Origin of the sequence: Burkholderia sp. MSMB0856, from assembly GCF_001524645.2 — a bacterium.
GTDB classification, from domain to species: Bacteria; Pseudomonadota; Gammaproteobacteria; order Burkholderiales; family Burkholderiaceae; genus Burkholderia; species Burkholderia diffusa.
Genome location: NZ_CP013427.1, coordinates 398167 through 513509 on the forward strand (window position 1 = coordinate 398167; position 115343 = coordinate 513509).

The following is a 115343-nucleotide window of genomic DNA, read 5'->3' on the forward strand; positions in this document are numbered from 1 at the left end:
TTTCATATTGCGAATATCGTTTGTTGGTCCGTACTGCTATTTATCGTCGTTGTCGGCGGACGGAAGTCAAGGCTCACCGAGTATTGATCTGCCATCAACCAATTCAGTGTACCCACTGATAAATAACATGGAGGAGGCTGGTATGATTTTTACTCCTGTTGAAGTATTGAATAAAAAGTTTAATTTCGGTAATCAATTTTCAAGTGTCTACTCGATTCTTTACTGTTACGAGGATGAGCCGTCCTGGATCGAAATGTAGGGGATGGATGTCTCTTGAACGTTTGATGCCTTGGCGACGCTGGAGAACCTGTTGTAGTTCTTTGGTCGCACGAGACAAGGCATGCGTCAGCGATTGCAGATAGCTTTGCAGCCTTCCTAACTACGCCCGGTCGACCGGGATAGCGATGAAGGAAGCATCTACACTCAATAAAATAAGGATTCTCCATGCGGCGTTCACTTCTTGCGCTTATCTTGCTTGCGACCGTAACGGCAGCGTCTGCCGATAACACTGATTCAAGGGCCGCGGACGCGCCTGATCTGGTGCATCTCAAACCTTATGCCGCGAACGGCGTCAGCTTCCAGCTTCCTTCGAACTGGACGGTTACGTGGAGTGGCCGGCTGGAGGATACGAATGGGCAGGGGGTCGATATCGAAGCCGACAAGGCGGCATTCGAGGTTCTGACGTTGGGTGTCACGGTTCAGGTTGTGCCCACCAAGGTTGCGCCGACGCTAAAGGGAACGGCAGCGTATCTCTACAACCTGCAAGTCGACGACAAGCCTGCTCAGTACACGAAAGCGAATTACGAGCCGATCATGCTGAATGGCAAATATCCCGCGCTCGCATCGCGCTACTCGCATAAGATTTTCAAGGACGACCGGGTATATGCACATCGGCTCGACCTGATTGCGAGCAAGCCTTGCGGCGACGGCTGGACCTGCATCATTTTCTCGTCAGGTCTTGCCGCCAACGAAAATCCCGCGAAGCAGGGAATGGCGAAGATCTACGAGACAGTTCGCTACCAACCCTGAAGGGCAGTCCGACGCGGGAAATTGGACGCGATCTCGAATGTGGGTACCGCGTCCGCCAACTGACCAGCACACTGCCGCCGCCAACCTCGCGTATAAGACATTGGCATAATCACGCCTTGCCGGCACGAACGCCGCGGCGCAGGCGCACTCGTGCAACTGCCGCATCTCGCTCCGAGCGCATTGACACCAGTCCAGTTACCACCGCACTACCCATGTCGACCCTCACCACGACCACCGCGTCGTTGAAACACATTCTCGAACACCCGGGCGATTTCTCCGGTTGGCTCTGCTTGCCGCCGATGCCATGGACGCTCGATACGGACGGCGTATTCACCGAAGACGCCAACGACGCCAACGACCCCGAGACCGACACACCTCCCGCCACTGCACCGCAACCCGGCTGGCGCATAACGCTCTCCAGCGCGACGATCGAGGACATCGTGATCAACGCGCATGACCAGGTCGATGAACCGAGCGTGACGCAACTGTTCGATGCGTTCGTGTTCTACGTCGACAACGAGGAATTCATTCTGCTTTGACGACGCGCACCACGCGCCACAGCAAAAAAGGACCGCCGAGCGGTCCTTTTTTCATGAAGCATCAACACCCGAACGAAGCACGCCTCAAGGCAACGAAATCGTCAAATTAGCCGACTCCGGCCCCACCTTGATCACCTGCGCATAAGGCGCCAACGCCTGCAGCGTCTTGTCCTTCAGGTAAGTATTGAGCCCGAGATACCCGAGCAGGGCCACCAGCGCAAACACGGCGCCGATCGCCCAGACCGGCACCTCGCGCTTCAACCGATGCGCGATCTGGTCCGGCAGCGGCCAATGCGGAGCGAACGCGGCGCGCTTGCCCTTCATGTGCGCGATCTCGTCCCCCAGCCGCGCGGTGAGGTAAGCGAGCTTCTCCGGCCCCTCGAGCAGATACTTGCCCTGAAACCCAAGCAGCAGGCACATATGAAACACCTCGAGCGACTGCAACCGCGCCGCGCCCTGCGCCCGACATTCCTCGAGATACTGGAAGAACTTCTCCCCCGCGAGCTGCTCGCCGAACAGCACGAGCTGTAGCGGCCGGCGTTCCCAGTCGGTCCGGATCTTGAACTGCGACGACAGCACCATCTCGTCGACGGCCGCGCAATACGCGAACTTCGCGCCATACACGTCCTCGGCCGGAATGTTGAGCTTCTTCGCGCCGCGCTCGAAATCCGACAGAAACTCCTGGATCTTCGTGCTGAACTCGCTCGCGCTGTCCGGCTCGCGGCCGTTCTTGAGCAGAAACAGCATGAAGAACCCGTCGTACAGCAGGTCGAGCAGCGAACGGGCCTGGAACGAGGCGTCGGTCGACGCCGGGGTATGCAGCGGGGCCGGCGCGTTGTCGCCGAACAGAGAAGGCGCGTAGCTCATGATGTGACCGCGATCAGTTCGAATTTCAGGTCATTGATGCCAGTCGGCGCGTAGATCATCGCGGACTGGGCCTGCAGCATGCGCTCGTAGAGCGCACCGCGCGAATCAAGCTGGAAATAGCACGCGCCGGGTCGCACCGGAATCGCGGGCGGTACCTGCGGCATGTACGACAGCCGCACGCCGGGCATTGCCGACAGCACCAACTTGTCGACGTCGTCGGGCGCGCCGACCTTGAAGCGTGCCGGCACCGCATCGACGAGCTCGACACTCGGCATGTCCGCGGACACGGCCAGGTAGAACTCGGTCTTGTCGTCGATCTTGCCCGAATCGAGGCGGCCGAGATGGAACGACGGACGCACTTCGTCGAGCGTGATCGCGAAGTAGCGCGTCGAGATCACGGTATCGAGCAACTCGCGCAGCATCAGGTCGAGGCGCGCGAAGCTCGGGCCCGGATCGTCATGGCGATACACGGGCAGGTCGGCGAGCGTGTAGCCCTTCGAAAACGTCATCAGCTGGCCCGCGAGGCGCAGCAGTTCCTGGAACAACCGCTCCGGATGCAGCGCCGCATGCTGGTGCAGGTGCGCGAGCGTCGCGAATGCGGCGTTTGCGGTGTGCAGCAGCCAGAACGACGCGATGTCGCCCGAGCGGAATTCGATGATGTTCTTCGACGGCTCGCGGTGAAAGCCGTACAGCGCGTTCACCTTCGCCTGCAGCGCGTCGACGAGCTGGCGCAGCCGCTGGTGCAGGATCGGCGAAGCTTCGATCGCGAGGCACGGCGGCACGAAGCTGTCGTCGATCTCGAAGCCGGACGTCGCGGTGCGGCGCACGCGCACGAGCGGCACCGACAGCAGCTGGTCGCGCGGCTCGCTGTGCGCGATCAGCTTGACCTGCGTCTTGAGGAACGTGATGTCGGCTTCGGCGGCGTCGGTGAAGTTGTCGGCGACGCTCGTCTGCTCGCTGACGAAACGCGTCATGAAGCCGGCGGCCGGATCGTCGCTGTAGTTGGTGCCGTTCTCGCGCAGCGGATGCAGCGCGAGGTAGAAGACGAATTCGTTGATGCCGTCGGGCAGCGTGTCCAGTGCGATCGGCGGCGGCAGGTCGTCGGCCTGCGGTGCGGCATACAGCGCGCCGTCCGGGAACACGAGCGCAAGCTCGGCCACGCGCAGCACGTTGCTGCCGAGCGCATCGCGGTCGATGCGCACCGAGCGCACGCCCCAGTTGTACGGCTGGATCGCCTGGATGGATTCGAACAGGCGCGCCTCGTGATAGGCGTCCTGCCGCTGAAAGTGTTGGGGCCGGAGGAACAGCCCTTCCCCCCAAAGCACCTTGGCCGAATAACTCATGTCAAATCCGGTTAATGTGGCGTTGCGATGTAATCGATTTGTTCATGCCCGAATTAAATCGCCAATTTGTTAACTCTTGTTAATTGACATTCGTGCGTCATGCTTAACCGCAGGTGACCGACGAAAGCAAATTCAGCGGTTGCGAAGGCGCGCCCTGTTGCGGTGCGATGACCGAGCCGTCGGCGACCGTCATCGCGCAATTATGCAGGCCGATGATTATGCCGGATTTCTCCGACTTCGCTGGGTCGAACGTCAGTTTCCAGCGCTGGATGGCGGGATCGCGGAACAGTGCGACGATGCCGAATGCCTGCGCTTCGCGCGACACTTTTTCGGTTGCCGTATAGCGCTGGCCCGGAATCAGCGTGATTTCACGCACGTTCAGCAGATCGGTGCCCAGCGCGGCCTTTTCCTTGGCCGGATCGGTGAATGCATCGAACGGCGCCTGCTGGAACGAAGTCGGATCCTTCAGCGCGTAGAGCCGCACCACTAAAGCGAGCGGCTTGCGATCGTTCGCGGCGTTGAGGTTCGGCGCGGCGGCGAGCGTGAGCCCGATGTTGCGCGGCGGCTTCTGGGCATCCGGCAGTTCGGGCTTGCCGATGCCGGCGGCCTGCATCACGGCGCTCGCGGCGGAGCCGAGCAGCGGGGCGGCCGCGCATCCGGCCAGGAGCGCGCAGGCGATCAGCGGCAGCGCATAGCGAATCATGGACGATCTCATCGTGTTTCCGGCGTGCCGCCTTTAACTCCCCTGTCAAAACTACCGGGCATTTCCGCGTTCATCGCGAATGCCGGCTTATCTGCCGTTCAACTATTAAGCACACGTGCGGCGCATCGCGCTTCCGGAAATTTTTTCCGTCACCCGCACGAAGCGTTGTCGAGCAAGTAAAACTTGCGCATTCCGGTCGCTCGAAAAACCGTCGCCGGGCCGTTGCCGGAGACGTTTCGAGGGGGTAGCGCACGGATTTAAAAGGAATTACTCTGCACGCAGCGATTGAATTATGAAAAATTGATCGGTACTATACCCGCGCGCTTCTTGCAAAGCAAAAGAACCAGATTCTCAACGATTTTAATACTCACGCGCCGGTGGATATAACGATGAAAGACCGTCTCTTCGCAAAATTGTCTGGGGTAGTGCTGGCTTGCGGCGTGATCGCCGGTTGTGCGAGCCAGCCGCCGGCGCCGACTGCCGAGGTGTTCAACAAGTCGCTGGCCGATGCGGACGCCGTTGCGAAGTCGGGTGACCAGGACAAGGCGCTCGGCCTGTACCAGCAACTCGCGAAGTCGGATCCGACGCGCGAGGAACCGTGGTCGCGCATCGCGCAGATCCAGTTTGCCCAGAACCACTATGGCCAAGCGATCGTCGCCGCGCAGGAGGCACTGCAGCGCGACGCGACCGATCGTCAGGCGAAGAGCGTGCTCGCCGTCGCGGGGCTGCGGATCGCGACGCAGTCGCTCGGCGAGCTGCGCCAGGATGCATCGCTCGCGGGCGATGCGAAGTCGGACGCGCAGGCGCTCGCGAAGCAACTGCGCGACACGCTCGGCGAATCGGCGCTGTTCCCGCCGGAGCAGCGGACCACGAAGGCGCGTACGGCGCGTCGCGTGATTCATCGTCCGAAGGCCGGCGCGGCGCCGGCCACCGAGGCGGCCGCAGCCGCAACCACCGCGCCGACGCCGGCCGCCGCGCCGCAAAAGGGCGGTGCCGATCCGTTCAGCGCGCTGCGCAACTGACCGCAACAGACGCGATAACCACAACTAACCTGGGAGCCGTCGAGATGGCCAAGAAAGAAAGCATTCAGAAAAGCTTGCAGAAAATACGGCCGCCGCGCGTCCAGCTGACCTACGAGGTCGAGAAGGGCGACGCGATCGAGGTGAAGGAACTGCCGTTCGTCGTCGGGGTCGTCGGCGATCTGGCGGGCCAGTCGGAAGTCGAGCAGCCGAAGCTGCGCGACCGCAAGTTCGTCAACATCGACCGTGACAACTTCGACGACGTGATGAAGGCGATCGAGCCGCGCGCCGCGTTCCAGGTGGAAAACCGCCTGAGCCCGGAAGGCGGCAAGTTCGCAGTCGACCTGAAGTTCCGTTCGCTGTCGGATTTCAGCCCGGACGAAGTCGTCGAACAGGTCGAGCCGCTGCGCCGCCTGCTCGAGGCACGCTCGAAGCTCGCCGACCTGCGCAACAAGCTCGCCGGCAACGACAAGCTCGAGGATCTGCTGTCCGAGGTGCTGAAGAACACGCAGCAGCTGCAGGAGCTCGCGAAGGGCACCGGCGGCGACAAAGACGGCGAATGACGACGGAGTGTTGAGATGAACCAGCAAACGGCTGCGGCCCAAGCGAGCGGCGCGGAATACGCCGCCGGGACTTCGCTGCTCGACGATATCGTCGAGAAGAGCAAGGTCGCGAAATCCGATTCCGAGCATGCCCGTGCGAAGGACCTGATCGGCGAACTCGTGCACCAGGTGCTCGACGGCACGGTGATCGTGTCGGACAACCTGTCGGCGACGATCGACGCCCGCGTCGCGGAACTCGACCGCCTGATCTCCACGCAGCTGTCCGCGGTGATGCACGCACCGGAATTCCAGCGCCTCGAAAGCACGTGGCGCGGGATGGACTACCTGGTCAAGGAAAGCAACACCGGCCAGACGATCAAGATCAAGGCGCTGCACGCCCCGAAGCGCGACCTCGTGCGCGACTTCAAGGGCGCGAGCGAGTTCGACCAGAGTGCGCTGTTCAAGAAGGTCTACGAAGAAGAGTTCGGCACGTTCGGCGGCTCGCCGTTCGGCGCGCTGATCGGCGATTACGAGATCTCGCGCCAGCCGGAAGACATGTACTTCATCGAGCAGATGTCGCACGTCGCGGCGGCCGCGCACGCGCCGTTCATCGCATCGGCGTCGCCGGAGCTGCTCGGCCTCGAGTCGTTCTCCGACCTCGGCAAGCCGCGCGACCTCGGCAAGGTGTTCGACACGGTCGAATACGCGAAGTGGAAGTCGTTCCGCGACGCGGAAGATTCGCGCTACGTCGGCCTGACGCTGCCGCGCTTCCTCGGTCGCCTGCCGTTCAATCCGAAGGACGGTCAGACCGCGGAGAACTTCAACTTCGTCGAGGACGTCGACGGCACCGAGCACGACAAGTACCTCTGGTGCAACGCGGCGTGGGCCTTCGCGGCACGCCTGACGGCCGCATTCGACGACTTCGGCTGGTGCGCGGCGATCCGCGGCGTCGAAGGCGGCGGCCTCGTCGAGGACCTGCCGACCCACACGTTCAAGACCGACGACGGTGAAGTCGCGCTGAAGTGCCCGACCGAAATCGCGATCACCGATCGCCGCGAGAAGGAGCTGAGCGACCTCGGCTTCATCCCGCTCGTGCATTGCAAGAACTCGGATTACGCTGCGTTTTTCGCCGCGCAATCGGTGCAGAAACCGAAAAAATACAGCACCGACAGCGCGAATGCGAACGCCGTCCTGTCCGCCCAGCTTCAGTACATCTTCTCGGTATCGCGCGTCGCGCACTACCTGAAGGCGATGATGCGGGACAAGATCGGCAGCTTCGCATCGGCGCAGAACGTGGAGACTTTCCTCAACCGGTGGATTTCGCAGTACGTCCTGCTCGACGACAACGCGTCGCAGGAACAGAAGGCGCAATTCCCGCTGCGCGAGGCATCCATACAAGTGTCGGAGATTCCGGGCAAGCCGGGCTCGTATCGTTCGGTCGCGTTCCTGCGTCCGCACTTTCAGCTCGACGAACTCTCGATTTCTCTGCGACTTGTCGCTGATCTGCCCAAACCGGCAAATTCATAAGCGAGTAAATCGCCCGGGCGGGCCGCCTGGGTAGGACGTTAAAACCACCTCTTTGGGGAGTCGAAGGGCCATGTTACATATGCACTTGCAGTTTGGTAGTCCGGCGGTGAAGGGCGAATCCGCGGACAAAGACCATCAGGGCTGGATCGAACTGAAATCGTGGGATCACTCGATCGTTCAGCCGCGTTCGGCAACGGCATCGACCGCGGGCGGTCACACGATGACGCGTTGCGAGCACGGCGACATGATTTTCACGAAGGAAATCGATTCGTCGAGCCCGCTGCTGTATCAGCACGCATCGGGCGGCACGACGTTCGATGAAGTGACGGTCCATTTCTCGCGCGCGGACGGTGAAGGCAAGCGCGTGCAGTATCTGGAAGTGAAGCTCAAGTACGTGATCATCTCGAGCATCGCTCCGAGCGTTCGCGAAGAAGGTCTGCCGCTCGAGACGTTCTCGCTGAAGTACGCGGCCGTGCAGTGGAAGCAGACCCAGCAGAAGATCGGCGGCAACCAGGGCGGCAACACGCAAGGCGCCTGGAGCCTGACGAAGAACGACAAGACCTACGCGGTCTAACGTCGGTTGCGGCAACGGGGCGCTCGGCGTCCCGTTGCCGTTTTCGCTGTGTACAAGGGCCTGTTTCCGCTAATAACGGGCTTGCGCTGGCCCCCAGAAGGGCCGAGCGCAAGGATTGCGACGAAGCGAATACTCGACGTATTCGCGAGGAGCGTGACGCCGCGATCGGCCCTTTTGGGGGCCAGCCCCACGAACGGATTTTTCAAAACAGGGGAACGTGCGTTATTGGCGGAAACAGGCCCTTATGAAACGATTCGAACCCAGTTTTCTCGACAAGCTGTTCGACGACGAACCGCACCTGCCGGCCTCGGCCGCGATGCGGCAATTGTCGCTGGACGAGCTAAAGAACACGGTCGCCCGCGACGTCGAGGCGATCCTCAACACCCGTATCGCGCACACCGAAATCGAGCTGGCCGCGCTGCCGGAATGCCAGAAATCGGTGCTGACCTACGGGCTGAACGATTTCGCGGGGCTGAGCCTCGCGAGTCACTACGACCGCGCGTTCATCTGCAAGTCGATCCAGCAGGCCATCGCGCGCCACGAGCCGCGGCTGCAGCAGGTGCAGGTGACGTTCGAGCTGAACGAGCAGTCGACCAACGCGCTGTACTTCGCGATCCAGGCGCTGCTCGTCGTGCATCCGGCCGAGGAGCCGGTGAGTTTCGACGCGATGCTGCAGCCGTCGACGCTGCAGTATTCGGTCACGCGCACGCGCGCGGCCAGAATGCTGTAAATCAAGCCGCCGAGCGGGCCGGACCGCCCGGTGATGGTTCAGGGTCCGGCAGGAAATATTGAGGTTCTCGGGGTCGTCGATGGAAGAATTGCTGCCGTACTACGAGCGCGAATTATCGTTTTTGCGGCGCTATTCGCGAGATTTCGCCGAACGTTATCCGAAGATCGCGGCGCGGCTCGCGTTGTCCGGCGAGCACTGCGAGGATCCGCACGTCGAGCGGATGATCGAGTCGTTCGCGCTGCTCGGCGCGCGCATCAACAAGAAGCTCGACGACGACTACCCGGAATTCACCGAAGCGCTGCTGGAAGTGCTGTATCCGCACTACCTGCGGCCGTTCCCGTCGTGCTCGATCGCGCAGTTCACGCCGGCCTCGCCGGGTCAGCAGACCGAACCGGTCGTGATCGACCGCGGCACCGAGCTGAAGAGCCGTCCGATCCGCGGCGTGCAGTGCCGGTTCCGCACCGCATACGACGTGACGCTCGCGCCGATCCGCATCTCGGAGGCGCGCTTCACACCGGTCGCGCTCGCGCCGAGCGCGACGGTGCTGCCGTCCAACGCGACGGGCGTGATCTCGATCACGTTCGAATCGCTCGCCGCGCAGCTCGATCTCGGCGCGCTGAAGCTGCCGACGCTGCGCGCGCACCTGCATGGCGAGCAGTCGTTCGTCGCCGCGCTGACCGATTGCCTGTTCGTGAACGTGCTCGGCGCGTATGTCGAGCCCGAGCGCAACGGCCGCTGGACCGCGCTGCGCAAGCTGCCGATCGCGCACGCCGGCTTCGACGAGGACGATGCGTTGATCGACTACCCGGCGAAGTCACACCCCGCGTATCGCCTGCTCACCGAATACTTCGCGTTCCCCGACAAGTTCGATTTCGTCGATTTCGACCTCGCGGCGATCGCGCGCGCGTCGGGCCGCTGCCAGCGCGCGACGTTGCATCTGGTGCTGCAGGACGTGCGCAGCGATTCGCACGTCGCGCGGCTGCTCGAGCTGCTCACGGCCAGCCATTTCCGGCTGTTCTGCACGCCGATCGTCAACCTGTTCCGCCAACACGGCGAGCCGATCCGCATCACGCACCGCGCGGTGTCGTACCCGGTGATCGCCGAAGCGCGCCGCGCGTTCGCGTACGAGGTGTATTCGATCGATTCGGTGAAGCTCGTCCGGCAGCAGGCGCATGAAGAATCGGTGATCGAGTTCCGGCCGTTCTATTCGCTGCATCACGGCGAGTCGGCGCGGATCGGTCATTACTGGTTCGCGCGCCGCAACGACTGGGTCGCGCAGAAAAGCCCCGGCTACGAAACCGAGATCTCGATCGTCGACATCGACTTCGAGCCGACGTCGCCGCAAACCGACACGCTGAGCCTCGACCTCACCTGCACGAACCGCGACCTGCCGTCGATGCTCGCGTTCGGTCTCGAAGGCGGCGACCTGTTCCAGGAAGGCGGCGCGCAGACGAGCGGCATCTCGCTGCTGCGGCGCCCGACGCAGAGCGTGCGCTTCGAGCGCGGTCGCGCCGCGCACTGGCGGCTCGTGTCGCATCTCGCGCTGAACCACGTGTCGCTGGTCGCGCACGGGCTCGCGCCGCTCAAGGAAATGCTGACGTTGTACGACCTGCGGCGCACCGCCGTGTCGATGCGCCAGATCGACGGCCTCGCCGGCGTCGAGCAGCGCGGCGCCGTGCAGTGGCTGCCCGGCAAGCCGTTCGCGACGTTCGTGCGCGGCATCGAGATCCGCCTGACGATCGACGAGGAGCACTTCGTCGGCGCGAGCCTCGCGTCGTTCGTGCGCGTGCTCGACAGCTTCTTCGGGCTGTACGTCCACCTCAACAGTTTCGTTCAACTAGTCGTGGTGTCGAAGCGCACCGGCGAGGAGATCATCCGATGCAAGCCCCGGACCGGCGAATCGATCCTGGCGTAGTCGACGCGCTGCTCGACGAGCCGCACCGCTTCGAGTTCTTCCAGGCGGTGCGCGTGCTCGAGGGGCTGTTCGCGCGGCAGGCGTCCGATGCGCCCGGCGCATGGCGGCAGGGCGACGTCCTCGCGCAGCGCATCGAATTCCGCAACACGCTGTCGCTCGGCTTCCCGCCGAGCGAGATCGAAGGCGCCCGTTCGTTCGACGACGGCGGCACGCTGCTCGATTCGGGCGAGCAACGCGGCGCCGCGCTCGCAGCCGGCGAGCTCGGTCACGTCGAGCTGACGCCCGCATTCTTCGGGCTACTGGGCGGGCAGGGCGCGCTGCCGCTGCACTACACCGAGCAGATCGTCGCGCGCGAGCACCTGAAGCGCGACCACGCGGCGCGCGCCTTCTTCGACGTGTTCTCGAACCGCGCGACCGCGCTGTTCTACGCGGCGTGGAAGAAGTACCGGCTGCCGTTCCACTACGAACTCGACCGCGACGAGCGCTACCTGCCGCTTCTGCTCGCGATCGCCGGCGTGCCGAGCGACGAGGTGCGCGACAGCCTCGCGGCCGGCGCGGGCGGCGTGCTCGACGAGGCCGTTGCCGGCTACGCGCTCGCCGCGCGGCACCGGCCGATGTCCGCCGCCTACCTGCAGCGCACGCTGTCCGATTATTTCCGCGTGCCCGTGAAGATCGACCAGTTCGTCGGCAAGTGGTACGACGTGCCGCCCGACCAGCTGAGCGTGCTCGGCGAAGTCAACGCGGTGCTCGGCGCGACGGCGCTCGTCGGCGAACGCGTGTGGCAGCGCGACATGCGCGCGCGGATCGTCGTCGGGCCGCTGTCCAAGCGCGATTACGAGGCATTTCTGCCGGGCGGCGCGCAAGCCGTCGCGCTCGAGCGGATGCTGACGCTGCTCGCCGGCGTCACGCTCGAATACGAGGTGAAGCTCGTGCTGAAGCGCACCGAGGTCGGCGCGAGCGTGCTCGGCGCGGGCTCGCGGCTCGGCTGGGACGCGTTCCTCTGCACGCGCGACGCGGTCGACGACCGCTCGGATGCCCGCTACGAACTGCACGTGATTCACTGATTCCGAACGACAACAAACACGCAATCGAACCTGAGATCGACGCCATGAGCACGCCTCTGAAGACCCTGATCACGAAACTGAATCCGCTGTGCCGGCACGCGACCGAGCGCGCGGCGAGCGCGTGCCTGGCGCGCGGCCACTACGAAGTCGATCTGGAGCATCTGTTCCTCGCGCTGCTCGAGGAAGCGACGGGCGACCTGCCGCTCGCGCTGCGCGCGAGCCGCGTCGATCCGCATGCGCTGCGCGCCGATCTCGAGCGTGAACTCACGCGCCTGAAGACGGGCAACACGCGCACGCCGGTGTTCTCCGTGCACCTGATCGCGCTGTTCGAGCAGGCCTGGCTGATCGCGTCGCTCGATTCGCAGCTCGGCCGCATCCGCTCGGGGCACCTGCTGCTCGCGCTGCTGACCGCGCCCGATCTCGCGCAGTTCGCGCAGCGCATGTCGTCGCAGTTCGCGGAAATGAACGTGACGGACCTGAAGCACAAGTTCGACGAAATCATGGCCGGGTCGAGCGAGGCCGAGCCGCGCCAGGCGGATGCGGAAGACGGCGACGTCGCGCCGGTTGGCGACGGCGCCGCGCCCGCGGCCGGCCCGTCGAAGACGCCCGCGCTCGACACGTACACGACCAACCTCACGCAGCGCGCGCGCGACGGCAAGATCGACCCGGTGATCGGCCGCGAAGCCGAGATTCGCCAGGCGATCGACATCCTGATGCGCCGCCGCCAGAACAACCCGATCATGACCGGCGAGGCCGGTGTCGGCAAAACGGCGGTCGTCGAGGGCCTCGCGCTGCGGATCGCGGCCGACGACGTGCCGCCGCCGCTTTCCGGCGTCGCGCTGCACGTGCTCGACATGGGCCTGCTGCAGGCTGGCGCGAGCGTGAAGGGCGAGTTCGAGAACCGACTGAAGAGCGTGATCGACGAGGTGAAGAAGAGCGCGCACCCGATCATCCTGTTCATCGACGAGGCGCACACGATCATCGGCGCGGGCGGCCAGGCCGGCCAGAACGACGCGGCGAACCTGCTGAAGCCGGCGCTCGCGCGCGGCGAACTGCGCACGATCGCCGCGACGACGTGGAGCGAATACAAGAAGTACTTCGAGAAGGATGCGGCGCTCGCGCGGCGCTTCCAGGTCGTGAAGGTCGAGGAGCCGAGCGAGCCGCTCGCGGCCGCGATGCTGCGCGGGATGTCGGGGCTGATGGAGAAGCACTTCAACGTGCGGATTCTCGACGACGCGATCACCGAGGCCGTGCGCCTGTCGCATCGCTACATCAGCGGTCGCCAGCTGCCGGACAAGGCGATCAGCGTGCTCGACACCGCGTGCGCGAAGGTCGCGCTCGCACACAGCGCGACGCCGGCGGCGATCGACGACACGAAGAAGCGCATCGAGCGCATCGACGCGGAAATCGCGTCCCTGGAGCGCGAGGCGGCGGGCGGCGCGGCGCACGACGAGCGGCTCGGCGAGCTGCGCGGCGCACGCGACACGGCGCTCGCGCAATTGACCGAGGACGAGGCGCGCTATGAAGCCGAGCGTGCGATCGTCGCCGAGATCACCGTGCTGCGCGAGACGCTCGACAAGGCGCGCGGCCCGTCCGAAGACGGCGAGCCGGTCGACGTGCCGGCCACGCGCGAGAAGCTGGCCGAACGCGTCGCGGCGCTGCATGCGCTGCAGGGCGGCGAGCCGATGGTGCCGCTGCAGGTCGACGGCCACGTCGTCGCCGAGATCGTCGCCGCGTGGACGGGCATTCCGCTCGGCCGGATGGTGAAGGACGAGATCGACACCGTGCTGAACCTGCAGCCGCTGCTGACCGCGCGCGTGATCGGCCAGGACCATGCGCTCGACGCGATCGCGCAGCGCGTGCGCACGGCGACCGCGAACCTCGAGGATCCGAACAAGCCGCGCGGCGTGTTCATGTTCGTCGGCCCGTCGGGCGTCGGCAAGACCGAGACCGCGCTCGCGCTGGCCGACATCCTGTACGGCGGCGAGCGCAAGATGGTCACGATCAACATGAGCGAGTACCAGGAAGCGCACAGCGTGTCGGGCCTGAAGGGTTCGCCGCCGGGCTACGTCGGCTACGGCGAGGGCGGCGTGCTGACCGAGGCCGTGCGCCGCAATCCGTATTCCGTCGTGCTGCTCGACGAGGTCGAGAAGGCGCACCCGGACGTGCTCGAGATGTTCTTCCAGGTATTCGACAAGGGCACGATGGACGACGCCGAAGGGCGCGAGATCGATTTCCGCAACACGCTGATCATCCTGACGTCGAACGTCGGGTCGGCGGCCGTGATGCAGGCGTGCCTGAACAAGCCGGCCGAGGAGCTGCCCGATCCGGACGCGCTCGCCGAGGCGCTGCGGCCGCAGCTGTACAAGACGTTCAAGCCGGCGTTCCTCGGCCGGATGAAGGTCGTGCCGTACTACCCGATTTCCGACGACGTGCTGGCCGAGATCATCGCGCTGAAGCTCGAACGGATCCGCCGCCGCATCGAAGCGAACCACAAGGCCGCGTTCGAGTGGGACGAATCGCTCGTCGACGCGGTGCTCGCGCGCTGCACCGAGGTCGATTCGGGCGCCCGCAACGTCGACCACATCCTGAACGGCACGCTGCTGCCGGAGATCGCGGGCCACGTGCTCGGCCGGATCGCCGACGGCGCGGCCATCGCGCGCATCGCGGTGCGCGCGGACGAGGCCGGCGAATTCGCGTACACGGTCGAATGAGCCCGCGCGCGCGACATCTCATGCATCAACGGATTCACTGAACCATGCCGATCAATCTCCCCGAGCTGCTGACGCCGATCAGCGACACGTCGCCCAGCGGCGACGACCTGCTGTTCTCGAACGAATTCGACGCGATCCAGGACGCGCGGCGCTATGACGATCCGACGCTCGACCAGGGCGAGTGGGTGACCGAGATCAAGGAGGCCGACTGGGGCTTCGTCGTCGATCACGCGGGCGAGCTGCTGCGCACGCGCACCAAGGACCTGCGGCTCGCCGTGTGGCTGACCGAGGCGCTCGCGCTGGAGGACGGCATCACCGGCCTCACCGAAGGTTATGCGCTGTTGGAAGGCCTGTGCCGAGACTACTGGGACACCGTGCATCCGCTGCCCGAAGGCGACGACGTCGAATACCGGCTCGGCAACGTCGCGTGGCTGTCCGGCCGCACGGCCGAGCTGCTGCGCGGCATTCCGGTGACGGACGGCGCGTCGAACGCGTTCACCACGCTCGACTGGGAAGTCGCGCTGCACGTGGCGCAGGCCGTGAAGCGCGACCCCGAACACGCCGACGACATCGCGCGCGGCAAACCGTCGGTCGAGCAGGTCGATGCGTCGCGGCGCGTGACGTCGATCGCGTTCTACACGACGCTGCTCGCAAACCTGAAGGCGTTCGAATTCGCGCTCGATGCGTTCGAGGAGCGGCTCGTCGAACGCGCGGGCGATTCGGCGCCGAGCTTCCGGCAGGCGCGCGACGCGTTCGAGACCGTGTATCGGCTCGTCGAGCGCTTCGCGCGCGAGCAGGGTTATACGGGGAGCGCGCCGCATGCGCCGTCGGCGCCGCAGGCGCAGCCCGAGCGTATCGAGCCGAGCTTCGGCGACACGTTCCACAGCGAGGAGACCCACGTGCAGTCGCAGACCGCTCCGCGTCCGCCGGTGACGCAGATGATCGCCGGCATCCAGAACCGTGCACAGGCCGTCGACCAGCTGCGTGCCGTCGCGCGTTACTTCCGCCAGACCGAGCCGCACAGCCCGGTCGCGTATCTGGCGGACAAGGCCGCCGAATGGGCCGACATGCCGCTGCACAAGTGGCTGGAGAGTGTCGTGAAGGACGACGGGTCGCTGTCGCACATCCGCGAACTGCTCGGGGTAAGGCCCGACGAGCAGTCCTGAACGACGGAACCTTGACCTGAGAGCGCGGGCCCGGCTGGCTCGCGGCAACAAGAACAGGAAGACGCATGAACGTGACCGAACTGGCACAGGCGATCCGCGGCGGCCTGATTCAGCAGGACCGCTTGCTGAAGACGGACATCCCGTCGCTGCCGAACAATGCGCTCGTGCCGCGCCGCGCCGTGACCCGTTCCGAGCTGGGTCGCGATTTCAGCGTGACGCTCGATCTGGTGTCCACGGCGAGCGACGTCGAGCTCAAGACGCTGATCGCGCAACCGATCACGCTGTGGATCCAGCAGGCGGACAAGTCGTATCTGCCGATCAACGGCTATGTGCACACGGCGCGGCGGCTCGGCGCCGACGGCAGCCTGTCGAGCTATCAGCTGCGCTTCGCGTCGTGGATGCATTTCCTCAAGTTCCGCAGCGACATGCGGTACTGGCAGGACAAGCCCGTCGACGCGATTCTCGCCGACGTGTTCGACATGCACCCGCAGGCCAGAGGCCGATACCAGTTCGCGTTGTCGAACCCGTTGCCGTCGCGGTCGTACTGCCGGCAGAGTGAAACGGACTGGAACTTCGTGCATCGGCTGATGGAGGACGAAGGGCTGTTCGGTTTCTGGCGGCGCGGCGAAGACGGGAAGTCGCACACGCTCGTCATCACCGACGATGTGCATGCAGTCGATGCGCTATCGCCGAATGCCGTCACGTTCGACCGCTCGGGCACGGGCACCGAAACGGCCGGTTTCACGCAATGGGCCGCGTCGCGGACGTTGCAAAGCACGCTGCACACGACGCGCACGTTCGACTACAAATCGCCGTCGTCGGCGGGCAATCCGAACGGCACGTCGCTGCCTACGAAGGCCGGCCAGGGCGACCTGCCGGGCCAGGCGGAAATCTACGAATACACCGGCGCGTACACGTATCCGGGCCAGGACCGCGGCGAACATCTGTCGAAGATTCGCCTCGAGGAGTGGGAGTCGCGCGCGAAGCGCTTCTTCGGCGTGGGCGGCGTGCGCGCGATCGATGCCGGCCGGCGCTTCACGCTGACCGGTCATCCCGAGCACGATCGCGATTCGGCGAGCGATCGCGAATTCGCGGCCATCGGCGTCACGCGTTACATCGAGAACAATCTGCCGATCTCGGACCACGAAGCGAACTTCCCGCATAGCCTGCAGGACCAGTTGGCGCAGGCGAAGGCCGGTCATGGTGAGGCGGCTGCGTTTCAGGTCGGGCATGACGACGGTTCCGCCGGGTTCTATCTCGTCGAGGTCGAGGCGCAGCGCGCGAGCGTGCCGTATCGCAGCCCGTTCGAGCACCGCAAGCCCGCGATGCAGCTCGAGACGGCCGTCGTCGTCGGGCCGAAGGGCGAAGAGGTGTACACCGACGAGCTGAACCGGATCAAGGTCATGTTCGTCTGGGACCGGCAAAGCGAAGGCCGCGAGACGGCATCGTGCTGGATGCGCGTCGTGCAGTCGGATACCGGCGGCGGCTACGGCGGCGTGCATATTCCGCGGGTCGGCGAGGAAGTGCTGATCGGCTACATCGGCGGCGACTGCGACCGGCCGATCGTCATGCATCGCGTGTACAACGGCGCCGTCAAGCCGCAGTGGCATAGCGACGGGATCCTGTCGGGCTTCCGGTCGAAGGAGTATGCGGGGTCGGGCCACAACGAGATGGTGCTCGACGACGCGACCGGGCAGAACCGCGCTCGCCTGTTCAGCAGCAGCGCGAATTCGCTGCTTCACCTCGGCTATCTGATCGAGCAGAACGGCAATACGCGCGGTGCGTATCTCGGTTCCGGCTTCGACCTGCGCACGGATGCGTACGGCGCGATGCGCGCCGGGCAGGGTTTGTATGTGACGACGCATCCGAAGCAGGCGAACAGCCAGCCGCTCGACGTGAGCGAAGCGAAGCAGCAGCTGGCCAATGCGCAGGGGCTGGTCGAGTCGATGTCGCAGGTCAGCGAGATGCATCAGGCGGAGAGTCTCGGCGCCGGTCACGATGCGCTGAAGCAGTTCACCGATGCAACGCAGAACAGCGTGGCCGGTGCGACGACGGGCGGCGGCAGGACCGGCGGCGGCGGGACGGGGAATGCGAATGCGTTCAAGGAGCCGGTGATGCTGTTCGCGAGCCCGGCGGGGATCGGGGTGGCGTCGCAGCAGTCGGTGCATTTGGCAAGCGACCGGCAGACCAATATCGTCAGTGGTCAAAGTACGTTCATCACCAGCGGGAAATCGCTGGTGGCGAGCGTCAAGGAAAAGCTGAGCCTGTTCGCGCAGAACGCGGGGATGAAGCTGTTCGCCGGGAAAGGTGCCGTCGAGATACAGGCGCAGAACGACAACGTCGAGATGGTCGCGCAGAAGACGATCAAGGTGCTGTCGGCGACCTCAACGATCGAAGGCGTCGCGAAGGAGGAGATTCTGCTGACTTCCGGTGGCGCGTATGTCCGGATCAAGGGCGGCAACATCGAGATTCATGCGCCGGGCAAGATCGACGTGAAGGGCGGACAGCATGCGTTCAGCGGACCGACGAGCATGCACAAGACGTTCAAGGCGGAAGGCAAGAAGGCAGACATGCGGATTCGCTATGTGGATGCCGACGGCAACGTGCCGCACGGGGAGCCGATCAAGTTCACGACGGAAGACGGGACCGAGCATAGCGTCGCGCTCGACGCGGAAGGCAAGGCGGAATTGAAGAACATCGATTTTGACGAGTTCGTGGCCAGTCAGGTCAAGCGGACGGGAGAGTGAAAATGGGCGGCAAGGCGCTTGTTCAACATAACGTTTGTATTGATCTGCCGGGGGAGCCGGTGAGTTGCTGGGCCGAGTCGGATATCACGGTGCTGCTGCGCAAGCATCGGGATGTGGTCTTCGAAGTGCATTTGCACAAAGGCAACAACTACACGGTCGAGGCCACTGATGATTGGTTTTACGACACGAAGGCGAAGCGACGAGTAAAGACCGGCAAATTTCAGGATGGAGAACGCTATCACATCTGGGTCGGTCGTGATTTCAAGGGGTTTCTCGTGCTCAAGAAGGACGGAATGGAGCTTCAGCGATATTCGATGCTCCTCTTGAACACCGACAACCATGGCTCCGATCCCAAAACGAAACCGGAGCCAATTACGCTTGTCTACGGCGGACAATCGGGAGCGAGCGGCACGCCGAAAATCGCGAATTTCTGGCAATACCCTTCCGGCTCGTCGAGTGCCACGACCGGCCACGCAACCTATCGTCCCAATTGGCAACTCGGTCTTTCCGGACTTTCGTCAGGTATGGGCACGATCGACGATGAGTACAGCTGCAGAATGTTGTTACCGCTGGCCGCACCCACGGCTCAAGCGGAAACGTCGCAAGTGATGCATATATTCGAAGTCGACGTGAAGACGATACCGCAGAATCTGATCACGGCGCTGGAAACGGGTGGCGCCGACGAGACCGCGATCGATACGGCTCACGTCGCGACTCGTAACTGGATCATCGGTCAAGTCGCCGGCTTTTTTGGATACGTCGGCGATAATTTGCCGTGGATCCGGGAGCTAATGAAGAGCAAATTCAAGTTGATCAAGATTGTTCACCGAAATGCCGGACCAAAGTGGTACGTCGTATTCAAGGGAACTATAGGATCACGAACGGAAATATCCGCCGCCAAGTATAGCGTGAAGAATACGAAGATTCTGGCGATCACCGGAGGCGCCGGGACGGCGAAATCGATGGCGCAGGCGGCGTGGCGCAGTGCCAAGGGCGCGATGACGACCAAGGCTGGCGTAATTACGCTTGTATTGACGATCGTGCTGGACTTTGCAGAGTGGTATCACGATTACAAGCAGGTCGATGCGTCGGGAAAACCTCGAAAGGACTTGTGCGATCTCTTCGCAAAGATTGGGATTGATCTCGTTGTCGCAGGCCTCACGGCCGCTTTGACGTCGTTGGTGGTAGGTGCGATTGCGTCGGCGGCGGCAATCGCTGCGGTTCCGGTGGCGCTTACGGTCGCTGTCGCGATTGGCGTTGCTGTTGCGGTCGGATATATCGTCAATTACGTAGACAAGAAAGTGGAATTTACCAAGTGGGTGGCAATCAAATTGCGTGAGATCGGGGAAAGCTACGAAAAGTACATGCCCAAGGATTACAACCCCTACTCGCCGATGTTTGGAGCCCTGCCATGAGGAATGAGGCCGTCGCTAACGGCGCGGAGAAATCGCTGTCACCGGCCGTCGCCCAGGCTGTCTGGATCGGGGTTCTACTGAACGCGTTGGCGGTTGCACTCGCGTTTACCGCTTACAAATTCGATTACGGCGTTTCCAGCCTTCCTGGCCAAATCAGCGTGGCAATTGCCGTGGCGTGCGTGGCGATGCCGGTGATTTTCTGGCTTGCGTGCCGGCGCACGAACAAATTCATCGTTTATGGATGGCTCAGGCTGATCAGCTTGCTGTCGGCCTATGCGTTGATCGGGATCGCCTTTTACTTTTACTACTTCATTTTCGCCCCGATGCCGGTTCTTGCCCGGATCGCCGGGTTGGTGATCGGTGGCGGGCTCAGCGTCTACTGGCTGGTGTTTTCCTACGTCGCGCTGACGCGCCATATCGAGCAATCGGATTTCGAGGGCAGGGCTTTCGACGTCCTTGACGGTGCGATCGTCTGCCGGAAGGACTTCTTCGAGATTCTTGACGCCACCTACGCCGAACGCAGCCCGTTCGTCAATTGGCATTCCTGGATCGTCATGGCGCTTGCGCCATTCTTTCTGGTACTCAGCCGACTGCTGTCGATGTACTTTGGGACAGGGGGCGTGCTGTTCTTTGTCGCGGCCATCACATTCCCTGCATCGCTCTGGTTGATCGGCGTCATGATCAGGGTCGGGGTGACGATGATCCAGTTGCCGATTACGATGGAACGAAAATACCGGAAGCCGGTGTTGATGGCGCGTGACGCATCGTTCTAGTGGGGATCGGGCCGGTGGCTTCCGTCGGCGCGACGGAACAAACCCGGGCCGTTCACCGACGCCGCAACAGCAAATCAAACCATGTGATACGAACGCGGGTGACAGTCAGCGATGTCGGGGGCTTATGTATGAGCGGTGTTGATCGGCTCCGGCCTGATCACGTGCTGGCGATGGTGCGGAAAGCCGTGCCGCTGTGTACGGCGTTGCCCTTGCTTGGCGCAGGGATATCTTACGCTGCCTATACGGACGAATTGTCGATATCGACCTGGCCGTGGAAGATTGGCGTTCTGGTTGCATTGGGTTGCTGTACGGGACTCCTGCTCGTCTATGTGAGGTATCGCGGTACGAACGAGTTGTTCGCTTATGGGCTTGTCATGTCGCTGGGCACGTTCGCGACGTACTACTTTTTCGGCATATTCGGATACTTCTGCTTCTTCATATTTGCGCCCATGCCCGCCTTGGCGCGTTGGCCGGGATTGATCGTAAGCCGTCAATAAACGACGCCCTACCAATGGTAGGCAGAAGGTCAGATGCTAAGTGTCCGCGTGGACACATGCACTCAGACCGTGATGACAGAGAAACAGGACCTTCGAAGCAGACTGGTGGTTGGCCGCAGACGGGATGGCCGGCGGGAATTTGATGAAGATGCCGTGCGGGAGCTGGTCGAGTTTTGCCTGAGGCCGGGGGTATCGATCGCCCGGGCGGCCATGGACCATGACGTTAATCCGAACCAGTTGCGTCGCTGGATCTCGCGCCATCAGCAGCATACGCTGCAAACCCCGACGAGGCCGGACCCGCTGGTGATCGACGGCGTATCGATCGACATTCCGGGCACTGCACATCGGGTTCCAATGAGTGAAGCGCGAGCATTCGTTCCTGTCGTCACGACTGCGTCGACTGTGCCTGCCGCTTCCCCAGTATTGCCACCAGCCCCGTCGTTGATGGCGCTCTCGTTACATGTGCGCTTGTCCAATGGTGTCGAATTCGATCTCGGCGAGGCGAGTGTCGATGAGCTGGCCACGGTGATCCAGATGCTCGGGAGGCTGCCGTGTTCCGGTTCGACGAAGGGCTGAAGGTCTACCTGCATCGCGATCCCGTCGACTTCCGCATGGGCATCAACGGGCTGTCGATCCTGGTCGAACAGGCGATGCGCCTGAACTCAATGACCTCGGCGCTGTTCGTCTTCGGCAACCGCCGTCGTGATCGAGTCAAGATCCTCGGCTGGGGCGGCAACGGCTTCTGGTTGCTGCTCAAGCGACTCGAAGCCGACCGCTTCGTCTGGCCGAACGGCGGCGACACGATCACGCTCAGCACTGAGCAGTTGCACTGGCTGCTCGACGGCATCGACCTGGCCGTGATCCAGAAGCATCCCCAGCGATATTACGCGCGGATGAGCTGAACACTACGCAGATGGCATGGTCTAATCGGCCATGCCGAATAGCCCCGTCATGTTGAGCGCGGAGGAATACGAAGCGCTGATTGCCGCGAGCGCCGAACGCGACGCGCTGCGCGGTGAGCTTCGACTCGTGACGGCCCAGCGCGATCTGGCCGAAGAGAAGCTGCGGGCCTACAAGCACGAACTGTTCGGTGCCTCTAGCGAGGCGCGCCATGCCGACCAACTCGGCCTGTTCAACGAAGCTGAAGCATTGGCCACCACTACCGATGCGCCCGCGCGCGAGGACGCGCCCGGCACGTCTGTCGCCGCCCACACGCGAGGCAAGCGCGGACGCAAACCACTCGATCCGAACTTGCCGCGCGAGGTCGTGCGGCACGAACTACCCGAGTCTGAACGATTCTGCGCGCATGATGGCCAGGCTCTCGTCGAGATCGGCGTCGAGACGAGCGAACAGCTTGACGTGATTCCCGAGCAGGTCCGCGTCGTTCAGCACCAGCGCGTCAAGTACGCGTGCCCGTGCTGTGATCTCGGCATCAAGGTCACGCCGGCGCCAGCGCGTATCATCCCGCGCGGGTTGCTCACGGAATCCGCGCTGGCGTGGATCATCACTGGCAAGTACCAGTACGGTATGCCACTGTATCGCCAAGCCACGCTGCTGCGTCGCTTCGGCGGCGACATCTCGTCCAACACGCTGGCCGCCAGCGTGGTGCGGGTGGGACTGGCCACGCAGCCGGTGATCAACCTGATGCGCGACGCGCTGCTCGAGTCGGACCTGATCTACGGCGACGAGACAACGTTCCAGGTGCTGAAGGAACCGGGACGAAGGCCGCAGGCGAAGAGTTACCTGTGGGCGCAGGTCAACGGCTCGGGGCCACCAGTACGGATGTTCTCGTACTCGCCGGGGCGCGGCGCCCAGCATGCGCAGAAGCTCTATGCTGGCGTGCAGCCTGGCACCGTGCTGATGACTGACGGGTACGAGCTCTACAACGGAATCGCCCACGATCACCAGCTCGTGCATCTCGGATGCTGGGCACACGTGCGCCGCAGCTTCATCAAGGCCGAGGAGTCGGTGCCGAAGGCGGCACGCTCGCCGGATCTGCTGGCCACGCGCTTCGTCGTGCTGATCGGCAAGCTGTTCGCGGCCGAGGTGCGCAGCGCGAAGTGGAAGTCTGAACGTCGGCAACGACTGCGCGCTCGGTACAGCGCCCGCGTGCTCGCCATCATCGAGCGCATGCTGGTTGAGCATCTGCCGGGCGTCGTGCCGTCGAGTCTGCTCGGCAAGGCATTGCAGTACATGAGCGGACAGTGGCCCAAGCTGGTCCGATACGTCGGTAACGGCAACTGGCCGATCTCGAACAACCTGTGCGAGAACGCGATCCGGCCGTTCGTCGTCGGCCGCAAGGGCTGGCTGTTCTCCGATACTGTCGCTGGCGCGCAGGCCAGCGCCAACCTGTACTCCCTCGTCGAGACGTGCAAGGCGAACGGCGTCGAGCCGTATCGCTATCTGGTCTGGCTGTTCACCAGGTTGCCGCTCGCCGCAACCGCCGACGACTATGCCGCCCTCATGCCATGGAGCATGCCTGCCACTCCCAACCTCTGATGGGCGTCGTTAAAAGACCGCATACGATTGATCGGCGGCATCGTGCTGAACATTTTTTGGGCGGCAATTGCGTACCGAAGCGTGTGTCATACGATCGAGGCAACGTCCTTTGTCGGCAACGTGTTCGACGATCGAGGCGAGTTCGTCGTTTATGACGTCCAGCGTGGAGTGACGGAGTTCGAGCGGCATCACAAGGAACCTTCCGCCATCCCGAAATTCGGCCGACATATCGTGTTCGGGCTGGCGCCGTTTTACCTGATACTAAGTCGCCTGCTTTCGTCGCGTTTCGGGGCAAACGGCGTGCTGCTATTTTTGGCCGCAATGAGCATGCCGCTGGCATTGCTGTTCGTCAGCTTGCTCGTGCGCAACTACGTATTGATGATCGCCTTGCCCAAGCGGATCGAGAACCAGCGTGGCAAGCGTGTGCTGGTGGCCGGATAGGCCGCATTTTCCTGCGGACGAATGTCGCGTGATGTCGAACGCATCATCTGCGACGAGCGAGGTAGGCCACAATCTGTCAGCCCTTGCCGCTAGAAAATCAGATCGCTTCTTGCTCGTGCCGGAATCGGCCGGCGACCCGTGTACACGGGTCGCCATTTCGGTCACTGCCCCACCCTAAACTCGATCCGCCGATTCCTCGCCCGCCCCTCCGCCGTATCGTTCGGCGCAATCGGCTGATCCGGCCCGACGCCCGTCGTCGTCATCTGCTGCGGCGGGATGCTCTTCGTGATCAGATAACCCTTCACCGCATCCGCGCGCGCCTGGCTCAGCGCGATGTTCGACGTCCGGTTCCCCGAGTTGTCGGTGTGGCCGATGATGTCGACCGTGCGGTTCTGCAGCTTCGACAGCGCGGCCGCCATCTGGTCGAGAATCTGCCTGCCTTGCGGTGTCAGCGTCGCGCTACCCGTCTCGAACTCGATCGTGCGGTTCGCGAGCGTCTGGTCGAGCAGCCCCTGCTCGGACGCCGACACGCGCAGCCCGTTCTTGATCGTGTACGTCGGATTCAGCGTGTTCGCCATGTCGCTTGCGAGCTGCTGGCGCTGCGCCTCGTTGTGCACCTCGCCCTTCATCTCGATCTGCGTGCCGTTGATCTTCAACTGGCCCTTGCTGATCTGCTTCAACTGCGCGCCGAGCAGCTTCTGCACGTTCGCGCTCCAGTTCGGCGGCGTCGCGACGTCGCCGACCTCGATCTGGTCGACCACGTTCGTCGCGCCGTAGGTGTCGCGCAGTTTCTGCAGCACGGCGGCCTTGGTCGCCTCGTCGGGCACCTTGCCGCCGACCACCACCTGGCCGGGCGTCGCGTTCGCGGGCGGCGGCGAGATCGTGCCGGCCGTGCCGTGCACCACCGTGCCGGACGCCGTGGCCGGCGCGGCGCCGGGGTTGGCGTTCGCGGGCAGGGCCGCGGTCGCGACCGTGCCGTTGCCGACCGGCGTGACGGTCGCGCCGCCGGTGTTCTGCGCGTGGGCCGCGCCGCTGGCGACGAGGCCGGCGGCGGCGAGGGCGGCAACGAATGCCGAGAGGTGCGTGCGGCGGACGTGAATCGTGCGTTGCATCCCGTCAGCCTCCGATGAACGCTTCGCGGAACGCGTCGATGGCGACGCGCAGCGAGAGTTGCGGTTGGTCGAGGTAGCTGACGAGCTTGCTGATCTGCTGATCGTTTTGCGCATGGGCGTCGATCCATTCGGGATCGTCGATGTCGATGTTGTGGGCGGCGTAGGTCTGCGGGTCGACGACGCTCAGCAGCGTCTTCGACGACGCGCCGTTGAAGCCGATGATCAGCCGTTCGCGCTCGGCGATCGTGCCGATGAAGATCGCAAGCTCGAAGTCGGCCTGCGCGACGAACGGTGCGATCAGTTCGAGCCAGAACGCGGCGACGAGGCTGCGATAGAACGGGTCGACCGGCAGCGGCAGCGTCAGGCCGCGCTCGATGTGCGACGAGCCGCTCTGCATCACGGGCCGCAGCAGCGAGCCGAGCGCGAGCATGGCGCCGCGCAGCCGGACCGGATGGCCGCTTTCGAGCAGCATCTGCTGCAGGCCATACAGCGACTGGTGTTCGATGAAGTCGTTGAAGGTGCCGTCATGCGACGTGCCGGGGCCGCCGACGTCGATCGGCACCTGCGTGTCGCCGAGCGCCTGCAGCGCGCCGGGCGGCTCCTCCTTCGCGAGCAGCGGCGGCATCTGCGCGGCGACGCGCGACCACAGCCGGGCGAATGCGAGCGGGCTGCGCGCGAGGAACGCGAGCGGCCGGTCGACCTCGAGCGCGGTCGCGCCGAGAAACGGGAAGCGGCGCATCGACACGTCGTGGCTCGCGACCATGTGCCCCGCGATCGCGAGCTTGCTGCGCGAGCCGAGGAACGCGAAATGCATCGGCTTCGCATCCTCGTAGACGATCTTCCAGCGCGGATCTTCCGCGAGCAGTTCGAGCGCCTGCGCGATCCAGCGATCGAGCGTCTGCAGCAGCTGCGGATTGTGCGGGCTCTTCACGAAGTCGCCGCGCGACGGAATCTTGCCGAAGTAGGCGATCTGCGCCTGAACGGTTTGCGTCATTGCGCCCCCTGTGCATTCGTTGCGGCGGCGGCCGCGACGGCCGGCGCCGGTGCCGGTGCCGGTGCCGCGGCCGGCGCGCCCGTGCCGGCCTGCGTTGCGTTCTGCGCGGCGCCCGCGCTCGCGTCGGCGACCGACGACGGCAGCTGCAGGCCGCGCAGGCTCTGCTGCTGCGGCTGGTCGCCGCCGCCGCTCGTCGGCTGCGACGTGCTGATGATGCGCATCGTCACCGACACGTTCACGCTGCCCTGGACCCACGTGAGGTCGAAGGTGCCGTCCGGACGGCGCTTGCGCTGCGCCGAGTTGATCAGCTTCTCGAGACCGTAGCGGCCCGGTTCGTTGACGAGCTGCACGGTGCGGCCGTCGAAGGTCGTCGCGGACAGCGTCGCGCCCGGCGAGCCCTGCGGGTTCGGCCACACGAAGTTGGTCCACTGCGGCGGCGTGTTGCGATAGCGCAGTTGCTGGCCGTCGATCGCGATCGTGTATTCCGTCGTGCCCGTGCTCGGCTGCGGCAGGATCTGGAACACGGTCTGCGGTTCGGCCGCTGCGGCCGTGCCGCCTGCGGCGCCGCCGGCGAGCGGGGCGACCCAGCGCGCGAAGCCGTTCGTGAAGTCGGGCGTGAGGCCGATGCCCATGTCGCCCCACGTGCGGGCGGCGAGCGTGTCGCCGCGGCGCACCGCGAGCGGGCCCAGCGTCGTGCCGACGAACTTCGCGATCGCACCGTCCGGACCGAACACCTGCGCGATCTCACCGGCGCCGGCCTCGACCTTCGCGTTCGCCGCGAACGGGTACTTCGTCGCGAGCGAGCTCTGGAACGGCTGGTAGACCTGCGCGTTCCACACCTTGTTGACTTCGGCGCTCGCCGGCTGGATCACCACCGAGAACGCCTGCATCAGCGGGCGCACCAGCAGCGGACGCAGCGACTTGCGTTGCGAGTCGGTCAGGCCGGTCAGCATCTGCTCGTCGACGAACTTCAGCGAATCGGCCAGTTCCGAACCGTTGCCGTCGAGCGTCTGCTGCATCAGCTGACGCGCGCCGGGGCCGGGGTCACCCTGGTTCTTGATCACGTTGAAGCGCGTGCGGACCTTCGACAGCGAGTCCATGTAGCCCTTGAGCATCGACGTGCCGTCGTGCGTCGCGACGATCCGCGCGAGCCCGATGAACTCCTGGCCGATCGGACCCATCGGCACCTCGGCCGGGTTGCCGTTGATGTCGATGTTCGCGGCCGCCATCTGGCCGGCCTGCGAGCGCGTGAACAGTTGCTTGACCCAGTTCACGACGCCGGTCTGCGCCTTCTTGATCGCGACGTTCGCCAGCGACGGGTTGTCCCACGACGTCTGGTCGTACGCGGTCTCGAGGATCTTGCGGATCGGCGAATCCTGCGGGTCGCCGAGGCGGTTCATCCCGTCGACGGCCTGGCCGAAGCTGCTGAAGCCCTGCACCGCGATGCCCTGCATGAACTTCTGCCAGTGCTGCGCGTATTCGGTCTTGTACATCCCGACGAGCGTCTTCTGGATCTGCTCGGGGCTGCCTTCCAGCGTCAGGTCGTCCTGCGTCGACGTGTTCAGCACCCAGTCCTTCGCCTGCAGTTCCTTGGTCGCCGCGTCGCGGATCGCCGGCTGCACGTAGTCGAACCACGCCTCGCGCGTGAACGTGCCCGGAATCGCATAGCTGCCGGCGACCAGCCCCTGGTTGCCGTCGCCGACGATGCGCGCGATGGTCATCGGCGCGAAGCGGGTCGACGCGCGCGCCTTGATTTCCTCATAGACGCGCTGGCGGGCCGGCATGCCGCGCACGACGCGGCGCAGGTTCTCGCGGGTCTGGTCGACGAGCGCGAGGTTCGCGTCGATCATCGGCCAGTCGTCGTCGTTCACGCGCGCGAGGTAGAACGAGATCATGCGCTCGGCGCTCTTGATCATCTCGTCGCGCGGCATGTTGCCGCGATTCGTCTCGAGCCAGCCGCGCCAGAAGCGGGCGAGCTGGTCGGTCAGGTGCGCCTGTTCGACGTGACGCTTGTCGGACAGCATCAGGTAGGTCTTCAGCGCGTTGTACGCGTCCTGCACGTTGGTCGGCGACGCGTCGCTGTACAGCCCGCCCTGCGGTGCCGCCGCCTGTTGCGGCGCGGCGGCCGTCGCGGCGGATGCGCCCTGCGCGGCGCCGGCGAGCGGCGTGGCGCCCGGCGGGTTCGTCGACACGGGAATCGCGCCGCCCTGCACGGCGCCCGATTCGGGCGGGCGCGTCATCGGCACGAGCTGTTCGGGGTGCGCGTTCACGTCCTTCATGAACGACGCGAGGTTCTGCGAGACCGGCGCCAGCAGGATCTGGCGCACACCGTTGTAGTACTCGGTCAGCAGGTGCTGTTCGAGACGGTCGCCCTGGTACAGGCCGAGCGACACCGACACCGGCTTGTCGCGGCGGAACTGTTCGAGCTGTTCGATCCGGTCTTCCAGGATGTCCATCGCCTGCAGACGCGACTGCAGGTCGTTGCGGCCCTGTTGCAGGCGCGTGACGTTGTCGAGGTCGGCCTGCACGTTCGCGACGAGCTGCTGGTTGCCGATCGTCGACCAGGTCCACCCGCCGAGCGCGAGCGCGAGCGCCGCGACGAAGCCGAAGAAGGTCGCGTAGCGCAGGCGGGTCTTGGTCGGGCTCGCGAACTGGCGCACGGTCTGGCGGTCCGCGAAGATCACCTTCGAGAACAGGTCGCGCAGGAAGAAGCCGTTCTTCGAAAACGCGCTGTGCGGCTTCGGCAGCGCGCTCGCGTCGAGGCCGAAGCGGTGCGCGATGCGCTGCGCGGCGGCGCTGTTGGTTTCGCCTTCCTGCAGCGCGCTGGTGAAGTAGAAGCCGCGGAAGATCGGCTTGTACTGGAACGGGTTGTTCTCGAACAGCGTCGCGAGGAACGCGCGCAGCGCCGGCTTGATCGTCGAGAATTCGAGCGGGAAGCTCAACTGGCCCGGCGACAGCTGGTTGCCGCGCGACAGCGACAGCTGCGCGACGCTGATTTCCTTCAGCCCTTCGTAGAGTTCCTCGAAGTGCGTATCGAACTGCGCGACGACGTCGCGCTTGTCGTCAGGCTCGTAGGGCAGGGTGGCGCCCCACACGCGGTCGTATTCGTGCTTGTCGCTGCTGCTGAAGAATTCGGTGAAGCCGGTGATCAGGTCGGCCTTCGTGAACATCACATAGACCGGCGCGAACACCTCGAGCTTTTCCGTCAGCTCCTGAACGCGCTGGCGGAGGTTTTTCGCGAGGTTGATCGCGAATTCGGGGCGGTTGCCGGTCAGTTCGGCGATGCTCGCGGTAACGATGATGCCGTTGATCGGCGCCTTTGGGCGATAGCGCTTCAGCAGGCCAAGGAAGCCGAGCCACTCGCTGCGGTCTTCCTCGTGCACCGAGTAGCGGCCGGCCGTGTCGAGCAGGATCCCTTCGGTCGTGAAGAACCAGTCGCAGTTACGCGTGCCGCCGATGCCGTGGATCACGGCGCTGTTCTTGTCCGCGAACGGAAACTGCAGGCCGGAGTTCAGCACCGCGCTGCTCTTGCCGGCGGCCGGGTTGCCGATGACGATGTACCACGGCAGCTCGTACAGCGCGGAGCCGCCCGACACCTGGCCGATCTTCGACGTCTTGATCGTCTTGACCGCGTCGGAGAGGCGCGTGCGCAGCACGTCGAGGTCGGCCGTCTTCGTGTCGGGTGCGAGCGCGGCCGCGGCCGGCGCGGCGATCTTGCCGCTTTCCGCCTGCTCTTCCAGCACCTGGCCGAGCTGCTGGTTCGCGCGCTTCACGCGCCAGCGGCGCACCAGCGCGACGCCGAGCCACAGCACGAGGATCGCCGCGAAGGCGATCGCCGCCCACAGGAGCGGCAGCTGCAGCATGTCGGCGACGATGAAGAGAATCGCCGCTAGCGCGATGATCCCGACAATCGAGAGCGTACGCGGATGAGTCAGCACGTTGAGGATGCGTTGCATAGGACGTTCAGGTTCCGGTGCGATTCGGTGAGGCGACGCAGGCGCGCCGAGCGGCAAGCGTGGCGCCGCGGTGTGTCGCCATGCTGTCAAACGGGATGAAGGGGGCTGGCATCAATGCGCCCGCGGCATCGGAGAAGGCGCGCGCAATAATGAAAGGACGCTGTGAGAATTAAAACGGAAGCGGCGATCGGAAAAAATCGTGCAACGGAATGCCCGATCGATTGCGCCGCTCAAATCGTTTCCTGCCGGATGATTAAAAAGCCCCATGCCGCCCTCATTATTTCTTGTCCGGCAGCCCTGACTAGCTGCCGCGTCCCAGTTTAAAACCGGGTTTATGGTATTCCACGTGCCCGAGATCCATCATTTTCCATCGGCCCCCCCAGGTCAGGCCGACCTGCTCGGCAACCTGTCCGTACAACTGGTAGCCGCGCATCGCCCAGGGATCTTTCTCGGAAATGACCAGCTTGCCGTCGCGCAGAAACGCGTTGTCGGCCGCGAGCCCGAATTGGTGATAACTCTGGAAGGCCGCCGCATTGGTCACGTTGGTGCCCATCTGCGCGAGCCGATTCTGTCGTTCCGGGCTCCGATAACCTTCCAGCAGCGCCATCTCGTAACCATATTGTTCGTGCATGATCTTGTAGACCAGCAACAAACGCGTACGGAAATCGGGATCCAGCAGGTTCCAGTCGCGGCTCGCATCCTTCAGTGCCGGCCGCACCTGTTCGACTTCCTTCGTGGCAAAGACTTCCGGCGGCAACGGCGGGGGCGGCACGAGTTGTTCGCCCTGCAGCAGCGCGGCGATCTTTTCGTCGGGCACGCGCGCCGTGTCGTCGTACTGAAACAATTGCCGACCGCGTAACGCAATGGCCACCAATGGCGGCGTCGCAAGAATACCTGCCGACACCATAATCATCAAGCGCCGCCGAATCAGTAAATTTTGCACATCGCTTAATGCGCCGCGCGTAACGGTTGCCGATTTAACAATTTGACTTCGCGTGCGTGCGGCGCGAGCGTTCGCACGCCGTGTCAGGCGGCCGTGAAACTGGGCGACGGATTCGAAAACCGCCGTGCGGATACCCGGTAAAAGCAACAGTGCCGCGACCGCGACGGCAAGGGCGAAATAGGCGACGAGTGCGACGGCAATCAACGAAATCCCCGGAAATTGGAATTGATTGTGTTTTGCAATGCTTGCTCTTAGAATCAGGCTGCTTTGAGAGGCCGGGCTATATTATCGCGGTGAATTAAACCAGGATTCAATGAGACGCTGAATGAGTGCGCCGGAAAATTCAAATTCGAAAACCCCGCCGAGCCTGCTGTCCGATACCAAACCGGCAGGCGAGGGCGGACCGCAGCAGTCGCGCATTCTCGCGAATCTGGAAGGACGTGTCACGCCGCCGGCCGAAGCGCCGCGCCGTTCGCTGAAAGGGCCGATCGCGGCCGTCGTCGCGCTTGTGGTCGCCGTCGGCGGCTGGGGGGCATGGCGCTGGCAGCAGCAATCCGGCGAGCAGGCCGTCGTGGCCGCCGCGCCCGCACAGGCAGCGGCGAAGGCCGAGGCAGCCAGCGGCGGCGCCGTGCAGGTCGCGCAGAATGCCGCGTCGGCCGCTCCCGCCGCGCAACCGGCCACGATCGTCAATGACGATGCGGCGTCCCAGACCGTTGCGTCCGCATCGGGCGCATCGGGCGCGGACAACAGCCGCTTGTCGCGCGCGCTCGCGAACGGCGCCGACGATGCCTCGGGCGCGGCCACGGCAGGCGCCGTCGCCGCGACGGCCGCCGCCGCGGCTGCGACGACGAAATCGGCGAAGGCCGACGCCGCGCAGAGCGGCAAGGTCGCCGCACGCGGCAAGGCCGATGCGAAGGCAGACGCGAAGGCGGAGGCCCGCAAGCACCACAAGGAACAGCAGGCGGAGCTCGCGCAGGCGAAGAAGCGTCATGACGCGACGCCCCGTACCGCGAGCGCGAAGGCAGCCGGGAAGGACGACCCGGATGCGGACCTGCTCGCCGCGCTCGTCGCACGCACGAAGCCGGCCGACAAGAAGGTCGCCGCGCAGAAGGGGCAGGTCGTGCCGACCAAGACGGCCGCCACGACGGGCGGTTCGCTCGCGGCGCGCGTGAAGGAGTGCTCGGAGCGGGGCTTCTTCGAGGATCAGCTGTGCCGCTGGCGCGTCTGCGACGGCCACTGGGGCAAGGATTCGGCCTGCCCGACCGCCGCGCAGTCGGAGACGCGGCAGTAACCACGCGTCACGCCGGCCTGCTCGTCGCACATGCGCCGCCCAATGGGCGGCGCGTTGTTTTTGGGGCCGCCGGAAACCCGACACCGGACGTCCGTATGTGGCACCGTCACGAAAATGTCGCATGCGTCGGGCATACGTTTCCTTTCAATTTCCCGGCGTGGCGCCGCAATGCGCGATGCGCGGCGCGGTGCGCGCCGCACCACCTTCGACACGATGGACCTGATCGTACAGACTTACGGCGCCGATACGTCCGGCATGGTGTGCGGATTCCGCTTCGTCCCGGGCGGGTCGGGTGCGATGCTCGACGCCGACGCGGCCGCTGGATGGCTGCGCACGTGCCGCGAGCGCGATGCGGCCGCCTCGGACGATTTCGTCTGGCTGCACTTCAATCTCGCGCACGGCGCGAGCGAGCGCTGGATGCGCACGCACCTCGGATTGCCCGACAGCTTCTTCGAATTCCTTCACGAAGGATCGCGCTCGACGCGCATCGAGCAGGAGGACGGCGCGCTGCGCGCGATCGTCAACGACGTGATGTTCAACCTCGAGCTGACGCCGTCGGAAATCGCGACGCTGTTCGTCCACGTCGAGCGGCGCATCATGGTCACCGCGCGGCTCAAGCCGCTGCGCTCGGTCGACACGCTGCGCGCCTGCGTGCGCGACGGCGAGCGGTTCCGCTCGCCGGCCGAACTGCTCATGCACCTGCTGCGCGACCAGGCCGACCTGCTGATCCAGATCATGCGGCGCACGAGCATCGACGTCGACCGCATCGAGGATCGCTTCCTGTCGCAACGGCTCACGTCGAATCGCGTCGAACTCGGCGCGATGCGTCGGACGCTCACGCGGCTGCAGCGCATGCTCGCGCCCGAGCCGGGGTCGATCTTCCGGCTGCTCGCGAAGCCGCCCGCGTGGCTGCATGCCGAAGACGTGCAGGAGCTGCGCGAGTCGACCGAGGAGTTCTCGCTGGTGCTCGCCGATCTGTCGGGGCTCAACGAGCGGATCAAGCTGTTGCAGGAAGAGATCGGTTCGCGGCTCGACGAGCAGAACAACCGGACGCTGTTCACGCTGACGCTGGTGACGGTGATCGCGCTGCCGATCAACATCGTCGCGGGCTTTTTCGGGATGAACGTCGGCGGCGTGCCGTTCTCCGAGAACAAGCACGGGTTCTGGCTGATGGTGCTGCTGGTCGCGGGCTTTACCGCGCTGGCCGCGTGGTGGGCGTTTCGCCGGCGCAACGATCGCTAGCGGCGGTTAAAAAAACAGGCCCCGCATCCGGGGCCTGCCGAAGGACGTGAAAGATTGAACGCCGGCCGGCGCCGCAGGCTGCGCGGCACCGGCCGGCCGGACCACGACGTTACTGAACCAGCGTCTTGCGCGGCTTGAACATGCCCTGGTAGCGCAGCGACGGACGTTCCTTCACCGTCGGCGCGATGCCGTCGAAGCTCGGCGTCTGGCGCAGCTTCATCGCGGCCGGCGAAGCGACCGAGCCGATCGACGTCGAACGCGAAGCCGGCGCGAGGTTGTTCGCGACCAGCAGCGCGGCCTCGCTCTTCAGGTTCGCGAGCAGCACCGGATCGGTCGAGCCGTTGACCTGCGTGAGCAGGCCGCTCCATGCGGCGTCGCTGTAGTTCACGACGTAGTAGTCGAGACCGCTCGGATCCGCGACCACGCCCGTGCAGCCGTCGATCCGCGTTTGCGTCTGCGTATCCTTCAGCGCGAGCGTCGTGTGTTTCGCGAGACCCTGGCCGTACGCGAGCGTGATCGGTACCGTCCATTGCAGGCCCGGATACGCGTTCTTGTTCGGGAACGGCTGCTGTTTCAGCGTGACGATCGTCTGGTTCTTCGTCATGTCGCACTGCGTATCGAGCGAGATCAGCGGCACGCCCGTCTGGCGCACGTAGCTGTCGCCGATCGGGCCGACCGACTGGCCGCTCTCTTTCGAGAGTGCATCCCACAGGCGCTTCGGCGTGCCGTTGCCGAACGAGTAGTCGACCAGGTACTGTTGCAGACCCTTGCGCAGCGTCTGTTCGCCGAGATAGTTCTCGAGCGTCTTCAGCACGTGGCCGCCCTTGTCGTACGTGAACGCGCTCGCGCTCAGCACGAAGTCGTTCGACGCCCAGCCGTTGAAGTTCGGCGCGACCGGGAACGCGTTCGGGCCGATGTCGCGATTGATCACGCGATACTTGTTCTTCACCTGGTCGAGCCAGCTGAACTCGTCGGGGAAGAACTGGATCGTCGTCTTCGTCTCGAAGAACGTCGCGAACGATTCGTTGAGCCAGACGTTGTCCCACCAGTCGGTCGTGACGAGGTCGCCGAACCACTGGTGCGCGACTTCGTGCGTCAGCACCTCGTTACCGTAGTGCGACATCGGCTGGCCCGGTTGCGGCAGGATGTCGTCGGCGAACTCGAGGATCGACCCCCAGTTCTCCATCCCGCCGAAGTTCAGGTCCTTCTGCTCCTTGAACGCGTCGTTCGCGGCGACCGTGTCGAACTTCGTCAGCGGCAGCGGGATGCCCGTGTAGCGGTAGTAGAAGTCGAGCGCCTGCTTGGTGCGGTCCATCGCCGGCTTCGCCCAGTCGCTCATGCCCGGCGGCGTGAACACGCGCAGGTGCAGGCCGCCCTTGCCGCCCGGCAGCGGGCTCGAGAAATCGTCCTCGTAGGTGTCGAACATGCCGCCGCCGAAGAACAGCAGGTACGACGGCATCGGCGGCGTCTTCTCGAATTGCACGAGCTTGTAGCCACCGCCGACGTTGGTCGACGGCTTCTCGGCCGCGTTCGACACGACGCGCCAGTTTTGCGGCACTTCGGCCGTCACTTCATAAGTCGGCCGGAATGCCGGCTCGTCCCAGCCCGGGAACCACTGGCGCGACAGGTTGGTTTCGCCCTGCGTGAGGATCGCGCCGCTCGTCGTGCCGTCGGTGCTCTTCAGGTCGACACGGAACACGCCTTCCGCGGCCGAGCAGCCCGGATACGGATCGTCGCCGCAGCTGCCGCCCGTCTGCGTGGCCGGATCGTCGTACGACTTGAAGTTGATGATGCCCGACCACTCCATGTGCAGCGAATAGTTGCCCGGCGAGATCGTGCCCGCGACGGGGCGCAGCTGGTAGAAGTCGCCCTTGTCCTGCGGCGTCGCGATCAGCTGGATGTTGCCCGGCTGCAGCGTGATGCGGCCGTTCGTGAACTTGATCCGGTGACCGGCGATCACGATGTTGTTGACCGGCTTCAGCACCTTGATCTCGACATCGGCGCGCCCGTCGAACGCGTTCAGCGCTTCGTTCGGGCGGAACCACAGCCGGTAGTTGACGGGTACCACGGTGTCCGGCAGCTCGACAGGCGACACGCTCTTGTCGACGTTGGACGCGCTCGGCGGCGTGTTGGCCGCGGGCGACGAGCTCGAGTGCGGCGCGCCGGCGGAGCTGAGCGCGGAAGCCGAGCCGACGCCGCTGTCGTCGCCGCCGCACCCGGCGAGCGCGAGCGCGGCGACCAGCGGCAGGTAACGCATCTTGTGAATGTTGATCGACATGACTGAAACCTCGATTGTTGAAAGAATCGTTCAGTGCTGCGAAAACGCCGGCAAAAGAAATCCCTCGCCGTTAATCAACGGCGACGAGAAATTCCAATGACGGATTATTCGAAAAGACGGCGGCCGACTACGTGAAGGTAATCATGGTTTACTGCCCCCTCTGTGTTTCCGGATGTCGGTTAACTTGCCGGTTCAAAATGGCCGGGCGCGTGTTGTACTGAATTGATTTCGCGCGCACGACACGGGGCCGCCCGCCCTGCGCGGGGCGTGCATTCCCTTTGAACCGACAGCCCACGGGGCTGGCCGTGCCAGGTCGCAGGACGGAAGGACGGCGTGTCGCCGTTCCGTAAAATCGCCGTCATGCGGCTTGAAGGTTTGTCGGCCTGCTCGAAGGATGCGTAAATATACTTGATGGTTTTGGGTAAAGGAAACGAAAAAATTAGAAAGTGCTTCGATTGAATTTTTTGCGCGCCATTGAATGCTGGGAGGCATTAATTCGCTCTCCGTTCGACTGCTTGTTTCCGTAGTTTTAATCTATTAACGATCTCGGCGGTGCGCGGAAACTACGAATCCGGGTGGAGCGTGGCGCGCTCGGTACAATGCAGCGACGATCCGTCAATCGATTGCCGCAAGGAGGCCTGCCCATGCCACGAGCCGTGTTCCGTATCGCGCCGCTGCGCGCCATGCTGCTGCTGTTCGCCGCCGTCTTCGTGCTCGGCGGTTGCGCGGGTTTGACGCGCGAGCCGGTGAGCGTGACCGTCGCCGGGCTCGATCCGCTGGTCGGACAGGGCCTCGAGATGCGCTTCAGCCTGAAATTGCGCGTGCAGAACCCGAATGACACGCCGATCGAATACGACGGCATTTCGGTCGCGCTCGAAGTGAACGGCACGCCGTTCGCGAGCGGCGTCAGCGATCGCTCGGGCGTCGTGCCGCGCTTCGGCGAGGCCGTGATCGATGTGCCGGTTTCGGTGTCGGCGTTCGCCGCCGCGCGCCAGGCGTGGAACCTGCCCGGCGCGGCGGCCAACGGCGAGTTGCCGTACGCGCTGCGCGGCCGGCTCGCGGGCGGCGTGCTCGGCACCGTGCGCTTCAGCGATGCGGGCACGTTGCGCATGCCGGCGATGCCGGGGTGGGGCGGGTAGGCTGCCGGCGCGATGCCAGGGCGGTCACCCGTGCTTTGCCGCGCGGGCAAAGCGCGGTATGGTGTGGTCCGCGCGGCGCGCTCCTGTAGCGCCGCCTGTCTGAAGCCAACCGTAGCCGAGCTCGCGTGACCGATTTCCCCGTTTTCCACTGGACCGACGCCGACGGCGCCGAACATGCCGTGCGCTGGCGCTCCGAAGCCGGCGTTCAGCCGCCCAGGCGCGCCGTACCCGCCGACGACCGCCTCACCGCCGACGCCGCGTACCGCCTCGCGTGCGAGGGCACGGCGCTCGTCTGGCAGGGCGACTTCCAGAACGCGCGCCAGCTCGTGCAGGCGATGGCGCGCCGCGTCGAACGCAAGCCGAAGAAGGCGAAGGCCGCGGTGGGCGTCGAAGCATTCAACCTGCACCGCCTCGCGCAATCGCAGCGCGCCCGCACGCTCGGGATGCTGCTGATCCCGCTCGACGCCGACTACACGATCCCGCTGCGCCGCGCGCCCGACGTGCGTGCCGCGTGCGAGGAAGCATACGGCCCCGGCGGCGCGCCGTCGGTCGTGTCGCTGCGCGAGCTGCTCGGCCTCGTCGGCGCGCACGAATGGCGCAAGAAGGGCGTGCCGATTCCGGCGCTCGGCGGCGCGCCGATCCATCCGCATTACGGTGTGTTTTCGCCGGTGCGCGGCGAATACGTCGAACTCGTCGCGCGCACGCCGCTGCCCGCGACGTCGCTCGCGTTCGACATCGGCACGGGCACCGGCGTGCTCGCGGCCGTGCTCGCGTCGCGTGGCGTCGAGCGCATCGTCGCGACGGATCAGGATCCGCGCGCGCTCGCGTGCGCCCGCGAGAACGTCGCGCGGCTCGGTCATGCCGAGCGCGTCGAGGTCGTCGAAGCCGACCTGTTTCCGGCCGGCCGCGCGCCGCTCGTCGTCTGCAATCCGCCGTGGGTGCCGGCCCGTCCGAGCGCGCCGATCGAATATGCGGTCTACGATCCCGATAGCCGCATGCTGCGCGGTTTCCTCGCGGGGCTCGCCGACCATCTCGAACCGGGCGGCGAAGGCTGGCTGATCCTGTCCGATTTTGCCGAGCATCTCGGCCTGCGGCCGCGCGACACGCTGCTGCAATGGATCGACGAAGCCGGTCTCGTCGTGCTCGGCCGCGAAGACATCCGCCCCGCGCACCCCAAGTCCACCGACGCGGACGACCCGCTGCACGCGGCACGCCGCGCCGAGGTTACGTCGCTCTGGCGGCTCGGCGCGCGGGCCTGATCGCGTATTTTCGGTAAACTGTCGCCATTCCTCACGAATTCCCGCCGCCGGGCCGTGGTCGACCGACCGTGGCCCGGCGCCGCTTCACGATGTCGAACAAGACCTACGAAATCCGTCCGGAGCAGTCCGTCGAGCTGCTGAAGGAACTGCACATCCTCACCCGCGACGGCAAGCTGAACCAGGACAGCCGCCGCAAGCTGAAGCAGGTCTATCACCTGTTCCAGTTCATCGAGCCGCTGCTCGCGAGCGTGCAGGCCGACAAGGGCCGCGTGACGCTCGTCGATCACGGCGCCGGCAAGTCGTATCTCGGCTTCATCCTGTACGACCTGTTCTTCAAGCAGCAGCCGGGGCACGGCACGCCGGCGTTCGCGTCGCACGTGTACGGGATCGAGACGCGCGAGGAGCTCGTCACGCGCTCCACCGAACTCGCCGCGCGACTCGGGTTCGGCGGCATGTCGTTCCTGAACCTGTCGGTCGCCGATTCGATCACGTCGCCGAAGCTGCCGGAAACGGTCGATGTCGTCACCGCGCTGCATGCATGCGACACGGCGACCGACGACGCGATCCGTTTCGCGCTCGCCAAACGCGCGCAGCACATTGTGCTGGTGCCGTGCTGCCAGGCGGAAGTCGCGGGCGTGCTGCGCAAGAACAAGGGCAAGTCGCTCGCGAACGCGCTGACGGAAGTGTGGCGGCATCCGCTGCATACGCGCGAATTCGGCAGCCAGATCACCAACGTGCTGCGCTGCCTGCAGCTCGAGGCGCACGGCTACCAGGTCAGCGTGACCGAGCTGGTCGGCTGGGAACATTCGATGAAGAACGAGCTGATCATCGCGCAGTACAAGAACCTGCCGCGCCGCAAGCCCGCCGAGCGGCTGAACGAGATCCTCGGCATGTTCGGGCTCGCCGAACTGAACGAGCGTTTCTTCGCGCCGGCGCCCGCGGCGGCGGCGGGCGAGGCCGTCGAGCCGGCCTCGGACTGACGCAGGCGGCCGCGCGGCCGGTTTGCCGCGCGGCAGCCGGCCGACGCGCGACGCGTCAGACGTCGTCGCCCGGCCGGCGCATCCATTCGCGCCAGCCGTCGTGGCCGAGGCGGCGCAGCGTTTCCTGGTTTTTCTCGTAGATCGCGGACGCGTCCGGGAACGCGTCGACCGCGCGCGCGATGCTGTCCTCGCGCAGCAGGTGCAGGATCGGATACGGCGCGCGGTTCGTGTAGTTCTCGATGTCGTCGGCTTCGCTGCCTTCGAACCGGTACTCGGGATGGAAGCTCGCGATCTGCAGCACACCGTCGAGCCGCAGTTGCCGCACGAGCCGGTCGGCGAAGAACAGCGCATCGTTGTAGTCGACGAAATCCGCGAATGCGCGCGGATAGATCACGAGCGTCGTATCGACCTGCTGCGGATCCGCCGCTTCGAGCGCGCGCAACTCGGTTTCGAGGTCGGCGAGCGCGTCCTCGAGCGTCGTCGCTTCGCTGATCGCATAGCGCACCTGCTCCTTCACGTAGACGCTCTTCGCGAACGGGCACAGATTGAGCCCGATCACCGCGCGCGCGAGCCAGTGCCGCGTGGCTGCGAGGATGTCGTCGTGCGAGTCGGGGCGGGTATCGGTCATGGCGAGGGCAGTCGGGTCAGGCGGCAGCGAGGGCCGCATTGTAGCGGGGGCGGGCACGCAAGGTTCGCGCGTGCGCCGCCCGTCATGCGCAGGCGGCTTCGATCAGTTGCGTGACCAGCGCGGGCGCGGTGCCGATTGGCGTTTCGCCGTGCCGGTAGGTCTGGCTGGCCGCGTAGATGCCCTCGACCACGAGCGCGAGCGCGTCGGCGAGCGCTTTCGGCTGCCGGGCGCCTGCGCCTTCGCATAGTTCGACGAGCCGCTTCATCAACTGCTCCTTGTTCCGCGCGACGCGCTCGCGCGCCGGATGCGACGCATCGGGAAATTCGGCCGCGACGTTGACGAACGGGCAGCCGCGATAGTCCTTCTGCGTCGCGCGCTCCGCGAGATCGACGAAATACTGGATCAACTGCGCTTTCGGCTGGCCCGGATGCTTCGCGACGCTCGAATCGAGGCGCTCGAAGAAGCACGCATCCATCCGTTCGAGATACGCGAGGATCAGCTCGTCCTTCGACGAGAACTGGCGGTACAGGCTCATCTTGTTGACGCCCGCGCGTTCCACGACCGCCTCGACGCCGACCGCGCGCACCCCTTCCTTGTAAAACAGCTCCTCGGCGGCGCGCAGCAGGTGTTCCTGCGCGGCGGCCGCGGCGATCGGCTGGCGCGTGCGGCGTGCCGGCGGCTTGTTGGCGGCCTCGATGCCCGACATGATGACCCTCGACTGCGTGGTGAATTGCTTGACATGTTACCGACTGGTAACTACGATCGCAACACACTTGTGACCGAGCGGTAACAATGCCGACCGGATCGACAGACGAATGCCAGGTATCGGCCCGGGTCAGCCGATGCAGTGTGCGGCGGAGGTGGCCCGGTGGTGAGGCGGGGCAGGCGCGCGGGCGCCGGGCCGCCAACTGGAGAGCGATGACATGAACTGGGCAGTGACACGAATCGGCGGGCGTTTCCATTACGGATGGCTCGCGGCGGCGGTGGTTTTCCTGATCCTGCTGGCCGCGGCCGGCACGCGCGCGACACCGAGCGTGCTGATGGTGCCGCTCGAGCGCGAACTCGGCTGGAGCCGCGCGGCGATTTCGCTGGCGATTTCGGTGAACATCGCGCTGTACGGCCTGACGGGCCCGTTCGCGGCGGCGGCGATGCAGCGCTTCGGGCTGCGGCCCACGATCCTGACCGCGCTGGTGACCATGAGCGCGGGCGTCGCGCTGTCGTCGATGATGACGCAGAGCTGGCAGATGGTCGTGATCTGGGGGCTGATGGTCGGCTGCTCGACGGGTGTCGTCGCGCTGACGCTGTCGGCGACCTTCGTCACGCGCTGGTTCCATGCGCGGCGCGGCCTGGTGATGGGCATCCTGACGGCGAGCACGGCCACTGGCCAGCTCGTGTTCCTGCCGATGCTCGCGGCGATCGCGCAGCGTCATGGCTGGCGGCCGGTCGTGCTGGTCGTCGCCGTGGCGGCCGCGATCGTGATTCCGCTGGTCGCGTTCCTGCTGCCCGAGCGGCCGGCCGACGTGAAGCTGCGCCCGTACGGCGAGCCGGCCGATACGCCGGCCGCGCCCGACGCGACGAAGGAGAACCCGCTCGCGGTCGCGTTCCGCACGCTGCTGACGGCGAGCCGCTCGCGCGACTTCTGGCTCCTGTTCTTCAGCTTCTTCATTTGCGGTGCGAGCACTAACGGCTATGTCGGCACGCACCTGATCGCGATGTGCAGCGATTACGGGATGACCGAAGTGCAGGGCGCATCGCTGCTCGCCGCGATGGGCGTGTTCGATCTGTTCGGCACGACGCTGTCGGGCTGGCTGTCCGACCGCTACGACAACCGCGTGCTGCTGTTCTGGTACTACGGGCTGCGCGGGTTGTCGCTGATCTACCTGCCGCATGCGTTCGGCATCGATTTCTTCGGGCTGCCGCTGTTCGCGATGTTCTACGGGCTCGACTGGATCGCAACCGTGCCGCCGACGGTACGGCTCGCCACCGACGTGTTCGGCAAGGCCGCGGCGCCGGTCGTGTTCGGCTGGATCGTCGCGGGCCACCAGCTCGGTGCGGCATTCGCGGCGCTCGGCGCGGGGCTGCTGCGTGCCAGCCTCGGCACCTATACGATCGCGTCGATGATCTCGGGCGGGCTCTGCATCGTCGGCGCGCTGATCGTGCTGCGGATCAACCGCGGCCCGTCCCGCGCGGCCGCGCAGGCCGCCTGAGCGCGGCGTTCCGGCCGGCCCGTGCGCGGGCGCGGCCGGTCAATGCGGAATCGGTGATTTGCATTGCGCGGGATGACCGGGCGCGTGACGCCTCAAGCGGTTATGCTTGCGGTTCGCCGGGCGTTCGCGCCCCTTCATCGATGTCAGCGAGGAACCGCATGTCCGTCAAACCTGCACCCACCACTGTTTCGATTCACGACCTGATCGCGGGTCGCTGGAGCCCGCGCGCGTATTCGGACGAGCCGATCAGCAGCGCCGATCTGCATGCGGTGCTCGAAGCCGCGCGCTGGGCGCCGTCCGCGTACAACGCGCAACCGTGGCGCTTCATCGTGTTCGACCGCACGCAGGACGAAGCGGCGTTCAAGCGCGCATTCGCGACGCTGGTGCCGTTCAACCAGGGCTGGAACGCGCCGGCGCCGGTGCTGATCGCCGTGACCGCGCACACGCTCACGCCGAAGGGCGAGCCGGCGCCGACCGCGCTGTACGACGCGGGCGCGGCCGCGATGTCGCTGGTGCTACAGGCGCATGCGCTGGGTCTCGCCGCACACCAGATGAGCGGCTTCGACGCGAAGGCGTTCCGCGACGCATTCGAGATTCCGGCCGACGTCGCGATTCCGGCGATCATCTCGCTCGGCCACTACGGCAACGTCGACAAGCTCGATCCGGTGCTGCGCGATCGCGAAAAGGGGCGCCGCGTACGCGTCACGCGATCGGCGAAGTCGTCTATGCGGGCGCATGGAAGAAGGGTTTCGACGCCGCAGCCTGATCCGCAAGCGGGCAGGCGTTCGTCGAGCACACGGTCCGCGTCAGTTGCCGGCGCGCCGCAAGCGGGCGGCGTGGAGGCGTGGCGCAGGATCCCCCGTCCGCACCCGTCGCCGGCGCGCCGCGGGTGCGCCCGATCGCGGCGCCGGGCCGGTTGCACCGGCATCGGTGGGCGATCCGGTTGTGATCCGGCGGGCTTCATGTTAAAAAGCCCGTCCTTTCCGTTTTCGCGCCGGCCATGCAGCGGCACCTTCCCATGACTTACTGCGCGATCGATTTCGGCACGTCCAATTCCGCCGTGGCACTGCCCGACGGCGACGGCATGCGCCTCGCGCCCGTCGAGGGCGACCACCTGACGCTGCCCACCGCGATCTTCTTCAACAACGACGAGCAGACGGTCGAATATGGCCGTGCGGCGCTCGCATCCTATATCGACGGTTTCGACGGCCGCCTGATGCGCTCGATGAAGAGCATCCTCGGCTCGCCGCTCGCGGAAACCACGACGGATCTCGGCGACGGCAGCGCGATGGCGTACACGGAGATCATCGCGCGCTTCCTGACGCACCTGAAGCGCAAGGCCGAAGCGCGCGCCGGCGCGCCGATCGGGCGCGCGGTGCTCGGCCGGCCGGTGTTCTTCGTCGACGACGATCCGCGCGCCGACCGCCTCGCGCAGGACCAGCTCGAAGCGGCTGCGCAGTCGGTCGGTTTCACGGACGTACATTTCCAGTACGAACCGATCGCGGCCGCTTTCGACTACGAGTCACGCCAGCAGGCCGAGCGGCTCGTGCTGGTCGCCGACATCGGCGGCGGCACGTCGGACTTCTCGCTGGTGCGCGTCGGGCCGGAGCGCATGGCGCGCCTCGAGCGCAAGGACGACGTGCTCGCGCACCATGGCGTGCACGTCGCGGGTACCGATTACGACCGTCGCGTCGAGCTGGCGGCGATCCTGCCGGCGTTCGGCTACCGCTCGCTCGATCCCGAGGGGCGCGAGCTGCCGAACCGGATCTATTTCGACCTCGCGACCTGGCATCTGATCAACACGGTCTATACGCCGAAGCGGCTGGGCGAGCTGAAGCTGATGAAGCATCTGTACCAGGACGTACGGCAGTACGACCGGCTCACGCGCGTGGTCGAGCAACGGCTCGGGCATGCGCTGATGGCGCGCGCGGAAGAAGCGAAGATTGGCGTGGCGGCGGGCGGGGAGACGATGATCGACCTGAACGACGTGGAAGAGGATCTGCAGATCGCGTTCGACGCCGAACGCCTCGTCGATGCGAGCGTGGACGACACCGCGCGCATCGTCGATGCCGCGCGCGAAACGGTGCGGCTTGCGGGTATCGCGCCGCGCGACGTCGGCGCGCTGTATTTCACTGGCGGCTCGACCGGGCTCGCGTTCCTGTCGGGTGCGCTCGCGGGTGCGTTCCCGGATGCGCAGCCGGTGTTCGGCGATCGCCTCGCGAGCGTCGCGACCGGGCTCGGCATTCACGCGCAGCGGCTGTTCGGCTGACCGAACGCCATTCGGATCGGCGGCGGCCGCAAGGCTGCCCGCGCCGGAAAACAAAAAGCCCCGCCGAAGCGGGGCTTTTTTACACGAAATATCGCGCCGAACTTAGACCGGACGGATGTTCGCAGCTTGCAGACCCTTCGGGCCCGTCTTCACTTCGAATTCAACCTTCTGGTTTTCTTGCAGCGTCTTGAAGCCTTCGACGCGGATTTCCGAGAAGTGCGCGAACAGATCGTCGCCGCCGCCTTCCGGGGTGATGAAGCCGAAGCCCTTTGCGTCATTGAACCACTTGACGGTACCGGTTGCCATGTTACTTGTTCCTAAAAAGATAAAACGGGGCCGAGGCCCATGGGTGCGGAAAATCAAGGAAGGGGGTAATGGGACCAACCGGAGTACCGTTGATGGGCGAACTACGAAAGAACCAATTCACTCGCCGCTTGAAATCCTGCAACGTCGTTTATACGGCTATTCGGGCGCGCGGTCAACCGTATTTCCATGCACTCAGGGTTATTGCGGAGTTAAGGTTTACAAACCTTGCAAACGACGCGAATTTTTTGTAGGGGCCGAACGATTTTGGCGCCAACTTGCAGGTGCAACCGTTAAACTACGCGCCGCGTGGAAGGGTTGCCCCGATCGGGTGATCCTTCCCCCCAAAATTGCATGCGCGGTGCTATCCGAGCCGATCCCGGACAGCGGGCCGACCATGCTTTTTGAGACATAGGAGAGGATGTGAAGAGTTCTATTCAACGGAACATCGGCCCGTTTGCACTCATGCTGACGGGACTGGGTTCGATTATCGGCTCGGGCTGGCTGTTCGGCGCCTGGAAGGCTGCGAAGATTGCCGGTCCGGCGGCGATTTGCGCATGGATCATCGGCGCGGTCGTGATTCTCGCGATTGCACTGACGTATGCCGAACTGGGCGCGATGTTCCCCGAGTCGGGCGGCATGGTGCGCTACGCGCGCTACTCGCATGGGTCGCTGGTGGGCTTCATCAGCGCGTGGGCGAACTGGATCGCGATCGTATCGGTGATTCCGATCGAGGCGGAAGCATCGATCCAGTACATGAGCACGTGGCAGTATCCGTGGGCGCACGCGTTGTTCGTGAACGGCGAGCTGACGACACCCGGCCTGCTGCTGTCGGCCGTGCTGGTCGTCATCTATTTCATGCTGAACTACTGGGGCGTCAAGGCCTTCGCGCGTGCGAACACCGCGATCACGATCTTCAAGTTCCTGATCCCCGGCCTCACGATCCTCGGCCTGATGATGTCGAGCTTCCATTCGGAAAACCTCGGCACCGCGTCGAATGCAAGCTTCGCGCCGTACGGCTGGTCGGCCGTGCTGACCGCGGTCGCGACGAGCGGCATCGTGTTCGCGTTCAACGGCTTCCAGAGCCCGGTGAACCTGGCCGGTGAAGCGCGCAATCCGTCGCGCAGCGTGCCGTTCGCCGTGATCACGTCGATCCTGATCGCACTCGTGATCTACGTGCTGCTGCAGATGGCGTACATCGGCTCGGTGAATCCGGCCGACGTCGCGAAGGGCTGGTCGCACTTCAACTTCTCGTCGCCGTTCGCGGAACTCGCGATCGCGCTGAACCTGAACTGGCTCGCGATCCTGCTGTATGTCGATGCGTTCATCAGCCCGAGCGGCACTGGCACGACCTACATGGCGACGACCACCCGCATGATCTACGCGATGGAGCGTAACAACACGATGCCGAAGATGTTCGGCAACGTGCACCCGATCTACGGCGTGCCGCGCCAGGCGATGTGGTTCAACCTGCTCGTGTCGTTCATCTTCCTGTTCTTCTTCCGCGGCTGGAGCTCGCTCGCGGCGGTGATTTCGGTTGCGACGGTGATCTCGTACCTGACCGGCCCGATCAGCCTGATGGCGCTGCGCCGCGCGGCGACCGACATCGAGCGTCCGCTGTCGATCCCGCTGATGAAGCTGATCGCACCGTTCGCGTTCGTCTGCGCGTCGCTGATCCTGTACTGGGCGAAATGGCCGCTGACGGGCGAAATCATCCTGCTGATGATCGTCGCGCTGCCGGTGTATTTCTACTTCCAGGCGAAGTCGGGCTGGACCGGCTGGGGCGCCGACCTGAAGGCCGCGTGGTGGCTGGTCGCGTACCTGCCGACGATGGCCGTGCTGTCGCTGATCGGCAGCAAGGAGTTCGGCGGTTACGGTGTGCTGCCGTACGGCTGGGACATGCTGATCGTCGCGGCCCTCTCGCTGGTGTTCTACTTCTGGGGCGTGAACACGGGCTACCGGACCCAGTATCTCGACGAGCGTGAGTCGCACGACGAGATCCTCGAAGGGGTCGGTGCCTGACGCCTGACCCGCCACCGGAATCGGCGGTGGCGGAAAGCGTTGAAAAAGCCCGTCCGAGCGCCGCTCGGGCGGGCTTTTTGTTTGCTGCCGCCGGCCGTGTCGCCGGATTCAGGCGGCCGCGCTCCCGAACACGTAGTTCGTCATCGCGAGCACGCGTTGATACGTGCCGAGCGACTGGATGCCGAGCTGGTAGTCGTCGTCGGCCGCGCCGAGCGCGGTGAACACCGGCAGCAGGTGTTCGTCGGTCGGATGCATCAGCGCGGCATGCGGCGCCTGCCGGCGATAGTCGAGCAGCGCGTCGACATCGCGCGCGGCGAGCTTCGCCTCGAACCAGTCGGTGAATTCCGCGACGCGCGGGTCCGCATCCTCGGGCGCCGCGCTGAAATCGGCCGCGCGCAGGTTGTGCGTGATCTGGCCCGAGCCGATCACCATCACGCCTTCGTCGCGCAGCGGCCGCAGTGCGCGGCCGAGCGCGAAGTGATGGGCGGCGTCCGCGCGCGGCTGGATCGACAATTGCGCGACGGGCACGTCGGCTTTCGGGAACATCAGCAGCATCGGCACCCACGCGCCGTGGTCGAGGCCGTGCTCGGTCGTCGCGGTCGGGATGCCGGCTGCATTCAGCAGCGCGGCCGCCCGTTCGGCGACCTCGGGCGCGCCTGGCGCCGGGTACTGGATTTCGTACAGCGCGCGCGGGAAGCCGTAGAAGTCATGGATCGTTTCAGGATGCGCGGCCACGCTCGCGACCGGCTGTTGCGTGCCCCAGTGCGCGGACAGCATCAGCACCGCGCGCGGACGCGGCAATTCGGCGCCGAGGTGCGTGAACGCTCCGGAGGGGAGTGTCGGGTCGATCGGCAGCGTCGGGGCGCCGTGGGACAGGTAAAGCGAGGGCAAGCGGTTCATGGTGGGGAGCCTGCAAAAGGGATTTGCCTGTGACTATAGGCGCACACCAAACATTGATAAACCGGCTAAATGGAATTTGATTGAATCTTGTTTGTTGATAATTGGGCGGCTTCGGGCCTTCGATGGCAGGTCGAGGCTTGAGATTGCCGGATCGAGCGGGAAGGCGGCTGAATCGGCGAAGATGCATGAAGAACGGCGCCGAAGCGCCGTGTCGAGCGGCTTACTCCGCCGGCCGGATGCCAGCCCACGGCGTCGTCATCGGTGCATTGAGTGCGAACAGATCCAGGACGCGGGTGACGGTCTGGTCGACGAGTTCCTCGATCGTCTTCGGCATCGCGTAGAACGCGGGCAGCGGGGGAAACACGATGCCGCCCATTTCGGTCACGGCGGTCATGTTGCGCAAATGCGCGAGGTTGAACGGCGTTTCGCGCACCATCAGCACGAGGCGGCGGCGTTCCTTCAGCGTGACGTCGGCCGCGCGCGTGATCAGGTTGTCCGACAGGCCGTGCGCGACGCTCGCGAGCGTCTTCATCGAGCAGGGCGCGATCACCATCCCGTCGGTCGCGAACGAACCGGATGCGATCGTCGCGCCGACATCGCGCACCGAATGCACGACATCTGCCCGGCTTCCGACCTCGGCCTTCGACAGCTTCAGTTCATGCTGGATATTGAGCCAGCCGGCGTTCGAAACCAGCAGATGCGTTTCGACGCCGCCGGCGGCGCGCAGCAGTTCGAGCAGCCGCACGCCATAGACCGCGCCGGTGGCGCCGGTGATCGCGACGATCAGCCGGCGTGGCGGCGCGCTGGGAGATGCCATCGGGAAGGGGACGTTACGCGGCGGCGAACAGTTGCTGCAGTTCGCCGGACTGGTACATCTCCATCATGATGTCCGAGCCGCCGATGAATTCGCCCTTCACGTACAGCTGGGGAATGGTCGGCCAGTTCGAGAATTCCTTGATGCCCTGGCGGATTTCGTCGTCTTCCAGCACGTTGACCGTCTTGAACTGGTCGACGCCGCAGGCCTTCAGCACCTGCACGGCGCGGCCCGAGAAGCCGCACATCGGGAATTGCGCGTTGCCCTTCATGAAGAGCACGACCTGGTTTTCGTCGACGATTTGCTTGATACGTTGTTGGGTGTCCATGTCTGACCTTGCGTTTGCGGGGCGTTAGAACGAAATGATAGCGGATTTCAACCGGGCGGGCCGGCCATCAGCCGGGCCGGCGACCGCCCGTCGTGCGTTCGATCGCGGCCAGATCGGCGAGCGATTCGACCGCGATGAAGCCGCGTGACAGGAGCAATGCGCGCACGGCTTCGGCCTGGTCGTAGCCGTGCTCGATCCATAGCGTGCCGCCGGGTTTCATATACGCGCCGGCGCCGGCGACGATCGTGCGGATCGCGCTGAGACCGTCGGCATCGTCGGTGAGCGCGCCGCGCGGCTCGAACCGCAGGTCGCCCTGCGCGAGGTGCGGATCGTGCTGCGCGATGTACGGCGGGTTGCTGACGATCGCGTCGAACGCGAGCAGCGGATCGAGCGCGGCGTACCAGTCGCTCTGCAGCCAGTGCAGCGGGCCGCCGGGGCGGCGCGCGTCGAGCAGCTTGTTCGCGTTGCGTTGCGCGACTTCGAGCGCGGCCGGCGAACGGTCGAGCGCCCACACGCGCGCATCGGGCCGTTCGGCGGCGATCGACACGGCGATCGCGCCGCTGCCGGTGCCCAGATCGAGCACCGCCGGATGCGGCCGTCCGTCGATGGCGTCGAGCGCGGCTTCGACGAGCAGTTCGGTTTCCGGGCGCGGGATCAGCACGTCGGGCGTCACGTCGAACGGACGGCCGAAGAATTCGCGCATCCCGACGAGCTGCGCTACCGGCTCGCCGGCCGCGCGGCGCGCTTCGAGCGCGCGGTAGCGCGCGATCGCGGCCGGTTCGAGCGGGGCGTCGCCGCGCGTGATCAACTGCGTGCGGGTCCAGCCCAGCGCGTGCGCGAGCAGTACGCGCGCATCGACCGGGTCGAGCGACGACGCGCGCAGCAGTTCGTCGGCGGTGGTGTCGGGCATCGCGACCTCAGTCGGTGTCGCCGAGCGACGCGAGCAGTTCGGCCTGGTGTTCGGTGACGAGCGCGCCGATCAGTTCGTCGAGATCGCCGTCCATCAGCGCCTCGAGCCGGTACAGCGTCAGGTTGATCCGGTGGTCGGTCATCCGGCCCTGCGGGAAGTTGTACGTGCGGATCCGTTCCGAGCGGTCGCCGGAGCCGATCAGGCTCTTGCGCGTCGCCGCTTCCTTCGCGTGCTGCTCGTGATACTGCTTGTCCTTGATGCGCGCGGCGAGCACTTTCAGCGCGCGATCCTTGTTCTTGTGCTGGGAACGGTCGTCCTGGCACTCGACGACGATCCCGGTCGGGATGTGCGTGACGCGCACGGCCGAATCGGTCTTGTTGATGTGCTGGCCGCCCGCGCCCGACGCGCGGAACGTGTCGATCCGCAGGTCGGCCGGATTGATCTCGACCTCGCCGATCTCGTCGGCTTCCGGCATCACCGCGACCGTGCAGGCGGACGTGTGGATGCGCCCCTGCGTCTCGGTCGCCGGCACGCGTTGCACACGATGGCCGCCCGATTCGAACTTCAGGCGCGAGTAGGCGCCCTGGCCCGCGATCCGCACGATCACTTCCTTGTAGCCGCCGAGGTCCGACGGGCTCTCCGACATCATCTCGACCTGCCAGCGCTGGCGTTCCGCGAAGCGCAGGTACATGCGCAGCAGGTCGCCCGCGAACAGCGCCGATTCGTCGCCGCCGGTGCCGGCGCGGATTTCGAGGAAGATGTTGCGGTCGTCGTTCGGGTCCTTGGGCAGCAGCATCTTCTGCAATTCGCCTTCGAGGCGAACCATGCGTTCGCGCGCGCTGCGAATTTCCTCTTCGGCGAAATCGCGCATCGACGCATCGGCGAGCAGTTCCTGCGCGGCCGTCTCGTCGCTGCGCGACTGGCGCCACAGCGCGTATTGCTCGACGACCGGGCCGAGTTCCGCGTGTTCGCGCGTCAGCTTGCGGTACTGGTCGAGGTCGGCCGTGACGTTTTCGCGGCTCAGCAGGTCGTTCAGTTCGGCCAGCCGGATAGACAGCTGGTCGAGCTTGCGTTGCATGCTCGTCTTCATGGTGTGGAGCGGCGCTCCCGGGCAAGGGTATTCGGAAAGGATAGGCCGGCTCGCGGCCGGCGGCAGGGCAACCGGCCGGCGCTAGTGGCCGGACTGGTCGTTCGAGCGAGGCGCGTGCTGGTAGAAGCCGCGCATCAGGTCGATCAGCGAATCGCGGTCGGCGCCGTTCACGCGGTTGAGCGCGCTCGTCGGGCCGTGGATCAGCTTGTTGGTGAGCGCCTGCGACAGCGCTTCGAGGACTGCCGCCGGATCGTCGCCGCGCGCGAGCAGCTTTTGCGCCTTCTCGACTTCCGCGCGGCGCAGCGCGTCGGCCTGCGTATGCATGTGACGAATCACCGGCACGACGCTACGCGTGTCGAGCCACTGCATGAAATTCTGCACACGCGTCTCGATGATCGTCTCGGCTTGCGCAACCGCGGCCTGGCGCGATGCGTTGCCTTCGCGCACGATCGCGCCGAGATCGTCGACGGTGTAGAGGAACACGTCCTTCAGCTTGCCGACTTCCGGCTCGATGTCGCGCGGTACCGCGAGGTCGACCATGAAGATCGGCCTATGGCGGCGTGCCTTCACCGCGCGTTCGACCGCGCCGAGGCCGATGATCGGCAGCGTCGACGCGGTGCACGACACGATGATGTCGAATTCGTGCATGCGGGCGGGCAGATCCGACAGCGGCATCGCGCGCCCGTTGAAGCGTTCGGCGAGCCGCTGGCCGCGTTCGGCCGTGCGGTTCGCGACGACGAGCTCGCGCGGGCTCTGCGCGGCGAAGTGCGTCGCGCACAGCTCGATCATCTCGCCGGCGCCGATGAACAGCACGCGCTGATCCGAAACCTTTTCGAAGATGCGCTGTGCGAGGCGGACGGCGGCGGCGGCCATCGACACCGACTGCGCGCCGATCTCGGTCGTGCCGCGCACTTCCTTCGCGACAGCGAACGTGCGCTGGAACAGCTGGTTCAGGTAGGTGCCGAGCGCGCCGGCTTCCGTCGCGGTGCGCACCGCGTCCTTCATCTGGCCCAGAATCTGCGTTTCACCGAGCACCATCGAGTCGAGGCCAGACGCGACGCGGAATGCGTGCCGGACCGCTTCCGACTGCGGCAGCGCGTAGACGTGCGGCGCGAGCTCGTCGACCGGAATCCGGTGGTACTCCGACAGCCAGCGAATCGCCCCCTCGCGTGCGGCACGATCATCGGTGGCGCAGTAGAGTTCGGTGCGGTTGCAGGTGGAGAGGATCGCCGCTTCGGGCGCATTGGGCGCCTGGGGGCCGAGGAACACGTTCTTGAACGTGACGAGAGCCGGCTTGATTTGCTCGAGCGGAAACGCCACGCGTTCGCGCAGGGCGACAGGCGCAGTGTGGTGGTTGATTCCGATCGTGAGGAGTTGCATATCGAGGGCTATCGTTTAGCGGCATATTATAGCGTTTCGGTGATTTCCTCACTCGCGGCATACCGGGCATCAGCATGGCGTGGCCTCGAATTTGGGGGCTCGATCGGCACGCGGTCGAGCTGATAACCGAAGCCGTAGAGCGGCAGAAGCCGGTAGCCATGCTCGGGAAGTAGCTGCAGCTTGCTGCGCAGCCGGGACGCGTGCGTATCGAGCGTGCGCGACTTCATGTCGCGGCGGCGGGCCCACACGGTTTCGAGGATATGAGCGCGCGACACGGGCCGGGACAGGTTCGCGAACAGCAGTTGCGCGAAGCGGAACTCCTTCGGCGTGAGCGCGACGACCACGTCGCCGAAGCGCACGAGGCCGTGGGTCGCATCGAAGGCGTATTCGCCATACATTTCGCGCGACCGATTCGGCGGTCGCCGGACGCCGGCGCGCCGGCTCAGTGCATTCACCCGTGCGAGCAGCTCGGGCCCGCTCACCGGGCGCACGAGGCAGTCGTCGGCGCCCGCGTGCAGGCATGACACGACTTCGCTTTCGCGTGGCAGTTGCATCACGGCGATGGCCGGCAGGCCGGGCAGGATCGCTTGCGCACGCGGAATGACTTCCTCGGCCGGCTGATCGCCGGCCCAGTTGCCGGTGATCAGCATGTCGCAGGTATCGGTGGCGAGCCACTCGAAGAACGCGGTGCTGGACGGAAACGCGTGGCACACGTGACCGCCGGCGAAGAGCAGGCGGTTCAGGAGCGCAGCATGACGTGCCTCCGGATCGATCAGGGCGATTCGCATGAGGATTTCTTCAATACGGCTGCCGGTGCGCGCTTGCCATAACGTCGGGTCGGCCCCTACACTCGAATGTTCGCGGCGCCCGGCTGGTCTCGGGTTCGATGGATGAATCGATGCTAGTCGCTGGCAACGTTCACGCCTATGGGACGAATCTGAATTTATAGAAGGCGTCGAATGAACTGGTTTGGAATCCTTGTCCTGGGAGCGGCCGTCGGGCTGTTCGGCCGGTGGCTGCATCCGATGCGGCGCACGGGCCGGCCGGCATGGTGGATCGCGGTGCTCGTCGGCATCGCAGGCGCCGCTGCCGCGCGCATGGCCGGCAATCTCTCTGGACTGTTTTACGATGGCGAAACGCTCGAATGGCCGGTCTGCACCGGTGTCGCGTTCCTCGCCGTAGCCGTGACGGTCGCGGTGTCTGCCCGTCGCTGAAAGCTCTCAGGTGAAATCATGAATGCCCGTCTCCCCGAAGTCTCGTCGGTGCCGGCTCGCCTCGCGCTGTTGCGCGGCGCGATGGTCCGCGAGGACCTGGCCGCCTATCTCGTGCCGTCCGCCGATCCTCACCTGTCCGAGTACCTGCCCGAACGCTGGCAGGCGCGCCGCTGGCTGTCCGGTTTCACGGGCTCGGTCGGCACGCTGGTCGTGACCGCGGATTTCGCGGGCTTGTGGGTCGACAGCCGTTACTGGGTGCAGGCCGAGGCGGAACTCGCCGGCACGGGCGTCCAGCTGATGAAGATGACGGGCGGGCAGCAAAGCGCGCCGCATGTCGACTGGCTCGCGCAGAACGTGCCGGCCGGTGCGACGGTCGGCGTCGACGGTGCCGTGCTCGGCGTCGCGGCGGCACGCGCGCTGACGGCCGCGCTGAGCGCGCGCGGCATCGCGCTGCGCACCGATCTCGACCTGCTCGACGCGATCTGGCCGGAGCGCCCGGGGCTGCCGGGCGACGCGGTGTTCGAGCACGTGGCGCCGCAGGCCGACACGACGCGCGCAAGCAAGCTCGCCGAAGTGCGCCGCGCGATGCACGCGCAGGGCGCGCAATGGCATTTCGTGTCGACGCTCGACGATCTCGCGTGGCTGTTCAACCTGCGTGGCGCCGACGTCAACTTCAACCCCGTGTTCGTCGCGCACGCGATGATCGGCGCCGACCGCGCGACGCTGTTCGTCGCCGACGGCAAGGTGTCGCCGGCGCTGGCCGCGTCGCTCGCGCGGGACGGCGTCGAGATCCGCGCGTATGACGCCGCGCGCGCGGCGCTCGCGGCGCTGCCCGACGGCGCGACGCTGCTGATCGACCCGCGCCGCGTGACGTTCGGCACGCTCGAGGCCGTGCCGGCCGGCGTGAAGCTGGTCGAGGCCGTGAACCCGTCGACGTTCGCGAAGTCGCGCAAGACGTCCGCCGAGATCGAGCACGTGCGCGTGACGATGGAGCACGACGGCGCCGCGCTCGCCGAATTCTTCGCGTGGTTCGAGCAGGCGGTGAACCGCGAGAAGATCACCGAGCTGACGATCGACGAGCAGCTCACGGCTGCGCGCGCACGGCGCCCCGGCTACGTGTCGCCGAGCTTCGCGACGATCGCCGGCTTCAACGCGAACGGTGCGATGCCGCACTATCGCGCGACGCCCGAGTCGCATGCGACGATCGCCGGCGACGGCCTGCTGCTCGTCGATTCGGGCGGCCAGTACACGACCGGCACGACCGACATCACGCGCGTCGTGCCGGTCGGCACGGTCAGCGACCTGCAGCGCCGCGATTTCACGATCGTGCTGAAGTCGATGATGGCGCTGTCGCGTGCTCGTTTCCCGCGCGGCATTCGCTCGCCGATGCTCGACGCGATCGCGCGCGCGCCGATGTGGGCGGCCGGGCTCGACTACGGCCACGGCACCGGCCACGGCGTCGGCTACTTCCTGAACGTGCACGAGGGCCCGCAGGTCATCTCGCACTACGCGCCGGCCGAGCCGTACACCGCGATGGAAGAGGGGATGATCACGTCGATCGAGCCGGGCGTGTACCGGCCCGGCAAATGGGGCATCCGGATCGAGAACCTGGTCGTGAACCGCGCGGGCGGGCAGACCGAGTTCGGCGACTTCCTCGCCTTCGAGACGTTGACGCTGTGTCCGATCGACACGCGCTGCGTGCTGGTCGAGATGCTGCATGAAGAAGAGCGCGCGTGGCTGAACACGTATCACGCGACTGTGCGCGAGCGCGTCGGCCGGCACGTGAGCGGCGACGCGAAGGCGTGGCTCGACGTGCGCACGCAGCCGATCTGACGCGACGCGCAACGAGCGACAACGGCCGCGCGACGGCCGGACCATGATCGAGAGGGCAAACGATGGCAGACACCGCAGTGATCGTGATCGACATGCAGCGCGGACTGGTGCAGCGGGCGCGGCCCGCGTACCGGCTCGACGACGTCGTGTCGGGCATCAACCGGCTGACGGCGGCGGCGCGCGCGGCGAACGCGCCCGTGTGCTTCGTGCAGCACGACGGCGACGCGGACGACGATATCGTGCCCGGCACGCCAGGCTGGGCGCTGCATGAGGAACTGATCGTCGGGCGTGCCGACTGGCGCATCCGCAAGCGGATGAGCGATTCGTTCCACGACACGCCGCTCGCCGCGCAGCTCGACGGCCACGGCATCCGTTCGGTGCTGATCTGCGGTTATGCGACCGAGTTCTGCGTCGATTCGGCCGCGCGCCGCGCGGCACTGCTCGGCTACCGGACGACCGTCGTGTCCGACCTGCACACGACGAACGAGCGCACGCACCTGTCGGCCGCGCAGATCGTCGCGCATCACCACTTCGTGTGGGAAAACAATACGCTGTCGGGCAATTCGGTGACGCCGCGTCCGCTTGCCGACGTGCTCGCCACGGAGTTCGCATGACGATCAAGGCGGTGGTGTTCGATTTCGGCGGCGTGCTGATCGACTGGAGCCCCGAGTATCTGTACCGGCAACTGATTCCGGACGAAGCCGAGCGCCGCTGGTTCCTCACGCACGTGTGCGCGATGGACTGGGTGATCCGTCAGGACGGCGGGCAGACGATTGACGAAGGGACGAGCGAGCTCGTCGCGAAGTTTCCGGCGCACGAGGCGCTGATCCGCGCGTTCTACGCGCGCTGGCACGAGATGATCGGCGGCGTGCTCGACGAAGGCGCCGCGCTCGTCGACCGGCTCGATGCGCAGGGAATGCCGCTCTTCGGGCTGACCAACTGGTCCGCGCAGACGTTTCCGTATGCGTGGGACAACTTCCCGGTGCTGCGGCGCTTCAAGGACATCGTCGTGTCCGGCCGCGTGAAGCTCGTGAAACCCGATCCGGCGATCTACCGCGAAATGCATGCGCGGATCGATCCGTTCCTGCCGGGCATCGCGCCGCACGAACTCGTGTTCATCGACGACAACGCTAAGAATGCGGCGGCCGCGACGGCGCTCGGCTGGCACGGCATTCATCACACGAGCGCGGCCGCGACCGAGGCGCGTTTGCGCGAGCTGGGCGCGCTCGCGTAGTCTCCCGGCAGCCTACGTCAGACGGATGAAAAAAAAGCGGGCCATGAGCCCGCTTTCTTGTTTTGCCGAACCGGCAGCGGCCGCTTTCCGCATCCGGCTCCGCGTTGCCGGGTGCACGGGCCGCGCCGTTCAGCGGCTGATCGGCTTGTAGCGCAGACGCTTCGGCTTCGCGGCTTCTTCGCCGAGGCGCGCACGCTTGTCGGCTTCGTATTCCTGGTAGTTGCCGTCGAAGAACGTGACCTGCGAATCGCCTTCGAACGCGAGGATGTGCGTCGCGATCCGGTCGAGGAACCAGCGATCGTGCGAGATCACCATCACCGAGCCCGCGAATTCGAGCAGCGCATCTTCCAGCGCGCGCAGCGTTTCGACGTCGAGGTCGTTGGACGGTTCGTCGAGCAGCAGCACGTTGCCGCCGGAGATCAGCGTCTTCGCGAGGTGCAGGCGGCCGCGTTCGCCGCCGGACAGGTTGCCGACGATCTTCTGCTGGTCGCCGCCCTTGAAGTTGAAGCGGCCGATGTATGCCCGCGACGGCGTTTCGTACTTGCCGACCGTCAGCACGTCGGCGCCGCCCGAGATTTCCTCGAACACCGTCTTCGAGCCGTCGAGCGCGTCGCGGCTCTGGTCGACGTACGCGAGCTTCACGGTCGGACCCATCACGACTTCGCCCGAATCCGGTTGTTCCTTGCCGGTCAGCATCTTGAACAGCGTCGACTTGCCGGCGCCGTTCGGGCCGATGATGCCGACGATCGCGCCGGCCGGAATCTTGAAGTTCAGGTTGTCGATCAACAGGCGGTCGCCGAACGACTTGCTGACGTTCTTGAACTCGATCACTTCATTGCCGAGGCGGTCGCCGACCGGAATGAAGATTTCCTGCGTTTCGTTGCGCTTCTGGTATTCCTGGCTGTTCAGCTCCTCGAAGCGCGCGATACGCGCCTTCGACTTCGCCTGGCGGCCCTTCGGGTTCTGGCGCACCCACTCCAGCTCCTTCTTGATCGCCTTCTGGCGCGCCGATTCAGACGCTTCTTCCTGCTTCAGGCGCTCTTCCTTCTGGTCGAGCCAGCTGCTGTAGTTGCCCTTCCACGGAATGCCGTGGCCGCGATCGAGTTCGAGAATCCACTCGGCCGCGTTGTCGAGGAAGTAGCGATCGTGGGTGACGGCGACGACCGTGCCCGGGAAACGCACCAGGAACTGCTCGAGCCAGTCGACCGATTCGGCGTCGAGGTGGTTGGTCGGTTCGTCGAGCAGCAACATGTCGGGCTTCTCGAGCAGCAGCTTGCACAGCGCGACGCGGCGCTTTTCGCCGCCCGACAGGTGCTCGATCTTCGCGTCCCACGGCGGCAGGCGCAGCGCGTCGGCGGCCACTTCGAGCTGCTGCTCGGGGCTGCCGCCGTCGCTCGACGCGAGGATCGCTTCGTACTTCGCCTGCTCGGCCGCGAGTGCGTCGAAGTCGGCGTCCGGTTCCGCATATGCGGCGTAGATTTCCTCGAGCTTCTTGTTCGCCTGGAACAGGTCGCCGAGGCCTTCCTCGACGGCTTCACGCACGGTTTTCGTCGGGTCGAGCTGCGGTTCCTGCGGCAGGTAGCCGATGTTCAGGTTCGGCATCGGCGTCGCTTCGCCTTCGATTTCGTTGTCGACGCCCGCCATGATGCGGATCAGCGTCGACTTGCCCGAGCCGTTCAGGCCGAGCACGCCGATCTTCGCGCCGGGAAAGAACGACAGCGAGATGTCCTTCAGGATCTGGCGCTTGGGCGGCACGATCTTGCCGACCCGGTTCATCGTGAAAACGTATTGGGCCATTTGGGTGTGAAAGTCAGAAAGGGTTGAGACTGCCGCGCAGCGCGCGGGCGTGCGTGGCGTCGGGTGATTCGGTACGGAGCGTGCCGCGCGGGGCGCGGCGGTGTCGCCGCGGGTTGGCGGCGCGAGCGCGTATTGTACTTCGCCGCCGGCTGCCGCTGGCACCGTGCAGGCCATCCGGCCGACCCGCGTTCACAGCCACGCGGCGACGCCGCCGTGCCCCGAGCAGGTGCCGCGCCGATGGCGGCTGAAGCTGTACGTGCCGTCGCGGCAGCGCGCGCTCGCGCCCTCGGGCACGCGGCCCGATTTCGAGTGGGCCGGCGCATGGACGGTGTCGCCGTCGCGATTGCGGTACGTGTCGTGCCGGTCGAGGTCGGCCTCGTTGGCGTAGCCGGGCGACGCGCGATACGCATGCGCCGCGGGCGGCAGGGCGGCGCACGCGACGAACAGCGCGGCCGACAGGGTCGCGATGCGCGTCATGCGGCGAAGCAGGGCAGGCATGGTCGCTCTCCGGATGTCGTTGTCGGTTGCGGGCCGCATGTTAGCCGATCGGCCGAAGATCGTCGTCGCCGCCCTGCGGGGCAGCGACGCTACGCCGCGCCGGTCATCGACGCCGCTCCGTCGGCCAGTGCGGCTTCGAGTATCCATCGGCGGAACGCGGCGACTTTTGCGCGTTCCGCATGATGCGGCGGATAGACGAGGTAGTACGCGAAATCGTCGAGCCACGCGGCGTCGGCAAGCTGCACGAGCCGGCCGCTCGCGAGCTCGTTGCGCACCATCGCCGCCGGCAGCAGGCCGGCGCCCTGGCCGGCGAGGATCGCCTGCAGCAACAGGCCGGAATCGTCGAATGCGGGGCCGCGCGGCGGGCCGAAATCGGCGATTCGCTGCGCGTCGAACCAGATGTGCCAGCCCTTGCGCTCGGCATCGTGCAGATGCGGCCATCCGGCCAGGTCGGCGGGAGTGGCCGGCACGCCCAGCCGCGCGACGAGTGTCGGCGCCGCGAGCGCGACGATCTCCACGGTCAGCAGCCGTTCGCTGCAGAGGCCGATGTAGCGGCCGAGACCGTGACGGATCGCGACGTCGACGCCGTCGCGCGAGAAATCGGCGAGCGCGTGGCTCGTGACGATCTGCAGGTCGACGCCCGGGCACGCGTCGCGGAACTGCGCGAGGCGCGGCACGAGCCACGCGGACGCAAAAAAGGGTGTGACGCTCACCGTCAGCACGCTGCTGTCGGCGGCACCCGACACGCGCTGCGACGCGTCGGCGATCTGCCGGAACGCGTTGCGCACGGGCGGCAAGTAGTCGCGGCCCGCTGCGGTCAGCAGGATGCCGCGATTCACGCGCTCGAACAGCTGTACGCCGAGGTGCGCCTCGAGCGTGCGGATCATCTGGCTCACCGCACCTGGCGTGACCGACAACTCCTCGGCCGCCGATTTCACCGACAGGTGGCGGGCGGCCGCCTCGAACGCACGCAACGCGTTGAGCGGTGGCAGGCGGGAACGGATCATTGAGTTTTTCTAAATCGAAAGACCGACGAAATATCGTTTGAGGCGACGAGCATGCACGAGTACCGTTGTTGCATTGGATCGTATCGTCGTGAGCGGGTTTTGCGCTGTCGATGCGATCAACATAGTTCAACTATATCCATGAGGCAATCCGGGCGTCGTGCCGCGTCCGGCGGAACCTGAGAGGAGGATCGTCATGAGCGGCCTGCGCGCATCGCGCGTCTTCTACGGCTGGTATGTGGTGGCGGCGGCGTTCGCCGTCACGTTCGTCGGCTTCGGCAGTGCATACACGTTCAGCGCGTTCGTCGAATCGCTGCAGCGTGATTTTGCGGCATCGCGCGGGCAGATCTCGCTCGTGTTCTCGCTGGCCGGCTTCCTGTATTTCGGCTTCGGCATCGTCAGCGGCCCGCTTGCCGATCGCTTCGGCTCCCGGCGGCTCGCCGTCGTCGGCATGTTGCTGACGGCCGCCGGTCTCGCGGCGGCCGGTGCCGCGCATACGCTGCTGCAGGTCTATGTCGCGTACGGGCTCGGTGTCGGCCTCGGCGTCGGCTGCGCGTACGTGCCGGCCGTCGGCGCCGTGCAACGGTGGTTCGTGCGGCGGCGCGGCTTCGCGTCGGGGCTCGCGGTCGCGGGGATTGGCGTCGGCACGCTCGTGATGCCGCCGCTCGCATCCGCGCTGATCGCGCACGTCGGCTGGCGCGGCGCGTACGTCACCCTCGCGGCGATCGCGGTGGTGGTGGGCGCGGGCATGTCGCTGCTGATCGAGAACGATCCACGCGGGCGCGGATTGCTGCCCGACGGCGATGCGGCGCGTGCGCAATCGGGCGACGGGCTGGCTGGTGCCGCTTCATCCGCGCCCGCCGGCGCGACCGTGCGCGAAGCCGTCACGTCGCGGCCGTTCGCGAGCCTGTATGCCGCATGCCTCGTCTGCTCGTTCGGTGTGTTCGTGCCGTTCGTGCATCTCGTGCCGCACGCGCTCGATCATGGCGTCGCGCCGTCGACGGCCGTGCTGCTGCTCGGCGCGATCGGTGTCGGCAGCACGGCAGGGCGCTTCTTCCTCGGCGGCGTCGCCGACCGCTTCGGCCGCCGCGCGTCGCTGCTCGCGATGTTCGCAGGCATGGCCGTCGCGCTCGTCGCGTGGGCCGGCGCCGGGAGCGTCGCGACGCTGGCCGCGTTCGCACTCGTGTTCGGCGTGTTCTACGGTGGCTGGGTCGCCGTGCTGCCGGCCGTCGTGATGGACTACTTCGGCGGCCGCAACGTGAGCGCGATCATCGGCATGCTGTACACGAGCGTCGCGTTCGGCACGCTGATCGGGCCTGCTGCCGCCGGTTTCATCTACGACGCGGGCGGCGGCTATCTCGTGCCGATCCTGGCCAGCGCGGCCGCGAATGCGATCGCGTTCGCGATCGTTGCGGCCACCGGTCGCGCGCCGCTGGCGGCGCACGCGGCCGGCCGCTAGACGCGCGTCGCCGGGCGCTCGGCGGGACGCCGCTTGGCTAGGCGTCTGCCACAATTTCCGCTACGTTGTCCGGGACGTCGATTACCAACGGGCGGAGGCGCATCGTGACATTCGATGAAGTTCGGCGGATCGCGCTGGCATGGCGGGGTGTCGAGGAAGGCACGTCGTACGGCACGCCCGCACTCAGGGTGAAGGGCAAGATGCTCGCGCGCCTGCGCGAGGACGGCGACACGCTCGTCGTGAAGGGCGTCGGCCCCGACGAGCGCGCGTGGCTGATCGACTCGGAGCCCGACGTGTATTACGTAACCGACCACTATGCGGGCTGGCCGATCGTGCTGGTGCGCCTGTCGGCCGCGCATCCTGACGCCGTGAAAAACCTGCTCCTGCGAGAATGGCACGCGATCGTGCCGGCCAAATGGCGGGACGCAGGGCCGGGCGGCGCGACCTGAGCATCCGGCGCAGCGCCTGCGCGGCACGCAAGCCTCGTCGACGGAATGCGTTCGTTGCGGTGTCGCGCGGGCGTGTCTCACCGCACATTTCCCGATCCGGCGCCGCACAAGCGAACGCCGAACCGGACCAAGCGTTGCATCGGTTCGCGTCGATGCAACAAGTGGTTCCATCGAAATTCTTCAATTGGTTCTTAGTCAAGAACCGTTTGATGCTTACACTCCTTCGCTTCGAAGGCGGCTGACCGACAGCCGACGGAAAGGGCGCACGCGATGCGCCGGCGCCCCGTGTGCCGCATCGCACCCGCAGCTTCGCAGACTGCGTCGCGCACCGACCGGAACAGGCTCGATCCAGCTCCCTGCCCGCGTGCCGCGCATGCGCGGCGGGCTGCCGGATTCAACAACGACAAATCCCGCGCCGCCTTCACGCGACACCCGGTCATATCGGAACCGTTTTTTGGAGAGAGACACATGAGTGGAAGCAACACAGGCCTCGGCACCGGTCTGAAGCAGCGTCACGTGACGATGATGTCGATTGCCGGCGTCATCGGCGCCGGTTTGTTCGTCGGATCCGGCCACGCGATCGCGGAAGCCGGCCCGGCTTCGATCCTCGCGTATGCGATCGCAGGCGTCCTGGTCGTGCTGGTGATGCGCATGCTCGGCGAGATGGCCGTCGCGCATCCGGACAGCGGTTCGTTCTCGACCTATGCCGATCGCGCGATCGGTCACTGGGCCGGGTTCACCATCGGCTGGCTGTACTGGTGGTTCTGGGTGCTCGTGATCCCGATCGAGGCGACGGCCGCCGCGACCATTCTCAATGCGTGGTTCCCCGGCGTCGCGACCTGGATCTTCGCGCTCGGCATCACGTTGCTGCTGACGATCACGAACCTCTTCTCGGTCAAGAACTACGGCGAATTCGAATTCTGGTTCGCGCTGATCAAGGTCGTCGCGATCGTCGTGTTCCTGTGCATCGGCGGCGCGGCGATCGTCGGTATCGTGCCCGCGCCGGCCGTATCGGGCGTGTCGAACCTCTTCGCGCACCAGGGCTTCATGCCGAACGGCGCCGGCGCGGTGCTCGCGGCGATGCTGACGACGATGTTCTCGTTCCTCGGCACCGAGATCGTGACGATTGCGGCCGCCGAGTCGGACAACCCGCAACGCCAGATCGTGCGTGCGACGAACTCCGTCATCTGGCGTATCACGCTGTTCTATCTCGGCTCGATCCTCGTCGTCGCGGCCATCGTGCCGTGGAACGATCCGCTGCTGCCGAAGCACGGCTCGTATCAGCGCGCGATGGAGCTGATCGGCGTTCCGAACGCGAAGGCGATCATCGACGTGATCGTGCTCGTGTCGGTCGCGAGCTGCCTGAATTCCGCGCTGTACACCGCGTCGCGGATGCTGTTCTCGCTGTCGAAGCGCAAGGACGCGCCCGCGTTCCTGCACAGCACCGATTCGACCGGCACGCCGCGCGCGGCCGTGCTCGCGTCGACCGCATTCGGTTTCGTGACCGTGATCGCGAACTATTTGATGCCGGAGCAAGTGTTCGGCTTCCTGCTGGCGACGTCGGGCGCGATCGCGCTGCTCGTGTATCTCGTGATCGCGATCTCGCAGCTGCGGATGCGCAAGACGCTCGAATCGGGCGGCGCCGACCTGACGCTGCGGATGTGGCTGTTCCCGTGGCTCACGTGGGCGGTGATCCTGTTCATCTGCGGCACGCTGACCGTGATGTTCGTCAGCGAGGAACACCGGATGGAAGTCGGTGCGACGGCCGTGCTCGCGCTGCTCGTGCTGTTTGCTTCGTGGTTGAACAAGCGCGGTCGCGATGCGCGCGCAGGTGCGGGGCGGCGGGTGTCGGCGACGTGATGACGATCCGAAGGTGGGCAGGGTGCTCGCCTTGGGTCGACGGGCAAGTCCGTGAATGAAAAATGGGCCGATTGGCATTTGCCAATCGGCCCATTTGCTTTTCGTGCCGGATGCGCATCGCGCGATGCCGCGCGTATCGCACGGCATCCGCATTGCACGTATCAGACGTTGAACAGGAAGTTCATCACATCGCCGTCGTGCACGACGTATTCCTTCCCTTCCGCGCGCATCTTGCCGGCTTCCTTCGCACCCTGTTCGCCCTTGTACGCGACGAAATCGTCGAATGCGATCGTCTGCGCGCGAATGAAGCCGCGCTCGAAATCGGTGTGGATCACGCCGGCCGCTTGCGGCGCGGTATCGCCGATGTGGATCGTCCACGCGCGCACTTCCTTCACGCCCGCGGTGAAGTAGGTCTGCAGGCCGAGCAGCTTGAAGCCCGCGCGGATCACGCGGTCGAGGCCCGGCTCTTCCATGCCCATGTCGGCGAGGAACGCTTCCTTGTCCGCATCGTCGAGATCGGCGATTTCCGCTTCGATCGCCGCGCACACCGCGACGACCGGCGAATTCTCGCTTTCCGCGTACTTGCGCACCGCTTCGAGGTGCGGGTTGTTCTCAAAGCCGTCGTCCTTCACGTTCGCGACGTACATGGCCGGCTTCGCGGTGATCAGGCAGAACGGCTTGAGCAGCGCCTGCTCGTCGTCCGACAGATCGAGGCCGCGCACGGCCTTGCCCTGGTCGAGATGCGCGCGAACCTTTTCGAGCACCGCGGCGAGCTTCACGGCTTCCTTGTCGTTGCCCGACTTCGCGGCCTTCGAGTAGCGCGTGAGCGCCTTCTCGACGGTGCCGAGGTCGGCGAGCGCGAGTTCGGTGTTGATCACTTCGATGTCGTCGATCGGGCTGACCTTGCCGGCGACGTGGATGACGTTGTCGTCCTCGAAGCAACGCACGACGTGCGTGATCGCATCGGTTTCGCGGATGTTCGCGAGAAACTGGTTGCCGAGGCCTTCACCCTTGCTGGCGCCCGCGACGAGGCCCGCGATGTCGACGAATTCGACGACGGCCGGCACGATGCGCTCGGGGTTGATGATTTCGGCGAGCGCCTTCAGGCGCGCGTCCGGCACCTCGACGATGCCAACGTTCGGTTCGATCGTGCAGAACGGGTAGTTCTCGGCGGCGATGCCGGCCTTGGTCAGCGCATTGAACAGGGTGGACTTGCCGACGTTGGGCAAGCCGACGATGCCGCATTTGAGACTCATGGAATCCTTCGGACGGGTAAGGCGGCGCGGCCGGACAGGGCACGGCGGCGCGGGAAAATAGGGACGGCCGGCGCGTGGGGCGCGGTGGGCCGACGTTCAAAGGCGCTATTGTACCGTGCCGACGCCCCGGTTTCCGGCCTTCCCCCGAATGCCCGATGCGACGGGCCGCCGCGCTGCCGGGCCGGCCCGCGATTATGCTGATTTCCCGCAAAGTCCGGCCGCGTAAGGGATTGGCCCCGCAGCTATAATGCCCGCCATGACTGCCCACCACACCTTCGACGTCGCCGTGGTCGGCGGCGGGCTCGTCGGCAAGACGGCCGCGCTCGCGCTGACCCAGTCCGGCTACAAGACCGCCTTGCTCGCCCAGCCGGCCACGCCGCGCCCCGCCGATCTCGCGTTCGACACGCGCATCTACGCGTTGTCGTCCAGCTCGCAGGCATTGCTGGAGCGGCTGCGGGTCTGGCAGGCGCTCGACCATGGCCGGCTCGCGCCGGTCTACGACATGCGCGTATACGGCGATGCGCACGCGGAACTGCATTTTTCCGCGTACCAGGCTTCCGTGCCGCAACTGGCCTGGATCGCCGAATCGTCGCTGATCGAGACGTCGCTCGACGCCGCGCTGCGGTTCCAGCCGAACCTCACGTGGTTCGATGCGCGCGCGCAGGGCTTCGACGTGCGCGACGACGCAGCGGTGCTCACGCTGTCGTCGGGCCAGGTGCTCGAAGCGGACCTCGTGGTCGGCGCGGACGGCGCGCATTCGTGGGTGCGCTCGCAAATGGGGGCCAAGGTCGAGCGGCGCGATTACCGGCAGACGGGCGTCGTCGCGAACTTCAAGGCGTCGCTGCCGCACCGCGAGACGGCCTGCCAGTGGTTTCACGAAGGCGAGATCATCGCGTTGCTGCCGCTGCCGGACGGTCACGTATCGCTCGTGTGGTCCGCGCACACCGCGCACGCGGACGAACTGCTCACGCTCGATCCCGCGCAACTCGCGGCCGAAGTCGAGCGCGTGTCGCACGGCCAGCTCGGCGCGCTCGAATGCGTGACGCCGGCGGCCGGCTTCCCGCTCGCGCTGCAGACCGTCGACAAGCTGATCGCCCCGCGTGTCGCGCTCGTCGGCGATGCCGCGCACCTGATCCACCCGCTCGCGGGGCAGGGGATGAACCTCGGGCTGCGCGACGTCGCGGCGCTCGCCGATGCGATCGCGAACAAGGAGAGCTTCCGCAACCTCGGGGACACGGTGCTGCTGCGCCGCTACGAGCGTTCGCGCCGCGAGGACATCCGCGCGCTGATGGTCGCGACCGACGGGCTGCAGCGGCTGTTCGCTGTGCCCGGCTCCCTTGCGAAGGCGGTGCGCAATGCCGGCATGGCGTTCGTCGGCGCGCAACCGCTCGTGAAGCGCTGGCTCGTGTCGGCCGCGCTCGGCTGATCGAACCTTCGCGCCTTCGGCCTGTCGGACAGGGTTCCGTTACGGCGTACACTGTGACGTGCACTCCGATTGAGCTGAAGGAACTACAGGATGAAAAAAACGATCCGCATCGCATCGCTGGCGCTGGCCGTCACGATGGCGACGCTCGGCTGCACCGCGCAGGCCGACCAGACCACCGACAAGCTGAAAGCCACGCTGCAAGCGCGACTCGGCAACGACGCACCGATCAAGAGCGTGTCGAAATCGCCGGTCGCGGGCCTGTACGAAGTGAACCTCGGCACGCAGATCATCTATAGCGATGCCGCCGGCGACTACGTGCTGCTCGGCGATCTCGTCGACACCAAGACGCACAAGAACCTGACCGACGCGCGCCTGTCCGACCTCAACAAGATCGACTTCGCGAGCCTGCCGTTCGCGAACGCGATCAAGGTCGTCAAGGGCAACGGCGCACGCAAGATCGCGGTGTTCTCCGATCCGAACTGCCCGTACTGCAAGCGCCTCGAGACGACGCTGCAGTCGATCGACAACGTGACCGTCTACACGTTCCTGTACCCGGTTCTGTCGCCCGATTCGACCGCGAAGTCGAAGGCGATCTGGTGCGCGACCGACCGCGCGAAATCCTGGGAAGGCTGGATGCTCGACCATCGCGTGCCGACCGGCGCCGGCACCTGCGATACGACCGCGCTCGACAAGAACCTCGCGCTCGGCCGCGGGATGAACGTCACCGGCACGCCGACGATCTTCCTGCCCGACGGCCGCCGCCTGCCGGGCGCGGTGTCGGCCGATCAGCTGAACCAGGCGCTCGCGTCGAGCAAGTAACCGACCGACACGCCGGGCCGCATGGCCCGGCCAGCGAGGGGCGCCCGCGACATCAGCCGGCGCCTCTCTTCGTTTCCGCCGCCGTATTCCGTCCGATTTTCGTCCGATTCCCACGATGAACCAGCCGATCCGTTATTCGATTGCCCCGAAAGATCTTGCCGCGCACCTGTTCGAAGTGTCGGTGACGGTCGCCGATCCCGATCCCGAAGGCCAGCGCTTCTCACTGCCGGTGTGGATTCCGGGCAGCTACCTCGTGCGCGAATTCGCGCGCAACATCGTGACGCTCGCCGCGTTCAACGACGCGGGCCGCAAGGTGCGAATCGCGAAAACCGACAAGAACACGTGGCAGGCCGCGCCGGTGAACGGCGCGCTGACGCTGCGCTACGACGTGTACGCGTGGGACCTGTCGGTCCGCTCCGCGTATCTCGACGACTCGGGCGGCTTCTTCAATGCCACGGCAGTGTTCCTGAGCGTTGCCGGCCGCGAGGATGCGCCGTGCGAGGTCGACATCGCGAAACCGGCGGGCCCGGCGTTCCGCGCGTGGCGCGTCGGTACGTCGCTGCCCGAGGCGCGCGGCACCCGGCGTTACGGGTTCGGCGCGTATCGCGCGTCGAACTACGACGAACTCGCCGACCATCCGGTGACGATCGGCGAATTCGCGCTGGCGACGTTCGACGCGCACGGCGTGCCGCACGACATCGTGATCGCCGGGCGCGTGACGCAGCTCGACATGGAGCGGCTGCGCGCCGACCTGAAGCGCGTGTGCGAGGCGCAGATCGCGCTGTTCGAGCCGAAATCGAAGAAGGCGCCGATGGACCGCTACGTGTTCATGACGCTCGCGGTCAGCGACGGCTACGGCGGCCTCGAGCACCGTGCGTCGACCGCGCTGATCTGCAACCGCACCGATCTGCCGGTGAAGGGCCGGCCGGAAACGACGGAAGGCTATCGCACGTACCTCGGCCTGTGCAGCCACGAGTATTTCCATACGTGGAACGTGAAGCGCATCAAGCCGGCCGCGTTCGTGCCGTACGACCTCGCGCGCGAAAACTACACGTCGCTGTTGTGGCTGTTCGAGGGCTTCACGTCGTATTACGACGATCTGATGCTCGTGCGCAGCGGGCTGATGTCGCAGGACGAATATTTCGCGGCGCTCGGCCGTACCGTCGGCGGCGTGCTGCGCGGCACGGGGCGGCTGAAGCATAGCGTCGCGGAAAGCTCGTTCGACGCGTGGATCAAGTACTACCGCCAGGACGAGAACGCGACCAACGCGATCGTCAGCTACTACACGAAGGGTTCGCTCGTCGCGCTCGCGTTCGATCTCGCGATCCGCGCGCAGACGCGCAACCGCAAGTCGCTCGACGACCTGATGCGCTTGCTGTGGCAACGCTACGGACGCGAGTTCTATCGCGGCAAGCAGGCGGGCGTCGAGGAAAACGAGGTCGAGACGCTGATCGAGGAAGCGACGGGCGTCGCGCTCGGCCGGCTGTTCGCCGACGCCGTGCACGGCACGCGCGACCTGCCGCTCGCCGACCTGCTCGCGCCGTTCGGCGTGACGCTCGCGCCCGAGGTCGCGCCTGGCGCGGCTGCGAAGCCGACGATCGGCGCGCGCCTGCGCGGCGGCGCGGACTGCACGCTGGCGGCGGTTTACGAAGGTGGCGGTGCGCATCGCGCGGGGCTGTCAGCCGGCGACACGCTGATCGCGCTCGATGGACTGCGCGTCACCGGCACGAACCTCGACACGCTGCTCGCACGCTACCGCCCGGGCGACAAGGTCGAGGTGCACGCATTCCGCCGCGACGAGCTGCGGACCGCGAAACTGAAGCTCGACGGCCCGGAAGTCACGCGCTACCGGCTGACGCCGGCCGCCAAGCCGGCTGCCGCGCACAAGGCCCGGGAAGCCTGGCTGAAGGGCTGAGCATGCGCGAGCGGGTTTCGGGGTGCGATCAGTGATTGTTCTGCTGTTGCAACAATCCGTCGCCTTGAGCCCGCTTTTTCGCGACCATGCGGCCACGCACAATGGCGTCACTCGCGCTACCGAAGCGCAACCAAACCGGAGCCTGACATGACGACCATTCTGCAAATCAATTCCGCGGCGCGCTCGCAAGGTGCGCAATCCACGCTGCTGGCCAACGAACTGACGGCAAAGCTGCAACAATCGAACCCCGGCGCGAACGTCGTGGTTCGCGACCTGCTGGCCGACGCGCTGCCGCACCTCGACGAATCGGTGCTCGGCGCATTCTTCACGCCGGCCGACCAGCGCAGCGCGGAACAGAATGCGATCGTCGCGAAGAGCGATGCACTGATCGCCGAACTGCAGGCTGCCGACATCATCGTGATCGGCGCACCGATGTACAACTTCGGTGTCTCGTCGCAGCTGAAGACGTATTTCGACTGGATCGCCCGCGCAGGCGTCACGTTCCGCTACACCGAGAACGGCCCGGAAGGCCTGATCAAGGGCAAGAAGGTTCACGTGGTGACGGCGCGCGGCGGCAAGTATCTGGGTACGCCGAACGACAGCCAGACGCCGTTCCTGCGCACGTTCCTCGGCTTCATCGGCTTGACCGACGTGAGCTTCATCCACGCGGAAGGCCTGAACCTCGGGCCGGATGCGCAAAGTGCCGCGCTTGCCGGCGCCCGTGAAGCGATCGCTGCCGCGTAAGGCCGATGCGGGTGCGTTGCACCCGCTGCGTCGCCAGATGAAAAAAAACGCCGCGTCCCGAAAGGGGGCGCGGCGTTTTCACATGATGCAGATGAAAGCGGGAAGCCGAATGCGGAACGGCTACGCGAGCGTTTCGGCCACCTCCGGCAGGCGCCAGTCGATCGGCTCGCGACCCGCTTCGACCAGATAGTCGTTCGCGAGCGCGAAGTGGCGGCAACCGAGGAAGCCGCGGTGTGCGGACAGCGGCGACGGATGCGGCGCCTCGAGCACGCAATGCGCGCTCGCATCGAATAGCGCGCGCTTCGCCTGCGCATGCGCGCCCCACAGCATGAACACGAGGCCGCGATGGCGGCTGGCGAGTTCGCGGATCAGCGTGTCCGTGCATTGCTCCCAGCCGCGCCTCGCGTGGCTCGCGGCCGCGCCACGCTCGACCGTCAGCACGGTGTTGAGCAGCAGCACACCCTGGCGCGCCCAGGTATCGAGGCAGCCGTGACGCGGTGTGTCGTGGCCGAAATTCGCGGCGATTTCCTTGAAGATGTTGCGCAGCGACGGCGGCGTGCGCACGGCCGGCGGCACCGAGAACGCCAGGCCATGCGCCTGCGGCGTGCCGCGGTCGTCGCCGTGGTACGGATCCTGGCCGAGGATCACGATCTTCACGTCGTCCGGGCTCGTCAGGCGAAGCGCGCGGAACACGTCGGTCGGGTAGACGGTCTTGCCGGCCGCGCGTTCGTCGTCGACGAAGCGGCACAGCGGTGCATACGCGTCGCTGTCGGTGAAGGGTTTCAGCACGTCGCGCCAGACGGCCGGCAGCGCGTCGAACTGCGCGGCGAGGTGTGGGACGTGCGCGGCAGCGGGCTGCGGCGCCGCGGCAGCCGGGGCGGTTGCCGCGGCCTTCCTTGCGGGCTTGCGCCCGGCCGCAGCCGGCGCGGGTGCCGGGGCGGAAACATCGTCCTGCGCCGTTTCCGGCACGGGATCGTCGAACAGCGACGCCTGTTGCGGCGTGCGGAGAGTCTTGCGGGTTGCCATGCGTGATGCGGGTTTATTGCGCGCGCAGCCGGTAGCCGCGCTGCGCCTTGCTGATGTTTTCGGGGGCGAGGCCCGGCAGCGCTTGCTGCAGTTCGGCGGCGAGTGTCGCGAGCGCCGCTTCCGGGCCGTCGATCAGTTCGAGTTCGATTTCGCTGATCGGTTCGCGGCGCGTATCGTTTTCCGCCTGGACGACGATCTCGCCGACGTCCACCGCGGCTTCGACGGTTGCGCCGCCGATTGCGATGCGCCACAGCGTACGCGAAAAATCCGTCCGGAACAGCGCGTGCAGCGCCGGCGCAGCGTCGCGCAGCGCGGTGGCAGCGTTCGGCACGTCGCACGCGGCGACGAGCGCGTCGATTTCGAGCGCATCGCCGGCGACGGGCAACTCCCATTCATGGCGGCGATGCAGGCCGGCTTCCGCGCTGCCGACCGTCTTGAACGTCTGCAGCCAGCCATGCGGCGTGCGGCGCACGCGCACCGCGCTCTTCGAACGGGCCAGCGCGAGATCGGGCGTGTCGTAGTAGACGTTCGCGAGCGCGATGACATCGCCGGCTTCGCCGGTCAGCGTCTCGAAAAAGCGCCGCGCCGCATCGGCCTCGCCGGCCGGCAGCGCGAGCTTGATTTCCTTTTCGATCGCCATCAGAAGAACATCCGCGCGAGTTCCTCGCCCGGCTGATCGGCGCGCATGAACGCCTCGCCGACGAGGAACGCATTCACGTTCGCCGCGCGCATCGTGTCGACGTCGGTGCGCGACAGGATGCCCGACTCGGTCACGACCATGCGGTCCGCCGGAATCATGTCGAGCATGTCGAGCGTGGTCTGGATCGTCGTCTCGAACGTGCGCAGGTTACGGTTGTTGATGCCGAGCAGCGGTGTCTTCAGCGTCAGCGCCTGTTCCATCTCGTCGCGGTCGTGAACTTCGACCAGCACCGCGAGGCCGAGCGAGTGCGCATACGCCTCGAGGTCCTGCATCAGCGGCGTGTCGAGTGCGGCGGCAATCAGCAGGATCGCGTCGGCGCCCATCGCGCGCGCTTCGAGGATCTGGTACGCATCGACGATGAAGTCCTTGCGCAGCACCGGCAGCGTGCAGGCCGCGCGCGCTTCCTCGAGATAGCGGACGCTGCCCTGGAAGAATTGCTCGTCGGTCAGCACCGACAGGCACGCGGCGCCGTGAGCCGCATACGAGCGCGCGATGTCGGCCGGCACGAAATGCTCGCGCAGCACGCCCTTCGACGGGCTCGCCTTCTTCACTTCGGCGATCACTGCCGCGTTGCCGGCCGCCTGCTTCGCGCGCAGCGCGCCGACGAAGTCGCGCAGGTCGCGCGTCGATGCGTCCAGTTTCAGTGCCTCGAGCGGCGTGCTGCGCATGGCCGCCGCGACTTCGTCGCGCTTGACGGCGATGATTCGGTCGAGAATGTCGCTCATGTGGGTTCCTGCTTGATTCGTAAAGGGAGTCAGCGCTTGAACTGCTGCGTGAAACGCACGAGTTCGTCGACTTTCGCGCGCGCCTTGCCGCTCGCGATCGCTTCGCGGGCGAGCTGGATGCCGTCCGCGATCGATTCGGCGATATTGGCCGCATAGAGCGCGGTGCCCGCGTTCAGCGTGACGATCTCGCGTGCGACGCCCGGCTGGTTGTCCAGTGCGCCGAGCAGCATCGTGCGCGATTCCTCGGCATTTTCCACCTTCAGCGTGCGGTTCGACACCATCTGCAGACCGAAGTCTTCCGGATGGATCTCGTATTCGTGCACCTCGCCGTCGCGCAATTCGCCGACGAGCGTCGCGGCGCCGAGCGACACTTCATCCATCCCGTCCTTGCCGTATACGACCAGCACGTGCTGCGCACCGAGGCGCTGCATCACGCGCACCTGGATGCCGACCAGGTCGGGGTGGAACACGCCCATCAGCTGGTTCGGCGCGCCGGCCGGGTTGGTCAGCGGGCCGAGAATGTTGAAGATCGTCCGCACGCCGAGCTCGCGGCGCACGGCCGCGATGTTCTTCATCGCCGGATGATGGTTCGGCGCGAACATGAAGCCCATGCCGGTTTCGGCGATCGACGCGGCAACCTGGTCGGGCTGCAGGTCGATGTTCACGCCGAGCGCCTCGAGCACGTCGGCGCTGCCGGACTTGCTCGACACGCCGCGGTTACCGTGCTTCGCAACCTTCGCGCCGGCCGCGGCCGTGATGAACATCGACGCGGTCGAGATGTTGAACGTGTGAGCGCCGTCGCCGCCCGTGCCGACGATGTCGACGAAGTTCGAGTTGTCCTGCACTTCGACGTGGTTCGCGAATTCGCGCATCACGGTGGCGGCGGCGGCGATCTCGCCGATCGTCTCCTTCTTCACGCGCAGCCCGGTGATGATCGCGGCCGCCATCACGGGCGACATGTCGCCGCGCATGATGAGCCGCATCAGGTGCAGCATCTCGTCGTGGAAGATCTCGCGGTGTTCGATCGTGCGTTGCAGCGCTTCCTGCGGGGTAATCGTCATCGTGCGTCTCCCGTCAGGCTGCCGGCGCGGTCGCGCGGGCCGTTGCGCGATTCTGCTTCAGGAAATTCTCGAGCAGCGCGTGGCCGTGCTCGGAGAGGATCGATTCCGGGTGGAACTGCACGCCTTCGATCGGCAGCGTCTTGTGACGCACGCCCATGATCTCGCCGTCGTCGGTCCACGCGGACACCTCGAGGCAGTCGGGCAGCGATTCGCGTTCGATCGCGAGCGAATGGTAGCGGGTGACGTCGAAATGCTTCGGCAGATCGGCGAACACGCCGCGGCAGTCGGTTTCGATCCGGCTCACCTTGCCGTGCATGATGGTCTTCGCGCGCACGACGCGGCCGCCGAAGGCTTCGCCGATCGCCTGATGGCCGAGGCAGACGCCGAGGATCGGTTTCTTGCCCGCGAATTCGCGCAGCACGTCGAGCGTGATGCCCGCGTGCTGCGGGTTGCTCGGGCCGGGCGACAGGCAGATGGTGTCGGGGTTCAGGCGCGCGATCTCGTCGAGCGTGATTTCGTCGTTGCGATACGTGCGCACGTCCTCGCCCAGTTCGCCGAAGTACTGGACCAGGTTGTAGGTGAACGAGTCGTAGTTGTCGATCATGAGCAGCATGGTCAGTCTCCGGTCAGAAGTCGCTATCGAGGCCGTCCTGGACCTGTTCGGCCGCACGCAGCACCGCGCGCGCCTTGTTTTCGGTCTCTTGCCATTCGGATTCGGGCACCGAGTCCGCGACGACGCCGGCCGCCGCTTGCACGTACAGGTTGCCGTTGTGGATCAGGCCCGTGCGGATCGCGATCGCGAGATCCATCTCGCCCGAGAACGACAGGTAGCCGACGGCGCCGCCGTACAGCCCGCGCTTGATCGGCTCGAGCTCGTCGATCAGTTCCATCGCGCGCACCTTCGGCGCGCCGGACAGCGTGCCGGCCGGGAACGTCGCGCGCAGCACGTCGTAGTTCGTCATGCCGGGCTTCAGCTTGCCTTCGACCGAGCTGACGATGTGCTGCACGTGCGAGTACTTCTCGATCACCATCTTGTCGGTCACCTGCACCGAGCCGATCTCCGCGATGCGGCCGACGTCGTTGCGCGCGAGGTCGATCAGCATCACGTGCTCCGCGATTTCCTTCGGATCGTTCAGCAGTTCGGTCGCGAGTTCCGCGTCGCGCTCGGGCGTGTTGCCGCGCGGACGCGTGCCGGCCAGCGGACGGATCGTGACGATCTGGTCGTCGCCGCGCTTTTCCTGGCGCACCAGGATTTCCGGCGACGCGCCGACCACGTGGAAATCGCCGAAGTTGTAGTAATACATGTACGGCGACGGATTCAGCGAACGCAGCGCGCGATACAGCGACAGCGGATTGTCGCGGTACGGCTTCGTCAGCCGCTGGCCGACCTGGATCTGCATCAGTTCGCCGGCCGCGATGTATTCCTTCGCCTGGCGCACGGCGGCCAGATAGTCTTCCTTCTTGAACTCGCGGAACGTCTCGGTGCGCACGCTCGCCGACGTCACCGGCGGCTGCACGGTCGTGCGCAGGCGCTGCTTCAGTTCGCGCAGACGCTGCTTTGCTTTCGTATAAGCCTCGGGCTGGGCCGGATCCGCGTAGATGATCAGGTAGAGCTTGCCGGCGAGGTTGTCGATCACCGCGACTTCCTCTGTGAGCAGCAGCTGGATGTCGGGCAGGCCGAGATCGTCGCGCGGCGCGGTGTTCGCGAGCTTCTTCTCGATGTAGCGCACCGCGTCGTAGCCGAAATAGCCGGCGAGGCCGCCGCAGAAGCGCGGCAGGCCCGGGCGCTGCGCGACCTTGAAACGCGCCTGGAACGACTCGATGAATTCGAACGGGTCGCCGTCGTGCGTCTCGACGACCTGGCCGTCGCGCACCACTTCGGACACGCCGTTGCGGGTGCGCACCAGCGTGCGAGCGGGCAGGCCGATGAACGAATAGCGGCCGAAGCGTTCGCCGCCGACCACCGACTCGAGCAGGAACGAGTTGGCGCCCGCGCGTTCAGGCTGGGCCAGCTTCAGGTAGAGGGACAGCGGCGTTTCGAGGTCGGCGAGCGCTTCCGCGATCAGCGGGATGCGGTTGTAGCCTTCGTTCGCCAGCGATTGGAATTCGAGTTCGGTCATGTTCCGGTCCTGTTCGGGACGAGCGGCGGAGTGCGCCAGGGATCACTTGACGCTGCGCGGGCTGCCGTCGGCGAAAGGGCGGTCGATCGAGAAGTGCCTGTTGCCGGCCGGCACTCCGGGCGTGAACGTCGCGAGCCTGCGGCCGATCCTGAACGCAAGCGTTCGGACGCGGTAGAACTCGAGGTGGTGCGACGATCGGCGCGCGGATGCGCAGCGAGATAAAAAACGGCGCTGAAGACGTGCCTCAGCGTACCTCATCGAAGAGGTTAGCGCGACCAGCGACGCCAGGGCCAGGCTCCCCGGTCGATGCTGCTCAGACTCCGTTTTTTATTCAGAAACATGCGGATGGAAGAAATAATCAGATGGTTGGCCGGCCGGCGTTGTGCGCGTTAATCGCGCGGGCCGCGACCAGCAACGAATCGACTATACCATCCGAATTTATCGTTTGTATAGCTTTGCCGTGGTTGTAGCCGTACGGCACCGTCAGCGTCGCCATCCCCGCCGCGCGGCCCGCCAGCGCGTCGTTTTCCGAGTCGCCGATCGCGACGGCCGCGTCCGGCGCGACGCCGAGCGCGTCGCATGCCGTCAGCATCGGCAGCGGATCGGGCTTCTTGCGCGCGACACTGTCACCGCCGAGCACGACGCCGAAGCGATCGATCAGCCCGTATTGCTCGAGCAGCTCGACCGCGAAGCGGTGCGGCTTGTTCGTCACGCACGCGAGCCGGATACCGGCTGCGCGCAGCGCGTCGAGGCCAGTTGCGACGTCCGGATAGAGGCGCGTGTGGCGGCCGTTGATTTTCGCGTATTCGGTCTGGTAGATCGCGAGCGCGTCGTCGAAGCGCGCGTGCGCCTCGTCGGGCGCGAAGCGCGGCTTCAGCACGCTCTGGATCAGGTGCTCGGAGCCCTTGCCGACGTAGCCGATCACCTCGTCGCGCGACGTGGCCGGCGCACCGAGTTGCGCGAGCATCCCGTTCAGCCCGGCAGTGAAATCGTCGGCCGTGTCGACCATCGTGCCGTCGAGGTCGATCAGCGCCGCGTCGATGCGCGGCCTCGCGAAACGGATCGTGCCGTCGGCTGCGGCCGGTGCCTGGCCGGCCAGCGAGGAATCGGCCACGGCGTCAGCTCCGCTCGACGGTGGCGAGCGCGGCGCGCATCTCGTCGATCACCTTGCGGTAGTCGGGCGTGCCGAAGATCGCGGAACCCGCGACGAAGGTGTCCGCGCCGGCCGCCGCGATTTCCGCGATGTTGTCGGCCTTCACGCCGCCGTCCACCTCGAGCAGGATCTCGCGGCCGGTGCGTTCGGTGTATGCGTCGATGCGGGCGCGCGCTTCGCGCAGCTTGTTCAGCGTTTCCGGAATGAACGATTGGCCGCCGAAGCCCGGGTTCACCGACATCAGCAACACGAAGTCGAGGCGATCCATCACGTGATCGAGATAGTTCAGCGGCGTCGCCGGGTTGAACACGAGGCCGGCCTTGCAGCCGTGATCGCGGATCAGCGACAGCGTGCGGTCGATGTGGTCGGAGCCTTCCGGGTGGAAACTGATCAGGTTCGCGCCGGCTTTCGCGAAATCGGGCACGATCCGGTCGACTGGGCGCACCATCAGATGCACGTCGATCGGCACCTGCACGTGCGGGCGGATCGCCTCGCAGACGAGCGGGCCGATCGTGAGGTTCGGCACATAATGGTTGTCCATCACGTCGAAGTGAATCCAGTCGGCGCCGGCGGCGACGACGTTGCGGACTTCTTCGCCGAGCCGTGCAAAGTCGGCCGACAGGATGCTGGGAGCGATGCGGAATTGAGTCATGACAGGGGAGCGGGGACGCTGCGGCGCAAAACCGCCATTCTACCGTCCGGCGACACGGTGCGCGGCGACGGGCCGTGCGGTTGCGGCCCGATTCCGCATAGAATGCCGAACCAGTGCGGCGCGCCCGCGGCCCCGCCGCTCGAGTTGGCGCGGGCGGTTACCTACAGCGGAAACACCATGAGTCAGTATCAGTTCACCGTTTCGGTGAAAACCAGCTACTTGCTGGAACAATCCGACCCCGATCGACGTCAATACGCATTCGCGTACACGCTGACCATCCGCAATACCGGGCAGGTCGCGGCGCAGCTGATCGCGCGTCACTGGATCATTACGGACAGCGAAAACCACGTGCAGGAAGTGAAGGGGCTCGGCGTCGTCGGGCATCAGCCGCTGCTGCAGCCGGGCGAACAGTTCGAATACACGAGCTGGGCCGTGATCGCGACGCCGGTCGGCACGATGCGTGGCGCGTACTTCTGCGTGGCGGAGGACGGCGAGCGGTTCGACGCGCCGGTCGACGAGTTCGCGCTGCACATGCCGCGCACGCTGCATTGAGCGTGCGGGGCCGATCAGCGCGGCTGGCGGTCGTTGCCGCGGGCGTGCTTCTTCCTGCCCGACGACGTCCACACGACGATGAAGATCAGCAGGGCAAGCGCTACGAAAGCCTCGAGCGCGAAGATGAGCATCGGATATTGGTCGAGAAAATCTGACATGGCGGTTTCCATCAAGAACGAACATTGTATGTGGTTTGGGCCCCGGGCGGCCGGCTGGGTTGCGGCGGTCGCGACGGCAGCGCTGCTTGCCGCGTGCGGCGGCGCGCCGACGCGGACGTCGGCGCTCAAGCCGCCGACCGGCGCGGCGATCGTGCTGGGGCAGGTTGCCGCGAAGCGGCTCACGCCGGTGGCGTGGCAGCAGGTGCCGGGGTGGCAGGACGATTCGCTGATCGGCGCGACGGCCGCGCTGCGGCAGAACTGCGCGCGGCTCGCGCGCCAACCGGCATGGCAGCGCGCCTGCGCGGCTGCCGACCGCCTCGACGAGCTCGACGTCGGCAGCGCGCGTGCATTCTTCGAAACGTATTTCACGCCGTTTCAGCTGGCGAACACCGACGGCACGCTCGACGGGCTCGTGACCGGCTATTACGAGCCGCTGCTGCACGGCTCCCGCGTGCGTCGCGGCCCTTACCAGTACGCGCTCTACCGCTGGCCGGCCGGCTATCGCGCCGGTGCTGCGCTGCCCGCTCGCGCGCAGCTCGAGCGGGCCGGCATCCTGAACGGCAACGAACTCGTGTGGGTCGACGATCCGATCGAGGCGTTCTTCCTGCAGGTGCAGGGTTCAGGGCGCGTGCTGCTCGACGATGGTTCGGTGATGCGGGTCGGCTTCGGCGGCACCAATAACCAGCCGTATCGCTCGATCGGCAAGTGGCTGCTCGATCGCGGCGAGCTGACGCCCGCACAGGCGACGATGCAGGGCATCAAGGCGTGGGCGAAGGCGAACCCGACTCGCGTGGACGCGTTGCTCGACACGAATCCGCGATTCGTGTTCTTCCGCGACATGCCGACCAAGGAAGATGCACCGCACGGCGGCGCGGACGGCCCGATCGGCGCACTCGGCGTGCCGCTCACGGCGGAGCGTTCGATCGCGGTCGATCCGTCCTCGATCCCGCTCGGCACGCCGGTATTCCTGCAGACCACGCGTCCGCTGACCAATACGCCGATGAACCGGCTCGTGTTCGCACAGGACACGGGTTCCGCGATCAAGGGCGGCGTGCGGGCCGACTATTTCTGGGGGCTGGGCGACGACGCCGGCGACCAGGCCGGACGGATGAAGCAGATCGGCCGGATGTGGCTGCTGTTCCCGAATTCGTGATGCGCGGTGGCGCCGGCGTATGCGTGTAGCCGGGCATCGAAGTGAAACAGCCCGATCGGCGTTGGCCGGTCGGGCTGTTTTTTTGCTTCGCGATTGCTGTTGCGGGCGGCGGTCGGGTAGCGGGGGGATGGGCGCGTATCAGCCCTTGCGCTTGTCGATCACGCGGCGTGCCTTGCCGACCGAACGCTCGATCCCGTTCACGGGCAGCACGTTGATCACGGCGGTCACGCCGATCAGCGACTTGATGTCGTGCGCGAGCGCTTGTCTCGCCGCATGGATTGCCGCCGTATCGGGGGCAGTGTCCGGGCACGGCTCGACGTTGAGCGTTAGCACGTCGAGCGGACCTTCCTTCGTCAGCACAATCTGATAGTGCGGCGCGAGCGCACGCTGTTTCAGCAGCTGCTCTTCGATTTGCGTCGGGAAGACGTTGACGCCCCGCACGATCATCATGTCGTCCGAGCGCCCGGTGATCTTTTCCATCCGGCGCATCGTGCGTGCGGTGCCGGGCAGCAGACGCGTGAGGTCGCGCGTCCGGTAGCGGATGATCGGCAGCGCTTCCTTCGTCAGCGACGTGAAGACCAGCTCGCCGAGTTCGCCGTCCGGCAACACTTCGCCGGTGTCGGGGTCGATGATTTCCGGATAGAAGTAGTCTTCCCAGATGGTCGGGCCATCCTTGGTCTCGACGCATTCCGATGCGACGCCGGGGCCCATCACTTCGGACAGCCCATAGATGTCGACCGCGTCGATGCCCATCCGCTGCTCGATGGCCACGCGCATGTCGTTGGTCCACGGCTCAGCGCCGAAGATGCCGATGCGCAGCGAGCTTTGTGCGGGATCGAGGCCCTGGCGCTCGATCTCGTCGGCGATCGACAGCATGTAGCTCGGCGTCACCATGATGATGTCGGGCCGGAAATCCTGGATCAGCTGCACCTGCTTTTCGGTCTGGCCGCCGCCGAACGGGATCACGGTCAGCCCTGCGCGTTCGGCGCCGTAGTGTGCGCCGAGCCCGCCGGTGAACAGGCCGTATCCATAACTGACGTGAACCTTGTCGCCACGCCGCGCACCGGCCGCGCGGATCGAGCGCGCGACGAGATTGGCCCACGTGTCGATGTCGCGCGCCGTATAGCCGACGACGGTCGGCTTGCCGGTCGTGCCCGACGACGCGTGAATGCGCGAGATCTGGTCCTGCGGCACCGCGAACATGCCGAACGGGTAGCTGTCGCGCAGGTCGCTCTTGGTCGTGAACGGGAAGCGCGACAGATCCGCGAGCGTCTTCAGGTCGTCGGGATGCACGCCCGCTTCGTCGAATTTGCGACGATAGACGGGAGAGTGGTCATACGCATGCCGGAGCGACCATTTCAGGCGTTCGAGCTGCAGTGCGGTCAGCTCGTCGCGTGAGGCCGCCTCGATCGGCTCGAGCGGTAGCGGGGTAGTCATACCTGTCTCCAGTGATTGTTATGAGCGAGCCGTGGACGTCAATGCTCTTCCGGCAGCACCGTGCCCTTGATCTGGGCCGATTTGCCCCGAAACATCGCGACCGTTTCGCCTGTCTGGTTCATGACGCGGATGTCGTAGATGCCGTACCGGCCGCTGCGCGTCTGCTCGATCGCTTCGGCCGTCAGCAGGTCGTGACCGTATACGGGACGCAGGTATTCGATCGAGCAGCCAGCCGCAACGGTATTCAGGTTGTACGAATTGCACGCGAACGCGAACGTCGAATCGGCGAGCGTGAAGATGATGCCGCCGTGGCAGGTCTGATGTCCGTTCAGGAATTCCGGCCGTACGCGCATCTGCAGACGAGCGTAGCCGGCGCGCACTTCGGCGATTTCCATGCCGAACGCGCGGCTGCAGGCGTCCGCGTCGTACATGGCCCGTGCCGTCGCGCGGGCGAGCGCGTCGGGGTCGAGCGTGTCGTTGGCGGTGGTCATGTCAACGCCCCTCGAAGCGTGGGGCACGCTTCTCGATGAACGCCTTCACGCCTTCTGCGTAGTCGTATGACTGGCCGAGCTTGCGCTGCAGGTCGCGTTCGCGGTCGAGCTGCTGGTCGAGCGTATTCGTGACGCTGTCGCGCATCGATTGCTTGATCGACGCGATCGCGAGCGTCGGTTGCTGCGCGAGCTGATTGGCGAGCTGATGGACCGACGCGACGAGCGCATCGTCGTCGACCGCACGCCAGATCAAGCCCCATTGTTCGGCCTGTTCGGCGCCGAGCTTGTCGCCGGTGAGGGCGAGCCCCAGGGCGCGTGCCATGCCGACGCGCTGCGGCAAGAACCATGTTCCACCCGAATCGGGCACGAGTCCGATCTTGACGAAGGCCTGGATGAAACTGCTCGAGCGTGCGGCGAACACGATGTCGCAGGCGAGCGCGAGGTTTGCGCCAGCGCCGGCCGCCGTGCCGTTGACGGCGGCGATCACCGGAATCGGCATGCGTTGCAGGCGACGAATGAGCGGATTGAAATGCTCGTCGATCAGCGTGCCGAGGTCGGTGGACGCGCCAGGCGTGAAATCGAGGTCGGCCAGGTCCTGGCCTGCGCAAAAGCCGCGCCCCGCACCCGTCAGGATCAGCGCTCGTGCGCCGGCCGTTTCGACTTCATCGAGCGCAGACTGCAGTTCGCGGTGCATCGCACGCGTGAAGCTGTTCAGCTTGTCCGGGCGGTTGAGGGTGATCGTGGCCACGCGGGCAGTCTGATCGATATCGAGCTGGATCGCCTCATATGACATGCAGTGTCTCCTTCATGACTTCGTTATAGGCGCGCGGCGCGTCGGTTACACGCGCTCGATGGCGATCGCGATGCCCTGGCCGACGCCGATGCACATCGTACAGAGCGCAAACCGGCCGCCCGTACGCTCGAGTTGGTGAAGCGCCGTGGTCACGAGCCGAGCGCCCGATGCGCCGAGCGGGTGGCCGAGCGCGATCGCACCGCCGTTCGGGTTCACGCGCGGATCGTCGTCGGCGACGCCGAGCATGCGCAACACCGCGAGACCTTGCGAGGCGAACGCTTCGTTCAGCTCGATCACGTCGAACTGGTCGATCGTCATGCCGAGCTGGCGCAACAGTTTCTGCGTGGCCGGCGCCGGGCCGATCCCCATCACGCGCGGTTCGACGCCGGCGGTTGCCATGCCGACGACGCGTGCGCGGCGGCGCAGCCCATATTGATCGGCAGCTTCCGCGTTGGCGAGCAGCAGTGCGCATGCGCCGTCGTTGACACCCGACGCGTTGCCGGCCGTCACCGAGCCGTCCGGCCGCACGACGCCCTTCAGCTTCGCGAGCGCTTCGAGAGACGTTTCGCGCGGATGTTCGTCGCGCGATACGACGAGCGCGTCGCCTTTCTTCTGCGGAATCGTCACCGGGACGATTTCATCGGCGAGCGTGCCGTCTTGCTGCGCACGTGCGGCCTTTTGCTGGCTGCGCAGCGCGAACAGGTCCTGGTCAGCACGGCTGATGTCGTAGTCGATCGCGACGTTCTCGGCCGTCTCCGGCATCGAATCGACGCCGTGTTGCTGTTTCATCAGCGGATTGACGAAACGCCAGCCGATCGTCGTGTCGTAGATGTCGGCCTGGCGCGCGAATGCGCTAGCGGCCTTGCCCATCACGAAGGGCGCGCGCGTCATGCTTTCGACACCGCCCGCGATCATCAAGCGTGCCTCGCCCGCCTTGATCGCGCGCGCGGCGGTGCCGACGGCGTCCATGCCCGAGCCGCACAGCCGGTTCAGCGTCGTACCCGGCACGGCGGTCGGCAGGCCCGCGAGCAGCGCGGACATGCGCGCGACGTTGCGGTTGTCCTCGCCGGCCTGGTTTGCGCAGCCGTAGATGACGTCGTCGATTGCCGACCAGTCGACGTTGCGGTTGCGTTCGATCAGCGCCTTGAGCGGCACCGCGCCAAGATCGTCGGCACGAACGTCTTTCAGGGCGCCGCCGTAGCGGCCGATGGGGGTGCGAATCGCGTCGCAGATGTAGGCGTCGGTCATGGGGATGTCGGTGTGCAACGAACCCGCCGGTTGGCGGATTCGTTCATAGTAGAGAACGTGACGGCGTTTGCACGTCGGCCATTCGGGTTATGCCGTCTGGCCGGCTTCCGCAGGTACTGCCTTCGGCGCAACATGGACGCGGCTTTGCACCACACGGAACCGGTTGGCGACGAACGCCGGATCGGCGAGCGCCGCGTTGGCGGCCGGGTTCGCGCCGGTGCCGTGGAAGTCGGAGAATGCGGCCGACTGGTTGACGAACACGCCGCCCGTCAGGTTGATCGACAGCGCGACACCGCCACGCACCGCTGCATCGTGCGCAGCGTCGAGGACCTTGTCGTCGGTGCTGTAGACGGAGAGCGTCAGCGCACCATGTTCCGCGGCGATTTCGCCGGCGAGATCGAGCGACTGCGCGGTCGAGTCGGTCGCGATCACGAACGAGATCGGGCCGAACCACTCCTGCGTGAATTTTGCGCGGTCGGCCACGTCGAGCTGCAGCACGAGCGGCGTACGCACGCGAGCATCGGCGAACGTCGGATGCTGGAGCGCCTGGCTGTCGGCGAGCACACGGCCGAGCTTGCGGGCGTCGTCGATGCGCGCGGCCACGCCGTCGTTCTGGATCGCGCCGATCAGTTCGACCGAGCGAGCCGGGTCGCCTGTCAGTTTCTGCACGGAGACGGCGATCGCCTGGGCGACTTCATCGAAGCTTGCATGGCCGTCCGCCGTCCGGATGCCGTCGCGCGGCACATAGATGTTCTGCGGTGCCGTGCACATCTGGCCGGAGTACAGCGCCAGCGAGAACGCGATGTTTTTGGCCGCGGCTTTCAGGTCGTCGGTCGAGTCGATCACGATCTGGTTGACACCGGCCTTCTCGGTATACACCTGTGCCTGATGGGCATGGCGTTCGAGCCACGTGCCGTTTTGCGTGCTGCCCGTGAAGTCGATCAGCTTGATTTCAGGACGCAATGCGAGGTCTTGCACGAGGGCGCCGTCGTTCGGCTCGGTCGCGAGGAGCGTAACGACGTTCGGATCGAAGCCGGCTTCGCGCAGCACGTCGCGGGCGACGCGGACCGTGATCGCGAGCGGCAGGATCGCGCCCGGATGAGGTTTGACGATCACCGTGTTGCCGTTCGCCAGGTCGGCGAACAGACCGGGGTAGCCGTTCCAGGTCGGGAACGTGCAGCAGCCGAGCACGAGGCCGGTGCCGCGCGGGACGATCGTATAGCGCTTGTGCATCGCGAGCGGCGGGTTCTTGCCTTGCGGCTTCTCCCAGTGTGCATCTGCGGGGATGCGGCGCAACTCGTCCCAAGCGTAGGCGACCGCTTCGAGCGCACGATCCTGCGCGTGCGGGCCACCGGCCTGGAACGCCATCATGAACGCCTGGCCCGTCGTGTGCATCACGCTGTAGGCAATCTCGAAGCTTGCGCGATTCAGCCGTGCGAGGATTTCGAGACTGACGCCGATCCAGGCGCTCGGGCCGGCTTCGCGCCATGCACGCTGGGCATTAGCGGCCGCGGCAATCAGCTCGTCGGGTGTTGATTTCGGATAGCGGATGCCCAGCGCGATCCCGTACGGCGACTGCTCCGCGCCGATGGTTCCAGCGGACGCCGGCTGGTCGAGCACGAACGTGTTGCCGAGGTGTGCCTTGAACGCCGCTTCGCCATCGGCGTTGGCGCTTTCCCCGTACACTTTGGGACTCGGCATTTCCGCGAACGGGCTCCAGTACCCGCGGCTCTCGATGGCGGCGAGGGCGTGTTTCAGCGTGTCTTCGTGCTTCGTGAACAGTGCATGGGTCATGACGGCGGCCTGATGGACGTAGGGAAGGGTTGGATCGATTAATTAACCGACCGGTTGGTCGGAGAATGGTAGCATCAAACTATTCGCATGTGCGAGGCGTTTCTCATTTCATTGATCGAGGAGAAATAGATGTCTTACGAGAACATCCTGGTGGAGACCCGGGGGCGAGTCGGGCTGATCACGCTGAACCGTCCGAAGGCGCTGAATGCGCTGAACGATGCGCTGATGGATGAATTGGGCGCTGCGCTGAAAGCGTTCGACGCAGACGACGCGATCGGCGCGATCGTCGTGACGGGGAGTGAAAAGGCGTTCGCGGCCGGGGCCGACATCGGCATGATGGCGACCTATTCCTATATGGATGTTTATCGCGGCGACTACATCACCCGTAACTGGGAAACCGTCCGCGAGATCCGCAAGCCGATCATTGCTGCCGTGGCGGGCTTTGCGCTTGGCGGCGGTTGCGAGCTCGCGATGATGTGCGACATCGTCTTCGCAGCGGATACGGCCAAGTTCGGCCAGCCCGAGATCAAGCTGGGCGTGATGCCGGGCGCAGGCGGCACGCAGCGTCTGCCGCGCGCGGTGTCCAAGGCGAAGGCGATGGACATGTGCCTGACGGCGCGCTTCATGGACGCGGCCGAGGCGGAACGGGCAGGGCTCGTATCGCGCGTGCTGCCGGCCGACAAACTGCTCGATGAAGCGATTGCCGCAGCGACGACGATTGCCGAGTTTTCATTGCCGGCTGTCATGATGGTCAAGGAGTCGGTGAATCGCGCGTACGAGACGACGCTGGCCGAAGGTGTCCACTTCGAGCGTCGACTGTTCCATTCGCTGTTCGCGACCGAAGATCAGAAGGAAGGGATGGCGGCATTCGTCGAGAAGCGGAAGCCGGTATTCAAGAACCGCTGATTTGGCGGTGGCTAGGTGGTGCTGGTGAGCGACGGGTGTCGGTCGCCAGCGTGATCGTCCGGTGCGGTGAACCCGAAGCCCCCGTGCGCGGCAGCGCACGGGGGCTTTTTCAAAATATTTTCACAAAGGGGTTGCGGAGACCGGGGCGGGTGCTTAGAATCACGCCTCTTTCGCGCTAACGGCAACGCAGCGCGGGAGGAGAAGGGAAGCGGTGCGGTCGAGGGCAGGTTGTAGAGCCCCGGCGCACACGAAGTTGAACCCCCGCCGTCGCAACGAAGCAGTTCAGAAAGTTGTTGACGAGCTGAAAAAGACGGTTCATAATCTCGCTTCTCTGCTGCTGAAAACGCAGCGCTGCTGGGAAACTTCAGGTTTCTCGCAGAAATGCTCTTTAAAAATTAACAGCCGATAAGTGTGGGCGCTTGATGGCCGCGAGCTGATCTTCGGATCAGAAAGCGAAAGTATCAAGAGTCTCACACTAAAGTAAGTCAGGTTTATGAAGTGATTCATATACCTGTCAGCTTTGAGTGAGCGACCGGTTCTTAACGGAACCGAAAACAGTAACAGGTTTAAACTGAAGAGTTTGATCCTGGCTCAGATTGAACGCTGGCGGCATGCCTTACACATGCAAGTCGAACGGCAGCACGGGTGCTTGCACCTGGTGGCGAGTGGCGAACGGGTGAGTAATACATCGGAACATGTCCTGTAGTGGGGGATAGCCCGGCGAAAGCCGGATTAATACCGCATACGATCTACGGATGAAAGCGGGGGACCTTCGGGCCTCGCGCTATAGGGTTGGCCGATGGCTGATTAGCTAGTTGGTGGGGTAAAGGCCTACCAAGGCGACGATCAGTAGCTGGTCTGAGAGGACGACCAGCCACACTGGGACTGAGACACGGCCCAGACTCCTACGGGAGGCAGCAGTGGGGAATTTTGGACAATGGGCGAAAGCCTGATCCAGCAATGCCGCGTGTGTGAAGAAGGCCTTCGGGTTGTAAAGCACTTTTGTCCGGAAAGAAATCCTTGGTCCTAATATGGCCGGGGGATGACGGTACCGGAAGAATAAGCACCGGCTAACTACGTGCCAGCAGCCGCGGTAATACGTAGGGTGCAAGCGTTAATCGGAATTACTGGGCGTAAAGCGTGCGCAGGCGGTTTGCTAAGACCGATGTGAAATCCCCGGGCTCAACCTGGGAACTGCATTGGTGACTGGCAGGCTAGAGTATGGCAGAGGGGGGTAGAATTCCACGTGTAGCAGTGAAATGCGTAGAGATGTGGAGGAATACCGATGGCGAAGGCAGCCCCCTGGGCCAATACTGACGCTCATGCACGAAAGCGTGGGGAGCAAACAGGATTAGATACCCTGGTAGTCCACGCCCTAAACGATGTCAACTAGTTGTTGGGGATTCATTTCCTTAGTAACGTAGCTAACGCGTGAAGTTGACCGCCTGGGGAGTACGGTCGCAAGATTAAAACTCAAAGGAATTGACGGGGACCCGCACAAGCGGTGGATGATGTGGATTAATTCGATGCAACGCGAAAAACCTTACCTACCCTTGACATGGTCGGAATCCTGCTGAGAGGCGGGAGTGCTCGAAAGAGAACCGGCGCACAGGTGCTGCATGGCTGTCGTCAGCTCGTGTCGTGAGATGTTGGGTTAAGTCCCGCAACGAGCGCAACCCTTGTCCTTAGTTGCTACGCAAGAGCACTCTAAGGAGACTGCCGGTGACAAACCGGAGGAAGGTGGGGATGACGTCAAGTCCTCATGGCCCTTATGGGTAGGGCTTCACACGTCATACAATGGTCGGAACAGAGGGTTGCCAACCCGCGAGGGGGAGCTAATCCCAGAAAACCGATCGTAGTCCGGATTGCACTCTGCAACTCGAGTGCATGAAGCTGGAATCGCTAGTAATCGCGGATCAGCATGCCGCGGTGAATACGTTCCCGGGTCTTGTACACACCGCCCGTCACACCATGGGAGTGGGTTTTACCAGAAGTGGCTAGTCTAACCGCAAGGAGGACGGTCACCACGGTAGGATTCATGACTGGGGTGAAGTCGTAACAAGGTAGCCGTATCGGAAGGTGCGGCTGGATCACCTCCTTTCCAGAGCTATCTCGCAAAATTGAGCGCTCACGCTTATCGGCTGTAAATTTAAAGACAGACTCAGGGGTCTGTAGCTCAGTCGGTTAGAGCACCGTCTTGATAAGGCGGGGGTCGTTGGTTCGAATCCAACCAGACCCACCATTGTCTGGCGGTAGGTACCTGAGGCAAATCTGTACTCATGGGGGCATAGCTCAGCTGGGAGAGCACCTGCTTTGCAAGCAGGGGGTCGTCGGTTCGATCCCGTCTGCCTCCACCAATCTTCAATGACAAGCGTTCGAGGTGCTCGAGTGTTTGTCATTGGCGATTGAGCCAGTCAGAGCGGTACGGAGTATGTATCGGCTGTCGTTCTTTAACAATCTGGAAGAAGTAAGTAATTTGGATAGCGGAAGCGTCTTGAGATGGACGTGGAAACTATCCGGGTTGTGATTGTATCGATGTATCTCAAGATGATTCGAACTCTATGTTTGACTCAATTGGAATGCGGCACAACGCGAGAACTCAACCTGTAACGAGACAGACTCGTTATAGGGTCAAGCGAACAAGTGCATGTGGTGGATGCCTTGGCGATCACAGGCGATGAAGGACGCGGTAGCCTGCGAAAAGCTACGGGGAGCTGGCAAACGAGCTTTGATCCGTAGATGTCCGAATGGGGAAACCCACTCCTTTTGGAGTATCCATGGCTGAATACATAGGCCATGCGAAGCGAACGCGGTGAACTGAAACATCTAAGTAACCGCAGGAAAAGAAATCAACCGAGATTCCCAAAGTAGTGGCGAGCGAAATGGGATGAGCCTTGCACTCTTTATTTGTATTGTTAGCCGAACGCTCTGGAAAGTGCGGCCATAGCAGGTGATAGCCCTGTAGGCGAAAACAGTATGAAAGAACTAGGTGTGCGACAAGTAGGGCGGGACACGTGAAATCCTGTCTGAAGATGGGGGGACCATCCTCCAAGGCTAAATACTCGTGATCGACCGATAGTGAACCAGTACCGTGAGGGAAAGGCGAAAAGAACCCCGGGAGGGGAGTGAAATAGATCCTGAAACCGCATGCATACAAACAGTCGGAGCCTCGTAAGGGGTGACGGCGTACCTTTTGTATAATGGGTCAGCGACTTACGTTCAGTAGCAAGCTTAACCGTATAGGGCAGGCGTAGCGAAAGCGAGTCCGAATAGGGCGTTCAGTTGCTGGGCGTAGACCCGAAACCAGGTGATCTATCCATGGCCAGGATGAAGGTGCGGTAACACGTACTGGAGGTCCGAACCCACTAACGTTGAAAAGTTAGGGGATGAGCTGTGGATAGGGGTGAAAGGCTAAACAAACCTGGAAATAGCTGGTTCTCTCCGAAAACTATTTAGGTAGTGCCTCGTGTCTCACCTTCGGGGGTAGAGCACTGTCATGGTTGGGGGGTCTATTGCAGATTACCCCGCCATAGCAAACTCCGAATACCGAAGAGTGCAATCACGGGAGACAGACATCGGGTGCTAACGTCCGGTGTCAAGAGGGAAACAACCCAGACCGCCAGCTAAGGTCCCCAAATATAGCTAAGTGGGAAACGAAGTGGGAAGGCTAAAACAGTCAGGAGGTTGGCTTAGAAGCAGCCACCCTTTAAAGAAAGCGTAATAGCTCACTGATCGAGTCGTCCTGCGCGGAAGATGTAACGGGGCTAAGCTATATACCGAAGCTGCGGATGCGTGCTTTGCACGCATGGTAGGAGAGCGTTCCGTAAGCCTGCGAAGGTGCCTTGTAAAGGGTGCTGGAGGTATCGGAAGTGCGAATGCTGACATGAGTAGCGATAAAGGGGGTGAAAGGCCCCCTCGCCGTAAGCCCAAGGTTTCCTACGCAACGTTCATCGGCGTAGGGTGAGTCGGCCCCTAAGGCGAGGCAGAAATGCGTAGCTGATGGGAAGCAGGTCAATATTCCTGCACCATTGTTAGATGCGATGGGGGGACGGATCGCGGAAGGTTGTCCGGGTGTTGGAAGTCCCGGTCGCTGCATTGGAGAAGGCGCTTAGGCAAATCCGGGCGCAGGATTCAAGGGTGTGGCGCGAGCTCCTTAGGGAGCGAAGCAATTGGAAGTGGTTCCAAGAAAAGCCTCTAAGCTTCAGTCTAACGATGACCGTACCGCAAACCGACACAGGTGGGCGAGATGAGTATTCTAAGGCGCTTGAGAGAACTCGGGAGAAGGAACTCGGCAAATTGGTACCGTAACTTCGGGATAAGGTACGCCCTTGTAGCTTGACTGGCCTGCGCCAGGAGGGTGAAGGGGTTGCAATAAACTGGTGGCTGCGACTGTTTAATAAAAACACAGCACTCTGCAAACACGAAAGTGGACGTATAGGGTGTGACGCCTGCCCGGTGCCGGAAGATTAAATGATGGGGTGCAAGCTCTTGATTGAAGTCCCGGTAAACGGCGGCCGTAACTATAACGGTCCTAAGGTAGCGAAATTCCTTGTCGGGTAAGTTCCGACCTGCACGAATGGCGTAACGATGGCCACACTGTCTCCTCCCGAGACTCAGCGAAGTTGAAGTGTTTGTGATGATGCAATCTACCCGCGGCTAGACGGAAAGACCCCATGAACCTTTACTGTAGCTTTGCATTGGACTTTGAACCGATCTGTGTAGGATAGGTGGGAGGCTATGAAACCGGAACGCTAGTTTCGGTGGAGCCGTCCTTGAAATACCACCCTGGTTTGTTTGAGGTTCTAACCTTGGCCCGTGATCCGGGTCGGGGACAGTGCATGGTAGGCAGTTTGACTGGGGCGGTCTCCTCCCAAAGCGTAACGGAGGAGTACGAAGGTACGCTAGGTACGGTCGGAAATCGTGCTGATAGTGCAATGGCATAAGCGTGCTTAACTGCGAGACCGACAAGTCGAGCAGGTGCGAAAGCAGGTCATAGTGATCCGGTGGTTCTGTATGGAAGGGCCATCGCTCAACGGATAAAAGGTACTCTGGGGATAACAGGCTGATACCGCCCAAGAGTTCATATCGACGGCGGTGTTTGGCACCTCGATGTCGGCTCATCTCATCCTGGGGCTGTAGCCGGTCCCAAGGGTATGGCTGTTCGCCATTTAAAGAGGTACGTGAGCTGGGTTTAAAACGTCGTGAGACAGTTTGGTCCCTATCTGCCGTGGGCGTTGGATATTTGAAGGGGGCTGCTCCTAGTACGAGAGGACCGGAGTGGACGAACCTCTGGTGTACCGGTTGTCACGCCAGTGGCATCGCCGGGTAGCTATGTTCGGAAGAGATAACCGCTGAAAGCATCTAAGCGGGAAACTCGCCTTAAGATGAGATATCCCTGGGGACTAGATCCCCTTGAAGGGTCGTTCGAGACCAGGACGTTGATAGGTCAGGTGTGTAAGCGCAGTAATGCGTTCAGCTAACTGATACTAATTGCCCGTAAGGCTTGATCCTATAACAAGTCTGTCTCGCGCTGACTACAGCGCGTCGGACTGGTTGATTCTCGTGTGTGATACACACAACTCAAAATTACTGCTTCTTCCCAGATTGGTTCTGTTGGCCACGCCAGCAGGACAACCCCCTTTGCCTGATGACCATAGCGAGTCGGTCCCACCCCTTCCCATCCCGAACAGGACCGTGAAACGACTCTACGCCGATGATAGTGCGGATTCCCGTGTGAAAGTAGGTAATCGTCAGGCTCCCTAAGCCAAGAACCCCCGCCCGACAAGGCGGGGGTTTTTGCATTGGCGCGACGGAAATGCGAGTGCAGGCAATCGAACCTCTCCGTTGGCTGACCAAGCGCGTCGCCGGAATCCGCCGCTTTCCATCATCCCGGACCAATCCCCCGTCGATTTGCTGCAATCTCCAGCCAGGGAGACGACTCTTGCCGGTTCGGCAAGGCACTTCTAACACCCGCTCCACATCCGTACCGTTACATCGGCAATTCGGAGCCGGTCCAGCGTCGATATTTTTCATCCGTCATCTCCATTTTCTCGCTGCATAGGCGGGAAATTCGCGCGAAATGAGGCCTTATTCGGCCCATCCACGTAAAATTTACGAATCTCCACCCCAGTCGCATCCAGAATGATGAACGCCGCCACTCAGATAGCTCGGGCCGTTTGCCCTCACGATTGTCCGGACACGTGCGCAATACGCGTGACCGTCGAAAACGGCCGGGCCATCAAGGTGACGGGCGATCCCGACCATCCGCCCACGCAGGGCGTGCTGTGTACGAAAGTCAGCCGATATGCCGACCGCGTTCATCACCCCGACCGGCTCACCGTTCCCCTCAAGCGCATCGGCGCGAAGGGGGAAGGGCGCTTCGTGCCGATCAGCTGGAGCGAAGCACTTGACGAGATCGGTCGTCGTCTCGGGGAAATCGCCGCGCGCGCGCCGGAGGCGATCGTGCCGTACAGCTACGCGGGAACGATGGGACTCGTGCAGGGCGAAGGCATTGCGCAGCGGTTCTTCCATAAGCTCGGTGCGTCCCGGCTTGAGCGGACCATCTGCGCCGCAGCCGGTGCAGCGGGGCTGCGCTACACGTATGGTGGAAGCGTCGGCATGCATCTCGAGCATTTCGAGGAAAGCGAACTGATTCTGATCTGGGGCGCCAACCCGATCGCATCCAGTCTGCATTTCTGGACCCGAGCGCAGGAAGCCAAGCGTCGAGGCGCCCGTCTGGTCGCGATCGATCCCTACCGCTCGCTGACGGCCGAGAAATGCCATCAGCACATCGCGTTGAAACCGGGCACCGACGGCGCGTTCGCGCTCGGCATGATGCATGTGCTGATTACCGAAGATCTGCTCGATCACGACTACATCGCGCGTCATACGCTCGGCTTCGACGCGCTCAAGGCGCGAGCCCTGTCCTATCCGCCGGAGCGTGTCGCGCAAATCTGCGGCATCGAAGCGTCGGAACTGATCGAACTCGCACGTCGTTACGGCGCGACCCGCAAGGCGTCGATTCGCCTCAATTACGGCATGCAGCGCGTGCGCGGCGGCGGCAACGCCGTGCGCGCGATTGCGAGCCTGCCCGCGCTGACAGGCGCGTGGCGCGACCGGGCCGGCGGGCTTCTGCTGTCGTCGTCGGAATCCGCACCGGTCAATCAGGCGGGGCTGCTGCGTCCGGATCTGATGCCCGGCTGGCCTCACAAACTGCCGCGCATCATCAACATGAATGCAATCGGCGATGCGCTGCTGCATCCGGGCGACGCCACCTTCGGGCCGAAGGTCGAAGCGGTGATCGTCTACAACTCGAATCCCGTCGCGGTCGCACCCGACTCGTCGAAAGTTGCCGCCGGGTTCGCGCGCGAAGATCTGTTCACGGTCGTTCTGGAGCACTTCAAGACAGATACGGTCGATTTCGCCGACATTGTGTTACCTGCCACGACGCAACTCGAGCATCTCGACGTCCATAAGTCGTACGGCCACACCTATGTGATGGCGAATCTACCGGCAATTCCGCCAGTTGGCGACGCACGGCCGAACACGGAAATCTTTCGGGGCATCGCACGCAGCATGGGGCTCGACGAGCCCGCGCTTTATCACAGCGACGAAGAGGTTGCGCAGACGGCGCTCCGTTGGGACGATCCGGCACTCAACAGCGATTGGGAGACGTTGAAGCGTGCCGGCTGGCTGAAGCTCAAGGTCGCGGACGCGCCTTTCGCGAATGGCGGCTTTCGCACACCGTCCGGCAAATGCGAGTTCTACAGTGCGCGCCTCGAGCAGATGGGCATGGACCCGGTGCCTGATTATCTGCCGCCGTTCGAATCGGCGGAGGCCGCGCCTGAACTCGCCGCTCGCTATCCACTGGCGATGATTTCCCCGCCGGCCCGCCACTTCCTGAACAGCACGTTCGTGAACGTGGACAGCCTGCGCAGTACGGAAGGCCAGCCGCACCTCGATATACACCCGGCCGACGCCGACGCGCGCGGCATCGGGGAGGGCGACATCGTGCGCATCTTCAACGACCGCGGATCGATGCAGGCGGTCGCGAGAGTGACCGATCGTGCGCGCGCGGGGCTCGTCGTCGGACTGTCGATCTGGTGGAAGAAATTGTCGTCGGATGGACGGAACGCGAACGAGGTGACGAGCCAGGCGCTGACCGATCTCGGCAACTCGGCGACGTTTTACGATTGTCTGGTGGAAGTTGAGCGGATTTGACCGAACTTCTTGATATCATCAGACGAATGCATCCGAAAGTTCGAAGTGGGCATCTAACCCTGTTGTCTCAGCATGGACGAGCCGCTACGATGCGTTTTAGCACGATCATTCGAAAATCTGTGAGGAGACGCGCAGTATGAACAAAATTTGGCTGAAATCGTACCCACCCGGCGTTCCAGCCGAAATTGACGCGTCCCCGTATCCTTCCATCCCGGATCTCCTCGACGAAAGCTTCAAGCAGTATCGTGACCGCAAGGCGTTCGTCTGCATGGGCAAGAGCATCACGTACGGCGAACTCGATGCGCTGTCGCGCCAGTTCGGCGCGTGGTTGCAGTCGCGCGGCCTGAAGCGCGGTGCGCGCGTCGCGCTCATGATGCCGAACGTGCTGCAGTACCCGGTGGCGATCGTCGCGGTGCTCCGCGCGGGTTTCACCGTCGTCAACGTCAACCCGCTCTATACGCCGCGCGAGCTCGAACATCAGCTGAAGGACAGCGGAGCGGAGGCGATCGTCATTCTCGAGAATTTCGCGTCGACGCTGCAGGCCGTCATCGCCAATACCGCGGTCAAGCATGTCGTGGTCGCTTCGATGGGCGATCTGTTGGGCATCAAGGGCTGGCTCGTCAATTACGTCGTGCGCAACGTAAAGAAGATGGTGCCGGCCTGGCAGCTTCCGTCGTTCACGCGCTTCAAGGCCGCGCTGTCGGAAGGTGCGCGGCAGACCTTCAAGGCAGAGAAGCTCGGCCCCGACGACGTCGCGTTCCTCCAGTACACGGGCGGTACGACGGGTGTCGCGAAGGGCGCGACGCTGCTGCACCGGAACATCGTGTCGAACGTGCTGCAGGCGGGCGCATGGCATCATCCCGCGCACGAGAAGTACCCCGAGGTGAAACAGTTCGTGACGGTTGTCGCGCTGCCGCTCTATCACGTGTTCGCGCTGACGGTCTGCGGCTTCCTGACGATGCGCACGGGCGGCATGGGCGTCCTGATCCCGAATCCGCGCGACATCGGCGGCATGATCAAGGAGTTGAAGGGGTACCAGATCTCGACGATTCCGGCCGTCAACACGCTGTACAACGCACTGCTGAACCATCCCGAATTCAATCAGCTCGACCTGTCGAAGCTCGTGATCGCCAATGGTGGCGGCATGGCGATCCAGGAAGGCGTCGCGAAGCGCTGGTATGAGAAGACCCATACGGCGATCGTCGAGGGCTACGGCCTGTCGGAGACTTCGCCGGTCGCGACCTGCAACCCGGTGACCGCGACGGAATACAGCGGGACGATCGGCCTGCCGCTGCCGTCGACGGAAGTGGCCATCCGCGATGACGCCGGCAACGACGTCGCGCTCGGCGAGCCGGGCGAGATCTGCATCCGCGGGCCGCAGGTCATGGCCGGCTACTGGAACCGTCCGGATGAAACCGCGAAGGTCATGTTCCCGGACGGTTTCTTCAAGACCGGCGACGTCGGCGTGATGGACGCGCGCGGTTACGTGAAGATCGTCGACCGGAAGAAGGACATGATCCTGGTATCCGGTTTCAACGTGTATCCGAACGAGGTCGAGGACGTGGTGGCGTCGCACCCGGGCGTGTTCGAGGTGGCGGCGGTCGGCGTGCCGGACGAGCACTCGGGCGAAGCCGTGAAGCTGTTCGTCGTGAAGAAGGATCCGGCGCTTACCGACAAGGACATCCTCGCATACTGCAAGGAGCGGCTAACCGGCTACAAGCGGCCGAAACTCGTCGAGTTCCGCACGGAGCTGCCGAAGACGAATGTCGGCAAGATCCTGCGGCGCGAACTGCGCGACGGACGCGCGTAACACCGAAGTCGAATCAACCAGCCCGGCCAGTGCCGGGCTTTTTTATTCGTGGTGACGGCATCGAGGATGCCGCGTCGTGGTTCGACGGTCGCAGTAACGGCGCGCGTTCTACCTGGGGGCGCCGTGGCCGACCGAGCGGCTCGAGCGGGCCGCCGCCGGCCACGATCCGTATGGCGCGGTACCTCGGTGCGTGCCACCGGCCGGCAGCGGCGGCCTTCACGTGGATGAGGCGTCGCGAACGCGTCGTCGCCGTGAACGGGCCGCCCGGTGATCGTCCTGTTCGCCACTCGCCGCTTCGCAGCCGCAAAAGAAAAAGGCGCCCGAAGGCGCCTTCAATATGCTGCGGCTTGTCAGTCAAGCTGATTAGAACTTGTGACGGATGCCGACGCGCGCTGCAACCTGGTTGCTGGTGCTCGACGGATCGAGACCGTTGATCGACGCATGTGCCTGAACGACGTTGCCTGCCGAGTCGAGCGCGTTGCCCGACGCATGCTGGTACACGCCGATCACGTAGACGTCCGTGCGCTTGGACAGGAAGTAGTCGACGCCCAGCGAGCCTTGGTGGTACTTGGCTGCCGAGTTGCCGTCGATCTTGCTGCCTTGCGTGTAGTCGTACGCCGCGCCGACGATCAGCGCCGGGGTCAGCTGATACTTGAAGTTGATTTCGCCGTTGTTGAACGTCGCGGTCTGGTTCACGAACGGACCGACCGAGAAGCCCTTGAACTTCGTGTTCGAGTACGTCGCGCCGATCGTTGCTGCGCCGAACGTGTACGCACCGCCCGCACCGATCACCTGGTACGTGTTCGCGCTGTTCGCATATGCGCCGTAGACCGGCGACGACACGGCCGTCGCTGCAGCCGACGCGCCGGTGTTGAACATGCCGCCGAAGTTCGCCGGCGTGCGTGCATTCAAGTAGCCGACACCCAACACCAGCGGGCCGTTGTTGTAACCGGCGCCGAGCGACCAGACCTGGTTCTTCGAGAACTGGCCGGCTTGACCGCCGAAGCTGTACAGGCCGCCGAACGAGAAGCCGCCGTAGGTCGGGCTCGTGTACTTGACCGCGTTGTTCACGCGATATGCGTTGTTGAAGTTGTCGAGGTCGCCCGGGTGAGCAGCGATGTAGCCGCCCCACTGGTCGCCTGCCTCGAGCGGGCCGACGAAGTCGACGACGGAGTCGTACTGGCGACCCAGCGTGACCGTACCGTACTGGCTCGACAGGCCGACGTAAGCCTGGCGGCCGAACATCAGGCCGCCTTGGCCCAGCTTGCCGGAGTTGACGTCGAAACCGTTTTCGAGGACGAAGATCGCCTTCAGGCCGCTGCCCAGATCTTCGGTGCCGCGCAGGCCGAAGCGGCTGCCTTGCATCACGCCGCTTGCCAGACCGTACAGGTGGCCGCCTTTGGCGTTGTTGTTGAAGATGAAGCCTTCATCGATGATGCCGTAGAGCGTCACGCTGCTTTGCGCATGGGCTGCGCCAGCAAACGCGCCCAGCGCGACGAGCGCGAGAAGCGACTTTTTCATTAACGGATCTCCAAGAAACACTGAATTTTTTTGGCGGGGCGGATAGTTATGTTGTGTTGACGGGCCCCGTCAACTTCGCAAGAAGTTGCACGTAATGTAGCAAAGCCGATTTTTCCGACAAAGCGAAATGCCGTGGCGCAAGGCTGCCATGTTTCCTTTATGCAACAATGGTTAAAATCACGGGTTAACCGCAATTTCCGCTGAATAATCAAGTCGGTTACGCAGCGGAGCACGTGCCTTTGCCGCCCGCGGCGGCACACGCAGCCAGGAGAACAGGATGGTGTTGGATGAACTGATCAGCGAATTCGATCGCGGCCTGCGATCGCTGACCGGCATTAGCCGGATGAGCCGCCCGGTGCCCGCGCCGGCGGAGCCGCCGGCCGGCGAACTGACGCCCGCGGAGCGCTCGCACGCCGCCGGGCTGATGCGCGTGAACCATGTCGGCGAGGTCTGCGCGCAGGCGCTTTATCAGGCGCAGAAGCTGACCGCGCGCTCGTCGTCGTCGAAGGCGATGTTCGAGGAAGCCGCGCGCGAGGAGGAGGATCATCTCGCGTGGACCGCGCATCGGCTGAAGGAACTCGATTCGCGTCCGAGCCTGCTCAACCCGCTGTGGTACGCTGGCGCGCTCGCGATCGGCGTCGTCGCCGGCACGCTGGGCGACAAGGTCAGCCTCGGCTTCATGGCGGAGACGGAGCGTCAGGTCGAGAGCCATCTCGACGGGCACCTGTCCGAGCTGCCGCCGACCGACACGGCGTCGCGTGCGATCGTCGAGCAGATGCGGCTCGACGAAGTGAAGCACGGCAAGGCCGCGACCGATGCCGGCGGGATCGAGCTGCCGTTGCCTGCCCGGATGTTGATGCGCGCCGCATCGAAAGTCATGACGAGCACTGCATACTATCTCTGACATTCGGGCCGGGGCGGCGCGCGACGCCGTCCTGGTTCGCCGTCCCCGATACCGCCCGTTTTTTCCGCGTTTTCCCGCCCCCGAAAGCCCCGTCCGCACGCCAGTCTGGCCCGCCTTTCTCACGTATCACCTTCACAAGTTGCACTAGCTCATTCATTTATAACGGTTTTTGGTATGAGGGGCCGCATGAGCATGCGCGCGTAAGTCCTTGTTCTAACTAACAAAATTCGTCAAAAAACCGGGCCGCTCCCTTGACCGTGCCAAACCCTTCCACTAAAGTGGGAGACAGTGTGAGAAAGTGTATTTTTGTGTGATTTAGCGGGCTATTCCGGCTAAATTCTTGAGCATTGAGCGGGTGCTTCGGTGCCCTGAACGGGAGAGCGGAAAGTGTTCCAAGGGGCGTCGGCGCTGACGCTCGATGCGAAAGGGCGGATGTCGGTGCCGGCTCGCTATCGCGAAGCGCTGCAAGGACAGGCAGAAGGACGGGTGACTGTGACCAAGCACCCGGACGGCTGCCTGTTGCTGTTTCCGCGCCCCGAATGGGAGGTATTTCGCGCCAAGATCGCCGCGCTGCCGATGGACGCGCATTGGTGGCGGCGAATTTTTCTCGGCAATGCGATGGATGTCGATCTCGACAGCGCAGGCCGGATTCTCGTATCGCCCGAGCTGCGGATGGCGGCCGGACTGGAAAAGGAAGTCATGTTGTTGGGAATGGGTAGTCACTTCGAGCTGTGGGATTCGCAGACCTACATCGCGAAGGAGCAGGCAGCGATGGCGCAGGGCATGCCCGACGCGCTGAAGAACTTCACGTTCTGATTGCGGTGACGGAGACGCCCGCGATGGGAAACGAATTGCAGCATCGGACCGTACTGTTGGACGAAGCGGTCGATTCGCTCGTGACGCGGCCGGACGGCATTTATGTCGACGGCACGTTCGGGCGCGGCGGTCATAGCCGCGCGGTGCTCGCGCGGCTGGCGCCGGGCGGCCGGCTGATCGCGTTCGACAAGGATCCGAGGGCGATCGAGACGGCGCAGCGCATCGAGGATGCGCGCTTCTCGATCGTGCATGACAGCTTTGCATCGATGCGCGACGCGCTTGCGGCGCGCGGTGTCGAGAAGGTGTCGGGTGTGTTGCTGGACCTGGGCGTGTCCTCGCCGCAGGTGGACGATCCGGCGCGCGGCTTCAGCTTTCGCGCGGATGGCCCGCTGGACATGCGAATGGATCCGACGCGCGGCGAGTCGGCGGCCGAGTGGCTCGCGCGGGCTTCGGTGCAGGAATTGACGGAGGTGATACGAGATTATGGGGAAGAACGGTTTGCTTTTCAGATTGCAAAGGCGCTTGTTGCTCGCCGGGCAGAGTCCGACCGTCTTGGGCCTCTCGACACCACGGGCGAGCTTGCCCAAATCGTGGGTAACGTCGTCAAAACCCGTGAGAAGGGCAAGGATCCGGCAACCCGCACCTTTCAGGCTATACGGATTCACGTCAATCAAGAGCTTGCGGACCTGCAAGTCGTACTAGACGCGGCATTGTCGTTGCTGGAGCAAGGGGGGCGGCTGGTGGTCATCAGCTTTCATTCACTCGAGGACCGGATCGTCAAGCGATTCATGCAGGCGCACGCGAGTGCGCCCGCGGTCGATCGTCGCCTGCCGATCCGCGCCGTCGACCTCCCGAGCCCGCCGCTCAAGATCATCAGCCGTCAGTTCCCGAGCGAGGCGGAAGTCGCCGCGAATCCGCGCGCCCGGTCGGCAGTGATGCGCATCGCGGAGCGCGTCACGCCATGAGCCGCTTCAACATCTTCCTGCTGATCATCGTGATGGGCTGCGCGCTGTCGGTCGTCAACTCGACGAACCAGCAGCGCCAGATCTTCATTCAGCTGCAGCGCGCGCAGTCGCAGGAGCGTCAGCTCCAGCAGGACTACGCGCAGCTTCAATATCAGCAGAGCGCGCTGTCCAAGACGTCCCGCATCGAGCAGCTCGCGAACGATTCGCTGAAGATGCAGCCGATCACGACGGGCCGCACCCAGTACCTGACGCTGCCGTCGGGCGCCGCGAAGGCGATCGACGCGCCGATTCCCGCGTCGGCCGATACGGCCACCAAGGGCAATGGAGGCGCGCGATGAAGCCGTCGCAAAAGCGCCAGGACGTGAAGTTCTCGTCGAGCCCCGTGCTCGGCGTGCACCTGCCGATGTGGCGCTCGAAACTCGTCGTGTTCCTGCTGTTCATGGCGTTCGTCGCGCTCGCCGCGCGGGCGTTCTGGATCCAGGGCCCCGGCAACGCGTTCTACCAGAAGCAGGGCGAGAGCCGCTACCAGCGCACGATCGAGCTGCCGGCCACGCGCGGCAAGATCCTCGACCGTAACGGGCTCGTGCTCGCGACGAGTCTGCCCGTGCGGGCGATCTGGGCGATTCCCGACGCCGTGCCTGACGATCTCGATGCCGGCAAGGTCAACCAGCTCGGCAAGCTCCTCGGCATGACGCCGAAGGAACTGCGCGTGAAGCTGTCGCAAGACAAGGGTTTCGTCTACGTAAAGCGCCAGGTTCCGATCGACGTCGCGGACAAGGTCGCCGCGCTCGACATTCCCGGTATCTATCAGCGCAACGAATACAAGCGCTTCTATCCGGAAGGCGAGATCACGGCTCACCTGATCGGCTTCACGAACGTCGAGGACGAAGGGCAGGAGGGCGTCGAACTCGGCGACCAGAAGATGCTGTCCGGCACATCCGGCGTGCGCCGCGTGATCAAGGACCGGATGGGGCACATCGTCGAGGATGTCGCCGAACAGATTCCGCCGCACAACGGGACGGACGTCGACCTGTCGATCGACAGCAAGATCCAGTACATCGCGTATGCAAACCTGAAGGCCGCCGTCGAGAAGTTCAAGGCGAAGGCCGGCGCGGCGATGGTCGTCGACGTGCGCACCGGCGAGGTGCTGGCGCTCGTCAATTACCCGACGTACAACCCGAACGACCGCTCTCGCATGACGGGCGAGCAGTTGCGCAACCGGATCATGACCGACGTGTTCGAACCGGGTTCGATCATGAAGCCGTTTACGGTGTCGCTCGCGCTCGACCTGCACCGCGTGACGCCGAACACGCTCGTCGAGACGGGCAACGGGCATTTCGTGCTCGACGGCGCACCGATCACCGACGACGCAGGTTTCGGCACGCTGACGGTCGGCGGCGTGATCCAGAAGTCGAGCAACATCGGTGCGACGAAGATCGCGATGACGATGCGGCCCGAGGAAATGTGGAATATGTATACGAGCATCGGCCTCGGCCAGGCGCCGAAGGTCGGGTTCCCGGGCGCGGTGGCCGGTCGCCTGCGTCCGTGGAAGAGCTGGCGTCGCATCGAGCAGGCGACGATGTCGTACGGCTACGGCCTGTCGGTGTCGCTGTTCCAGCTCGCGCGCGCCTACACGGCGATCGCGCACGACGGCGAGCTGATGCCCGTGACCATTTTCAAGACCGACCCCAATCAGCCGATCGTGGGCACGCAGGTGTTCAACCCGACTACCGCGCGCGAAGTGCGTGCGATGCTCGAAACGGTGGTGGCGCCGGGCGGTACGTCGCCCGATGCGGCCGTGCCGGGTTATCGCGTCGGCGGCAAGAGCGGTACCGCGTACAAGCATGAAGGTCACGGCTACACGCGCAAGTACCGCGCGTCGTTCGTCGGCATGGCGCCGATGCCGAATCCGCGCGTCGTGATCGCGGTGTCGGTCGACGAGCCGACCGCCGGCAGCCACTTCGGCGGCCAGGTGTCGGGCCCCGTATTCTCGGCGATCGCGGGCGATACGATGCGCGCGCTGAACGTGCCGCCGAACATGCCGATCAAGCAGCTCGTCGTGTCCGACGACGCGCCTGGCGCGCCCGCCGGGACGGGCCCGCAAAAGCTCGCCGCGGGCGGCGGCGCGAAGCATATGATCGTATCCAGCACGACACGTAATTCACCAGGAGTTGTTCGATGAGCGCCGCTCGCAGTTCCCATCCGGCGCATCAGCAGATCGCGGCCGCGCTTGCGTGGCTGCGCCAGCATGTGGCCCCCGCAGCGCAACTGCATGCCGACACGCGCAGCCTGAAGGCCGGCGACGTGTTCCTCGGCTATGCGGTCGACGGGGCAGACAATCGCGCCTTCATTTCCGATGCCGCCGCGCGCGGCGCGGCCGCCGTGCTGTATCAGCCGGAAGGCCTCGAAGCCGCACCGGCCGTGCCCGTCGCACTCGCGGTGCCGGCGCTCGACCAGCTGGCAGGCGAGATCGCCAGCGGCTGGTACGGCGACCCGAGCGACAGCCTGCTCGCCATCGGCGTGACCGGCACCAACGGCAAGACGTCCTGCACGCAATGGATCGCGGCCGCGCTGACGGCGCTGCACCAGCCGTGCGCGCTGATCGGCACGCTCGGCAGCGGCATGCCGGGGCAGCTGGTGCCGACCGGCTTCACGACACCTGACGCGCCGCAGCTGCAGCGCAGCCTCGCGCAACTGCATGACGCGGGCGCGAAAGCCGTCGCGATGGAAGTGTCTTCGCACGCGCTGCATCAGGGCCGCGTGAACGGCACGGCATTCGACATCGCCGTTTTCACGAACCTCACGCAGGATCACCTCGACTATCACGGCACGTTCGACGCGTACGAAGCCGCGAAGTCGAAGCTGTTCGCGTGGCGCGGTCTGCGCGCGGCGGTCGTCAATCGCGACGACGAGGCCGGCCGTCGCCTGCTCGAGAAGCTGGCCGGCCGCGTGCGCACGATCGCATACGGGATAGGCGACGCACAGGCGGCCGACGCCGATCGCGAGCTGGTCGCGCTCGACGTGCGCGCGACCGCCACGGGCACGGCTTTCCGCCTGCGCTCGTCGTGGGGCGACGCGGACGTCGAGGTCGGCACGCTCGGCGCGTTCAACGTCAGCAACCTGCTCGCGGTGCTCGGCTCGCTGCTCGCGGCCGACGTGCCGTTCGATGCGGCCGTCGCGGAGATTACGCGGCTCGAGTCCGTCAACGGGCGCATGCAGCGCCTTGGCGGCCGGCTGCAGAACGACGAACCGCTGGTCGTGATCGACTACGCGCACACGCCCGATGCACTCGACAAGACGCTCGATGCATTGCGCCCGATCGCGGCGGCGCGCGGCGGGCGACTCGTCTGCATGTTCGGTTGCGGCGGCGATCGCGACGCGACGAAGCGCCCGCTGATGGGCGCGATCGCCGAGCGGCTCGCCGACGAAGTCGTCGTGACGAGCGACAATCCGCGCAGCGAGGATCCGCAGCGCATCATCGACCAGGTCATCGCGGGGATGACCGCGCCCGATCGCGCACGCCGCATCGAGGATCGCGCGAGCGCGATCCTGCAGGCCGTGCGCGGCGCCGCCCGCGAGGACGTCGTCGTGCTGGCCGGCAAGGGGCACGAGGCGACGCAGGAAATCATGGGCAAGAAGCGCGCGTTCTCCGATCAGGATCACGCGCGGCTCGCGCTCGCGGCACGCGCGACGCACGGCAAGGGAGGCGGCGAATGACGATGCTCAGTCTCGGCGAAGCCGCGCGCCTGATTCCCGGTGCGACCGTCCACGGCGATCCGGACACCACCTTCAAGCGCGTGTCGACGGACAGCCGCACGGTCGGCCCGGGCGACCTGTTCGTCGCGCTGAAGGGCGAACGCTTCGACGCGCACGACTTCCTCGGCGACGTGGCCGCGCGCGGCGCGGCCGCGGCGCTCGTCGCGCACGCGCCGGCGGGCCTTGCGATGCCGGTCGTCGAGGGCGGTGAAACGCGTGCCGCGCTCGGCGCGCTCGCGCATGGCTGGCGCAAGCGCTTCGCGGTGCCGCTCGTCGCGGTGACGGGCAGCAACGGCAAGACGACCGTCAAGGAAATGATCGCGTCGATCTTTACGGCGGCAGTCGGCACAGACGCGCGGCTGGCGACGGCCGGCAACCTGAACAACGACATCGGCGTGCCGCTGACGCTGCTGCGCCTGTCGGGCGCGCATCGCGTCGCGGTGATCGAGCTCGGGATGAATCACCCGGGCGAGACCGAAGTTCTCGCGCGCCTCGCGGCGCCGACCGTCGCGCTCGTCAACAATGCGCAGCGCGAACACCAGGAATTCATGGCGACGGTCGAGGCGGTCGCGCTCGAACACGCGGCCGTGATCCACGCGCTGACGCCGGACGGCGTCGCGGTGTTTCCGGCCGACGATGCGTACGCCGGTATCTGGCGTGTCGCGGCGACCGGCAACCGGATTCTCGATTTCGCGCTGCACGACGCCGAACGGCAGATCGAAGCGCAGGTCACGGGCCGTCTGCACGGCGGCGAGCTTGCGATCGACACGCCGTCCGGCTCGGTGACGGTGCGGCTGCGCGCGCTCGGCGAGCACAACGCACGCAACGCATTGGCGGCCACGGCCGCGACGCTCGCGGCCGGTATCGAGCTGGCCGCGATCAAGCAGGGCCTCGAATCGTTCGAGCCGGTCAAGGGCCGTTTGCAGGTCCGGCGAGCGGACGTCGGCAGCCTCGCGGGCGCGACGGTCGTCGACGACACCTACAACGCGAACCCCGATTCGATGCGCGCGGCGATCGACGTGCTGGCCGCACAACCGGCGCCGCGCGTGCTGGTGATCGGCGACATGGGCGAGGTGGGCGACGAAGGCCCGGCATTTCACCGGGAGATCGGCGCATATGCGCGCGAGCGCGGCATCGATGCGCTGTTCGCGCTCGGCGATGCGTCGCGCGATGCATGTACCGCGTACGGCGACACGGCCCGCCATTTCGGCGACGTCGGCGCGCTGGTGACGGCGCTGCTCGCGGCGGGCTACGGCGCGCAGGCGACGGTGCTCGTGAAGGGCTCGCGGTACATGAAGATGGAGCGCGTGGTCGACGCGCTGACGAAACAACCCGCGGCGGGCACGGTGCCCGCTGCACACTGAGTAGAAGGAAGGAAGCATGCTGCTGGCGCTGGCGCAATGGCTGCAAGGAGACGCAAGCTTTTTGCGCTTGTTCACGTACCTGACGTTCCGTGCGGTGATGGCTACCATCACCGCGCTCGGGATCGGGCTCGTGTGCGGACCGTGGGTGATCCGCAAGCTGACGCAAATGAAGGTCGGGCAGGCCGTGCGCAAGGACGGCCCGCAGAGCCATCTCGTCAAGTCCGGCACGCCGACGATGGGCGGCGTGCTGATCCTGATCGGCATCGCGGTCGCGACGCTGCTGTGGGGCGACCTGACGAACCGTTTCATCTGGATCGTGATGCTCGTCACGTTCGGCTTCGGCGTGATTGGCTGGGTCGACGACTACCGCAAGGTCGTCTACAAGGACCCGCGCGGGATGTCGTCGCGCGAAAAGTATTTCTGGCAGTCGGTGATCGGGCTGTTCGCGGCGGTCTACCTCGCATTCAGCGTGTCCGAGGCGAACAACGTGCGTGTGTTCGACCTGTTCATGGCGTGGGTGCGCAGCGGCCTGTCGATGGGGCTGCCCGCGCGGGCCGACCTGATGTTGCCGTTCCTGAAGTCGATCAGCTACCCGCTGGGCGTCTGGGGCTTCATCGTGCTGACCTACTTCGTGATCGTCGGCGCGAGCAACGCGGTGAACCTGACCGACGGCCTCGACGGTCTAGTGATCATGCCGGTCGTGCTGGTCGGTGCGTCGCTGGGTGTGTTCGCGTACGTGATGGGCAGCTCGGTCTATTCGAAATACCTGCTGTTCCCGCACATCCCGGGCGCCGGTGAATTGCTGATCTTCTGCTCCGCGATGGGCGGGGCAGGGCTCGCGTTCCTCTGGTACAACACGCACCCCGCGCAGGTGTTCATGGGCGACGTCGGCGCGCTGGCGCTTGGCGGCGCGCTCGGCACGGTCGCGGTGATCGTGCGCCAGGAAATCGTGCTGTTCATCATGGGCGGCATCTTCGTCGCGGAAACGCTGTCGGTGATGCTGCAGGTGTCGTGGTTCAAGTACACGAAGAAGCGTTACGGCGAAGGGCGGCGCCTGCTGAAGATGGCACCGCTGCATCACCATTTCGAATTGTCCGGCTGGAAGGAAACGCAGGTGGTGGTGCGTTTCTGGATCATCACGCTGATGCTGTGCCTGTTCGGTCTGTCCACCCTCAAGTTGCGGTAAAGGAAAGGTAACAAGGATGTCTGGCGAGATGTTTGGAGATCGGCAGCGGCCGATGGTGCTCGTACTGGGGCTCGGGGAATCGGGTCTCGCGATCGCGCGATGGTGCGCGAGGCACGGGTGCCGGCTGCGTATTGCCGATACCCGCGAGGCGCCGCCGAACCTTGCCGCGCTGCAGGCCGAAGGCATCGATGCGGAGTTCGTCGGCGGGCCGTTCACGCCTGCACTGCTCGACGGCGGCGTCGAGATCGTCGGGCTGAGCCCCGGCCTGTCGCCGCTCGAACCGGCACTGGCGGCGCTGATCGCGGCCGCGAACGAGCGCGCGATCGCCGTGTGGGGCGAACTGGAATTCTTCGCGCAGGCGCTGCGCGCGCTCGGCACGAGCGGCTATCAGCCGAAGGTGCTCGCGATCACCGGCACCAACGGCAAGACCACGACGACGAGCCTCACGGGCCTGCTGTGCCAGCGTTCGGGCAAGAAGGTCGCCGTTGCCGGCAACATCAGCCCGGCGATGCTCGACCGGCTCGCGGGCGCGATCGACGATACGGCGTTGCCCGACGTCTGGGTGCTCGAACTGTCGAGCTTCCAGCTCGAGACGGCACGCACGTTCGCGCCGGACGCGGCCGCGATCCTCAACATCACGCAGGATCACCTCGACTGGCACGGCAGCTTCGACGCCTATGCGGCCGCGAAGGGCCGGATCTTCGGCGCGACAACCACGCGCGTGCTCAACCGCGACGATGCGGCCGTGATGAAGTTCGCGCCGGCCGCCGGCGCGGCCGATGCGGCGCGCACGGTCACGTTCGGCCTGAACGAACCGACGCAGGACGGCGACTACGGCCTGTCGCGCGACAACGGCATTGCGTGGCTGGTCGAAGCGGTCGACCGCGACGCGCCCGACGAGACGACGAGCCGTCGCCGCAAGCGCGACGGCGCGCATACGCCCGACATCGCGCAGAAGCGCCTGATGCCGGCCGACGCGCTGCGCATCCGCGGGCTGCACAATGCGGCGAACGCGCTGGCCGCGTTCGCGCTTGCACGCGCGATCGATCTGCCGGCCGCGCCGCTGCTGCACGCGCTGCGCGAATACCGCGGCGAGGCGCATCGCGTCGAAGTGATCGCGACGATCGACGACGTGGACTACGTCGACGACAGCAAGGGAACGAACGTCGGCGCGACGGTGGCCGCGCTCGACGGGCTCGCGCAGAAGATCGTGCTGATCGCCGGCGGCGACGGCAAGGGTCAGGATTTCGCGCCGCTGGTCGCGCCGGTCGCGCGCTGGTGCCGTGCGGTGATGCTGATCGGCCGCGATGCGCCGGCGATTCGCGACACGCTCGCCGAAACCGGCGTGCCGCTCGCCGACCACGCGACGCTCGAAGGCGCGGTGCGTGCCGCCGCCGACCTCGCCGAGCCGGGCGATGCGGTGCTGCTGTCGCCCGCGTGCGCGAGCCTCGACATGTTCAGGAACTACGCCCATCGCGCGGATGTGTTCCGCGCGGCGGTGGATGAAATCGCCATCGACAAAGGAGCGACGCCATGAGTTGGTCCGATCGCCTCGTCTCCCGTTTCAACGACCGGCGCGACACCGGCGGCAATGCCGCCGGCGGCCGCGTCGCGTCGGCCACGCGCGCCGCGACCGGCGGCCTCGCGAGCGTCGTCAACGGCGTGCGGCCGAGCCGCTCGCGAATGCTCGATTTCGACTACTCGCTGCTGTGGGTCGCGATCGCGCTGCTCGGGCTCGGCGTGGTGATGGTGTATTCGGCGTCGATCGCGATGCCCGATTCGCCGAAATATGCGTCGTATCACGACTATGCGTTCCTGATGCGCCACTGCGTGTCGCTTGGCGTCGCGTTCATCGCGGCGGTGATCGCGTTCCGCGTGCCCGTGTCGACCTGGGACAAATACGCGCCGCATCTCTTCCTGATCGCACTGGTCGGCCTCGTGATCGTGCTGATCCCGCACGTCGGCAAGGGTGTGAACGGTGCGCGCCGCTGGATTCCGCTCGGCATCACGAACATGCAGCCGTCGGAAATCATGAAGCTCGCGGTGACGATCTACGCGGCGAACTACACGGTGCGCAAGCAGGAATACATGCAGAGCTTCGCGAAGGGCTTCCTGCCGATGGCGTTCGCGGTCGGTCTCGTCGGCGCGCTGCTGCTGCTCGAACCGGACATGGGCGCGTTCATGGTGGTTGCCGCGATCGCGATGGGCGTGCTGTTCCTCGGCGGCGTCAACGGCAAGCTGTTCGGCGGCCTGGTCGCGACGGCGGTTGGCACCTTCACGATGCTCGTATGGCTGTCACCGTGGCGTCGCGAGCGGATCTTCGCGTACCTCGATCCGTGGGACGAACGCTATGCGCAGGGCAAGGCGTACCAGCTCACGCACTCGCTGATCGCGTTCGGCCGCGGCGAGTGGTTCGGCGTCGGCCTCGGCGGCAGCGTCGAGAAGCTGAACTACCTGCCCGAAGCGCATACCGACTTCATCCTCGCGGTGATCGGCGAGGAACTCGGCTTCGTCGGCGTGCTGGTCGTGATCCTGCTGTTTTACTGGATCGTGCGCCGCGCGTTCGAGATCGGTCGTCAGGCGCTCGCGCTCGACCGCACGTTCGCGGGCTTGATGGCGAAGGGCATCGGCATCTGGTTCGGCGCGCAGACGTTCATCAACATGGGCGTGAACCTCGGCCTGCTGCCGACCAAGGGCCTGACGCTGCCGCTCGTGAGCTACGGCGGCTCGGGCATCCTGCTGAACTGTGTCGCGCTTGCGGTGCTGTTGCGGGTCGACTATGAAAATCGCGTATTGATGCGGGGAGGGAAGGTATGACCGCGTCGCGACGCACGCTGATGGTGATGGCAGGCGGCACCGGGGGCCACGTGTTCCCGGGGCTCGCCGTCGCGCACCGGATGGAAGCGGCGGGTTGGCGCGTCGTGTGGCTCGGCAATCCGGCCGGGATGGAAGCGACGCTCGTGCCGAAGCACGGCATTCCGATGGAATACGTGCGCTTCGGCGGACTGCGCGGCAAGGGCCTGAAGACCAAGCTGACGCTGCCGATCAACCTGCTGCGCGCGTGCTGGCAGAGTCTCGGCGCGCTGCGCCGCGTTCGGCCGGACGTCGTGCTCGGGATGGGCGGCTACATCACGTTCCCGGCGGGCGTGATGGCCGCGCTGTCGGGCCGCCCGCTCGTGCTGCACGAACAGAATTCGATCGCCGGTCTCGCGAACAAGGTGCTCGCGAAATTCGCGAAGCGCGTGCTCGTTGCGTTCCCGGGCGCACTGCCGCACGCGGAATGGACCGGCAACCCGATTCGCGCGGAACTTGCGCGCACGGAAACGCCCAAGGCACGCTATGCGTCGCGCAGCGGCCCGCTGAACGTGCTGGTCGTCGGCGGCAGTCTCGGCGCCGCCGCGCTGAACGAAGTCGTGCCGCGCGCGCTGGCGCTGCTGGCGCCGGGCGAGCGCCCGCGCATCGTGCACCAGGCCGGCGCGAAGCACATCGACGCGCTGAAGGCGAATTACGAAGCGGCCGGATTCACCGGCGGCGACGACGTGCGGCTCGTGCCGTTCATCGACGACATGGCCACCGCTTACGCGGCGGCGGATCTCGTGATCTGCCGCTCCGGCGCGATGACGGTGTCGGAAATCGCGGCGGTGGGCGTGGCGGCGCTGTTCGTGCCGTTCCCGTACGCGGTCGACGACCACCAGACGACCAACGCCGCGTTCCTCGCCGATGCGGGCGCGGCGGTGCTGGTGCAACAACGCGACCTGTCGGCGGAACTGCTTGCCGACTGGCTGCGCGGCCAGTCGCGGGCGTCGCTCGCGGACATGGCGGAGCGTTCGCGCTCGCTGGCGAAGCCCGAGGCCACCGACGAAGTCGCGCGCGTCTGCGCGAAGGTGGCTGGCGCGAACCTGGAACAACTGCAATGAAACACATCGTCAAACACATTCATTTCGTCGGGATCGGCGGCGCGGGCATGAGCGGCATCGCCGAAGTGCTCGTCAACCTCGGCTACGAGGTCAGCGGCTCCGACCTGTCGCGCAACGCGGTGACCGATCGTCTCGCGGCGCTCGGCGCGCGGATCGCGATCGGGCACGACGCGGCGAACATCGAGGGCGCGAACGCGGTCGTCGTGTCGACGGCCGTGCGCTCGGACAACCCCGAAGTGCTCGCCGCGCGCCACCAGCGCGTGCCGATCGTGCAGCGCGCGGTGATGCTCGCGGAGCTGATGCGCCTGAAGCAGGGGATCGCGATCGCCGGCACGCACGGCAAGACCACGACGACGAGCCTCGTCGCGAGCGTGCTCGCGGCGGGCGGGCTGGACCCGACCTTCGTGATCGGCGGCCGGCTGATCAGCGCCGGTGCGAACGCGCGGCTCGGCACGGGTGACTTCATCGTCGCCGAGGCCGACGAGTCGGACGCGTCGTTCCTGAACCTGTATCCGGTGATCGAAGTCATCACGAACATCGACGCCGATCACATGGACACCTACGGCCACGATTTCGCGCGGCTCAAGCAGGCGTTCATCGAATTCACGCAGCGCCTGCCGTTCTACGGCAGCGCGGTGGTGTGCGTCGACGATCCGAACGTGCGGCAGATCATCCCGTTCATCTCGAAGCCGGTCGTGCGCTACGGGTTGTCGCCGGACGCGCAGGTGCGCGCGGAAGACATCGACGCGCGCGACGGCCGCATGCACTTCACGGTGATCCGCGAAGGCCGTGCGCCGCTCGCGGTGGTGCTGAACCTGCCGGGCCTGCACAACGTGCAGAACGCGCTCGCGGCGATCGCGATCGCGACCGATCTCGGCGTGGCGGACGACGCGATCCAGCTGGCGCTGGCGGAATTCAACGGCGTCGGCCGACGCTTCCAGCGCTACGGCGAGGTGCCGAGCGCGGACGGCGGCCAGTACACGCTGATCGACGACTACGGCCACCACCCCGTCGAGATGGCCGCGACGATCGCGGCCGCGCGCGGCGCGTTCCCGGGCCGCCGCCTCGTGCTGGCGTTCCAGCCGCACCGCTACACGCGCACGCGCGATTGTTTCGACGACTTCGTCAATGTGCTGTCGACGGTCGACGCGCTGGTGCTGACGGAAGTCTATGCCGCGGGCGAAGCGGCGATCGCGACGGCCAATGGTGACGCGCTGTCGCGTGCGCTGCGGGCGGTGGGCAAGGTTGACCCGGTGTTCGTCGCGACGGTCGACGACGTGCCGGACGCACTGGCCAAGGTCGCGCAGAAAGGCGACGTGGTGATCACGATGGGCGCGGGTTCGATCGGCGGCGTGCCGGCGAAGCTCGTGCAACACACACAACAGAAGGCATGACATGAGCGGGATCGATCCGAAACGTTTCGGCAAGGTGGCGGTGTTGTTCGGCGGCGAATCCGCCGAGCGCGAGGTGTCGCTCACCTCGGGCCGTCTCGTGCTGCAGGGCCTGCGTGACGCGGGCGTCGACGCGCATCCGTTCGACCCGGCCGAGCGGCCGTTGTCGGCGCTGAAGGACGAAGGCTTCGTGCGCGCGTTCAACGCGCTGCACGGCGGCTACGGCGAGAACGGCCAGATCCAGGGCGCGCTCGATTTCTACGGAATCCGCTACACGGGCAGCGGCGTGCTCGGCTCGGCGCTCGGCCTCGACAAGTTCCGCACGAAGCTCGTGTGGCAGCAGACGGGCGTGCCGACGCCGCCGTTCGAGACGGTGATGCGCGGCGACGACTACGCGGCGCGCGCGGCGGACATCGTCGCGAAGCTCGGCCTGCCGCTGTTCGTGAAGCCGGCGAGCGAGGGCTCGAGCGTCGCGGTGCTGAAGGTGAAGACGGCCGACGCGTTGCCCGCCGCACTGTCGGAAGCGGCGACGCACGACAAGATCGTGATCGTCGAGAAGAGCATCGAAGGCGGCGGCGAATACACCGCGTGCATCGCCGGCGATCTCGACCTGCCGCTGATCAAGATCGTGCCGGCCGGCGAGTTCTACGACTACCACGCGAAGTATGTCGCCGACGATACGCAGTACCTGATTCCGTGCGGGCTGCCCGCGGAACAGGAAACGGAACTGAAGCGCATCGCGCGCCGCGCGTTCGACGTGCTCGGCTGCACCGACTGGGGTCGGGCGGACTTCATGCTCGATGCCGCCGGCAACGCGTATTTCCTGGAAGTGAACACGGCCCCCGGGATGACCGACCACTCGCTGCCGCCGAAGGCCGCGCGGTCGATCGGCATCAGCTATTCGGAGCTGGTCGTGAAGGTGCTGTCGCTTACGCTCAACGACTGACGCAGGAACGGAACGACGTATGTGGAACAACGTTCGCCAACTCAACCTTGCCGCCAGCGCGCTGTACGCGCTGTTGCTGCTCGTGTTGGCGGCGGCCGGCTGCTACTGGCTGATCCAGCGTCCGACGTTCGCGCTGCGCGAAATCCGGATCGACGGCGACACCGAGCACATCAACACGCCGACGGTGCGTGCGGGCGTGGTCGGCCGGCTGAAGGGCAATTTCTTCACGGTCGATCTCGATACGGCGCGTGCCGCGTTCGAGCAGATGCCGTGGGTGCGCCACGCGAGCGTGCGCCGGGTGTGGCCGAATGCGCTGGCTGTCACGCTCGAGGAGTACAAACCGCTCGGGACCTGGGGCAGCGCGCAGCTCGTGAGCGTAGACGGTGAGCTGTTCACCGCGAACCAGGGCGAACTGGATCAGGAACTGCCGGCGTTCGACGGCCCGGAGGGCAGTGCGAAGGAAGTCGTCACGCGGTATCGCGACTTCACGAACTGGTTTGCGCCGCTGAAGGCGGCGCCGGAAGAAGTGACGCTGTCGGCGCGCTACGCGTGGACGGTGAAGCTGTCGAACGGCATGCAGGTCGAGCTGGGCAAGGAGCGCACCAGCGAGACCCTGCATGACCGGAGCCAGCGCCTCGTCGCCGCGTGGCCGGCCGTCACGGAGCGTTGGGGCAACGACATCGAGTACGCGGACCTGCGTTATCCGAACGGATTCGCGATTCGTGCGGCAGGCATGCGGTTCCTGACCGATACCGACAAGCGCAAGAAGTAACGAGAGATCACACGCAAGAGCACTTTATGAGCAAAGACTACAAGGATCTGCTGGTTTCCCTCGACATCGGCACGTCGAAGGTGGTGGCCATCGTCGCCGAGCTGAAGGGCGAAGGCCATTACGAGGTGATCGGCCTCGGCCAGAGCGAATCGAAGGGTCTGAAGAAGGGCGTGGTGGTCAATATCGAGGCCACCGTGCAGTCGATCCAGCGCGCGCTCGAGGAAGCCGAGCTGATGGCCGACTGCAAGATCACCAACGTGTTCACGGGGATTGCCGGCAGCCATATCCGCAGCTTCAACTCGAGCGGGATGGTCGCGATCAAGGACAAGGAAGTCACGCAGACGGACGTCGCGCGCGTGATCGAGACCGCGAAGGCGATCAACATCCCGACCGACCAGCAGGTGCTGCACATCCTCACGCAGGAATTCATCATCGACGGCCAGGAAGACGTGCGCGAGCCGATCGGGATGAGCGGTATCCGCCTCGAGGTGAAGGTGCACATCGTGACGGGCGCGGTCAGTGCCGCGCAGAACATCGTCAAGTGCGTGCGCCGCTGCGGGCTGGAAGTGAACGACCTGATCCTGCAGCCGCTCGCGTCGTCGCTGGCCGTGCTGACGGAAGACGAGAAGGATCTCGGCGTGGTGCTGGTCGACATCGGCGGCGGCACGACCGACATCGCGATCTTCGCCGAAGGCGCGATCCGCCATACCGCGGTGATTCCGATCGCCGGCGACCAGATCACGAGCGACATCGCGATGGCGCTGCGCACGCCGACGCCGGACGCGGAAGACATCAAGGTCGGCTACGGGATCGCGAAGCAGGCGCTCGCCGATCCGGACGAGATGGTCGAAGTGCCGGGCCTCGGCGAACGCGGCCCGCGCACGCTGTCGCGCCAGGCGCTCGCGGCCGTGATCGAGCCGCGCGTCGAGGAACTGTTCTCGCTCGTGCAGCAGGTCGTGCGCGAGTCGGGTTACGAAGAACTGCTGAGCTCCGGCGTGGTCATTACCGGCGGGGCTTCGATGATGCCGGGCATGGTCGAGCTCGGCGAAGACATTTTCCTGAAACCGGTGCGCATCGGCGCGCCGGAATACGCAGGCGGCCTCGCCGACGTGGTGCGCAATCCGCGCTACTCGACGGCGATGGGCCTGCTCGTCGAAGGCAGTGCTCAGCGCATGCGCGGCCGCAAGGTCGCCGTGCAGTCCGGCAACGCGGGGCAGATCTTCTCGCGGATGAAGGAATGGTTCCTGAGCAACTTCTGACGAACCGAATCGAAATTCGCGCCGGTGCCGGCGGCTGGCGCGCGACAGGGGGTTGCCCGATCTCCTGCCGAATAACGGCCGAGTAGTTTTATTTTCTTGACGGAGGCAACAATGGAATTCGAAATGCTGGAAACCGAAACCAACGGCACCATCATCAAGGTGGTCGGCGTTGGCGGCGCTGGCGGCAATGCCGTTCAGCACATGATCAACCGTGGCGTGCAGGGCGTCGACTTCATCGTGATGAACACCGACGCACAGGCATTGTCGCGCGCGCGCGCACCGTCCGTGATCCAGCTCGGCAACACCGGCCTCGGCGCCGGCGCGAAGCCGGAAATGGGCAAGGCGGCGGCGGAAGAGGCGCGTGAGCGCATCGCCGACGCGCTGCGTGGCGCGCACATGGTGTTCATCACGGCCGGCATGGGTGGTGGCACGGGCACGGGCGCGGCGCCGGTGGTCGCGCAGATCGCGAAGGAGATGGGCATCCTGACGGTCGGTGTCGTCAGCAAGCCGTTCGAATTCGAAGGCGGCAAGCGCATGCGCGTCGCGGAAGCAGGCTCGCAGCAACTGGAGGATCACGTCGACTCGCTGATCGTCGTCCTGAACGACAAGCTGTTCGACGTGATGGGCGATGACGCCGAGATGGACAAGTGCTTCCAGTGCGCGGACGACGTGTTGAACAACGCGGTTGCAGGCATTGCCGAAATCATCAATGTCGATGGCCTCGTGAACGTCGACTTCGAAGACGTGAAGACGGTGATGGGCGAGCAGGGCAAGGCGATGATGGGCACGGCGACGGTCGCCGGCGTCGATCGCGCACGCCTCGCGGCGGAACAGGCCGTGGCGAGCCCGCTGCTCGAAGGCGTCGATCTGTCGGGCGCGCGCGGTGTGCT

At 65.2% G+C, this 115343-nt stretch carries 97 protein-coding genes, 2 tRNA genes, 3 rRNA genes and 1 pseudogene (2 of these 103 only partly in view); 66 read left to right on the forward strand and 37 right to left on the reverse strand.

Annotated elements, in window-relative coordinates; all coding sequences use genetic code 11:
• The 3 genes from WS87_RS33470 to WS87_RS02920 form a co-directional block, all read left to right on the forward strand.
• A protein-coding gene (locus WS87_RS33470) for a hypothetical protein (protein ID WP_159085630.1) crosses the window boundary here: on the forward strand, positions 1-259 show its 3' portion. Its footprint begins 245 nt before the window's first position; the window shows 259 of its 504 coding nt (coding positions 246-504); its start codon lies beyond the left edge, outside the window; its stop codon occupies positions 257-259.
• A 185-nt stretch (positions 260-444) separates the two neighbouring features.
• Positions 445-1029 (forward strand): hypothetical protein, encoded by a 585-nt coding sequence (locus WS87_RS02915; RefSeq protein WP_107938100.1) that lies wholly within the window; start codon positions 445-447, stop codon positions 1027-1029.
• A gap of 212 nt (positions 1030-1241) precedes the next feature.
• Entirely contained in the window at positions 1242-1568 is a 327-nt protein-coding gene (locus tag WS87_RS02920; RefSeq protein ID WP_059820903.1) for a DUF7716 domain-containing protein, read from the forward strand.
• Between the two features lie 84 nt (positions 1569-1652).
• Here the strand turns inward: WS87_RS02920 and icmH are convergent, their stop codons facing one another.
• From icmH to tssJ, 3 genes are all read right to left on the reverse strand, one after another.
• Complete coding sequence (gene icmH, locus WS87_RS02925; protein WP_059820904.1) at positions 1653-2435, reverse strand: type IVB secretion system protein IcmH/DotU; 783 nt, start codon at positions 2433-2435, stop codon at positions 1653-1655.
• Positions 2432-3778, reverse strand: a complete 1347-nt coding sequence (gene tssK, locus WS87_RS02930; protein ID WP_059532826.1) for a type VI secretion system baseplate subunit TssK — start codon at positions 3776-3778, stop codon at positions 2432-2434. The genes icmH and tssK overlap by 4 nt, the downstream gene beginning before the upstream one ends.
• A gap of 103 nt (positions 3779-3881) precedes the next feature.
• Positions 3882-4493: a type VI secretion system lipoprotein TssJ gene (gene tssJ / locus WS87_RS02935; RefSeq protein WP_059532823.1), complete on the reverse strand. Its 612-nt coding sequence runs from the start codon at positions 4491-4493 to the stop codon at positions 3882-3884.
• 377 nt (positions 4494-4870) lie between these two features.
• On the opposite strand from tssJ, the gene WS87_RS02940 reads away from it, so the two are divergent.
• The 17 genes from WS87_RS02940 to WS87_RS03020 all read left to right on the forward strand — a co-directional run bounded on the left by WS87_RS02940 (position 4871) and on the right by WS87_RS03020 (position 24104).
• A complete protein-coding gene (locus WS87_RS02940) occupies positions 4871-5503 on the forward strand; it encodes a tetratricopeptide repeat protein (protein WP_059532820.1) in 633 nt (210 codons plus the stop codon).
• A gap of 44 nt (positions 5504-5547) precedes the next feature.
• A complete protein-coding gene (gene tssB, locus WS87_RS02945; protein WP_044845930.1) occupies positions 5548-6063 on the forward strand; it encodes a type VI secretion system contractile sheath small subunit in 516 nt (171 codons plus the stop codon).
• Positions 6064-6078: 15 nt separating this feature from the next.
• Positions 6079-7569: a type VI secretion system contractile sheath large subunit gene (gene tssC, locus WS87_RS02950; protein ID WP_039320274.1), complete on the forward strand. Its 1491-nt coding sequence runs from the start codon at positions 6079-6081 to the stop codon at positions 7567-7569.
• 70 nt (positions 7570-7639) lie between these two features.
• The gene (locus WS87_RS02955) at positions 7640-8143 is read left to right on the forward strand and encodes an Hcp family type VI secretion system effector (RefSeq protein WP_006477093.1); all 504 of its coding nucleotides are present in this window, start codon (positions 7640-7642) and stop codon (positions 8141-8143) included.
• A gap of 244 nt (positions 8144-8387) precedes the next feature.
• A complete protein-coding gene (gene tssE, locus WS87_RS02960; RefSeq protein ID WP_059465243.1) occupies positions 8388-8873 on the forward strand; it encodes a type VI secretion system baseplate subunit TssE in 486 nt (161 codons plus the stop codon).
• 79 nt (positions 8874-8952) lie between these two features.
• Positions 8953-10788 (forward strand): type VI secretion system baseplate subunit TssF, encoded by a 1836-nt coding sequence (gene tssF / locus WS87_RS02965; protein WP_059532816.1) that lies wholly within the window; start codon positions 8953-8955, stop codon positions 10786-10788.
• Complete coding sequence (gene tssG / locus WS87_RS02970; RefSeq protein WP_059820905.1) at positions 10752-11852, forward strand: type VI secretion system baseplate subunit TssG; 1101 nt, start codon at positions 10752-10754, stop codon at positions 11850-11852. The genes tssF and tssG overlap by 37 nt, the downstream gene beginning before the upstream one ends.
• 44 nt (positions 11853-11896) lie before the next feature.
• Positions 11897-14566, forward strand: a complete 2670-nt coding sequence (tssH, locus tag WS87_RS02975) for a type VI secretion system ATPase TssH (protein WP_059820906.1) — start codon at positions 11897-11899, stop codon at positions 14564-14566.
• A gap of 44 nt (positions 14567-14610) precedes the next feature.
• The gene (gene tssA, locus WS87_RS02980) at positions 14611-15732 is read left to right on the forward strand and encodes a type VI secretion system protein TssA (protein ID WP_059820907.1); all 1122 of its coding nucleotides are present in this window, start codon (positions 14611-14613) and stop codon (positions 15730-15732) included.
• A 65-nt stretch (positions 15733-15797) separates the two neighbouring features.
• Positions 15798-18479 carry a type VI secretion system Vgr family protein gene (locus tag WS87_RS02985; protein ID WP_059820908.1) on the forward strand — a complete coding sequence of 894 codons (2682 nt, stop codon included), beginning with the start codon at positions 15798-15800 and terminating at the stop codon, positions 18477-18479.
• Between the two features lie 2 nt (positions 18480-18481).
• Positions 18482-19894, forward strand: a complete 1413-nt coding sequence (locus WS87_RS02990) for a hypothetical protein (RefSeq protein ID WP_059820909.1) — start codon at positions 18482-18484, stop codon at positions 19892-19894.
• The gene (locus tag WS87_RS02995; protein ID WP_059820910.1) at positions 19891-20667 is read left to right on the forward strand and encodes a hypothetical protein; all 777 of its coding nucleotides are present in this window, start codon (positions 19891-19893) and stop codon (positions 20665-20667) included. The genes WS87_RS02990 and WS87_RS02995 overlap by 4 nt, the downstream gene beginning before the upstream one ends.
• A gap of 14 nt (positions 20668-20681) precedes the next feature.
• The gene (locus tag WS87_RS03000) at positions 20682-21164 is read left to right on the forward strand and encodes a hypothetical protein (protein WP_159085631.1); all 483 of its coding nucleotides are present in this window, start codon (positions 20682-20684) and stop codon (positions 21162-21164) included.
• A 33-nt stretch (positions 21165-21197) separates the two neighbouring features.
• Positions 21198-21740 carry a transposase gene (locus tag WS87_RS03005; RefSeq protein ID WP_059531437.1) on the forward strand — a complete coding sequence of 181 codons (543 nt, stop codon included), beginning with the start codon at positions 21198-21200 and terminating at the stop codon, positions 21738-21740.
• Positions 21716-22066 carry an IS66 family insertion sequence element accessory protein TnpB gene (tnpB, locus tag WS87_RS03010; protein WP_059531434.1) on the forward strand — a complete coding sequence of 117 codons (351 nt, stop codon included), beginning with the start codon at positions 21716-21718 and terminating at the stop codon, positions 22064-22066. Before WS87_RS03005 ends, tnpB begins: the two co-directional genes overlap by 25 nt.
• Positions 22067-22097: 31 nt before the next feature.
• Entirely contained in the window at positions 22098-23663 is a 1566-nt protein-coding gene (gene tnpC / locus WS87_RS03015) for an IS66 family transposase (RefSeq protein ID WP_059820731.1), read from the forward strand.
• Positions 23664-23690: 27 nt separating this feature from the next.
• Positions 23691-24104: a hypothetical protein gene (locus WS87_RS03020; protein WP_059820586.1), complete on the forward strand. Its 414-nt coding sequence runs from the start codon at positions 23691-23693 to the stop codon at positions 24102-24104.
• A 161-nt stretch (positions 24105-24265) separates the two neighbouring features.
• On the opposite strand, the gene WS87_RS03025 is transcribed toward WS87_RS03020, so the two are convergent.
• The 4 genes from WS87_RS03025 to WS87_RS03040 all read right to left on the reverse strand — a co-directional run bounded on the left by WS87_RS03025 (position 24266) and on the right by WS87_RS03040 (position 31313).
• Positions 24266-25216: an OmpA family protein gene (locus WS87_RS03025; protein WP_059820585.1), complete on the reverse strand. Its 951-nt coding sequence runs from the start codon at positions 25214-25216 to the stop codon at positions 24266-24268.
• A gap of 4 nt (positions 25217-25220) precedes the next feature.
• Positions 25221-26210: a type VI secretion system-associated protein TagF gene (gene tagF, locus WS87_RS03030; RefSeq protein WP_059607872.1), complete on the reverse strand. Its 990-nt coding sequence runs from the start codon at positions 26208-26210 to the stop codon at positions 25221-25223.
• Entirely contained in the window at positions 26207-30166 is a 3960-nt protein-coding gene (tssM, locus tag WS87_RS03035) for a type VI secretion system membrane subunit TssM (RefSeq protein ID WP_059820584.1), read from the reverse strand. Before tssM ends, tagF begins: the two co-directional genes overlap by 4 nt.
• A 301-nt stretch (positions 30167-30467) precedes the next feature.
• Complete coding sequence (locus tag WS87_RS03040) at positions 30468-31313, reverse strand: M15 family metallopeptidase (RefSeq protein ID WP_059532780.1); 846 nt, start codon at positions 31311-31313, stop codon at positions 30468-30470.
• Positions 31314-31434: 121 nt separating this feature from the next.
• Between WS87_RS03040 and WS87_RS03045 the strand changes: the two genes are divergently transcribed.
• Positions 31435-32400, forward strand: coding sequence for a hypothetical protein (locus WS87_RS03045; RefSeq protein ID WP_059820583.1), 966 nt, complete (start codon positions 31435-31437; stop codon positions 32398-32400).
• A gap of 213 nt (positions 32401-32613) precedes the next feature.
• A complete protein-coding gene (locus WS87_RS03050) occupies positions 32614-33642 on the forward strand; it encodes a transporter (protein ID WP_059820589.1) in 1029 nt (342 codons plus the stop codon).
• Between the two features lie 109 nt (positions 33643-33751).
• On the opposite strand, the gene WS87_RS03055 is transcribed toward WS87_RS03050, so the two are convergent.
• Complete coding sequence (locus WS87_RS03055; protein WP_059820582.1) at positions 33752-35920, reverse strand: M1 family metallopeptidase; 2169 nt, start codon at positions 35918-35920, stop codon at positions 33752-33754.
• A 644-nt stretch (positions 35921-36564) separates the two neighbouring features.
• On the opposite strand from WS87_RS03055, the gene WS87_RS03065 reads away from it, so the two are divergent.
• The 3 genes from WS87_RS03065 (at position 36565) to WS87_RS03075 (ending at position 39298) form a co-directional block, all read left to right on the forward strand.
• The gene (locus WS87_RS03065) at positions 36565-37059 is read left to right on the forward strand and encodes an LEA type 2 family protein (protein ID WP_059820581.1); all 495 of its coding nucleotides are present in this window, start codon (positions 36565-36567) and stop codon (positions 37057-37059) included.
• 125 nt (positions 37060-37184) lie between these two features.
• Complete coding sequence (locus WS87_RS03070; protein WP_059820580.1) at positions 37185-38318, forward strand: methyltransferase; 1134 nt, start codon at positions 37185-37187, stop codon at positions 38316-38318.
• Positions 38319-38407: 89 nt separating this feature from the next.
• The gene (locus tag WS87_RS03075; RefSeq protein ID WP_059820579.1) at positions 38408-39298 is read left to right on the forward strand and encodes a class I SAM-dependent methyltransferase; all 891 of its coding nucleotides are present in this window, start codon (positions 38408-38410) and stop codon (positions 39296-39298) included.
• A 55-nt stretch (positions 39299-39353) separates the two neighbouring features.
• Here the strand turns inward: WS87_RS03075 and WS87_RS03080 are convergent, their stop codons facing one another.
• Together WS87_RS03080 and WS87_RS03085 are read right to left on the reverse strand one after the other, a co-directional pair.
• Entirely contained in the window at positions 39354-39926 is a 573-nt protein-coding gene (locus WS87_RS03080; protein WP_059692336.1) for a DUF1415 domain-containing protein, read from the reverse strand.
• A gap of 82 nt (positions 39927-40008) precedes the next feature.
• Positions 40009-40632, reverse strand: a complete 624-nt coding sequence (locus WS87_RS03085) for a TetR/AcrR family transcriptional regulator (RefSeq protein WP_059820578.1) — start codon at positions 40630-40632, stop codon at positions 40009-40011.
• A 217-nt stretch (positions 40633-40849) separates the two neighbouring features.
• Between WS87_RS03085 and WS87_RS03090 the strand changes: the two genes are divergently transcribed.
• The 3 genes and pseudogenes from WS87_RS03090 (at position 40850) to WS87_RS03100 (ending at position 44402) form a co-directional block, all read left to right on the forward strand.
• Positions 40850-42133 carry an MFS transporter gene (locus WS87_RS03090; protein WP_059820577.1) on the forward strand — a complete coding sequence of 428 codons (1284 nt, stop codon included), beginning with the start codon at positions 40850-40852 and terminating at the stop codon, positions 42131-42133.
• Between the two features lie 158 nt (positions 42134-42291).
• A pseudogene (locus WS87_RS03095) lies at positions 42292-42899 on the forward strand (nitroreductase family protein).
• Between the two features lie 252 nt (positions 42900-43151).
• Complete coding sequence (locus tag WS87_RS03100; protein ID WP_059820576.1) at positions 43152-44402, forward strand: Hsp70 family protein; 1251 nt, start codon at positions 43152-43154, stop codon at positions 44400-44402.
• A gap of 102 nt (positions 44403-44504) precedes the next feature.
• Here the strand turns inward: WS87_RS03100 and WS87_RS03105 are convergent, their stop codons facing one another.
• The gene (locus WS87_RS03105; protein ID WP_006477070.1) at positions 44505-44708 is read right to left on the reverse strand and encodes a cold-shock protein; all 204 of its coding nucleotides are present in this window, start codon (positions 44706-44708) and stop codon (positions 44505-44507) included.
• 420 nt (positions 44709-45128) lie between these two features.
• Here WS87_RS03105 and WS87_RS03115 point away from each other — a divergent pair, with 420 nt between their 5' ends.
• On the forward strand, positions 45129-46727 hold the full coding sequence (locus WS87_RS03115) for an APC family permease (RefSeq protein WP_059820575.1): 1599 nt from the start codon (positions 45129-45131) through the stop codon (positions 46725-46727).
• A gap of 108 nt (positions 46728-46835) precedes the next feature.
• Here the strand turns inward: WS87_RS03115 and WS87_RS03120 are convergent, their stop codons facing one another.
• The 7 genes from WS87_RS03120 to WS87_RS03150 form a co-directional block, all read right to left on the reverse strand.
• Positions 46836-47627 carry a DODA-type extradiol aromatic ring-opening family dioxygenase gene (locus WS87_RS03120; protein WP_059820574.1) on the reverse strand — a complete coding sequence of 264 codons (792 nt, stop codon included), beginning with the start codon at positions 47625-47627 and terminating at the stop codon, positions 46836-46838.
• Between the two features lie 220 nt (positions 47628-47847).
• Complete coding sequence (locus WS87_RS03125; protein WP_059820573.1) at positions 47848-48444, reverse strand: UbiX family flavin prenyltransferase; 597 nt, start codon at positions 48442-48444, stop codon at positions 47848-47850.
• A 13-nt stretch (positions 48445-48457) separates the two neighbouring features.
• Positions 48458-48769: a Grx4 family monothiol glutaredoxin gene (gene grxD, locus WS87_RS03130; RefSeq protein ID WP_011883132.1), complete on the reverse strand. Its 312-nt coding sequence runs from the start codon at positions 48767-48769 to the stop codon at positions 48458-48460.
• A gap of 67 nt (positions 48770-48836) precedes the next feature.
• Entirely contained in the window at positions 48837-49679 is an 843-nt protein-coding gene (prmC, locus tag WS87_RS03135; RefSeq protein ID WP_059820572.1) for a peptide chain release factor N(5)-glutamine methyltransferase, read from the reverse strand.
• 7 nt (positions 49680-49686) lie between these two features.
• The gene (gene prfA, locus WS87_RS03140) at positions 49687-50769 is read right to left on the reverse strand and encodes a peptide chain release factor 1 (RefSeq protein WP_059532743.1); all 1083 of its coding nucleotides are present in this window, start codon (positions 50767-50769) and stop codon (positions 49687-49689) included.
• 81 nt (positions 50770-50850) lie between these two features.
• A complete protein-coding gene (hemA, locus tag WS87_RS03145; RefSeq protein WP_059465273.1) occupies positions 50851-52149 on the reverse strand; it encodes a glutamyl-tRNA reductase in 1299 nt (432 codons plus the stop codon).
• Positions 52150-52175: 26 nt separating this feature from the next.
• Positions 52176-52937, reverse strand: a complete 762-nt coding sequence (locus WS87_RS03150) for a response regulator transcription factor (RefSeq protein ID WP_059820571.1) — start codon at positions 52935-52937, stop codon at positions 52176-52178.
• 171 nt (positions 52938-53108) lie between these two features.
• On the opposite strand from WS87_RS03150, the gene WS87_RS03155 reads away from it, so the two are divergent.
• The 4 genes from WS87_RS03155 (at position 53109) to WS87_RS03170 (ending at position 56430) form a co-directional block, all read left to right on the forward strand.
• Positions 53109-53363: a hypothetical protein gene (locus tag WS87_RS03155; RefSeq protein WP_059449757.1), complete on the forward strand. Its 255-nt coding sequence runs from the start codon at positions 53109-53111 to the stop codon at positions 53361-53363.
• Between the two features lie 18 nt (positions 53364-53381).
• Entirely contained in the window at positions 53382-55196 is a 1815-nt protein-coding gene (locus tag WS87_RS03160) for an aminopeptidase P family protein (RefSeq protein ID WP_059820570.1), read from the forward strand.
• A 62-nt stretch (positions 55197-55258) separates the two neighbouring features.
• Entirely contained in the window at positions 55259-55810 is a 552-nt protein-coding gene (locus WS87_RS03165) for a cysteine hydrolase family protein (RefSeq protein WP_059820569.1), read from the forward strand.
• Positions 55807-56430 carry an HAD family hydrolase gene (locus tag WS87_RS03170; protein ID WP_059532732.1) on the forward strand — a complete coding sequence of 208 codons (624 nt, stop codon included), beginning with the start codon at positions 55807-55809 and terminating at the stop codon, positions 56428-56430. The genes WS87_RS03165 and WS87_RS03170 overlap by 4 nt, the downstream gene beginning before the upstream one ends.
• A gap of 129 nt (positions 56431-56559) precedes the next feature.
• Here the strand turns inward: WS87_RS03170 and ettA are convergent, their stop codons facing one another.
• The 3 genes from ettA to gcvA all read right to left on the reverse strand — a co-directional run bounded on the left by ettA (position 56560) and on the right by gcvA (position 59732).
• The gene (ettA, locus tag WS87_RS03175; protein WP_059820568.1) at positions 56560-58227 is read right to left on the reverse strand and encodes an energy-dependent translational throttle protein EttA; all 1668 of its coding nucleotides are present in this window, start codon (positions 58225-58227) and stop codon (positions 56560-56562) included.
• Between the two features lie 189 nt (positions 58228-58416).
• Positions 58417-58725 (reverse strand): DUF3761 domain-containing protein, encoded by a 309-nt coding sequence (locus tag WS87_RS03180; protein ID WP_059532727.1) that lies wholly within the window; start codon positions 58723-58725, stop codon positions 58417-58419.
• 89 nt (positions 58726-58814) lie between these two features.
• Positions 58815-59732: a transcriptional regulator GcvA gene (gene gcvA / locus WS87_RS03185; RefSeq protein WP_059820567.1), complete on the reverse strand. Its 918-nt coding sequence runs from the start codon at positions 59730-59732 to the stop codon at positions 58815-58817.
• 193 nt (positions 59733-59925) lie between these two features.
• Between gcvA and WS87_RS03190 the strand changes: the two genes are divergently transcribed.
• From WS87_RS03190 to gabP, 3 genes are all read left to right on the forward strand, one after another.
• Positions 59926-61188, forward strand: coding sequence for an MFS transporter (locus tag WS87_RS03190; protein WP_059820566.1), 1263 nt, complete (start codon positions 59926-59928; stop codon positions 61186-61188).
• Between the two features lie 104 nt (positions 61189-61292).
• A complete protein-coding gene (locus tag WS87_RS03195) occupies positions 61293-61637 on the forward strand; it encodes an MmcQ/YjbR family DNA-binding protein (protein ID WP_059820565.1) in 345 nt (114 codons plus the stop codon).
• A 468-nt stretch (positions 61638-62105) separates the two neighbouring features.
• A complete protein-coding gene (gabP, locus tag WS87_RS03205; RefSeq protein WP_059820564.1) occupies positions 62106-63497 on the forward strand; it encodes a GABA permease in 1392 nt (463 codons plus the stop codon).
• Positions 63498-63658: 161 nt separating this feature from the next.
• On the opposite strand, the gene ychF is transcribed toward gabP, so the two are convergent.
• A complete protein-coding gene (ychF, locus tag WS87_RS03210) occupies positions 63659-64753 on the reverse strand; it encodes a redox-regulated ATPase YchF (RefSeq protein WP_059820563.1) in 1095 nt (364 codons plus the stop codon).
• Between the two features lie 247 nt (positions 64754-65000).
• On the opposite strand from ychF, the gene WS87_RS03215 reads away from it, so the two are divergent.
• The 4 genes from WS87_RS03215 (at position 65001) to WS87_RS03230 (ending at position 69657) form a co-directional block, all read left to right on the forward strand.
• On the forward strand, positions 65001-66179 hold the full coding sequence (locus tag WS87_RS03215; RefSeq protein ID WP_059702630.1) for a UbiH/UbiF family hydroxylase: 1179 nt from the start codon (positions 65001-65003) through the stop codon (positions 66177-66179).
• 90 nt (positions 66180-66269) lie between these two features.
• Positions 66270-66998 carry a DsbC family protein gene (locus WS87_RS03220; RefSeq protein WP_059532711.1) on the forward strand — a complete coding sequence of 243 codons (729 nt, stop codon included), beginning with the start codon at positions 66270-66272 and terminating at the stop codon, positions 66996-66998.
• Positions 66999-67113: 115 nt separating this feature from the next.
• Positions 67114-68913, forward strand: a complete 1800-nt coding sequence (locus tag WS87_RS03225) for a M61 family metallopeptidase (RefSeq protein ID WP_059820562.1) — start codon at positions 67114-67116, stop codon at positions 68911-68913.
• Between the two features lie 147 nt (positions 68914-69060).
• On the forward strand, positions 69061-69657 hold the full coding sequence (locus tag WS87_RS03230; RefSeq protein ID WP_059532707.1) for an FMN-dependent NADH-azoreductase: 597 nt from the start codon (positions 69061-69063) through the stop codon (positions 69655-69657).
• Positions 69658-69777: 120 nt separating this feature from the next.
• On the opposite strand, the gene WS87_RS03235 is transcribed toward WS87_RS03230, so the two are convergent.
• The 8 genes from WS87_RS03235 to rpe all read right to left on the reverse strand — a co-directional run bounded on the left by WS87_RS03235 (position 69778) and on the right by rpe (position 77094).
• Positions 69778-70683 (reverse strand): uracil-DNA glycosylase, encoded by a 906-nt coding sequence (locus WS87_RS03235; protein WP_059532705.1) that lies wholly within the window; start codon positions 70681-70683, stop codon positions 69778-69780.
• Between the two features lie 13 nt (positions 70684-70696).
• A complete protein-coding gene (locus WS87_RS03240) occupies positions 70697-71323 on the reverse strand; it encodes a CYTH domain-containing protein (protein ID WP_059702636.1) in 627 nt (208 codons plus the stop codon).
• Positions 71323-72108: an indole-3-glycerol phosphate synthase TrpC gene (gene trpC / locus WS87_RS03245; protein ID WP_059532701.1), complete on the reverse strand. Its 786-nt coding sequence runs from the start codon at positions 72106-72108 to the stop codon at positions 71323-71325. The genes WS87_RS03240 and trpC overlap by 1 nt, the downstream gene beginning before the upstream one ends.
• 29 nt (positions 72109-72137) lie before the next feature.
• Positions 72138-73169, reverse strand: coding sequence for an anthranilate phosphoribosyltransferase (gene trpD / locus WS87_RS03250; RefSeq protein ID WP_059702638.1), 1032 nt, complete (start codon positions 73167-73169; stop codon positions 72138-72140).
• A gap of 13 nt (positions 73170-73182) precedes the next feature.
• Positions 73183-73782, reverse strand: coding sequence for an aminodeoxychorismate/anthranilate synthase component II (locus WS87_RS03255; protein ID WP_059532695.1), 600 nt, complete (start codon positions 73780-73782; stop codon positions 73183-73185).
• 13 nt (positions 73783-73795) lie between these two features.
• Entirely contained in the window at positions 73796-75289 is a 1494-nt protein-coding gene (gene trpE / locus WS87_RS03260) for an anthranilate synthase component I (RefSeq protein ID WP_059532692.1), read from the reverse strand.
• Positions 75290-75647: 358 nt separating this feature from the next.
• Positions 75648-76403 carry a phosphoglycolate phosphatase gene (locus WS87_RS03265; RefSeq protein WP_059820561.1) on the reverse strand — a complete coding sequence of 252 codons (756 nt, stop codon included), beginning with the start codon at positions 76401-76403 and terminating at the stop codon, positions 75648-75650.
• A gap of 4 nt (positions 76404-76407) precedes the next feature.
• Positions 76408-77094, reverse strand: coding sequence for a ribulose-phosphate 3-epimerase (gene rpe, locus WS87_RS03270; protein WP_059820560.1), 687 nt, complete (start codon positions 77092-77094; stop codon positions 76408-76410).
• 177 nt (positions 77095-77271) lie between these two features.
• On the opposite strand from rpe, the gene apaG reads away from it, so the two are divergent.
• On the forward strand, positions 77272-77646 hold the full coding sequence (gene apaG, locus WS87_RS03275) for a Co2+/Mg2+ efflux protein ApaG (RefSeq protein ID WP_059820587.1): 375 nt from the start codon (positions 77272-77274) through the stop codon (positions 77644-77646).
• Positions 77647-77660: 14 nt separating this feature from the next.
• Here apaG and WS87_RS34200 read toward each other — a convergent pair whose 3' ends face one another.
• Positions 77661-77804: a hypothetical protein gene (locus WS87_RS34200; RefSeq protein WP_006758475.1), complete on the reverse strand. Its 144-nt coding sequence runs from the start codon at positions 77802-77804 to the stop codon at positions 77661-77663.
• 28 nt (positions 77805-77832) lie between these two features.
• Between WS87_RS34200 and mltA the strand changes: the two genes are divergently transcribed.
• Entirely contained in the window at positions 77833-78957 is a 1125-nt protein-coding gene (gene mltA, locus WS87_RS03280; protein ID WP_236873200.1) for a murein transglycosylase A, read from the forward strand.
• Positions 78958-79095: 138 nt separating this feature from the next.
• On the opposite strand, the gene paaK is transcribed toward mltA, so the two are convergent.
• From paaK to paaN, 5 genes are all read right to left on the reverse strand, one after another.
• Positions 79096-80394 (reverse strand): phenylacetate--CoA ligase PaaK, encoded by a 1299-nt coding sequence (gene paaK, locus WS87_RS03285; RefSeq protein WP_059820559.1) that lies wholly within the window; start codon positions 80392-80394, stop codon positions 79096-79098.
• A 38-nt stretch (positions 80395-80432) separates the two neighbouring features.
• Positions 80433-80885, reverse strand: coding sequence for a hydroxyphenylacetyl-CoA thioesterase PaaI (gene paaI / locus WS87_RS03290; protein WP_059820558.1), 453 nt, complete (start codon positions 80883-80885; stop codon positions 80433-80435).
• A 1-nt stretch (position 80886) separates the two neighbouring features.
• A complete protein-coding gene (paaG, locus tag WS87_RS03295; RefSeq protein WP_059820557.1) occupies positions 80887-81678 on the reverse strand; it encodes a 2-(1,2-epoxy-1,2-dihydrophenyl)acetyl-CoA isomerase PaaG in 792 nt (263 codons plus the stop codon).
• Positions 81679-81723: 45 nt separating this feature from the next.
• Positions 81724-82926, reverse strand: a complete 1203-nt coding sequence (gene pcaF, locus WS87_RS03300) for a 3-oxoadipyl-CoA thiolase (protein ID WP_059820556.1) — start codon at positions 82924-82926, stop codon at positions 81724-81726.
• An 87-nt stretch (positions 82927-83013) separates the two neighbouring features.
• Positions 83014-84720 carry a phenylacetic acid degradation protein PaaN gene (gene paaN / locus WS87_RS03305; RefSeq protein WP_059820555.1) on the reverse strand — a complete coding sequence of 569 codons (1707 nt, stop codon included), beginning with the start codon at positions 84718-84720 and terminating at the stop codon, positions 83014-83016.
• A 129-nt stretch (positions 84721-84849) separates the two neighbouring features.
• On the opposite strand from paaN, the gene WS87_RS03310 reads away from it, so the two are divergent.
• The 8 genes from WS87_RS03310 (at position 84850) to WS87_RS03355 (ending at position 95656) form a co-directional block, all read left to right on the forward strand.
• Positions 84850-85626: an enoyl-CoA hydratase gene (locus WS87_RS03310; RefSeq protein ID WP_059820554.1), complete on the forward strand. Its 777-nt coding sequence runs from the start codon at positions 84850-84852 to the stop codon at positions 85624-85626.
• 568 nt (positions 85627-86194) lie between these two features.
• A 16S ribosomal RNA gene (locus tag WS87_RS03320) occupies positions 86195-87727 on the forward strand.
• A gap of 64 nt (positions 87728-87791) precedes the next feature.
• Positions 87792-87868: transfer RNA gene (locus tag WS87_RS03325), tRNA-Ile, on the forward strand.
• A 39-nt stretch (positions 87869-87907) separates the two neighbouring features.
• Positions 87908-87983, forward strand: a tRNA-Ala gene (locus WS87_RS03330).
• Between the two features lie 272 nt (positions 87984-88255).
• Positions 88256-91137, forward strand: a 23S ribosomal RNA gene (locus tag WS87_RS03340).
• A gap of 132 nt (positions 91138-91269) precedes the next feature.
• Positions 91270-91382: ribosomal RNA gene (gene rrf, locus WS87_RS03345) — 5S ribosomal RNA — on the forward strand.
• Together the 16S, 23S and 5S rRNA genes with 2 tRNA genes alongside form the textbook arrangement of a ribosomal RNA operon.
• A 388-nt stretch (positions 91383-91770) precedes the next feature.
• The gene (locus WS87_RS03350) at positions 91771-93846 is read left to right on the forward strand and encodes a molybdopterin-containing oxidoreductase family protein (protein ID WP_059820726.1); all 2076 of its coding nucleotides are present in this window, start codon (positions 91771-91773) and stop codon (positions 93844-93846) included.
• A 136-nt stretch (positions 93847-93982) separates the two neighbouring features.
• Entirely contained in the window at positions 93983-95656 is a 1674-nt protein-coding gene (locus WS87_RS03355) for a long-chain fatty acid--CoA ligase (RefSeq protein ID WP_059820688.1), read from the forward strand.
• 363 nt (positions 95657-96019) lie between these two features.
• Here WS87_RS03355 and WS87_RS03360 read toward each other — a convergent pair whose 3' ends face one another.
• Entirely contained in the window at positions 96020-97177 is a 1158-nt protein-coding gene (locus WS87_RS03360) for a porin (protein ID WP_059820689.1), read from the reverse strand.
• Positions 97178-97454: 277 nt separating this feature from the next.
• Between WS87_RS03360 and coq7 the strand changes: the two genes are divergently transcribed.
• The 16 genes from coq7 to ftsZ all read left to right on the forward strand — a co-directional run.
• The gene (gene coq7 / locus WS87_RS03365) at positions 97455-98081 is read left to right on the forward strand and encodes a 2-polyprenyl-3-methyl-6-methoxy-1,4-benzoquinone monooxygenase (protein ID WP_059820690.1); all 627 of its coding nucleotides are present in this window, start codon (positions 97455-97457) and stop codon (positions 98079-98081) included.
• Positions 98082-98468: 387 nt separating this feature from the next.
• The gene (gene mraZ / locus WS87_RS03370) at positions 98469-98897 is read left to right on the forward strand and encodes a division/cell wall cluster transcriptional repressor MraZ (RefSeq protein WP_006400450.1); all 429 of its coding nucleotides are present in this window, start codon (positions 98469-98471) and stop codon (positions 98895-98897) included.
• 23 nt (positions 98898-98920) lie between these two features.
• On the forward strand, positions 98921-99862 hold the full coding sequence (rsmH, locus tag WS87_RS03375) for a 16S rRNA (cytosine(1402)-N(4))-methyltransferase RsmH (protein ID WP_059535156.1): 942 nt from the start codon (positions 98921-98923) through the stop codon (positions 99860-99862).
• Positions 99859-100200 carry a cell division protein FtsL gene (gene ftsL / locus WS87_RS03380; protein WP_059535158.1) on the forward strand — a complete coding sequence of 114 codons (342 nt, stop codon included), beginning with the start codon at positions 99859-99861 and terminating at the stop codon, positions 100198-100200. Before rsmH ends, ftsL begins: the two co-directional genes overlap by 4 nt.
• Complete coding sequence (locus WS87_RS03385; protein ID WP_059535159.1) at positions 100197-102044, forward strand: peptidoglycan D,D-transpeptidase FtsI family protein; 1848 nt, start codon at positions 100197-100199, stop codon at positions 102042-102044. Before ftsL ends, WS87_RS03385 begins: the two co-directional genes overlap by 4 nt.
• Positions 102041-103579 (forward strand): UDP-N-acetylmuramoyl-L-alanyl-D-glutamate--2,6-diaminopimelate ligase, encoded by a 1539-nt coding sequence (locus WS87_RS03390; protein ID WP_059820691.1) that lies wholly within the window; start codon positions 102041-102043, stop codon positions 103577-103579. The genes WS87_RS03385 and WS87_RS03390 overlap by 4 nt, the downstream gene beginning before the upstream one ends.
• Positions 103576-104982 (forward strand): UDP-N-acetylmuramoyl-tripeptide--D-alanyl-D-alanine ligase, encoded by a 1407-nt coding sequence (locus WS87_RS03395; protein ID WP_059820692.1) that lies wholly within the window; start codon positions 103576-103578, stop codon positions 104980-104982. The genes WS87_RS03390 and WS87_RS03395 overlap by 4 nt, the downstream gene beginning before the upstream one ends.
• 16 nt (positions 104983-104998) lie before the next feature.
• On the forward strand, positions 104999-106168 hold the full coding sequence (mraY, locus tag WS87_RS03400; protein WP_059451891.1) for a phospho-N-acetylmuramoyl-pentapeptide-transferase: 1170 nt from the start codon (positions 104999-105001) through the stop codon (positions 106166-106168).
• Positions 106169-106196: 28 nt separating this feature from the next.
• Positions 106197-107705 (forward strand): UDP-N-acetylmuramoyl-L-alanine--D-glutamate ligase, encoded by a 1509-nt coding sequence (gene murD / locus WS87_RS03405; RefSeq protein ID WP_059820693.1) that lies wholly within the window; start codon positions 106197-106199, stop codon positions 107703-107705.
• Positions 107702-108985, forward strand: coding sequence for a putative lipid II flippase FtsW (ftsW, locus tag WS87_RS03410; RefSeq protein WP_059535166.1), 1284 nt, complete (start codon positions 107702-107704; stop codon positions 108983-108985). The genes murD and ftsW overlap by 4 nt, the downstream gene beginning before the upstream one ends.
• Positions 108982-110085 carry an undecaprenyldiphospho-muramoylpentapeptide beta-N-acetylglucosaminyltransferase gene (gene murG, locus WS87_RS03415; protein ID WP_059820694.1) on the forward strand — a complete coding sequence of 368 codons (1104 nt, stop codon included), beginning with the start codon at positions 108982-108984 and terminating at the stop codon, positions 110083-110085. Before ftsW ends, murG begins: the two co-directional genes overlap by 4 nt.
• On the forward strand, positions 110082-111479 hold the full coding sequence (gene murC, locus WS87_RS03420) for a UDP-N-acetylmuramate--L-alanine ligase (RefSeq protein WP_059820695.1): 1398 nt from the start codon (positions 110082-110084) through the stop codon (positions 111477-111479). Before murG ends, murC begins: the two co-directional genes overlap by 4 nt.
• A gap of 1 nt (position 111480) precedes the next feature.
• Entirely contained in the window at positions 111481-112422 is a 942-nt protein-coding gene (locus WS87_RS03425) for a D-alanine--D-alanine ligase (RefSeq protein WP_059688957.1), read from the forward strand.
• Positions 112423-112441: 19 nt separating this feature from the next.
• Positions 112442-113194, forward strand: coding sequence for a cell division protein FtsQ/DivIB (locus WS87_RS03430; RefSeq protein WP_057926855.1), 753 nt, complete (start codon positions 112442-112444; stop codon positions 113192-113194).
• 26 nt (positions 113195-113220) lie between these two features.
• A complete protein-coding gene (gene ftsA, locus WS87_RS03435) occupies positions 113221-114453 on the forward strand; it encodes a cell division protein FtsA (protein ID WP_006752447.1) in 1233 nt (410 codons plus the stop codon).
• Between the two features lie 111 nt (positions 114454-114564).
• Positions 114565-115343, forward strand: the 5' portion of a protein-coding gene (gene ftsZ / locus WS87_RS03445) for a cell division protein FtsZ (RefSeq protein ID WP_011883181.1). 418 nt of this gene lie beyond the right edge of the window; only the first 779 of its 1197 coding nucleotides appear in the window; the start codon lies at positions 114565-114567; its stop codon lies off the right edge, out of view.

Coding starts and splice junctions, on each gene's coding strand:
- mltA (WP_236873200.1), top strand. CDS start 77,833: ATGTGGTTTGGGCCCCGGGCGGCCGGCTGGGTTGCGGCGGTCGCGACG.
- tssB (WP_044845930.1), top strand. CDS start 5,548: ATGGCCAAGAAAGAAAGCATTCAGAAAAGCTTGCAGAAAATACGGCCG.
- WS87_RS03105 (WP_006477070.1), bottom strand. CDS start 44,708: ATGGCAACCGGTACCGTCAAGTGGTTCAATGACGCAAAGGGCTTCGGC.
- tssH (WP_059820906.1), top strand. CDS start 11,897: ATGAGCACGCCTCTGAAGACCCTGATCACGAAACTGAATCCGCTGTGC.
- tagF (WP_059607872.1), bottom strand. CDS start 26,210: ATGACGCAAACCGTTCAGGCGCAGATCGCCTACTTCGGCAAGATTCCG.
- gabP (WP_059820564.1), top strand. CDS start 62,106: ATGAGTGGAAGCAACACAGGCCTCGGCACCGGTCTGAAGCAGCGTCAC.
- coq7 (WP_059820690.1), top strand. CDS start 97,455: ATGGTGTTGGATGAACTGATCAGCGAATTCGATCGCGGCCTGCGATCG.
- tssK (WP_059532826.1), bottom strand. CDS start 3,778: ATGAGTTATTCGGCCAAGGTGCTTTGGGGGGAAGGGCTGTTCCTCCGG.
- trpC (WP_059532701.1), bottom strand. CDS start 72,108: ATGAGCGACATTCTCGACCGAATCATCGCCGTCAAGCGCGACGAAGTC.
- trpE (WP_059532692.1), bottom strand. CDS start 75,289: ATGACCGAACTCGAATTCCAATCGCTGGCGAACGAAGGCTACAACCGC.
- gcvA (WP_059820567.1), bottom strand. CDS start 59,732: ATGATCCGTTCCCGCCTGCCACCGCTCAACGCGTTGCGTGCGTTCGAG.
- ftsA (WP_006752447.1), top strand. CDS start 113,221: ATGAGCAAAGACTACAAGGATCTGCTGGTTTCCCTCGACATCGGCACG.
- WS87_RS03065 (WP_059820581.1), top strand. CDS start 36,565: ATGCCACGAGCCGTGTTCCGTATCGCGCCGCTGCGCGCCATGCTGCTG.
- WS87_RS02995 (WP_059820910.1), top strand. CDS start 19,891: ATGAGGAATGAGGCCGTCGCTAACGGCGCGGAGAAATCGCTGTCACCG.
- WS87_RS03085 (WP_059820578.1), bottom strand. CDS start 40,632: ATGTCGGGCATCGAGGCCGCCAACAAGCCGCCGGCACGCCGCACGCGC.
- WS87_RS03220 (WP_059532711.1), top strand. CDS start 66,270: ATGAAAAAAACGATCCGCATCGCATCGCTGGCGCTGGCCGTCACGATG.
- WS87_RS03235 (WP_059532705.1), bottom strand. CDS start 70,683: ATGGCAACCCGCAAGACTCTCCGCACGCCGCAACAGGCGTCGCTGTTC.
- paaG (WP_059820557.1), bottom strand. CDS start 81,678: ATGTCATATGAGGCGATCCAGCTCGATATCGATCAGACTGCCCGCGTG.
- WS87_RS03100 (WP_059820576.1), top strand. CDS start 43,152: ATGACTTACTGCGCGATCGATTTCGGCACGTCCAATTCCGCCGTGGCA.
- pcaF (WP_059820556.1), bottom strand. CDS start 82,926: ATGACCGACGCCTACATCTGCGACGCGATTCGCACCCCCATCGGCCGC.
- WS87_RS03215 (WP_059702630.1), top strand. CDS start 65,001: ATGCCCGCCATGACTGCCCACCACACCTTCGACGTCGCCGTGGTCGGC.
- WS87_RS03310 (WP_059820554.1), top strand. CDS start 84,850: ATGTCTTACGAGAACATCCTGGTGGAGACCCGGGGGCGAGTCGGGCTG.
- tssG (WP_059820905.1), top strand. CDS start 10,752: ATGCAAGCCCCGGACCGGCGAATCGATCCTGGCGTAGTCGACGCGCTG.
- WS87_RS02940 (WP_059532820.1), top strand. CDS start 4,871: ATGAAAGACCGTCTCTTCGCAAAATTGTCTGGGGTAGTGCTGGCTTGC.
- tssC (WP_039320274.1), top strand. CDS start 6,079: ATGAACCAGCAAACGGCTGCGGCCCAAGCGAGCGGCGCGGAATACGCC.
- WS87_RS03045 (WP_059820583.1), top strand. CDS start 31,435: ATGAGTGCGCCGGAAAATTCAAATTCGAAAACCCCGCCGAGCCTGCTG.
- WS87_RS03025 (WP_059820585.1), bottom strand. CDS start 25,216: ATGCAACGCACGATTCACGTCCGCCGCACGCACCTCTCGGCATTCGTT.
- WS87_RS03160 (WP_059820570.1), top strand. CDS start 53,382: ATGAATGCCCGTCTCCCCGAAGTCTCGTCGGTGCCGGCTCGCCTCGCG.
- prmC (WP_059820572.1), bottom strand. CDS start 49,679: ATGCCCGACACCACCGCCGACGAACTGCTGCGCGCGTCGTCGCTCGAC.
- tssJ (WP_059532823.1), bottom strand. CDS start 4,493: ATGAGATCGTCCATGATTCGCTATGCGCTGCCGCTGATCGCCTGCGCG.
- tssF (WP_059532816.1), top strand. CDS start 8,953: ATGGAAGAATTGCTGCCGTACTACGAGCGCGAATTATCGTTTTTGCGG.
- WS87_RS03150 (WP_059820571.1), bottom strand. CDS start 52,937: ATGCGAATCGCCCTGATCGATCCGGAGGCACGTCATGCTGCGCTCCTG.
- WS87_RS03090 (WP_059820577.1), top strand. CDS start 40,850: ATGAACTGGGCAGTGACACGAATCGGCGGGCGTTTCCATTACGGATGG.
- WS87_RS02985 (WP_059820908.1), top strand. CDS start 15,798: ATGAACGTGACCGAACTGGCACAGGCGATCCGCGGCGGCCTGATTCAG.
- ftsL (WP_059535158.1), top strand. CDS start 99,859: ATGAGCCGCTTCAACATCTTCCTGCTGATCATCGTGATGGGCTGCGCG.
- WS87_RS03165 (WP_059820569.1), top strand. CDS start 55,259: ATGGCAGACACCGCAGTGATCGTGATCGACATGCAGCGCGGACTGGTG.
- WS87_RS03240 (WP_059702636.1), bottom strand. CDS start 71,323: ATGGCGATCGAAAAGGAAATCAAGCTCGCGCTGCCGGCCGGCGAGGCC.
- WS87_RS03355 (WP_059820688.1), top strand. CDS start 93,983: ATGAACAAAATTTGGCTGAAATCGTACCCACCCGGCGTTCCAGCCGAA.
- WS87_RS03430 (WP_057926855.1), top strand. CDS start 112,442: ATGTGGAACAACGTTCGCCAACTCAACCTTGCCGCCAGCGCGCTGTAC.
- WS87_RS03255 (WP_059532695.1), bottom strand. CDS start 73,782: ATGCTGCTCATGATCGACAACTACGACTCGTTCACCTACAACCTGGTC.
- paaI (WP_059820558.1), bottom strand. CDS start 80,885: ATGACCACCGCCAACGACACGCTCGACCCCGACGCGCTCGCCCGCGCG.
- WS87_RS03385 (WP_059535159.1), top strand. CDS start 100,197: ATGAAGCCGTCGCAAAAGCGCCAGGACGTGAAGTTCTCGTCGAGCCCC.
- WS87_RS03120 (WP_059820574.1), bottom strand. CDS start 47,627: ATGAACCGCTTGCCCTCGCTTTACCTGTCCCACGGCGCCCCGACGCTG.
- WS87_RS03190 (WP_059820566.1), top strand. CDS start 59,926: ATGAGCGGCCTGCGCGCATCGCGCGTCTTCTACGGCTGGTATGTGGTG.
- mraY (WP_059451891.1), top strand. CDS start 104,999: ATGCTGCTGGCGCTGGCGCAATGGCTGCAAGGAGACGCAAGCTTTTTG.
- prfA (WP_059532743.1), bottom strand. CDS start 50,769: ATGAAGACGAGCATGCAACGCAAGCTCGACCAGCTGTCTATCCGGCTG.
- WS87_RS03080 (WP_059692336.1), bottom strand. CDS start 39,926: ATGACCGATACCCGCCCCGACTCGCACGACGACATCCTCGCAGCCACG.
- grxD (WP_011883132.1), bottom strand. CDS start 48,769: ATGGACACCCAACAACGTATCAAGCAAATCGTCGACGAAAACCAGGTC.
- rsmH (WP_059535156.1), top strand. CDS start 98,921: ATGGGAAACGAATTGCAGCATCGGACCGTACTGTTGGACGAAGCGGTC.
- trpD (WP_059702638.1), bottom strand. CDS start 73,169: ATGACGATTACCCCGCAGGAAGCGCTGCAACGCACGATCGAACACCGC.
- WS87_RS02920 (WP_059820903.1), top strand. CDS start 1,242: ATGTCGACCCTCACCACGACCACCGCGTCGTTGAAACACATTCTCGAA.
- apaG (WP_059820587.1), top strand. CDS start 77,272: ATGAGTCAGTATCAGTTCACCGTTTCGGTGAAAACCAGCTACTTGCTG.
- WS87_RS03225 (WP_059820562.1), top strand. CDS start 67,114: ATGAACCAGCCGATCCGTTATTCGATTGCCCCGAAAGATCTTGCCGCG.
- WS87_RS03075 (WP_059820579.1), top strand. CDS start 38,408: ATGTCGAACAAGACCTACGAAATCCGTCCGGAGCAGTCCGTCGAGCTG.
- WS87_RS03230 (WP_059532707.1), top strand. CDS start 69,061: ATGACGACCATTCTGCAAATCAATTCCGCGGCGCGCTCGCAAGGTGCG.
- WS87_RS03390 (WP_059820691.1), top strand. CDS start 102,041: ATGAGCGCCGCTCGCAGTTCCCATCCGGCGCATCAGCAGATCGCGGCC.
- murC (WP_059820695.1), top strand. CDS start 110,082: ATGAAACACATCGTCAAACACATTCATTTCGTCGGGATCGGCGGCGCG.
- WS87_RS02915 (WP_107938100.1), top strand. CDS start 445: ATGCGGCGTTCACTTCTTGCGCTTATCTTGCTTGCGACCGTAACGGCA.
- tssE (WP_059465243.1), top strand. CDS start 8,388: ATGAAACGATTCGAACCCAGTTTTCTCGACAAGCTGTTCGACGACGAA.
- tssM (WP_059820584.1), bottom strand. CDS start 30,166: ATGCAACGCATCCTCAACGTGCTGACTCATCCGCGTACGCTCTCGATT.
- icmH (WP_059820904.1), bottom strand. CDS start 2,435: ATGAGCTACGCGCCTTCTCTGTTCGGCGACAACGCGCCGGCCCCGCTG.
- WS87_RS03125 (WP_059820573.1), bottom strand. CDS start 48,444: ATGGCATCTCCCAGCGCGCCGCCACGCCGGCTGATCGTCGCGATCACC.
- WS87_RS03005 (WP_059531437.1), top strand. CDS start 21,198: ATGCTAAGTGTCCGCGTGGACACATGCACTCAGACCGTGATGACAGAG.
- rpe (WP_059820560.1), bottom strand. CDS start 77,094: ATGACTCAATTCCGCATCGCTCCCAGCATCCTGTCGGCCGACTTTGCA.
- WS87_RS03425 (WP_059688957.1), top strand. CDS start 111,481: ATGAGCGGGATCGATCCGAAACGTTTCGGCAAGGTGGCGGTGTTGTTC.
- paaK (WP_059820559.1), bottom strand. CDS start 80,394: ATGACTACCCCGCTACCGCTCGAGCCGATCGAGGCGGCCTCACGCGAC.
- murD (WP_059820693.1), top strand. CDS start 106,197: ATGTTTGGAGATCGGCAGCGGCCGATGGTGCTCGTACTGGGGCTCGGG.
- paaN (WP_059820555.1), bottom strand. CDS start 84,720: ATGACCCATGCACTGTTCACGAAGCACGAAGACACGCTGAAACACGCC.
- WS87_RS03395 (WP_059820692.1), top strand. CDS start 103,576: ATGACGATGCTCAGTCTCGGCGAAGCCGCGCGCCTGATTCCCGGTGCG.
- WS87_RS03170 (WP_059532732.1), top strand. CDS start 55,807: ATGACGATCAAGGCGGTGGTGTTCGATTTCGGCGGCGTGCTGATCGAC.
- WS87_RS03180 (WP_059532727.1), bottom strand. CDS start 58,725: ATGCCTGCCCTGCTTCGCCGCATGACGCGCATCGCGACCCTGTCGGCC.
- WS87_RS02955 (WP_006477093.1), top strand. CDS start 7,640: ATGTTACATATGCACTTGCAGTTTGGTAGTCCGGCGGTGAAGGGCGAA.
- WS87_RS34200 (WP_006758475.1), bottom strand. CDS start 77,804: ATGTCAGATTTTCTCGACCAATATCCGATGCTCATCTTCGCGCTCGAG.
- WS87_RS02990 (WP_059820909.1), top strand. CDS start 18,482: ATGGGCGGCAAGGCGCTTGTTCAACATAACGTTTGTATTGATCTGCCG.
- ftsW (WP_059535166.1), top strand. CDS start 107,702: ATGAGTTGGTCCGATCGCCTCGTCTCCCGTTTCAACGACCGGCGCGAC.
- murG (WP_059820694.1), top strand. CDS start 108,982: ATGACCGCGTCGCGACGCACGCTGATGGTGATGGCAGGCGGCACCGGG.
- WS87_RS03155 (WP_059449757.1), top strand. CDS start 53,109: ATGAACTGGTTTGGAATCCTTGTCCTGGGAGCGGCCGTCGGGCTGTTC.
- hemA (WP_059465273.1), bottom strand. CDS start 52,149: ATGCAACTCCTCACGATCGGAATCAACCACCACACTGCGCCTGTCGCC.
- ychF (WP_059820563.1), bottom strand. CDS start 64,753: ATGAGTCTCAAATGCGGCATCGTCGGCTTGCCCAACGTCGGCAAGTCC.
- tnpC (WP_059820731.1), top strand. CDS start 22,098: ATGCCGAATAGCCCCGTCATGTTGAGCGCGGAGGAATACGAAGCGCTG.
- WS87_RS03050 (WP_059820589.1), top strand. CDS start 32,614: ATGGACCTGATCGTACAGACTTACGGCGCCGATACGTCCGGCATGGTG.
- WS87_RS03350 (WP_059820726.1), top strand. CDS start 91,771: ATGAACGCCGCCACTCAGATAGCTCGGGCCGTTTGCCCTCACGATTGT.
- ettA (WP_059820568.1), bottom strand. CDS start 58,227: ATGGCCCAATACGTTTTCACGATGAACCGGGTCGGCAAGATCGTGCCG.
- WS87_RS03055 (WP_059820582.1), bottom strand. CDS start 35,920: ATGTCGATCAACATTCACAAGATGCGTTACCTGCCGCTGGTCGCCGCG.
- WS87_RS03360 (WP_059820689.1), bottom strand. CDS start 97,177: ATGAAAAAGTCGCTTCTCGCGCTCGTCGCGCTGGGCGCGTTTGCTGGC.
- tssA (WP_059820907.1), top strand. CDS start 14,611: ATGCCGATCAATCTCCCCGAGCTGCTGACGCCGATCAGCGACACGTCG.